Source organism: Micromonospora sp. CNB394, from assembly GCF_000374985.1.
Classification (GTDB): Bacteria; Actinomycetota; Actinomycetes; order Mycobacteriales; family Micromonosporaceae; genus Micromonospora; species Micromonospora marina.
The window spans coordinates 1-114,510 of the sequence record NZ_KB895835.1 but is presented as its reverse complement, the minus strand read 5'-3'; the positions used below and the strand labels follow the sequence as shown (position 1 = coordinate 114,510).

The window sequence follows — 114,510 nt, the reverse complement described above, 5'->3', positions numbered from 1 at the left end:
CCGGCCCGCGCCGGCCGACCATCACCGGCAGTACGAGCTGGCCGAGCGCCTGCGGACGGCAGCCGACGTGGCGGCGCCGGGTTGGGCCGGCGGGTCGCTGGAGTCGCTGACCGCGACGACGCCGCCCGGTGACGGCCTGCCGCCGCTGGTCCGGGTGGGCACCGCCGCGCCGCTCGACGACGCCCGCTTCCCCGCGCTGGTGCCGCTGCTCGGCAACGGCCATGTGAGTCTCGATGCGGACGCCTCCGACGCCCGGGTGGCCGGGCTGCTCCGCGCGCTGCTGCTGCGCGTCTTCGCCGCCACGCCGGCGGGCGCGTTGCTGGCGCGTGCGGTCGACGGCGGTTCCGGTGAGACCTTCGCCGGGTACGCGCCGCTCGCCGACGCCGGCCTGCTGCCGCCGCCCGCCACCGATCTCACCGGGATGCGTGCGGTGCTGGCCGAGGCGGAGCAGTGGGTGGCTGCCGGGACGGCCCGGCAGCGCGGGCACGACCGGACTCTGCTGCTCGTGGTCGCCGCGCTGCCGGACGGTACGACCACCGCGGACCTGGACCGGCTCGCCGGGCTGGCCGAGGGCGGGCCACGTGCCGGGCTGCATCTGGTGCTCGCCGGCTGGCCGGACGGCAGTCCTCTGCCACGCGCCACGGCGGTCACGGTCCGCACCGCGTACGCGCTGGTCGCTGACCCGCCCGGCGTGGGCTTCGGCAGTCCCGGCGCCGAACCGCCGGGCGGGTTGAACTCGCCCGTGTTCCTCGACGAGGATCCGCCCGCCGACCTGGTCGCGGAGGTGTGCGCGCGGCTGGTCCGGCAGATCGAGGACGGCTCCCGCCTGTCCCTGGGCGATCTGCTGCCGGCCGACGGTTTCTGGGCGGCCGGCTCGGCGGACGGGCTGAGCACCACTGTTGGTGACGCCGCGGGGCGCCCGGTCAGCCTGGGCTTCACCGAGCTGACCCCGCACTGGCTGGTCAGCGGCCGGGGCCAGGCGGGCCGGTCGGCGTTCCTGACCGCCGCGCTGTTCGGCCTCGCCGCCCGGTACGGCCCGGACGAACTGGTGCTCTACCTGGCCGACCTGGCCGACGGCGAGTCCTTCGTGGAGTTCCTGCAGACCGAGCGGGACCGCTCCTGGGTGCCGCAGGTGCGCGCCGCCGGGATGGCGGCCGACCGCGAGTACGTGGCCGACCTGTTCGGCGAGCTGGAGGCGGAGCTGCGCCGCCGCGAGGAGGCGTCCCGGCGGGCGGGTGGGCAGCGCTACGCCGAGCTGCGGCAGCACCAGCCGCTGCCCCGGATCGTCTGCGTGGTCGACAACTTCCCGCTGGCGCTGCGCGAGCGGGACCGGCTCGCCGCCGACCTGCTGGCCCGGTTGGACGCGGTGGCCCGCGCCGGCCGGTCGTACGGGATCCACCTGGTGCTGGCGGGCGAGGGTGACCTGGGCATCGGCGGGCCGCGTGATCCGCTGCTCGGCCGGTTCCCGGTGCGGGTCGCGCTGCCCGGCGGTTCGGCGGTGCTGGAGCCGGCGAACGACTCGGCGGCCGGGCTGCCGGTGGGCAGCGCGGTGGTGAACACGGCGGGTGGTCTGGGCGGTCCGCGCGGCGCGACCCGGGGACACGAACGGATGATCCGTTTCCCTGATCCGTACGAGGATCCCGACTTCCTGGCCGGCCTGCGGCGACGGCTCTGGGAGGCGCGGGGCGAGTCGGCACCGCCGGTGGTCTTCGCCGGGTTCGCACGCCCGCTGCTGGCGAACGATCCGCGGCACCGGGCGGCGCTCGCGGGGCGGGCCCACGCGCCCGCCGTGTTGCTGGGCCGGGCGGTGGACGTGCGGCGGTCCACTGTGACGGTGCCGCTGGGGCCGGGCGCGGGGCGGAACCTGGCCGTCCTGGGTCGGGATGAGGAGGCCGAGCGGCTGCTGGTCACGGCGGTTCGCAGCGCGGCGGCGGCGCATCCGGCCGCGGCCCGGTTCGTGCTGGCACCGCTGGCGAACGGGTCGGCCGAGCCGGCCGGGGTGCTCGCCGCCGAGCTGGCGGGACGTCACCGGGTGGAGACCGTCGACGTGGCCGGGCTGCGGACCGCAATGGAGTCGGACGAGCCGGGCTACCTCGTGGTCTTCGGGCTGGACGTGCCGGACGCCACCGAGCTGCCGCCGGACCTGCTGCGGACGCTGCTGCTGGAGGGTCCGCCCACCGGCCGGCACCTGCTCGGCTGGTGGCGTACACCGGCTCCGCTGGCCGGGCTGCTCGGCCCGGAGGGCGAGGTGGACAAGCTCACCGCCGTGGCGGTCACCGACGTACCGGGTGGTCGGCTGGAGCAGCTCTTCGACCGCCCGGTCTGGTGGCGGCCCCAGCCGGGACGCGCGGTGCTCTGGGACGGCCCGGACGAGCAGGGCACCGTCTTCGTGCCGTTCGGCGCGGCCGAGACGGCGACCGCGCGGATCGAGCCGGATCCACGGGCGACCGACCGCGCCGGGGAGGGGGCGGCATGAGCGAGACCGGCACGGCCGTACCAGGGCCCCGCTCGGGTGGGACGACCACTGTGGCGGACCCCGCCGAGTCGGCCTGGGCGGAGTACGTCGCGTCCGCACGGGCGCTCGACGGGGTACGCCGGGCTGCGGCCACCGCCGCCGGGGAGCAGGCGCGGTCGGTGGCCGCGGCCCGCGAGGAGCTGACCGCGGTACGCGAACGGCTGGCGCCACAGCAGTCCCGGCTGCGTGATCTGGGCGTACCGGCGATGTCGCTGGTCCCGACGCCGCCGGAGGTGACCGAGGCGGCCCGGACGATGACAGGTGGGCCGTCGGCGGTGCTGACGGCGCTGCGCGCGGCCGGGGACTGGGCGGACGCGGCGGACGACACGATGAGCGCGCGTGGCCTGCCGCGGCTGGCCCGGTGGCCGGCCCGGCCCCGCAACCTGCTGGTGTACGGACCGCTGGCGCTCGTGGTGCCGCTGCTGCAGCTGGTGCTGTACGCGGTCGCCGGTCCGGGACCGGTGACGGTGCTGGCGCTGCTGGTGGGGTTGCCGCTGCCGGCTGTGGCGTTCATGCTGGGCTGGCTCGCGGTGGGGCGGGTCTTCCGCCCGCGGCCCACCGACCGGGTGGACCGGACGCCCCGCTTCGGTGCGCTGGTCTGCCTGGTCCCGGCGGTGCTCACCGCCGCCGGTCTGCTGCTGGCCATGCTGCCCGTCTGACGACGGCCGCGCCTCCCGGGGAGTACGCGGCCGCCGGTGCCGGTGGGGTCAGCGGGCCATGATCAGCGTCATCGCCTCGGCCCGCGACTTCGCGTCGTTCTGGAGGCCGCCGCGCACTGCGGAGGTGATGGTCTTCGCGCCCGACTTCTGGATGCCGCGCATCGCCATGCACATGTGCTCGCACTCCAGCACCACGATCACGCCGCGCGGGGCGAGGCTGGACATCAGGAGGTCGGCGATCTGCGAGGTGAGCCGTTCCTGCACCTGCGGCCGGCGGGCGAACACCTCGACCAGCCGGGCCAGCTTGGACAGGCCGGTGATCCGGCCGTCCGGGCCCGGGATATAGCCGATGTGCGCGCTGCCCCGGAACGGCAGCAGGTGGTGCTCGCAGAGGCTCATCACGTCGATGTCCCGAACGAGCACCAGCTCCTCGTGGTTGGCCTCGAACGTGGTGCGGAGCACCTGCGCCGGGTCGACCCGCAGGCCGGCGAAGAGTTCGGCGTACGCGCGGGCGACCCGGGCCGGCGTCTGCTGGAGGCCGTCGCGGTCCGGATCCTCGCCGACCGCGATGAGGATCTCGCGGACCGCCTTCTCGATCCGGGCGAGGTCGACGCTGTCCTCCACCGGGCCACCGGTGAGTTTGCCGCTGATCAGGCGCGCGGCCACGTAGTCGAGCGCGTCGTCGCCGTCCGGCTCGGTCGCGGAGACGGCCGACTCCCTGTGGTGGGAGCCGGCCGTCGTCGGATCGCTGTTCAGTGCGTACCGTCCGAGTTGTTGCTGGAACCACCGATCGATGCGGCGGCGTCGGCGCGGGCCTGCGTGGCCAGCGCCTCCTTCTCGGCCGGGGTGAGCACCGGCGGCTCGGTGGAGGGCTGACGCTTGCCGAAGCCGTGGTACGGCGCCATCGGCGGGCGCTTGACCACGCGCGCGCAGATCCGGGCCATGTCGGCGGTGGAGAGCGTCTCCTTCTCCATCAGCTCCAGAACCATGTTGTCCAGGACGTCCCGGTATTCCACCAGGATCTCCCAGGCCTCGTCGTGGGCCAGCTCGATCAGCGCGCGCATCTCACCGTCGATCTCGGCGGCCACCGCGTCGGAGTAGTCCCGCTCGTGGCCCATGTTGCGGCCGAGGAACGGCTCGTCGCCGCTGGTGCCGTACTTGATCGCACCGAGCTTGGAGCTCATGCCGTACTGCGTGATCATCGCGCGGGCCAGCTGCGTGGCCTTCTCGATGTCGTTGCCGGCGCCGGTGGTGGGCTCGTGGAAGACCAGCTCCTCGGCCGCCCGACCACCCAGCGCGTACGCCAGGGTGTCGATCATCTCGGCCCGGGTCTGGGTGTACTTGTCCTCGGTCGGGAGGACGAGCGTGTGACCCAGCGAGCGACCCCGGGACAGGATGGTCACCTTGTGCACCGGGGCGGCGTGCGGCAGCGCCCAGGCGACCAGCGCGTGCCCACCCTCGTGGTACGCGGTGATCTTCTTCTCCTGGTCGCTCATCACACGGGTCCGGCGCTGCGGGCCGGCGATCACCCGGTCGATCGACTCCTCCAGGGAGTCGTTTGTGATCGCCCGCTGCTCCTTACGAGCGGTGAGCAGCGCGGCCTCGTTGATCACGTTGGCCAGGTCGGCACCGCTGAAGCCCGGGGTACGCCGGGCGACCGCGTCGAGGTCGACGTCGGGCGTGAACGGCTTGCCCTTGGCGTGCACCCGCAGGATGGCCTTGCGGCCCTCCATGTCGGGGGCGTCGACCGGGATCTGCCGGTCGAACCGGCCCGGGCGCAGCAGCGCCGGGTCGAGGATGTCCGGCCGGTTGGTGGCGGCGATCAGGATGACGCCGCCCTTGGTGTCGAAGCCGTCCATCTCGACCAGGAGCTGGTTGAGCGTCTGCTCCCGCTCGTCGTGGCCGCCGCCCATGCCGGCGCCGCGGTGGCGGCCGACCGCGTCGATCTCGTCGACGAAGACGATCGCCGGGGCGTTCGACTTGGCCTGCTCGAACAGGTCGCGGACACGGCTGGCGCCGACACCGACGAACATCTCGACGAAGTCGGAACCGGAGATGGAGTAGAAGGGCACGCCGGCCTCGCCGGCGACCGCGCGGGCCAGCAGCGTCTTACCGGTACCGGGCGGGCCGAACAGCAGCACGCCCTTCGGGATCTTGGCGCCCAGGGCCTGGTATTTCGCCGGGTTCTGCAGGAAGTCCTTGATCTCGTGCAGTTCCTCGACGGCCTCCTCCGCCCCCGCGACGTCCGCGAAGGTGGTCTTCGGCGTGTCCTTGGTGATCATCTTCGCCTTGGACTTGCCGAAGTTGAGCACCCGGGAGCCGCCGCCCTGCATCTGCGACATGAAGAACAGCAGCAGGAGCACGAGCAGCGCGATGGGAAGCAGGTTGACCAGCAGGCTGACCCAGATGCTGTCCGACGACACCTTGGTGTCGACCGGGCCGGTGATGCGGTCCGCCGCCTCGGCCTCGCGTACCTGGTTCCAGACCTGGCCGCCGACCTCGTACGGGAACTGCGCCTCGATCTTGTCAGTGGTGGTGTCGCCGTCGAACTTGGCCTTGTCCTTCAGGTCGAGCTGGAGCGTCTGCTCCTTGTCCTGGAAGACGACCTTCTCGATGCCGCCCTTGTTGAGCTGGTCGAGCGCGACGGACGTGTCCACCCGGTGGTAGCTGGGACCAGCGGTGAACAGTTGACTGAGCACAACGGCGCCGAGGATGACCAGGATGATCCAGACCACCGGTCGGCGGAAGAAACGCGTACGTTCCATGCTGTAGTCGGGCGCCGAGGCGCCCGCATCCTCCTGATCGACGTCCTGACCGTCTGAATGGTGTCGCCGCCTTGAGCGGCGGCCGGGGCCGCCGTGCGGGCCGGCCCGACCCCCGGGGCACGCAAACTGCCGCACCACGGTCATTCGACGGTACACCGTTCGGGCGACCCGTGAGCTTGCGAGCCCGGCACTTACGCGTAGGGCGAACCCGGGTTTGGAGCCGGCGTGGCGGGGAGCTCCCACCCGGCCCGCCCACACCGCACGGTCACGCGGTTCGAGGGGCCGGGCGTGGAGGGTGCCTCCACGTCACCGGTCCTACCGTAGACCGGAAGACTGAGAGCCCGCTGAATGTCAGCTGACGACGGGCTCGGCAGACCTCTCAGGCCCGCGCGTACACCTCGGGCTTGAGCACCCCGACGTAGGGCACCTCGCGGTAACGCTCGCCGAAGTCGAGCCCGTAGCCCACGACGAACTCGGTGGGGATGTCGAACCCGACGTACTTGACCGGGACCTGCACCTTGACCGCGTCCGGCTTGCGGAACAGCGCGACCACCTCGACGCTCGCCGCGGAGCGCGACTCCAGGTAGCGCAGCAGCCAGGACAGCGTCAGGCCGGAGTCGACGATGTCCTCGACGACCACCACGTGGCGGCCCGCGATGTCCCGGTCCAGGTCCTTGAGGATGCGGACCACGCCGGACGACGTGGTGCCCTGGCCGTAGGACGAGACGGCCATGAACTCCAGCTCGGCGGGCGGGCCCTGGCGGCCCAGCGCACGGGCGAAGTCGGCCATGAACATGACCGCTCCCTTGAGTACACACACGAGCAGCAGGCCGTCCTCGACGTGGGCGTAGTCCGCCGAGACCTGCTTGGCCAGTTCCGCGGTCTTGTCGCGGATCTGCGCCTCCGAGATGATCACGTGGTCGATGTCGGCGTCGTACCAGGAGCCGTCAGCCATGCTCCTAGCCTGCCGTACGCCCCGGTGCCGCCGTCGGCGGGGCCGCCCCTTTTGGCGCGGTCCCGCCGGGGATTTTCAGCGCGAACCGAATAAATCCCCTCAGCAGGTACGGGAGCGCCAGCGCTGCCCGTCGTCGCTCGGCTTCCAGTCGGCCGAGTCGCGGGTGTCGGCGGTGAACCCGAAGGCGCTGGCGCCCACGAGCAGAAGCAGGAAGAGCAGGAGCAGCAGAACGGTCATGGCGGCGCTCGCTTTCGCATGGTGGGGACTGTTTCCGCCGCCGGTGCGCACCGGACACAAATGATTCTGCGGGCCACCCGCCCACCCGAACAGTGGCAGGAATGTCATTGAACATCGATTTCCTGCCACCTGCCGGGTTACCCTCGTCACATGCTCCGCTCGGTCGCCGTCATCGCCATGGACCAGGTCGCCGCGTTCGAACTCGGCGTGCTCGCCGAGGTCTTCGGCACCGACCGCACCGCCGACGGCTTCCCCGGATACCGGTTCGACGTCTGCACCGCCGACGGCAGCGCGGTCCGCAGCCGCTCCGGCTTCCTGCTCACCCCCACCGCCGACCTCGGCCCGGTCGAGGACGCCGACCTGGTGGCGGTGCCCGCGCACGCCGACGGCAGCCCGATCCCCGAGCCGGTGCTCGCCGCCCTGCGCCGCGCCGCCGACCGGGGTGCCTGGCTGCTGAGCGTCTGCGCCGGCGCGTTCGTCCTCGGCGAGGCGGGCGTGCTCGACGGGCGCGACTGCACCACCCACTGGCGGTACACCGACGAACTCCAGCAGCGCTTCCCGGCCGCCCGGGTTCAGTGCGACTCGCTCTACGTGCAGGACGACCGGCTGCTCACCAGCGCCGGCACCGCCGCCGGCATCGACGCCTGCCTGCATCTGGTGCGCCAGGAGCACGGCTCGGCGGTGGCGACCCGGCTGGCCCGCCGGATGGTCGTGCCGCCGCACCGCGACGGCGGCCAGTCGCAGTACGTCGAGGCACCGATCCCGAAGGCGCCGGAGGCACCCACACTGGAACCCGTGCTGGAGTGGCTGATGGGGCACCTGCGCCGGCAGGTGACAGTGGACGAGCTGGCGGCCCGGGCCGGGATGGCCCCGCGTACGTTCGCCCGCCGGTTCCGCGCCGAGACCGGCACCACCCCGCACGACTGGTTGACCAACCAGCGGGTGCTGCTGGCCCGGCACCTGCTGGAGGACACCTCACTGAGCGTGGAGGGCGTCGCCGAGCAGGCCGGTTTCGGCGACGCGGCGGCCCTGCGGCACCACTTCACCCGCCGGGTCGGCACCACCCCGCTGGCCTACCGCACGACCTTCCGGGACCGCCAACCCACCTGACACCCCCACCCCTGCGGCGGTGATCAAGGAGTGTGCGGGCTGGGCAGAGCCGGAGCGTGACCAATAGTCCTTGATCAACCGGTGCGGGCGGGGTCGGCCCGTGAAGCGCTAGGGCAGGAGGTGGCCTGCGTGGCGGCGTACCCGGTGGTTGCCGGGTAGGTGCACCGGGCCCTGTCCGTGCCACGCCGTGACCAGGGCGTCCAGCGCGGCAACGTGACTGTGGGACAGCGCGGCCGGCGTCGCGCCCAGCTCGCGGGCCCAGGCGTGCAGCACCCGGGTACGGACGGCGGCCGGCAACCCGGCGAGCCCGGCGACGGACAGCCCGCCCGCCTCGGTCCGGACGTCGGCGAGCGCGGTGTCGGCGAGCGCGTCGAGCGCGGCGTTGTCGGCCGCGAGCAACCCGGCGGTACGGGCGAGGTTCGCCACCACTGCCGGCCCCAGCGCCTCGACGAGCGCCGGCAACGCGCCGGTACGGACCCGCGCCCGGGCGTACGCGGGATCGGCGTTGTGCGGATCCGCCCACGGGTCGAGTCCGAGCGCTTCGCAGGCGGCCCGGGTGTCGGCGCGCGGGACGTCGAGCAGCGGGCGCAGCAGGGGTACCCCGGTGACGTCGCGCCGCTGCGGCATCCCGGACAGTCCGCGCGGTCCGGCGCCCCGGGCCAGCGCCAGCAGGACGGTCTCGGCCTGGTCGTCGCGGGTGTGCCCGAGCAGCACCCCGGCGGCGTCGTACCGGCGGGCGACGGCGATCAGCGCCTCGTACCGGGCCTCCCGGGCGGACGCCTCCGGGCCGCCGGGCCGGCCGTCCACGCGTACCGGAAGCACCTCGACCGGGTCGAGCCCTTCGGCGCGGGCCCAGCCGGCGACCGCCTCGGCCCGTTCCGCGGACCCGGCTTGCAGGCCGTGGTCGACGGTCACCAGGCCCGCCGGCCGCCCGAGCCGGGGGGCCACGAACGCGGTGGCGGCGGCGAGCGCGAGCGAGTCGGCCCCGCCGGAGCAGGCCACCAGCACCGGGCCGGTGCCCGGCAGGCCGGTCAGCACCCGGCGGAGGGCGAGCCGCACCGCGGCGACGGCGGGAGCGGGCGACGGAGAGCGGCGCGATCGCGTGCCGGAACCAGCCCGGCCAGCGGAACCAGCCGGACCGGGCGGATCAGCCGACGGACGGGGTGGCACCGGCCGGCCCGTGTACGCGGGACACCCAGGCGTCCGGGTCACCCAGCTCGTCCAGGCGGGGCAGCGTCAGCGGGGACGAGAAGATCTTGTTGAAGCCCGTCATCCCCACCCGGTCGACCACGCCGTGCACGAACTTGCGGCCCTCGGCGTACTGGCGCATCTTGACCTCGATGCCGAGCAGCCGCCGGATCGCCTTCTCCAGCGGGTTGCCGGACTCGCGGCGCCGGTTGAACGCCGCCCGGATCGACTCGACGCTCGGGATGACCTGCGGACCCACGCCGTCCATCACGAACTCGGCGTGCCCCTCCAGCAGCGTCATCAGCGCGGTCAGCCGGTCCAGCACGGCGCGCTGGGCCGGGGTCTGCACGATGTCCAGCACGCTGGCCCGGCTCTCCGGATCCTTTACCGCGTCGGAGAGCGTCGCCACGCCGCGGCGGAGCCGTTCCAGCAGGTGCTCGCCGCCCTGGGAGGCGTCCACGAACGCCTGCACCTCGCCGAGGAAGTACGCGCGCATCCACGGCACGGCGGTGAACTGCGTGCGGTGGGTGACCTCGTGCAGGCACACCCAGAGCCGGAAGTCGCGCGAGTCGGCACCGAGCTTCCGTTCGACCTCCAGGATGTTCGGCGCCACCAGCAGCAGTTGGCCGGGGTCGCCGGCGAACACCTCGTACTGGCCGAGCACGCGGCCGGAGAGGTACGCCAGCACGGTGCCGGCCTGCACACCTGTCACCCGGGAGCCGATCGCCTCGGTGAGCGGGCCCGGCCGCTTGTCGCCGGAGAGGCGCTCGACCAGCGGGGACACCACCTCACGCAGCCCGGCGATGTTGGCCGCCGCCCAGTCACGGCGGTCGACCACACGGACCGGCGGGTGGGCGACCTGCGCGCGCAGGCCGGTGTAGTCGGCGACGTGACCGGCCGCCTCGTCGGTCAGCCGGCGCAGGTCGCCGACCACGTCGGTGGCCTCGGCGTACGACACCCGGGGGCCCGACTTGCTCAGCGCCCCCGCGGTAGCGGCGGCCAGATCCCAGTCCACGAACTGCGCCATGAACCCACCGTACCCGCGCCGGAACACCCCCACCCGGGCTCGCGCGGGCCGATCGACGCCCGTCGGTCAGCGGCAGCCGCACCCGGCCAGCGCGGAGCTGATCCGGTCCAGGGCCGCCCGGGTCTCGTCCAGTGAGCCCTGCGTCCGGTCGGTGAGCACGGCGAACGTGAGCAGCCGGCCGTCGGCTGTGGTCACCGTGCCGGCGATCGCGTTGACGCCGCTGAGCGTGCCGGTCTTGGCGCGGACGACGCCCGCTCCGGCGCGGGTCGCCGCCGCCCGGTAGCGCTCGTCGAGCGTGCCGGACCAGCCGCCGACCGGCAGGCCGCCGAAGATCGCGGCCAGCTCGGGGTGGCTGCCGTTGCCGGCGAGCGTGATCAGGTCGGTGAGCAGCGACGGGCTGATCCGGTTGGTGCGGGACAGCCCGCTGCCGTCGGCCAGGCTGATCTCGCCCGCGGGCAGGCCCAGCTCGCCCAGCACCTGGTCGGTGGCCGCCGCGCCGCCGGCGAACGAGCCGGGCTTGCCCTTGGCGAGCGCCACCTGGCGGGCCATCGCCTCGGCGATCACGTTGTCGCTGTCGCTGATCATGATGTCGACCAGCCGGATCATCGGCAGGGACTCGACCTTCCCCAGCTCGGCACCGGGGGCCGTACCGGTGGCGCCGGTCGCGGCCGGCGCGGTGCCCCGGGCCACCTGGGCGGCGCCGCCGCTCAGCCCGAGCAGCTTGGCGAACTGCCGGCCGGCGGTCAGGTCGGGCTGCGGCACCCGCTCGGCGGCGTGGTTGGTCTGCTCGGCGGTGCGCCGCGCCTGGACCGGGTCCTTCCGGGCGCCGTCGGTCATCAACGCGGTGATCGCCGCGCCGAATCCGCCGGTGGGGATGTCGGCGTCCCAGCCGGGCTCGAAGACCGGACCGCTGAACAGCGACGAGTCGACTATCACCTTGGTCGGGGCGGTGCCGCCGAGCGCGTCGCGCACCTGGGCGGCGAGGTCGTCGAGCCGGGCCGCGCCCGGGTAGAAGCCGTTCTTGTCCACGGCGAGCGTGGGGTCACCGCCGCCGACCAGGACCACCTCGCCCGGGTTGGCCCCGGCCACCGCCCGGGTCGGGATCCGGTGGGCCGTGCCGCGGGCCGCGAGCACCGCCACGCCGGTCGCCAGTTTGGTCACCGAGGCGGGCACGGTGGCCGTGTCCTGACCGCTGCCGTAGAGCGCCTGGCCGGTGCTCACGTCGGCCACCGACACGTGCACCCGGTCGCCGAGCGCGGCGGCGCGGACCAGCGGGTCCAGGGCGGCGCGGATGCCGGCCCCGGTGGGCAGCGGGGCGTTGCCGTCCGGCCCGGCCAGCACGGCCTGCGGGGAGGGCTCGGGCGAGGTGGCGGCCGCCGGACCCGTGCTGTCGTCGTCGCCCAGCCACCCGGCGACCGGGCCGGGACGCAACACCGCGAGCCCGGCCACCGCCACGGCCAGCACGAGCACGCAGGCGAGCGCCGCGACGAGCCGCCGGCCGCGTCGCGGCCGGCCCGGGGGCGGCCCGGAGGGTACGGGCGGCGCGGCGCCGACCGGCGGGACCGGCGGGCTGACCGGGATCGGTGCCGGCGCGCCCGGCCAGTTCAGCGGCACCGTCGGGTCGTGCGGCGGCCCGACGCGGGCCGAGCCGCTCGCCGGGTCGGAGCCGTGGTGCGCCGGGCCGACGCGGGCGGACCCGGCGGGCGGAGAGGGACGATGAGGCACGTTCGCCCCGGGGACGGACACCCGCCCGGTGGCACCGCCGGAACCGGAGCCGGCGGACCCGCGCCCGTCAACCCTCTCGGGGCGGTAGTGTGAATCTTCCCTCCCCACGGCCCCCTCCTCCCCGTTCGAAATCGCCTTGGGCGACACTACTTCGGTCCGAACACTATGCGGCGGCCGGAGCCGACGGGGGGCGTTCACCCCGCGCCGGCGGTGAGCCGCTGGTTTCCGTTAGCCAGCGTGGGCAGACGAGGGAGCGTGGAAGATGGATTTCGACGTCACGGTTGAGATCCCCAAGGGTCACCGCAACAAGTACGAGGTGGACCACGCGACCGGCCGCATCCGGCTGGACCGCACCCTCTTCACCTCCACCCAGTACCCGGCCGACTACGGGTTCATCGAGGGCACCCTGGGCGAGGACGGCGACCCGCTGGACGCGCTGGTGCTGGTGCCGGAGCCGACGTTCCCGGGCTGCCTGATCCGCTGCCGCACGATCGGCATGTTCCGGATGACCGACGAGAAGGGCGGCGACGACAAGGTCCTCTGCGTGCCCTACGAGGACCCGCGTCAGGAGCACCTGCGCGACATCCACCACCTGGGCGAGTTCGACCGGCTGGAGATCCAGCACTTCTTCGAGGTCTACAAGGACCTGGAGCCGGGCAAGTCGGTCGAGGGCGCGACCTGGGTGGGCCGGGTCGAGGCCGAGGCGGAGATCGCCGCGTCGTACCGGCGTGCCAAGGAGGCCGAGGAGCGCGGCGAGACGCTGCACTGACGCGCACACCTGTCGCAGGCCCGGGTCGCGTCCGGCGACCCGGGCCTCGCGCGTGTTCAGGCGAGCAGGTCGCGGGCCCGGTCGTAGAGGCCGAGCACCGCGCAGGCCACCGGCACGACCGCGACCACGAGCGCGGTGTCGGTCAGGTCGGCCAGCCGGCCGAGGTACGGGGAGACCGGACGACGGGCGTACGTGGCCCCGGCGGTGACCGCCGTCAGGGCCAGGGCCAGCCCGCCCACCGTCAGCGCGAGACGGCCACCCGGACCGGCACGGTCGGCCAGCACCACGCCGAGCAGGGCGAACCCGGTCAGCCCGGCGACGATCGCGGGCACCCGGTGCCGTACCGCCACGAACAGGCGCGAACGCAGCAGCAGGACCCCACCGGTGACGGCGGCGAGCAGCAGCCCGGCGGTCCGGCCGACGGAGACGAGCACCGCGACCGCGCCGACGGCCAGCACCGCGTGGCCGAGCAGCATCCCGGTGAGCACCTCCTCGGCGCGCGCCACCGCCGCGTGCACCCGCCCCCGGTCCGGCAGGTCCCGGGTGCCGGGCGGGCTGGGCAGGGTGAGCGGCGGCAGCGGCAGCTTGCCGACCCGGATGGCCAGCAGCGGCAGCCCGCCGAGCGCGAACACCAGCACGGCGAGCAGGACGGCGGCGGTGCCGTCCGGGTCGAGCAGCATCCCGCCGAACGCGGCCGCCACGCCCGTCGATCCGACCGTCACCCCGGCCACCGAGACGCGGGACCGGCTGGCCACGCCGAGCAGGCCGAGCACCGCCGCGAGCAGCAGCGCCACCGAGCCGACGAGCAGTTCGGGGGCACCCACCCAGCGCAGGCCGGGGATCGGGCCGACCGGATCGCCGGAGGTGACGGCCAGCGCTCCGGCCACCGCGGCCCACGGCAGGGCGTACCCGCCGAGCGTGGCGCCGACCGGGCCGTCCCCGTACGCCCGGGACGCGGCGACGGCGGTGAGCACCAGGATCAGGGCGACCGCCGCGGCGACCGGCCAGCCACGCGCGCCCGGCCCGCCCGCGACGACGGCGACCAGCCCGACCGCCAGGGGTACGGCGGCACCTGCGAGCGCGGCGGCCCGGGTGGCGTGGCCCGACCAGGCGGCGCCCCGGCGCCGGGCGCCGTCCACGATCGCCTCGACCACGTCGTCGTACTCCAGTTCGGGCCACTGGGCGCGAGCCGGCACCAGATGCAGCACCTCGCCGTCGCGAACGCCCTGCGGCAGCAGCGCCTGGGCGGTGGCGAGCACGGCGCCGTCGGTCCGGCGCAGCACCCACCCGCCGTGCCGCTCCCCGTCGTCGGCCAGTCCCTCGCCCGCGTGCCGGAGCACCTCGGGCAGCAACTCGGCCAGGGGGACCTGCTCCGGTAGGGCCACGTCGACCCGCCGCCTGGGCGCGCTGATCGTGACCCGGGCGAGCCCGCTTGTCATCGAGGCATCTCCATATCGGCGGAGGGAGTGGGCTGACGAACGAGAGGACTTTACCTACCATGAGCCAGGCTCGGGTTACCCAGAGCCACTTCCGGGGAGGGTGAGTGTCCACTGTCGTCATCAAGCGGCCACCACGCCGCCCGGCGCCGGAGATCCCGGTCGGTGAGCTGCCCGTCGAGGCGCCGCCGGAGATCCCCGCCGCCGCCGGTGGGCGCTGGCAGCAGGCGCTGATGGTGCTGCCGATGCTCGGCGGGACGGTGGCCATGGCGATGATGTTCGGTCGCGGTGGCGGTGCCTACTCGTACGTGGTCGGCGGCATGTTCGGCCTCTCCTCGCTGGCGATGCTGGTGACCACCTGGGGCAGCGCCGGGCCGAAGAAGTCCGAGCTGATGGCCGCCCGCCGGGAGTACCTGCGCCACCTGGCCACGCTCCGCCGCCGGGTGCGGGAGACCGCCGGCGCCCAGCGGGCCGGGCTGTCCTACCGTCATCCCGAGCCGGGGCGGCTCTGGTCGACAGTCGACAGTCACCGGGTCTGGGAACGGCGGCCGGGCGACCCGGACTTCGCCGTGGTCCGGGTCGGTGTGGGCCCGCAGACGCTGGCCACCCCTTTGGTCCCGCCGGTCACCCGTCCGCTGGAGGAGCTGGAACCCATGACGGCCGGGGCGCTGCGGCGCTTCCTGGACGCGTACTCGGTGGTGCCGGATCTGCCGGTGGCGCTGTCGCTGCGCAGTTTCGCCCGGGTCTTCGTGCGCGGACCGGCCGGCCCGGTACGCGGGGGCGGATCGCCCGCCGCGCAGGCGCTGGCCCGGGCGGTGCTCACCCAGCTCGCCGTCTTCCACGCGCCGGACGAGCTGCTGATCGCGGTCTGCGCCGGGCCGGAACGCCGGACCGCCTGGGAGTGGGTGAAGTGGCTGCCGCACGCCCACCATCCGGTGCGTACCGACGCGCTGGGCCCGGTGCGGCTGGTCACCAGCTCCGCCGCCGACCTGGAACGGCTGCTCGACGACGTGCTCGGCGCCCGGTCCCGGTTCAGCCCGCACGGCACCGCTACCGACGGCCCGCACGTCGTGGTGGTGCTCGACGGCGGCGACCTGACCGGCGCGACCGACCTGGCCGGTGACGGCGGCATCGACGCGGTCACCGTGCTCGACCTGGACACCCCGCCGCCCCGGCTGCTCGACCGGTACGCGCTCCTGCTCGACCTGGTCGACGGCCGGCTGCACTCGCACTCCGCCGAGGGTCACGCCGAGGTGGGCGCCGCCGACGCGCTGGCGCCCGCCGACGCCGAGGCGGTGGCCCGGCGGCTCGCGCCGCTGCGGCTCGCCGGCACGGTACGCGGGCCCGACGCGCCACCCGGCGCCGAGCTGGGCCTGCCCGAGCTGCTGGGGCTCGGCGACCCGGAGAGCTTCACCGCCGAGCAGGGCTGGGCGCCCCGGGCCGCGCGGGACCGGCTGCGGGTGCCGATCGGGGTGGGCGCCGACGGCGGGGCGATCGACCTCGACCTGAAGGAGTCGGCGCAGGACGGCATGGGTCCGCACGGCCTGCTGATCGGCGCGACCGGCTCGGGCAAGTCGGAGCTGCTGCGCACGCTCGTGCTCGGCCTGGCCGCCACGCACAGTTCGGAGCAGCTCAACTTCGTGCTCGTCGACTTCAAGGGCGGCGCCACGTTCGCGCCGTTCGAGCGGCTGCCGCACACCGCCGCCGTGATCACCAACCTGGCCGACGCGCTGCCGCTCGTGGACCGGATGGTGGACGCGATCAACGGCGAGCTGATGCGCCGGCAGGAGCTGCTGCGCCGGGCCGGCAACTTCGCCGGCGTGCGCGACTACGAGCGGGCCCGGGCGGCCGGTTCGCCGCTGGCCCCGCTGCCGTCGCTGCTGCTGATCTGCGACGAGTTCTCCGAGCTGCTGTCCGCCAAGCCGGACTTCATCGACTTGTTCGTGCAGATCGGCCGGCTGGGCCGGTCACTGGGTGTGCACCTGCTGCTGGCGAGCCAGCGGCTGGAGGAGGGGCGGCTGCGCGGACTGGACACGCACCTGTCGTACCGGATCGGGTTGCGGACGTTCTCGGCGCTGGAGTCCCGGACGGTGCTGGGTGTGCCGGACGCGCACGAGCTGCCGCGCAGCCCCGGGCACGGATACCTGCGCGCCGGCACCGATCCGCTGGTCCGGTTCAAGGCCGCGTACGTCTCCGGCGCGGTCCGCCGCCGCGGCGGCGCGGCGGGCGCGTCCGGTGCCGGTGAGGCACGCGTGCTCGCGTTCTCCACCCACCTGGTCCCGGTGCCGGAGCCGCCCGCGCCGGTCGCGCCACCCGCCGAGGACGACGGCGGCGAGACGCTGCTGGACCTACTCGTGGACCGGCTGGCCGGGCAGGGCCCGCCCGCGCACCAGGTGTGGCTGCCGCCGCTGGACGCCTCGCCCACCCTGGACGAGCTGCTCGGCCCGGTCGGCGCCGACCCGGTACGCGGGCTCACGGTGGCGAATCCGGAGCTGCACGGGGCGCTGCAGGTGCCGGTGGCGGTGGTGGACAAGCCGTTCGAGCAGCGGCGTGACCTGCTCTGGCTGGCGCTGGACGGCGCGGCCGGGCACGTCGCGGTGGTCGGCACCACCCGGAGCGGCCGGTCCAGCCTGCTGCGCACCCTGGTCTGCGCGCTCGCGCTCACCCACACCCCGGCCGAGGTGCAAATCTACTGCCTCGACTTCGGCAGCGGGACGCTCGGCACGCTGCGCGACCTGCCGCACGTGGGCGGCGTCAGCGGGCGGACCGACGGCACCGCCGTGCGGCGTACCGTCGGCGAGGTCGCCGGCCTGCTGGCGGAGCGGGAGCGGCGTTTCGCCGAGGCCGGCGTGGAGTCGATGGCCGCGTGGCGACGGCGGCGGGCGACGGGCGCGCCGGACCCGTTCGGGGACGTGTTCCTGGTGGTGGACGGCTGGAACACGCTACGCGGCGAGTTCGAGGACCTGGAACCGCTGGTCACCGAGCTCGCCACCCGGGGCCTGGCGTACGGCGTGCACGTGGTGGCGAGCGCGCTGCGCTGGTCGGACTTCCGCCCGGCGATCCGCGACCTGTTCGGCTCCCGGCTGGAGTTGCGCCTCGGCGACCCGGCGGACTCGGTGGTGGTCAAGCGGGCGCTGGCGGCCACTGTGCCGGACGAGTGTCCGGGCCGTGGCATCACCGCGGGCGGACTGCACTTCCTCACCGCCGAACCCCGCGTCGACACGCTCGGTGCGGAGACCGCCGACCTGGTCAAGGTGGTCGCCGGCGCGTGGACCGGTCCGCCGGCGCCCCGGGTGCGCCTGCTCCCGCCGGTGCTGCCGTACGCCGAGCTGGACCAGAGCGCGACGAGCGGGCTGGCGTTCCCGATCGGCGTGGCCGAGGCGGACCTGTCCCAGGTGGTGCTGGACTTCGCCACCGAGCCGAACTTCCTGGTCTTCGGCGACGCCGAGTGCGGCAAGTCGTCGTTCCTGCGGGCGCTCGCCACCTCGATCGTCAACCGGTTCACCCCGGAGCAGGCCCGGGTGATGCTCGTGGACTACCGGCGCAGCCTGATGGGCGTGATCGAGACGCCGCACCTGATCGGGTACGGCACCGCGGCGCCGCACACCGCCGAGCTGATCGAGTCGGCCGCCGGCTACCTGCAGGGGAGGCAGCCGGGCCCGGAGGTGACCCCGGCGCAGCTGCGCAGCCGGTCGTGGTGGACGGGGCCGGAGCTGTTCGTGCTGGTGGACGACTACGACCTGGTGGCGGGCGGGCCGACGAATCCGTTGCGGGCGCTTGAGGAACACCTGCCGCACGCGCGGGACGTCGGGCTGCATCTGGTGCTGGCGCGGCGTACCGGCGGCGCCGGGCGGACCGCGTACGAGCCGATCGTGCAGCGGCTGCGCGAGCTGTCCACGGCCGGGCTGGTGATGTCGGGCGGCCCGGAGGAGGGCGCGCTCGTCGGTCAGGTGAAGGCCGGGCCGCTGCCCCCGGGGCGGGCGCGGCTGGTCACGCGCCGGGAGGGGGTGCGCCTGGTGCAGTTGGCGCATCTCCCGCCCGGGTGATCCGCCTCGCGGAGTTGCCCCGTGACGGTCGGGACAACCGGTAATCTCCGTGCAGCATGTGTCTGACGCGACCGAACGGCTGGGGAATGTGACAGGGGATCGGCAGGGACCGCCCGGTGGGCCGCCCCGGCGTCGCGCCGGACGCGCGCTGCTCGCCGCCGTGTCGGCCATGGCCGCCGTCGCCGGTCCGCTGGCGCCGCCGGCCCATGCCGCGCCCGCCGCCCCGGCCACAGTGGCGCGCCCCTGGCTGGCCCCCGACGGCCTGCCGCGCACCGGTCAGGTACGCGACGAGCAGTGGCAACTGGAGCAGTTGCGGGCGAAGACCGCGTGGCGCACCTCGACCGGGCGCGGCGTGGTGGTCGCGGTGATCGACTCCGGTGTCGACGGCACCCACCCCGACCTGGCCGGCCAGGTGCTGCCCGGCCTGGATCTGGTGACGCCGGACGGCTCGGACGACCCGGACCCGGTGGGGCACGGCACCACTGTGGCCGGGCTGATCGCGGGGCGGGCCGACGACGACCGGGGCGTGGTGGGACTCGCACCGAACGCCAAGATCCTTCCGGTGCGGGTCCTCGACGCCGAGAACCGCTACGACGACGCGCTGATCATCGCGAAGGCGGTGCGCTGGGCGGTCGACAACGGCGCCCGCGTGGTCAACCTGTCGCTCGGCGGCAGCAGCGACAACCCGGCCCTGGCCGCGGCGCTCGACTACGCGTTCGCCCGGGACGTGGTGGTGGTCGCCTGCACCGGCAACCTGGCCACCTCGACGACCACCGAGGTCTGGTACCCGGCCCGCGAGCCGGGCGTGCTGGCGGTCGCCGGGCTGGAGCGGACGAGCGAGAATCTCTGGTCCGGCTCGATCACGGGGCACGAGACAGTGCTCAGCGCTCCGGCCACCGGCCTCTACGGCGCCCGCCCGCACGGCTACTGGCGGGTGCAGGGGACGAGCTTCGCCGCGCCGCTCGTCGCCGCGACGGCCGCCCTGGTCCGCGCGCGTTATCCGAAGATGCCGGCCGGCGACGTGGTCAACCGGCTGATCACCACCGCCCGGGACCTCGGGCCGACCGGCCGGGACGACCGGTTCGGCTACGGCCTGGTCGACCCGGTGGCCGCGCTCACCGGCGACGTGCCGGCGGTGGGCCACAACCCGCTCGACGACAACGCCTCTCCCGGCGTGGTGGGGTTCGGCCCGGCGCCCGGAGACGGGCGGGACACCCGGGCCGCCGCGGCGGGCCGGGGCGGTGACCCGGTCGGGCGTACCTCGGACGGCTGGACCGCCCGGCCGGCCGGGCAGGCGGACGCCTCCGCCCCGGAGCGGCTCTGGACCGGCCTGGCCCTGTTCGTCGCGCTCGTCACCGGCACCGCGTTGATGGTTCGCCGGTTCCGGCAGACCCGCCGCTGAACCGGCCTGATCCTGCCCTTCGGTGGGTAGGGGAAGCCCCATGGACACCAGCACCGGCGCGACCGTCGCGCACCGGTCGTGGCGGAGCCGCCGCCTCGACCCGGAGCGCTCGCTGGGCCTGCGGCTCACCCTGGCCGTCGTCGCGGCGTTCCTGGTGCTGGTGCCGTTCACCCTGCTCGCGCTGCTGGTGCTCGGCGCCTGGCCGCCCCTGCTGCGGCTGGACGCCTCGATCGCGGGCTCGTTCCACGGGTACGCGCGGGGCCACCCCGCCTGGGTCGGCCTGATGACGGTCTGGACGCACGTGTTCGGGCCCGGCCCGCTGCGGGTGGCAGCGGTCGTGGTGGTGGTCTGGCTGGTCCGGCGCGGGGCGCCCCGGCTCGCGGTCTGGGTGGTGGTGACAATGGTCGCCGGTGGTCTGCTCGGCGCGCTGCTCAAGCTGCTCGTCGGCCGGGACCGGCCGGACCTGCTCGACCCGGTCGCCCGGGCCGCCGGCTACTCCTTCCCGTCCGGTCACGCGCTCAACGCCACGCTGGCGGCGGGTGTGCTGCTGCTGGTGTTCCTGCCGTTCGTGCGGTACAGCGGCCGGGCCCGGGTCGCGCTGTGGACCGCAGCCCTGCTGGTCACAGTGGTGACCGGGCTCAGCCGGATCGCGCTGGGTGTGCACTGGACCAGCGACGTGGTGGGCGGCTGGGTGCTCGGGGTGGCGGTGGTGGCCTCGACCTCGGCCGCCTTCACCACCTGGCGCAGCGGATCCGGGCGGCCGTCCGCCCACCCGCTCCGCGAGGGGGTCGAGCCGGAGCTGGCCGACCAGCGGCCGGAGGGCGGCCGGGCGTAGCCGGACCCGCGCCGGGGTACAGGCGAGCCCATGTCCGATATCGTGATCCGAGTCACCCGGCGCGTCCTGCTGCCGCTGGCCCTGCTCTTCGCGCTGATGGTCGGCCTGGGCCTGCTGGTGACCCGGGTGCTGTCCCGCACCTGGCCGTTCACCGTGGAGGACACGGTCAACCGTGAGCTGGCCGGCGACCGGACGCCGGGGTGGAACGACGTCTCGCTGGTCTTCAGCACGCTCGCCAGCACCCAGATGATCGTCGTGGTGACGGTGCTGGCGGCGCTGGTGCTGCGGCTGGTGCTGCACCGCTGGCGGGAACCGCTGTTCCTGTGCGCGGCGGTGACCGCGCAGGCGCTGATCTTCCTGTTCACCACGATGGCCGTCGACCGGACCCGCCCGGCCGTCGCGCACATGGACGCCTCCCCGCCCACGTCCAGCTTCCCGTCCGGGCACACCTCGGCGGCCACCGCGCTCTACGTCGGCCTCGCGGTGCTGCTGGCGCTGCGGGCGCGCAGCACACCGGCCAAGGTCGGCTGGTGGGCCCTGCTGGTGCTGGTGCCGGTCGGCGTGGCGCTCACCCGGATGTACCGGGGCATGCACCACCCCAGCGACGTGGTCGCCTCGTTCCTCAACGGCGGAACCTGCGTGGCGATCATGGCGCGGGCGGTACTCGACCGCACGCTGAGCTGGGGCCGCGCCCGGCTGCCGCTGTCCCGCTCCGACGACGAGGCGACGCCGGCGGGAGCACCGGCGGGTGGTTGAGCACCGCCGGCCGGCTCAGGTGCAGTCGCCGGTGGCCACTCCCCGGGTACGCTCCGCGCCCGCCAGCGCCACCGGTCGCGCCTCGGCGGCGGTCACCGCGAAACCGGTGTTCGGGTCGTCGGCCGCCGCCGCGAAGATCACGCCGAGCACCAGGCCGTTCGAGGAGACCAGCGGGCCGCCGGAGTTGCCGCTGCGCACCAGCGCCCGGATCGTGTAGATCTCCCGGTTGACGTCACCGGCCGAGTAGATGTCCGGGCCGGTGATCCGGTCGACGTCCCGGATCCGGGCCGGGCGGGCGTCGTACGGGCCGTCGAGCGGGAAACCGAGCACGATCGCGTCGGCACCGGTGGCGGCCGGTCCGGCGGCGAAGCGCAGCGACGGTCCGGGCAGCCCGGGTACGTGGAGCACCGCCAGATCGCGGTCCGGGTCGTAGACGACGACCTCGCCGTCGTACCGCTCCCCGCGCAGTTCCACAGCCACCGAGCGGGTGCCGGCCACCACGTGCGCGTTGGTCATCACCCGGTCGTCGGCGTACACGAAGCCGGAGCCCTCGATGCGGCGCGAGCAGCTCGGCGCGGAGCCCAGCACCTTCACCACCGACCGGCTGCTGTTCTGCACCACCTGGGAGTTGGCAAGCGCCGGGTCGGGCGGCGCGACCTGCCGGGCCCGGGTCGGCGCGAGGTCGCCGAACACATCCGGGAAGCCGTTGGTGTCGACCGTGTCGCGCAGCGCGGTGGACAGGTCCTGCGCCTTGTCCGGCAGCACCTGGTCGACGACGGTGAGCAGCGCGCTGTTGCGGACGGAGGAGGCCAGCCACGGCACCGAGGAGGAGCCGAGCGGCACTGCCACCAGCCACGCCACGAGCATGACCGCGACGACCGAGATGAACGCGCCACCGACGTCGTCGATCTTGCGACCGGCCGGTCCGGTGATCGCGGCCCGCAGGTTCGAGCCGAGCCACCCGGCGAGTGCCTGCCCCAGCACCGCGAGCCCGAAGATCGCCACCAGCGAGATCAGTACGCGTGTGCCGCTCGTGGCGAACTGCTGCGCGATCAGCGGCCCGACCTGGAGGCCGAGCAGGGCGCCCAGGAAGAAGCCGGAGAACGACAGGGCCCCGATGACGAAGCCCTGACGGTATCCGCTGATCGCGAACACGAGCATGAGCAGAAGGAGGACGAGATCCACGGCGGACACGCCCCAAGGGTACGGGCACCGGGCCCGCGGTCGGCTCAGCGCTCGCGGAACGTGACCCGGGGATGCGTGCGGGTGATCACCGCACCGGGCTCTCGTCGGCCGGTTCGGTGCCCGCCGACGGAGCGGGCGTGGCGCCGACCGGAGGCAGGTCCACCACGCGCGAGTGCGGCCAGGGCCGGGACCAGCCGCCCATCTCCAGCACCCGGTCGATCACGCCTGCGGTGAAGCCCCAGACGAGCATCCCGCGCACCGAGAAGGCCGGGCCGATCCAGCCGCTCGGGTGGCGTACCCGCATGCGGTTGTCCGGGTCGACCAGCTCGGTGACCGGCAGCCGGGCCACGTGCGCGACCTCGGCCGGCTCGCGCGGGTGCACCGGGTGCGGGTCGTGCCACCAGGCGAGCACCGGGGTGACCACGAAGTCGCTGACCGGGATCCAGAGCCGGGGCAGCTCGGCCAGCACCGTGACGCTGCCCGGGTCGAGGCCGACCTCCTCGTTCGCCTCGCGCAGCGCGGTGGCACGGACGTCGGCGTCCTCCGGGTCGGCCGCGCCACCCGGGAAGGCCGGCTGCCCGGCGTGGTTGCGCAGCGTCGCGGCGCGCTGGAGGACGAGCACGTCCGGCCCGGCGCCGGGCTCCTCGCCCAGCAGCACCAGAACGGCGCTCTCCCGGCCGCCGCTGGCCGGCGTGACGATGCGGGTGAAGTCCTCCGCCCGCGCGGTGCCGAGCCGGCCCAGCAGCGGGTCGAACCACAGCGGCGGCCGTCGGGTCATACCCGCACCCCGAGGTGGCGTTCGACCAGCGCGGCAAGGCGGGCGTCGTCGAGCGCGCCGGTCGCGTCGGTGTGCCGGATCCGGCCGTCGGCGTCGACCAGCACGGTGAGCGGGAACGCGTTGCGTTCGAGCGCGCGCTGGAACGCGTCGCCCTGGTCGAGCAGCATCGGGAAGTCGACGCCGAAGTCCTCGCCGATGGACTGCGCGCCGCCGCGGCTGTCCCGGCTGTTCACGCCGATCACCTGGAACCGGCCGTCGGCGCGGTCGCTGAGCCGCTGGAACGCGGGCAGCTCCTTGCGGCACGGCGGGCACCAGGACGCCCACACGTTGATCACCGCCGGGCCCTTGACGTCGCGCAGGTTCACCGGCGTACCGCCGGTGAAGCAGTTGAGCGTCAGGTCGGGGAGCTGCTCCCCGGCCTTCCCTGCAAGCGTCGGGGACACGGCCTTTCCGGGGGACGTCGGGGACGCGGCGGCGGGCGCGACGGTCAGCGGGGTGCAGTCGGCGAACGGCGAGGGGCGCTCGGCCCGGGTCGCGGGCGCGGGACGCCCCGGCTCCTCGGCCGTGGCGGTGCAGCCCGCCGCCGCCAGCAGCAGCGGGACGAGAAGGTACGCGAGCCGGCGCATCACGGCACGTCCGCCGCGGCCGCCTGCTGCGGCACCAGGTCGGGGTCGAGGCCCACGGCGACCGCCAGGTCACGGGCCCGGGGGCCCTTGAGCAGCCTGGCCGCGGCGGCCGGCTCGGTCGGCCCGGTGCCGTACGCGGGGCACAGCTTCGCCAGCGTGCACGCGCCGCAGGCGGGCTTGCGGGCGTGGCAGACCCGGCGGCCGTGGAAGATGACCCGGTGCGACAACATCGTCCAGTCGCGCTTCGGGTAGAGCGCGCCGATCGCGTGCTCGATCTTCACCGGGTCGGTCTCGGTGGTGAGCTGCCACCGGTGCACCAGCCGCTGGAAGTGGGTGTCGACGGTGATGCCGGGGACGCCGAAGGCGTTGCCGAGGATGACGTTCGCGGTCTTGCGGCCGATCCCCGGCAGGGTCACCAGGTCGTCGAGCCGGCCGGGCACCTCGCCGTCGTACCGCTCGCAGAGCGCCCGCCCGAGGTTGATCAGGGAGCTGGTCTTGTTGCGGTAGAACCCGGTGGGCCGGATCAGCTCCTCCAGCTCGACGCGGTCCGCCGCGGCGTAGTCGGCAGCGGTGCGGTAGCGGGCGAACAGCTTCGGCGTGACCTCGTTGACCTTCTTGTCGGTGCACTGGGCGGACAGGATCGTCGCCACCGCGAGCTCCAGCGCACTGGAGTGGTCGAGTTCACAGTGCGCGTCGGGGTGCGTCTCGGTCAGCACGCGGCCGATGCGCCGGGCGCGGCGCGTACGGCCGAGGTCGGTCTCGGGGGAGCGCGTGGTCACGTCGGCCAGCCTACGTCGCGGGGCCGACGCTCCGGCGGCTCGGCGCGGTCGGGGCGCGCTCAGCCACCCGCCGGTGCGGTGATCCTGCCGGTCCCGTCGAGCTTCGCGCCGGTGTCCGGGAAGTCGGACCGGTTCAGGTCGCGGACCAGTCCGAGGCCGCGGTTCTGCCGGTCCACCGACGGCCGGCCCACGCCGTTCATCACGGTGGAGGTGAACGTGCCGCCGACGAATGTCCCGTCCGCGGTGAGCGACACCTTGAGCACGCCGCCCCAGCCGAGCCGGCCCGAGCTGTTCAGCGACTTCCCGCCGCCGGCGAAGTTGCCCAGGCTGTACGCGATCAGCCGCCCCTTGTAGAACTCCATCCCGCGCAGCACGTGCGGACCGTGCCCGATCACCAGGTCGGCGCCGGCGTCGATGACGGTGCGGGAGAAGCGGATCGGGTCACCGCGGTTCTCGCCGAAGAACATCTCGGTGCCCGGCTTCACCCGGGTCTTGTCCGACCCCTCGGCGCCCATGTGCACCTGCACCACCACGATCTGGGCCGACTCCTTGGCCATCTCGATCACCTGCTTGGCGGCGTTCAGGTCGACCAGGCTGTTGGACCACGGGTACGACGAGAAGCCCACCACGGCGACCTTGATGCCCTTGACGTCCACCACGGTGATCTCGCCCGGTGCACCGGTGTGCTTGAGCCCGTGCGCCTCCAGCGCCGACTGGGTGTTCTCGTAGCCCTGGCGGCCGTAGTCGTAGCCGTGGTTGTTGGCCTGGTTGAGCAGCTGGAATCCGGCCGAGCGCAGGTGCGCGGCGTAGCCGGGCGGCGCGCGGAACTGGTAGCAGTTCTTCGGCTCCGGGCCGCACTTGCCGGCTCCGGTGTCGTCGGTGAGCGGCTCCTCCAGGTTGCCCATGACCAGGTCGCCCTTGAGCGCCGACTTCACGTCGTCGAAGAAGCCCTTGCCGCCGTTGGCTGGCAGCCGGTTCGGCGCGTTACCCATGATCACGTCGCCGGTCGCGGCGAGCGAGATCGACGGTTCCTTCGACGCGTCCGGCGCCGCCGGCTGGTCACCCGTCTCGGGCCCGGCCGAGCCGGTCGATCCGCCGCCCTGTCCCGCCTGCCATCTGGGGTCGCCGCCGGAGCCGCCGGTGTCCCCGCCGCAACCGGCGACGAACAGGACGGCGACGAGTGCGGCGAACGCGGCCAGGCGCCGGCCGAGCACCGCGCGAGGCGGGCCGGGAGCGGCGGCGGGCGGTCCGGCGACGGCGGCGCGGAGGGTACGGGGCACAGAACGGGCGGGAGCGTACATCGTCGGCGACGCTACCGTCCCCGGAACGCCGCGACGAGGGCCGATCGGTCGGAAAACCCGGCGCGCCGGGTATGCCGGGCGCACGTCAGCCCGCCCGCCGGTCGGACCAGGGCACGACGGTCCCGGCACCGCCGGAACGGACGGCGGCGTGCACGGCCCGGGCCAGCGGTGCACCCCAGGCCGACCGGGGACCGCCGTACGGCGCCGGATCGCCGTCGGCCGGGCAGAGCACCGTCACCGCGTCGGTGGGGGTGCCGGTGGCCGGCAGTCCGAGTTCCCAGATCGCCTGCGCCTTCGCCTCGGTGGCGGTGGCCACGGCATTTACCAGGGCGGCGTCACCGAGCCGCACCGGCACGTACGCGACGATGTTGACGGTGCCGACGCGCTGCGCGGGCCGGGCCGGCTCGGGCACGGCGGCGGCCCACACCGGCGTGCCCAGACCGACGGTCGCCCAGACCCGGACGCCGCCGTCGGTGCGGCGGACCACCTCGCTCACGTCCACGCCGGTCAGCAGTCCGACCCCGGGGCCGTCCAGGTCGAGGCCGTGCGCCAGCTCGGCCAGGTGCGCGGCGGGGTCGTTCCGGTCGTACGACATGGGGACCGTCGCGTTGAGCACCCAACGGCGGACGCCGATCCCCCCGCCCAGCGGCGCGGAGCCGACCGCCAGCAGCGGCGCGTCGGCCCGCCAGGCCAGCAGCGGGATGTTCCACCCGGATTCGGACCGGCTGGTCAGGAACGGCTCGCACAGCACGCCGGTCACCCTACGATCACAGGTGGGAACGGGTGGCGCCGGCCCGGGCCGGAGGCGGGATCTTAGCTGCTCTCCAGGTCGGGCAGGTTACGCCCAACGATCAAGATTCCAGGGGTGCACCTCTGATTACTGCTCATGTGCGCCTAGACTGGCGGCGCGCGAGGGATCAGCGGACGGCGGACCCGGCCGACGGACGGCACGCGCAGGCGGAGGTGCGCGATGGACGAGGTACTGGCCCGCAGCGGGATCTTCCAGGGTGTCGACCCGGAGGCTGCCGAGGCGCTCGCCAAGGAGATGGAGACGATCGAGGTCCGCAAGGGCGAGATCGTGTTCAACGAGGGCGAGCCCGGCGACAGTCTCTACATCCTCCTGTCCGGCAAGATCAAGGTGGGTCGCCGCGCGGCGGACGGCCGGCAGAACCTGATCGCCGTGATGGGCCCGTCGGACATGGTCGGTGAGCTGTCGCTGTTCGACCCCGGCCCGCGTACCGCGACGGCCACGGCGGTCACCGACACCCGCCTGGTCCGGCTGCGCAAGCAGGCGCTGCGGCCGTGGCTGAACAACCGGCCCGAGATCGCCGAGCAGCTGCTGCGGGTGCTCGCCCGCCGGCTGCGCCGGACCAACGACTCGCTCGCCGACCTGATCTTCACGGACGTGCCGGGCCGGGTCGCCAAGAACCTGCTCCAGATGGCCGGCCGGTTCGGCACCCGCGACGGTGGCGTACTGCGCGTGACGCACGACCTCACCCAGGAGGAGATCGCGCAGCTCGTCGGCGCCTCCCGGGAGACCGTCAACAAGGCACTGGCCGACTTCGCCTCGCGCGGCTGGCTGCGGTTGGACGGCAAGAGCATTATCATCCTCGACCCGGAGCGCCTGGCCCGCCGCGCGCGGGTCTGACTTCCCGCACCGGCTTCCCGGCCCGGCCCGCCGCCGCGCGGAACCGGGCCGATGCCGTCTTCGGCGCAGACTGGTGCCGCCTCGTGCGCGGGCCAGGCCGGTGCCGCCCTTCTTACGCAGGGCCGGTGCCGCCTCTCGTGCGCGGGCCAGGCCGGTGCCGCCCTTCTTGCGCAGGACCGGTGCCGCCTCTCGTGCGCGGGCCGGGTAGGTGCCGCCTCCGAGCAACCTGGCTCTGCCCGCCGCAGAATCGCCTTGTCCGCCCGGGCCGGTGTCACCAGGCTGGGACGATGCCTGATCGCGTCGCCGTCCTCTCCGACATCCACGGTGTGCTGCCCGCGCTGGAAGCAGTCCTGGCCGAGCCGGACGTGGCAGCCGCCGACCTGATCGTCCTCACCGGTGACCTGGCGGCCGGCCCGCAGCCGGTCGAGGTGCTGGACCGGCTGGCCGCGCTCGGTGACCGGGCCTGCTGGGTCGGCGGGAACGCCGACCGGGAGCTGGTGCAGGCAAGGGCCGGCGAGCCGTCGGCGATCGAGGTCTCCAACTGGGCCGCCGGGCAGCTCCGCGACGACCAGGTGGCCCGGTTGGCGGCGCTGCCGCCGTCCGTCACGCTGCCGGTCACCGGCCTCGGCGACGTGTTGTTCTGCCACGCGACTCCACGCGACGACGAGGAGGTCGTGCTCGTCGACTCGCGGCTGGACCGCTGGGCCGAGGTCTTCGCCGGCCTGCCGGCCGAGGTCGGCACCGTGGTCTGCGGGCACACGCACATGCCGTTCACCCGGCTGGTCGACCGTCGACTTGTGGTGAACCCGGGCAGCGTCGGCATGCCCTACGGGGGCACCGGCGCCTGGTGGGCGCTGCTCGGGCCGGGCGTCCAGTTGCGCCGGACCCGCTTCGACGTGGACGCCGCCTGCGCCCGGGTCGCCGCCGGGTCCGCATTCCCGGACGCGGCGGCCTGGGCCGATGAGTACGTCCGCTCCCGCCACTCCGACGCCGACGCCCTCACGGTCTTCGGTCCGCGCGACGGCCGCTGAAGCGTTAACAAGGGGCCCTTCCTCTACCGGAGGCGTTAAGAAGGGGCCCCTCCTTAAGAAAAAGTCAGGCTTGACTGTTTGTTTTGGGCGGGGCACGCTGTCTGCGTGTCGACCCGGGTTCCGCAGCAGGAGCGCAGCCGTGCCACCCAGGCCCGGCTGCTGGAGGCGACTGTCGAGTGCCTGGTCGAGCACGGCTGGTCCGGCACCACGACGACCGTGGTGGCGGCCCGCGCCGGCGTCTCCCGGGGCGCCCAGCTGCACCACTACCCCACCAAGGCCGCGCTGGTGACAGCCGCCGTCACGCACCTGACCGAACGCCGGGCGGCCGAGCTGCGCGCCGAGGCGGCGGCCCTGCCGTCCGGCCCGCAGCGGCTCGACGGGGTGGTCGACCTGCTCGCCACCTCCTTCACCGGCCCGCTGTTCGTGGCCGCGCTGGAGCTGTGGGTGGCCGCCCGCACCGACGCCGAGCTGCGCGCCGCGCTGGTGCCGCTGGAGGCGCGGATCGGCCGCGAGATGCACCGGCTCACCGTGGAGCTGCTCGGCGTGGACGAGCGCAAGCCGGGCGTACGCGAGTCGGTGCAGGCCACCCTCGACCTGCTCCGCGGTCTCGGCGTGGCCAACCTGCTCAGCGACGACTCGCCCCGTCGCGCCGCCCTGCTGCACACCTGGAAACGCCAGCTCGCCGCGCTGCTCACCCCCGAGAGCGAGCGGCACTGATCCCTGACGCCCCACCCCCGCCCGGAGGCACAATGGTCGACCTGACAGCCCTGCTCGCGGACCTGGCCGCCGAGTCCGAACAGCTCGACGCGCTCGTCGCGGACCTGCCGCCGGAGGGATGGGAGCGGCCGACACCGGCCCCGGGCTGGACCGTCGCGCACCAGGTCGCGCACCTGGCCTGGACCGACCACGTCGCCTACCTGGCGGCCACCGACGAGTCGGCGTTCTTCGCCTCGGTCACGGCCGCGCCGGACCCGTCGCGCCTGGTCGAGGACGGCGCCGAGTCCTTCCTCGCGCCCCCGCCCGCGCTGCTGGCCCGCTGGCGTTCCGGCCGGTCGGCGCTCGCCGGGGCGCTCACCGCCGTCCCGACCGGGCAGAAGATCCCCTGGTACGGCACCAGCATGTCGCCCACCTCGATGGTGACGGCCCGGCTGATGGAGACGTGGGCGCACGGCGAGGACGTGGCCGACGCGCTGGGCGTCAGCCGTACCCCGACCGCGCGGCTGCGGCACATAGCGCACCTCGGCTTCCGTACCCTCGGGCACGGCTTCTCGGCCCACGGCCGCGACGTGCCCACGGCGCCGGTGCGGGTCGAGCTGGCCGCGCCCGCGGGCGGCGAGGTGTGGGAGTTCGGGCCGGTCGACGCGGCCGACCGGGTGACCGGTCCGGCGCTCGACTTCTGCCTGCTCGTCACGCAGCGCCGGCACCGCGCGGACCTGGCCCTGACCGCCGCCGGGCCGGTGGCCGACGAGTGGCTGGACGTGGCTCAGGCGTTCGCCGGCCCGCCCGGCGGCAAGCGCGGGCCGGCGAACGGAGTTCCCTCATGAGCGTGCTGCGGATCGGGAACGCGTCGGGCTTCTACGGCGACCGCTTCACCGCCTGGCGGGAGATGCTCGACGGCGGCGAGTTGGACGTGCTGACCGGTGACTACCTGGCCGAGCTGACCATGCTCATCCTCGGCCGGGACCGGATGCGCGACCCGTCACTCGGTTACGCCAAGACGTTCCTGCGCCAGATGGAGGGCGTGCTCGGCACCGCAGGGGAGCGCGGCGTCAGGCTGGTCACCAACGCGGGTGGCCTGAACCCGGCGGGGCTGGCCGACGCGATCCGGTCGCTCGCCGACCGGCTCGGCCTCCAGGTCCGGGTCGGGTACGTCGAGGGCGACGCGATCCAACGCCCGGACGCGCTGACCGCGAACGCCTACCTGGGCGCGTTCGGGATCGCGGCCTGCCTGGACGCGGGCGCGGACGTGGTGGTCACCGGGCGGGTAACCGACGCCTCGCTGGCGGTCGGCCCGGCGATCGCCCGCTTCGGGTGGACCCGCGACGACCTCGACGCGCTGGCCGGCGCGACGGTGGCCGGTCACCTGATCGAGTGCGGCGCGCAGGTCACCGGTGGCAACTTCAGCTTCTTCACCGAGTTGCCGGACGGCGGGCACCGGCCCGGCTTCCCGATCGCCGAACTGCGCGCGGACGGCTCCTCGGTGCTTACCAAGCACCCCGGCACGGGCGGCGCGGTGACAGTCGAGACGGTCACCGCCCAACTGCTGTACGAGGTGGGCGGGCCGGACTATCTCGGGCCGGACGTGGTGACCCGGCTGGACACGGTACGGCTGGAGCAGGAGGGCCCGGACCGGGTACGCGTCTCCGGGGTGCGCGGCACGCCACCGCCGGACACGCTCAAGGTGGGTGTCAACAACCTGGGCGGCTTCCGCAACTCGATGACGTTCGTGCTGTGCGGGCTGGACATCCCGGCCAAGGCGGCACTGGTCCGCAGCCAGATCGAAGAGGCGGTCGGCACGGAGGGGCTGGAGTTCACGCTGGCCCGCACCGACCACCCGGACACCGGCGACACCGAGGCGGCGAGCGCGTTGCTGCACGTACACCTGCGCGACGGCGACAAGTCGCGGGCCGGGCGGGCGTTCTCGGCGGCGGCGGTGGAACTGGCGCTGGCCTCCTACCCGGGCTGCACGCTGACCACGCTGCCCGGTGACGCGACGCCGTACGGGGTGTTCACCGCCGACACGATCGCGCAGGACGTTGTCGAGCACGTCGCGGTGCTGCCCTCCGGCGAGCGGGTGCCGATCTCGCCGCCGACGGTGACCAGCGGTTTGCAGGGGGCCCCTATACAACACGAGGCGTTAACAAGGGGCCCTTCCTTGCACGGAAGCCGGCGCGGGGCGCTCGGTGAGCTGGTCGGGGCACGGTCGGGCGACAAGGGCGGCGACGCCAACCTGGGCGTCTGGGCCCGTACCGACGCGATCTGGCCCTGGCTGCGCGACTGGCTCACCGTGGAGCGGCTGGCGGAGCTGCTGCCGGAGACCGCGGCGCTGACCGTCGAGCGGTACGAGCTGCCGAACCTGCGCGCCGTCAACTTCGTGGTCCGGGGACTCCTCGGGCAGGGTGTGGCCGCCTCCACCCGCTTCGACCCCCAGGCCAAGGCGCTCGGCGAGCTGCTGCGCTCGCGGGTGGTCGACCTTCCGGCGGAGGTTCCGCAATGACCATCGTGGACACACCGGAACGCCGGCAACTGCGCGAGCTGACCCGCTCGTTCGTGAGCCGTGAGGTGCTGCCGCACCTGGCCGACTGGGAGCGGGCGGGCGAGGTGCCCCGGTCGCTGCACGAGACCGCCGCGAAGATCGGCCTGCTCGGCATCGGCTTCCCGGAGTCGGTCGGCGGCAGCGGCGGCGACCTGCTCGACTCGATCGTGGTCACCGAGGAGATCATCCGCTCGGGCGGGTCGTCCGGGCTGGTCGCCGCGCTGTTCACACACGGGATCGCGCTGCCGCACATGGTGGAGACCCAGGACGAGGGGCTGATCGACAGGTACGTCCGGCCCGCGCTCGCCGGGACGATGATCGGTGCGCTGGCGATCACCGAGCCGGACGGCGGCTCGGACGTGGCGGGCATCCGCACCTGCGCGGTACGCGACGGCGATTACTACGTCGTCAACGGGTCCAAGACGTACATCACCAGCGGGGCCCGCGCCGACTTCGTCACCACTGCTGTCTGCACCGACTTCCCCGGATCGGGCTCGGTCAGCCTGCTGGTCGTCGACAAGGGCTCGCCCGGGTTCACGGTGGGGCGGCGGCTGGAGAAGCTGGGCTGGCACTGCTCGGACACGGCCGAACTGTCCTTCGTCGACGTCCGGGTGCCGGTGAGTAACCGGGTCGGCCCGGAGGACACCGGCTTCCTCGCCATCATGCAGCAGTTCGCCAACGAGCGGCTGTCGCTCGCCACGCAGGCGTACGCGACCGCGCAGCGCTGCGTGGACCTGGCCGTGCGGTGGTGCCGGGACCGCTCCACGTTCGGCCGCCCGCTCGCCGGGCGCCAGGTCGTCCGGCACCGGCTGGCCGAGATGCACAGCCGCACCGACGCGGCGCGGGCGTACGTGCACGACGTCGCCGAGCGGGTGGCCGCCGGGCAGCCGGTGGTGACCGAGGTGGCCATGGCGAAGAACGTCGCGGTGGCCACCTGCGACTGGGTGGTCGACGCGGCGCTGCAACTGCACGGCGGCTTCGGCTACATGCGCGACGCCGAGGTGGAGCGGCACTACCGGGACTCCCGTCTGCTCGGCATCGGCGGCGGCACCACCGAGATCATGAACGAGATCATCGCGAAGGGCATGGGCCTGTGAGCACGACTGTCCTGCAGAGCACCGTCGACCCGTCCGCGCCCGCCTTCACCGCCAACCGGGAGGCACTGCTGGAGCGCCTCGCCGAACTGGAGGCGGCGCTCGACCAGGCCCGGGGCGGTGGCGGCGAGAAGTACGTGACCCGGCACCACGGTCGCGGCAAGCTGCTCCCCCGCGAACGGATCGAACTGCTGCTCGATCCGGACAGCCCGTTCCTGGAGCTGTCGTCGGTGGCCGCGTACGGCACGGACTTCCCGGTCGGCGCCAGCACCGTGACCGGCATCGGTGTGGTCGAGGGCGTCGAGTGCCTGATCGTGGCGAACGACCCGACGGTACGCGGCGGCGCGATCAACCCGTGGTCGCTGGCGAAGACCCGGCGGGCGGGTGAGATCGCGGCGGCCAACCGGCTGCCGTTGGTGAACCTGGTCGAGTCGGCCGGCGCGGACCTGCCCACCCAGGCGGAGATCTTCATTCCCGGCGGCCGGGTGTTCCGTGACCTGACCCGGCTCTCCGCGCAGGGGATCCCGACCGTGAGCGTGGTCTTCGGCAACGCCACGGCCGGTGGCGCGTACGTGCCGGGCATGTCGGACTTCACCATCATGATCCGCGACCGCTCGCAGGTCTACCTGGCCGGGCCGCCGCTGGTGAAGATGGCCACCGGTGAGGTCACCGACGACGAGTCGCTCGGCGGCGCGGCGATGCACGCCACCACGTCCGGCCTGGCCGACTTCCTCGCCTCCGACGAGCGCGACGGGATCCGGCTGGCCCGGCAGTGCGTACGCCGGCTCAACTGGCGCAAGTACGGCCCGCCGCCCCGCAACCCGCACCCGCTGCCACCCCGGTACGACCCGGAGGAGCTGCTCGGCATCGCCAGCGCCGACCTGAAGGTGCCGTTCGACCCGCGCGAGGTGCTGGCCCGGGTGCTCGACGACAGCGCGTTCGACGAGTTCAAGCCCGGCTACGGCACCGCGCTGGTCACCGGCTGGGGTGAGCTGCACGGCTACCCGGTCGGCGTGCTGGCGAACGCCCGGGGCGTGCTGTTCAGCCAGGAGGCACAGAAGGCGACCCAATTCATCCAGCTCGCCAACGCGGCGGACACACCGCTGGTCTTCCTGCAGAACACCACCGGCTACATGGTCGGCACCGAGTACGAGCAGCGCGGCATCATCAAGCACGGCGCCCTGATGATCAACGCGGTGTCGAACTCGAAGGTGCCGCACCTGACCGTCAACCTGGGTGCCTCCTACGGCGCCGGCAACTACGGCATGTGCGGCCGGGCGTACGAGCCGCGGTTCCTGTTCACCTGGCCGAACGCGAAGTCGGCGGTGATGGGCCCGGCGCAGCTCGCCGGCGTGCTGTCCATCGTGGCCCGGCAGGCGGCCGCCGCCCGGGGACGCGAGTACGACGAGGACACCGACGCCGCCATGCGGATGATGGTCGAGCAGCAGATCGAGTCGCAGTCCGGGGCGCTGTTCCTGTCCGGGCGGCTCTACGACGACGGGGTGATCGACCCCCGGGACACCCGTACCGTCCTCGGGCTGTGCTTGTCGGCGATCCACAACGGACCGGTGAAGGGCGCCGATGGTTTCGGCGTCTTCCGGATGTAGGGGGGTCTGCTCAAATGATCACGAAGCTTCTCGTTGCGAACCGGGGGGAGATCGCCCGCCGGGTCTTCGCCACCTGCCGCGCCCTCGGCGTGGGCACCGTCGCCGTGCACTCCGACGCGGACGCCGGCGCGCCCTTCGTGGCCGACGCCGACCAGGCCGTACGGCTGCCGGGGAACACACCGGCCGAGACGTACCTGCGCATCGACGCCGTCCTGGACGCGGCCCGGCGCTCCGGCGCGGACGCGGTCCACCCCGGCTACGGGTTCCTGGCCGAGAACGCCGAGTTCGCCGCGGCGGTGACCGACGCGGGCCTGACCTGGGTGGGTCCGTCGGCGAAGGCCATCGCCGCGATGGGCGACAAGATGGCCGCCAAGGCGCTGCTCGCCGACGCGGGCGTGCCGATGCTGCCCACGTGGACCGACCCGGCCGAGGTCACCGCGTTCCCGGTGCTGGTCAAGGCATCGGCGGGCGGCGGTGGCCGGGGCATGCGGATCGTCCGGGACGCCGCCGGGCTGGCCGAGGCCGTCGCGGGTGCGCGCCGCGAGGCGGCGGCGGCGTTCGGCGACGGCACGGTCTTCATCGAGCGGTACGTGGAACGCGGCCGCCACGTCGAGGTGCAGATCTTCGGTGACACCCACGGCGCCGTCGTCGCCCTCGGGGTACGCGACTGCTCGATCCAGCGCCGCCACCAGAAGATCGTCGAGGAGGCGCCCGGTGTGCTGCCCGACGACGTGCGCGAGGCGCTGCACGAGGCGGCGGTGGCGGCCGGGCGGGCTGTCGACTACGTCGGCGCGGGAACCGTGGAGTTCCTGCTCGCGCCGGACGGGCAGGTGCACTTCCTGGAGATGAACACCCGCCTCCAGGTGGAGCACCCGGTCACCGAGCTGACCACCGGGCTGGACCTGGTCCGGCTGCAACTGCTCGTGGCCGAGGGCGAGCCGCTGCCGGTCACCACCACGCCGCCCGCCGACGGCCACGCCATCGAGGTACGGCTGTGCGCCGAGGACCCGGCCCAGGGTTTCCGTCCGGCCACCGGCACGTTGCACCGGTTCGCGATCCCGGGGGTGGCCGCCGAGTTCGGCCCGGCCCGTGGGCTGCGCCTGGACTCCGGTGTGGTGGACGGCTCGTCGGTGAGCGTGCACTACGACTCGATGCTGGCGAAGCTCGTCGCCTGGGCGCCCACCCGCACCGAGGCGGCCCGCGCCCTGGCCGGTGCGCTCGCCCGCGCCGAACTGCACGGCGTGGCCACCAACCGGGACCTGCTGGTCCGGGTGCTGCGCAGCGCGGAGTTCGCCGCCGTGGACGTGGACACCGGTTTCCTGGACCGGCACCCGGAGGTGTTCGAGCCGCTGCTGCCGGCGGATCAGCTTCCGGTGACGGCACTGGCGGCGGCGCTGTCCGGGGCCGCCGCGCGCCGGGCCGCCGCCCCGGTGCTGGCGGGGTTGCCGTCGGGCTGGCGCAACGTGCCGTCCTTCCCGCAGGTCACCCGCTTCACCGGTCCGGGTGACGAGGAGATCGAGATCCACTACCGCCTAGACCGCACCGGCGGCCTCGCCGAGTGGGGAAGGAAGGGCCCCCTCTTAACGGATTCGGTAGAGGAAGGGCCCCCTGTTAACACCGACCTGCCGGTGGTCGAGCTGGTGACGGCCACCCCGGACCGCGTGGTGCTCGACGTGGACGGGGTGCGGCGGGCTTTCCGCGTACACCGGGTGGGGTCGTCTGTCTTCGTGGACGGCCCGGACGGGGCGGCGAGCCTCACCGAGCTGCCCCGCCTGCCCCTGCCCACCGCGGAGCTGGCAGCCGGGTCGCTGCTCGCGCCGCTGCCCGGCGCGGTGACCCGGGTGCACGTCGAGGTCGGTCAGCGGGTCGCCGCCGGTGACCTGCTGCTGACGCTGGAAGCGATGAAGCTCGAACATCCGGTGCTCGCCCCCGCCGACGGCGTGGTGACGGAGCTGCCGGTGCCGGCCGGCGGCCAGGTCGAGACGGGTGCCGTACTTGCCGTGGTGGACCCCGAGGAGGACGCGCAGTGAACTTCGACCTGACCCCCGAACAGGACCAGCTCCGCGACGCCGTACGGGCGTTGGGCCGCAAGTACGGCCACTCCTACTTCGTCGAGAAGGCCAGGTCCGGCGGGCACACCGACGAGCTGTGGCACGAGGCCGGCCGGCTGGGCTACCTGGGCGTGAACATCCCCACCGAGTACGGCGGCGGGGGCGGCGGCATCACCGAGCTGGCGCTGGTGTGCGAGGAACTGGCCGCGGCGGGCTGCCCGCTGCTGCTCCTGGTGGTCTCCCCCGCCATCGCCGCCACCGTGATCAACAAGCACGGCACGGAGGAGCAGCGCAAGAAGCACCTCCCCGGTCTCGCCGACGGCTCCCAGAAGATCGTCTTCGCGATCACCGAGCCGGACGCGGGCTCGAACTTCCACCGCCTCGCCACCGTGGCCCGCCGCGACGGCGACGACTGGCTGCTCAGCGGGCGGAAGATCTACATCTCCGGCGTGGACGAGGCCGGGCACGTGCTCGTGGTGGCACGTGTCGGCGTCGAAGACGGCAGTGCCGACTCAGGGGACGCGTCTCCGCAGAAGCTGAGGCCGGCGCTGTTCATCGTGCCGACCGACGCGCCGGGCCTGGAGAAGTCCAAGCTGGACATGGAGATCCTGTCGCCGGAGAACCAGTTCCTGCTCTTCCTGGACGACGTCCGGCTCCCCGCCGACGCGCTCGTCGGGGAGTCGCTCGACGCCGGGCTGCCCGCCCTGTTCGCCGGGCTCAACCCGGAGCGCATCACTGTGGCCGCGATGGGCGCCGGCACCGGCCGGTACGCGATCGAGAGGGCCAGCGACTACACGTCCACCCGCAAGGTGTGGGGCGGGCGTTCGATCGGCTCGCACCAGGGCGTCTCGCACCCGCTGGCGCACGCGGCAGTGCAGGTCGAGCTGGCCCGCTTGATGATCCACAAGGCGGCCACGCTCTACGACGCGGGCCGCGACCTGGAAGCCGGCATCTCCGGCAACATGGCCAAGTACGCGGCGGGCGAGGCCGCCGCGCTCGCCGTCGACACCGCCGTCCAGGTGCTCGGCGGGGCGGGCATGACCACCGAGTACGGCGTGGCGACGTTGCTCGGCGCGGTACGTGCGGGCCGGATCGCCCCGGTCAGCCGCGAGATGATCCTCAACTTCGTCGCCCAGCACGTACTCGGCCAGGACAAGTCCTACTGATCGGGGTGGGCCCCCGGGTACGGCGGGTGCCCGATCACCCGCCGTACCCCGGGGGTCCGTCAGCGGACGGTCAGCGTGCCGACCGCCGGACGCGGCGGCGCCACCGGCGGCAGCCGCTTCGGCTCGCCCCGGCTCGGCTCGCCCGCCCGGGCCAGCTCGCTCTTCGACGCGTCCGCCCGGCCGGCCGTCGCGTCCTCCCGGAACGGCTGCGCGTCACCGACGCAGACGGCGGCCAGGGATCGGAATGAACGGGGCATGCGGCTGCCTTCCGTCGGGAAACGGTGCCGTCGAGGAGACCTCGGCCCCGCCACTTCGTCGCTACGTGCGACTCCGAAGCGGAGCGTCGCTGACGGGAAGCCGTCTCATCCCGCCGGTTGACAGGTGGACGCGCTGGGCCATGCTTGTCGGGTGAGATCGTTCCCGAAGCCCGATGCGCGGGCGAAGGCCGTCGTCGCGTCCCTGGCGACGGTGGCGGCGGTGGTGACCCTCGCCGTGTGGCGTCCGCCCGGCATCCTGTCGGTCGTGCTGGCCCTGGTCTGCGTCCTGCTCGCCATGATCACAGGAGTGACGGTCACCGCGGCCCGCCAGCCCGGCGGCACCGGCGGGTCCACCCCGCAGACCGAGAGCTGGCCGGCCCCCCACCAGGGGTACGGCGTGGACGCCGACACGCTGGAGGCGATCGATCCGCGCGCGGTGCGGAACCTGCGCACCCCGGCGGGCCAGCCGATCGACGCGGACACGCTGGAGACGCTGGACCCGCGGGTCGTCCGCGGCATGCGGGCGACGACAGCGGTGGACGCCGACACGCTGGAGACGCTCGACCCGCGGTCGGTGCGGCAGGGACGGACCGTGAACGGGCTCAGCGACCGGTGAGCGTGGGGCCGGCGAGCGCGTTCACGCCCCGGCCCGCCAGGCAACGGTAGGTGCGATCGGCCTCGGCCTCCGGCGGCAGCACCTCCAGGTTCCACCCGCTCGCCGACCTGCCACCGCTGATCAGCCGGAACGTGTCGGCGTTGCACACCCGCCGCACGGCCGGGTCGGCCGCCACCGTCTCGTGCCGGGCCGCGGCGAGACCGGCCGGCAGGTCACCGGCGGCGTAGGTCTCCCAGGTGTGCTGGCCGTCGCACGGCACCCGGCTCGCCTCGGCCCGGTCGCGGCGCAGGCGTACCGGGCCGAAGCACTCCAGCTCCGTCGCGCAGCGCGCACCGGTGGGCAGCCGCACGTCGGCGGACGCGCAGCCGGGCACCGGCGCCGCCCCGGCCACGCCGCTGGGCGCCGGCGTCGGCGCGACGGGCGGCGTGTGCCCGGCGGCCACCCAGCCACCCCCGGCCGAGGCGGCGAGCGCCAGCACCCCGGCGCCGCCGAGGAACCAGCGCCTGGGCCAGCGCCGGGCGCGCGAGGCCGCCGTCGGGTGGTCGTCGTCGGCCGGCGGTCGCGGATTCGGCCCGCCGGTGTGGTGGGACCGGTCGCCGGTGGTGTCGTACCGGCCGCCGGTCGCCGGGGCGCCGTCCAGCGGCAGCGCGGCGAGCAGGGTACGCAACTCGACCGCGGAGGGCCGGGCACCCGGGTCGTTCGACATGCCCAACCGGAGTACGTCGATCAACTCGCCGGGCACGCCGGGCAGGCCCGGGATCGGCTGCTGGAACATCTCCAGCACGGTGACCAGGCTCGGGTTGCGTTCCGAGTGCCAGCGCGGCGGACGGCCGTACATGACCGCGTAGAGCGTGGCGCACAGCGAGTAGACGTCGACGGCGGGTGTGGGCGGGCTGTGGTTGAACGTCTCCGGGGGCGCGTACGCCGGGGTGAGCGCCTCCAGCATCACCGAGGAGTCACGGAACTCGGCGAGCACCGCCAGACCGAAGTCGGCCAGGACCGCCGGGTTGAACTCGGAGTGCAGGATGTTCGCCGGCTTGACGTCGCGGTGCAGGACGCCCGCCGCGTGCGAGTGGGCCAGCGCGTCGGCGATCTTCACGCCGAGGTCGCGGGTCTCCGCCGGGCCCAACGGGGAGGTGCGCATCCGTTCGGCGTACGAGCCGTCGCACAGCTCCATGATGAGGTAGGGATGCTGGTCGACGGTGACCCCGACGTCGAACAGGTCCACCACGTGCGGGTGCGACGACATCCGCCCGGCGGCACGGGCCTCGCGCAGGAAGCGCGCCTGGTCGCGTTCGCTGTCCAGCGTGCGGTTCTCGATCTTGACCGCGACCTCGCGCCCCACCGAGATCTGGGTGGCCCGGTAGATGGTGGCGTACCCGCCCCGGGCGAACACCTCGAGATCGGTCAGACCGGGCACGATGGGCAGCCGCAGGGCGCCGGGCGGGGTCTCGGTCACGACTCGAAAATACCCAACGATCCGGACCCGTCAGCGCGCCGCGTCGGTGGCCGGCACCGGCCCCGGGACGGAGTCGTCGGGGGCGGCACCCGCCCGGCGGGCGTCCCACCACAGGCCGACCGCCGTCGCGACGGCACCCAGCCCCTCCCACGCGGCCACGGCGAAGAACCGGTCCGGGGCGACGTCGGAGAGCACCGCGATGGTGAACACGGTGAAGGTGACCAGGCGGAACCAGACCGTGAACCGGTAGAACGGCCGCCACTCCGTAGCGACGGCGAGCAGGTAGTAGACCCCCATGTTGAACGAGGCCATCGAGGACGCGGTGAGGAACGTGCCGGTGTAGTCGCCCGGAGCACGCTCGGCCGGCACCTCGAAGCCGAGCAGGCGGAGCTGCGCCTCCGGCCAGATCAGACCGAGCGCGCCGAGCAGCAGCGCGAGAAGCCCGAAGACCGCGATCGTCCAGCCGGCGCCCGAGCGCGGCAGCCTCATCGTCCCTCCCCAGCGTGGTCTGCCGGTGACGCACCCGCGCACCGGAAGGCGACGGCCGATCCACGACTGTCGCCGCCCCACGCTAACCGGCTCCACCGACGAACACATCCCCGGAACCGTCAGAACAAGAGCGGTCAGCCGCCGGAGAGGCGGACCCGCAACGCGTCCGCGACGACCCGCTCACTGCGCTGCTCGGTGGCGTACGCGAGGCGTACCGCCTCCTCCGCGTTCGTCAGTGCCTCGACCCGGCTACCGCAGGCGTCCAGCGCCTCGGCCAGCACCAGCAGCGCCACCACCTGGCTGCGTACGTCCTCGGCCGGGGCGGTGACCGACCGCCGCGCCCAGTCGAGCGCCTGCTCGCGCTGGCCGTGGGCGAGCAGGGCGGCGGCGTACCGGGCCATCGTCTGCCGCCGGGAGAACAGCAGCGAGGGCGCGTTCGCCGCGCCGGTGGCGACCGGGGCGAGCAGCCCCACAGCGGTACCCGGGTCGCCCGCCGCGAGCCGGGCCATGGCGAGCAGAACCCGCGGCGCGACCTGGGCCGGTGCCTGCGGGTTGTGCGGCTCCACCCGGCTCAGCACCGACCGCGCCTCCTGCTCGGCGGTCTCGTGGTCGCCCATGTCCAGCGCCACGAAACCACGCAGCGTGCCGGCCATGCCGGTGAGCAGCGGGTGGGTGCTCCGGTCGGCGTATTCGAGCGCCTCGGTGAACAGGTCGGCCGCGTGTTCCGGCTCGCCCAGCCCCCGCGCCACCACCCCGCGCACCACAAGCGCGAAGCCCTGCCCCCAGTCGTCGCCCACCTCGGCGAAGTCCCGGTACGCGCGCCGCGCGGCCCGGTCCGCCTCGGCCAGATCGCCCAGCTCGGCGGTCGCGTACGCCTCGACCGCGCGCAGCGTCCCCACCGCCCACGCCTCGCCGACCCGCTCCCCGAACGGCAGGAACACCCGCGCCAACCGGCACGCCTCCCGCAGCCGGCCGGCGAGCAGCCGGGCGAACGCGGTGGTGCCGCGCAGCCAGGCCCGCCCGTACGGGTCCTTCAGCTCGGCGAAGAGCCGGGCGGCCCGGCCGAGCACCGCGTCGGTGCCCGCGAAGTCGCCCCGGGTGGTGGTCACCCAGGCCAGGTTCTGCAACGACCAGGCCTGCCCCCGGGGATCCCGCGCGGCGAGACTGACCTGGTACGACGCGGCCAGCCGGCTGCTCGCCTGCCCGAGCCGGCCGGCGATGAAGTCGGCCATACCGAGCCGCCGCATCGCCGAGGCCCGCAGTGTCGGCAGGTCGGCCTCGGTGGCCACCTGCAACGCCTCCTGCCAGTTGCACTCGGCCCGCTCGGCGTCGCCGAGTGTCTGCTGGGCCTGCCCGGCGAGCAGCAGCGCGGCGGTCCGGGTGGCCGGGTCGCCGGTGTTCGCGGCGATCTTCTCGGCGAACGCCAGCGCGTCGGCCGGGCGGCCGATCTGGAGCAGGGCCCGGGCGTGCACCACCCGGTCGGCCGGCGGCACCCCGTCGCGGGCCAGCTCGGCCGCGCGTTCGGCGTACTCGACCGCCAGCGCCGGCTCCCCCGACCGCAGCGACCGGCGGGCGGCCCGGCCCAGCGCGGCCACGCCCAGCGGGGTGACCGCCCGGGCCGGCGCGTCCGGGCGCAGCTTGACCGCGTCGGCGAGCGCCGTGGCCCGCTCCACGTGCTCGGCGACGAAGTCGTCGCGGGCGGCCTCGGTGAACGCGCCCCCCGGCGCGACACCGGCCTCGTCGACGCTCTCCGGTGCGGCCCAGCGGGCCAGCGCCGCGTGCCGCTCCGCCAGCTCGGCCTTGCTCACCCCGGCGTACGCGGCCTCCCGCATCAGCGGGGTGGCGAAGGCGAACCCGCCGCGGGTGCGGTGCAGCATGCGCCGTTGCAGCAGCTCCTCCACGGCCCGGTCCAGCTCGACGGCGGCCACCGCGGCGGGCCGCCCGTCCCGTCCGACCCGCTGCTCCCGCAACGCCTCCAGCGCGCCCGCCGGCACCGTGTCGCCCACCACGGCGGCATCGCGCAGCGCCGATCGGGCGTCCGGTGGCAGCGCGTCGATACGCGCCGCGAGCACCGCGGCCAGGTCCCGGGAGAGCAGCCGGCTGCCGAGCGAGCCCGGGGCGAGTCGCCAGCCGACGTCAGCGCCCCGGCCCGGTCCGGCGGTGAGCGCCCCCCGCTCCATCAGCAGCGTGACCAGCTCGGCCAGGTAGAACGGGTTGCCCTGCGCGGTGGCGAGCAGCCGGTCCGCGTCGGTCTGGGGCATGCGGCCACCGGACAGGTAGCTGGTGAGCAGCCGGGACGCGTCCGCGCCGCGCAGCGGCGGCAGCGCGTGCACCTCGGCGTCCGCGACGCGGGTCAGCGCGCCCGCGGTCCGGACCAGCTCGGGGCGGCCGAGCAGCAGCACCAGCACCGGCCCGCTGAGCCGGTTGAGGGTCAGCGCCAGCGCCTTGAGCGTCTCGGCGGTGGCGTCGTGCAGGTCGTCCACCACGATCACCAGCGGCGCCTCACCGGCGAGCGCGCTGAGCAGGTCCGCCACCGCCGTGGGCACCGCTTCGTCGTCCGGCGGGGGTCCGGCCGCGTTCCACTCGCCGTTCTCCGCGGCGGGCGGGAGTTCGGCGTACCCGAGCAGGGCCAGGAGCTGGTCCACGGTGATCGCCGGCGGGTCGCCGGGGAGCCGGGCCAGGCGCTGGCCGAGGCGGCGCAGCCGCTCCTCGACGGCCGGCCGGGTGACGGCGGTGGCCGCGTCGCCGGGCAGGCCGACGGCGGCCCGGACCAGATCGGCCAGCGGGGCCAGCCGGCGGCGCTCGCCGAACGCCTCGCAGCGCACCGAGAGCACCCGGGCGCCGGTGTGCGCCGCGTACCGTCCGGCGCCGACGTCGTAGCCGGCGGCGAGGCGTTCCACCTCGGCCGCGAACCGGGACTTGCCGATCCCCGCCTCGGCGGTCATCAGCAGCACCCGGGGCTCGCCCCGGTCGATCACCTCGGCGAGCCGGCCGGCGACCCGGCCGATCTCGGTCTCCCGGCCCACGAACGGCGCCTCGTCGCCGAGGCCGGACCGGGTGCCGGGGGCGTCGAGCAGGCCCAGCAGCTCGTACGCCTCGACCGGTTCCCGCTTGCCCTTGAGCCGGAGCGGGCGCAGCGCCCGCCAGGAGGCGACGTGCCGGGTGGCGGCGGAGGTGCGTGCCCCGGCGTAGACCGCGCCGACCGCGGCGGCGTCGGCCAGCCGGGCGGCGGTGTTCACCGTGTCGCCGATGACCGTGTACTCGATCGCCGCCTGGATGCCGGCGATCACGTCCCCGGTGTTGAGGCCGACGCGCAGGCCGAGCGGCGCGCCGCCGCCGCGCTCGTCGTCGAGCACCCGCCGCACCGCGCGCTGCATGGACAGCGCCGCGCGGACCGCCCGCTCGGCGTCGTCCTCGTGCGCGACCGGGGCGCCGAAGACCGCCATGATCCCGTCGCCGGTGAGCTTGTCGACGTGCCCGCCGAACGTCTTGACCGCGCCCGCGAGGGCGGCCAGCACCCGGTCGGTGACCGCCCCGACCCGTTCCGGGTCCAGGTCCTCCGACCAGGAGGTGAAGTCGGACAGGTCGCCGAAGAGCACGGTCACCACGCGGCGCTCGGCGGCGGGCAGCGTGGCGGCAGCCGGCAGCGCCGCCCCGCAGTTGTGGCAGAACCGCGCCCCGGGCACGGCGACGGTCCCGCACACCGGGCAGGTCACGGCTGCTCCACTCCGAGGTGTTCGAGCTGGGCCCGGACCGACCACTCGGCGGCCCACCACAGCGACCTGTCGACGTCGGCGTAGACCACGGCGACCACCTCGGCCGCGGTGGTGGCGCCCGCGGCGACGGCGGCGCGCACCTGGTCCAGCCGGGCCCGCCGGTGGGTCAGGTAGAAGTCGGCCGCCACACCGCAGTCGGCGAGCGCCGGGCCGTGGCCCGGCAGCGCCGGGATCCCCCGGTACGTGGAGAGCAGCTCCAGGCTCGACAGGTAGTCGCCGAGGTGCCCGTCCGGGTGGGCGACCACTGTGGTGCCACGGCCGAGGATGGTGTCGCCGGTCAGCACCACGCGCTCGCCGGCGTGCTCGGCCAGAAAGCAGACCGAGTCGGCGGTGTGCCCGGGGGTGGGCAGCAGCCGGATCTCCAGGCCGAACCCGCCGAAGTCCTCACCCGGCTCGGTCAGCGGTTCACCACCGATGGTGTGCGCCGGGTCGGCGGCGAGCACGTGCACGCCGCCGAGCAGCTCGCTGAGCCGGGGCGCGCCCTCGGTGTGGTCGGCGTGCCCGTGCGTGATCAGCACGTATCCGACGGGCCCCTGTGCCGCGATCGCGGCCAGGTGTCCCTCGTCGGCGGGGCCCGGGTCGACCACCACGGCGGGGGCGTCCGGCCCGGCCCGCAGCACCCAGGTGTTCGTCCCGTCGAGCGTCATCGGCCCCGGGTTCGGCGCACGCAGCAACGTCACCCATGCCGGCAGCTCCTCCGCGAGCGCCCCCGCCGCACCGGCCATCCGCCCACCCATGGCTGCGATCGTACGACTCCGCCCGCCACTCCCCGCGATCTTGCAGTTCCGGCCCGAGCTTTGTCCCCGTCTGGGGCTTCTGCCCGGGCGGGAACCGCAAGATCGCGGGTTGGGGTCATGCGACCTCGACGATGACCTCTACCTCTACCGGGGCGTCGAGGGGGAGTTCGGCCACGCCAACGGCGCTGCGGGCGTGGCGGCCGGCCTCGCCGAACACGGTGCCGAACAGGTCGGAGGCGCCGTTGATCACGCCGGGCTGGCCGGTGAAGCCGGATGCGCTGGCCACGAAGCCGGTCAGCTTCACGACCTTGACCACGTTCTCCAGCCCGACCAGCGCGTCGATCGCGGCGAGCGCGTTGAGCGCGCACCGCTGCGCCAGGTCCTTCGCCTGCTCGGCCGAGACGCCGTTGCCGACCTTCCCGGTGGCGAGGAGCCTGCCCTCGGCCATCGGCAGCTGGCCGGACACGTAGACGTGCTGCCCCGACTGGACGGCCGGCACGTAGCTGGCCACCGGCGGCACCACCTCGGGCAGTTCGAGGCCGAGTTCGGCGAGCTTCGCGTGGGGTCCGTTGCTCATGGAGGTCAGCCCTTCGGACGCTTCAGGTACGCGACGAGCTGCTCCGGGTTCGGGCCGGGGACCACGGAGACCAGTTCCCAGCCGTCCTCGCCCCAGTTGTCGAGGATCTGCTTGGTCGCGTGGACCAGCAGCGGCACCGTGGCGTATTCCCACTTCTGCATCGGAGGAGGGCTCCCTTGCCTGACTTGGACTTCGGTCAGGCACAGCCTACGGTCCGCCGCCGTCACCAGGACGCGGGACGCGGCTCCGGCGGGTTCGGCGGCTCGCCGCACGGGCCCTCGTGCTCGAAGCGCTGCGGGCACCGGCTGCGGTCGGGCAGCAGCAGGTCGCAGAAGACCCGGTGCCTGTTGTTCTGGTCGTCCGCGGTGGAGACGGTGGTCTCGCCCGCGTCCAGCTCCACCAGGAAGCCCAGCGAGGTGGCCACGGTGCCGGCGAGCGCGGTGGCCGCCGCCAGGTCGGGCACCCGGACCTGGAGGTGGATGACGTACGCGGGCTCGTCCTCGTCCCGCCCCGCCCCGCCGGAGCGGGGGAGCGTCCGGACCGCCTCGGCCGCCGGGCCGTAGGACCGCTCGTTCAACGACGCGCCCGGACCCTCGGCCTCGCCCGGCCGTCCGGCCCGGTCACCGGGGAACTGGGCTCGGGGACTGTTATCCGCGTCGCGCATCCGTCGCCTCCGGGCGTCGTACCTGTTCACCAACACCGCCATCCGCCTCGGAGCCGTCCGGCGGCCCGGCTCTCCGCATCGGGGAAGAACGTAGATCCTGGGACAAGTCCCGGCAACGGGACGCGCACACCTCGTCACGTCCAGTCACATTTGCGACACAAGGCTGGTCGGGAACACGGTGGCCGTCTCCGTCCGGCGGGGCGCCTACGCGGGGCTGGCAACCGTCCCGCCGACCGATACCCTTCCGGACTGGACGCGCGCAGACGCGCGCCCGCACACCTCGACCCGTGCCCGTCGCCTGGGGCGGCGCCGGGAGCCGCAACCCGGGGGAGACAGATGACCCAACCGCCCGCCGGTGGCGACACCGGCACGCCCGGCGACCCGAATCCGCTACCGCCGCCCACCGGCGGCGCGCCGCCGGGATCCGCACCCGCCGCCGGCCCGCCGCCGGCGTACCCGTCCGAACCCCAGCCGCGCAGACGACCGGCGGTGCTGATCGTCTCGCTGGTGCTGGCCGTCGCCGTCCTGCTCTGCGGCGGCGGGGGCACCGCCGCGTTCCTCGCACTGCGCGACAGCGAGGACGGCCAGGGCGCGAACGAGCCGCAGGTCGCGGTGGACGGCTTCCTCAAGGCCGTCTACCAGGAACGCGACGCCGAGAAGGCGGCCGCGTTCGTCTGCTCCGCGGCCCGCGACGACGAGAAGATCGCCACCAAGGTCGCCGAGGTGCAGAAGTACGTCGGGCAGTACCAGAACCCCCGGTTCCGCTGGCCCACCCCGACCGTCGACAACCAGACCGGGGACCGGGCCACCGTCTCCGCCCGGGTGACCATGACCACCGCCGACGAGAAGGTCGCCGAGCAGGCGCTGCGCTTCACGGTGGTGCGGAAGACGGGTTGGTGGGTCTGCGAGGTCGGCTGATCCCACCGGCCGGACAGAGCTGATCCCACCGGCCGGACAGGGCTGGTCCCAACGGCTGGTTAGGCTCGACGGGTGGCAGCGAGTGAGCAGCCGGCCGAGTCCGCCGGCAGATGGCCGGCCCGCCTGCACGTGGTGACCGGCAAGGGCGGCACGGGAAAGACGAGCGTGGCCGCCGCGCTGGCCCTCGGCCTGGCCGCCGGGGGCCGGCGCACCCTGCTGGTCGAGGTGGAGGGTCGGCAGGGCATCGCCCAGCTCTTCGGCACCGACCCGTTCCCGTACGAGGAACGGCACCTCGCCGACGCGCCCGGCGGCGGTGAGGTGCGGGCGCTGGCGGTCGACGCCGAGGAGGCGCTCCTCGAATACCTGGACATGTTCTACAAGCTCGGCGCCGCCGGCCGGGCGCTGCGCAAGCTCGGCGCGATCGACTTCGCCACCACGATCGCGCCGGGCCTGCGCGACGTGCTGCTCACCGGCAAGGTCAAGGAGGCGACCACCCGGACCAGCGGGTCGCGCCGGGCGTACGACGCGGTGGTGCTGGACGCGCCGCCGACCGGGCGGATCGGCCGCTTCCTCAATGTGACGGCGGAGACCGCCCGGCTGGCGAAGGTCGGCCCGATCAAGACCCAGAGCGAGGGTGTCTCCGCGCTGCTCCGGTCGCCGATGACCGCCGTGCACGTGGTCACGCTGCTGGAGGAGATGCCGGTCCAGGAGACGCTCGACGCGGTCGCGGAGCTGACCCAGCTCGGTTTCCCGGTCGGCCGGGTGATCGTCAACGGCGTCCGCCCGCCGGTGCCGGCCGGGCGGGCGGTGACCGCGGCCGAGCTGAAGCGCGGGCTGGCCGCCGCCGGCCTGCCGGCCGACGGCCCGACCGTGGCCGGGCTCGTCGAGGAGGCGCGTGACCAGCAGGTACGCCGTGAACTGGAGGACTCCCTCCGGGCTGACCTGGTGGATCTCGGACTGCCCCTGGTCGAGCTGCCCCTGCTGCCCGAGGGGGTCGACCGGGCCGGGCTGGAGACGCTCGCGCAGACCCTCGTCCGGGCGGATTGACTCACACCTGAGGCCGGCACGGAGCAGAGTGCCCCTCGGGCCCGATACGCTCGATTGGTGCCTTCCGAAGACGCGGCGCCTCCGCTTGACGTCGACCAGATCCTCGCCGACGACGGCGTACGGATCGTGGTCTGCTGCGGGGCGGGCGGTGTGGGCAAGACGACCACGGCGGCGGCGCTGGCGTTGCGGGCGGCCGAGCGGCACGGCCGGCGGACGGTGGTGCTCACCATCGACCCGGCCCGCCGGTTGGCCCAGTCGCTCGGCCTGACCGAGCTGGACAACACGCCCCGGCAGGTAAAGGGCATCGACGTCGAGGCCAGCGGTGGCGAACTGCACGCCATGATGCTCGACATGAAGCGCACGTTCGACGACGTGGTGCTCCAGCACACCGAACCGGCGAAGGCGGCGGAGATCTTCGCCAACCCCTTCTACCAGGCCATGAGTTCCACCTTCGCCGGCACGCAGGAGTACATGGCGATGGAGAAGCTGGGCCAGTTGCACGCCCGGGGCGAGTGGGACCTGATCGTGGTGGACACGCCGCCGTCCCGCTCCGCGCTCGACTTCCTGGATGCGCCGGCCCGGCTGTCCCGGTTCCTCGACGGCCGGATGCTGCGGCTGCTGCTGGCTCCGGCGCGCAGCGGCGGGCGGAGCATGTTCAGCCTGGTCACAGCGAGCTTCGGAATGTTCTCCAAGGTGGTGCAGAAGGTGATCGGCGCCCAGCTGCTCACCGACCTGTCCGGCTTCGTGGCCGCCCTCGACTCGATGTTCGGCGGGTTCCGGCAGCGCGCCGAGCAGACGTACCGGATCCTCCAGGCCCGGGAGACGGCGTTCCTGCTGGTCGCGGCGCCGGAGCCGGACGCGGTCCGGGAGGCCGCCTACTTCGCCGGCCGCCTGCGCTCCGAGCGGATGCCGCTGGCCGGGCTGGTGCTCAACCGGGTGCACCGTCCGGCGGCGGACCTCTCCGCCGCGGAGAGCCTGGCCGCCGCGGAGCGGCTGTCCGGCGTCGGCGGGCACGAGAACACCGTCGAGGTGTTGCGCGCGCACGCCGCGCTGGCCCAGCAGGCGGTACGCGAGGAGCAGGTGGCGGCCCGGTTCACCGAGGCGTTCCCGGCGGTGCCGGCGGTGTCGGTGACGGCGCAGCCCGCCGACGTGCACGACGTCGACGGGCTGCGGACGATCGGCGAGGCGATCAGCCGGCGCTGACCGGTCCGGTCAGGTGGCCGTGGTGACCAGGATCTTGTCCTTGCCGGCCTTCTCCTTGGCGTTCTTCTTCATGGCCGCCTCGAACATCTTGCGCCAGCTGGCGACCTGCGGGTGACGGCGCAGCAACGCCCGGCGCTCGCGCTCGGTCATGCCACCCCACACACCGAACTCGATCCGGTTGTCAAGCGCGTCGGCGAGGCATTCGTACCGAACTGGGCAGCTCCGGCAGATCCTCTTCGCCACGTTCTGTTCGGCGCCCTGTACGAACAACGCGTCCGGGTCTCCGTTCTGACACGCCGCCAGTGACGGCCAGTCAGTGATCATGCCCATCTGTACACGTCCCCCCTTGCAGTACCTACCGACTTCGCGCGCGCAGCTCTCGTACTTCCCCCGGTCGTTCGCGCCGGCCTCCCCAGGGCGGCACAAACGACTCATGGCTGCGGTCGCCGCCACCATCATGCTGTGTAGTCGCCCGATTACGCAACGTTGTCGGCGAAATCCATCATTCCGGACACTCCCGGCTTCCCGGGCTTTCGCCCCGCGACTACCCCGCCCGACTACGTGAAAACGCTGCGCCACTCCCGGAGTTCGGCGAGACTTCCGCCGGATCCACGCAACCTCGGACCAGGGCTCGTGCGTTTAGCACAACGAGGCCGGCGCGTGCAGGAAATGGGGAAAGTTCCCCGCGCGCCCACCGATTCCTGCTCGCGTACCCTGTCGAGGTGACCTGGATGCGGAAACGTGACCACAACGTGCTGACCAACGCCGCGTCGCTGCTGATCTGCGGCCTCCTGGCCGGGGTGGTGGTCGCCGCGGCGGCCTTCCCTGTGGCGGCGATGTCCGGACTCGCAGCCAAGGCCGGGGCGGAGACGTTCGAGGCGCTGCCCAAGGAGCTGACAGTCGCCCGGGCACCCCAGATCACCAAGCTGCTCGCGGCCGACGGCAAGACGGTGCTGGCCACGATGTACGACGAGAACCGCAAGGACGTCCAGCTCAAGGACATCTCGCCGTACATGCAGAAGGCCATCATCGCGGCCGAGGACCACGACTTCTACAAGCACAACGGCGTGGACATCAACGGTGTGGCGCGGGCCTTCGTCAACAACCAGGCCGCCGGCGCCTCCCGGCAGGGCGCGTCGACGCTCACCATGCAGTACGTCCGCCTGGCCATCTCCTACTCGGCCACGCACCCGGCCGACGTCGTCGCCGCGACCGAGGACACCAGCGGCCGCAAGCTGCGCGAGATGAGCCTGGCGCTCCAGGTCGACAAGGAACTCTCCAAGGACGAGATCCTCCGGCGTTACCTGAACATCGCCGCGTTCGGCAACAGCGCGTACGGCATCTGGGCGGCCAGCCAGGTCTACTTCAACAAGCCGCCGAGCAAGCTCGACATCCAGGAGTCGGCGATGCTCGCCGGCATGGTGAAGGCCCCCACCGCGTTCGATCCCACCACCAAGGCGGGTTACCCGGAGGCGGTCGGCCGGCGCGACTACGTCATCGACAACATGGTGCAGATCGGCGCGATCACCCAGCAGGAGGCGGACGCCGCCAAGAAGATCAAGCTCCAGGTCAAGGGCAAGCGCACCCCGAACGGCTGCACCCAGACCACCACCCGCTCCTGGGGCTTCTTCTGCGACTACCTCTACCGCTGGTGGCTCCAGCAGGAGACGTTCGGCGCCACCTCGTACGACCGTGAGCGGCGGCTCAAGAGCGGCGGCTACACCATCGTGTCCACCCTGGACGTCCAGGCCCAGAAGGGCGCCGACAAGGCCGTCCGCAACAAGCTGGGCGAGAGCAGCAAGGCGGCCCGGATGGTGGCCGCCGTCGAGCCGGGCACCGGCCGGGTCCGCGCCGTGGCGGTGAACCGGAACTTCAAGCTCGACGACCCGGCCGACCCGCAGAACAAGATCTCCAGCGACCCGAAGAAGGCCAAGAAGAAGATCCGGGGCAACTACCCCAACACGGTCAACCCGCTGGTCACCGGTGGCCCCGGCATCGCCGGTTACCAGGCCGGCTCGACCTTCAAGATCTTCACGCTGGTGGCCGCGCTGGAGAAGGGCTACCCGCTCAGCTACAACATCAACGCGCCCCAGCAGTTCAAGTCGGACTACCCGGTCGAGTTCAACTCGCCGGCCGCCTGCAAGGGCACCAGCAAGTACTGCCCGACCAACGCCAACCCGGCGATGGCCGGCCCGCACACCATGTGGAGCGGCTTCGGCTTCTCGGTCAACACGTTCTTCATCGACCTGCAGCAGCGGGTCGGCGCGGAGAACGTGGTGAAGGCCGCACAGAAGCTCGGTATCACGTTCCGCTCGTCGAGCGACGCGCAGCTCGCCGCCAACCCGCACCAGTGGGGCGCGTTCAGCCTCGGCGTCTCCCAGACCACCCCGCTGGAGCTGGCGAACGCGTACGCCACGCTCGCCGCCGACGGCACGTACTGCGAGCCGATCCCGGTGCAGGAGATCCGCGGCCCGGACGGCGAGAAGCTGGACGTCGCCAACCCCCGCTGCGAGCAGCGGGTCAGCACCGAGGTGGCCCGCGCCGCCGTGGACGCCGCGCGCTGCCCGGTCGGTGACCGCTCCTCCACCACGAAGTGCGGTACCGCCACCGCCGGCAACGTCCGCAACATCGTCGACGCGCCGGTGGCCGGCAAGTCCGGCACCACCGACTCGGAGAAGACCTCCTCCCTGGTCGCGATGACCAAGCAGTACGCGGTGGCCGGCATCATGGCCGACCCGGACTGGCCGCAGACCAACCAGAAGATGGGCCACGACACACCCACCGGCATCAACCCGGCGGTCTACCAGACGCTGCGCGACGCCATGAAGGGCAAGGAGCGGAAGAACTTCACCCCGCCCAGCGGCAAGATCGTCCTTGGTGACCAGCGCTCGATCCCGGGCGTGAAGTGCGAGTCCGTCGAGACCGCGAAGTCCCGGCTGAAGGGTGCCGGCTTCGAGCCGGTGGTCTCCAGCAACAAGGTGCCGTCGGAGTGCCCGGCCGGCACCGCCGCCGGCACCAGCCCCGACGGGCGCACCATCAAGGGCGGCGTGGTGATGATCGAGGTCAGCTCCGGTAAGGGCACCCCGGAGCAGGACGACACCGCGACACCGGACCGGCCGGGCGGCCCGGGTAACGGCCGACCAGGACGACCGGGCAACTGATCCAGTACGACGACGGCCACCTCCCGCGCGGGAGGTGGCCGTCGTCGTTTCCGCGCTACTTCGGCGCCGGATCAGAGGCCGAGCTGGCGGCGTACCTCGGCGGCGACCCGGCCACCCTCGGCCCGACCGGCCACCGCGCCCTGGGCCGCCTTCATGGCCGGGCCCATCTGCGCCTTGCCGGTGAAGCCACCCGCGGCGAGCGCCCCCGAGACCAGCTCGGCGAGTTCGTCGTCGGAGAGCTGCCTGGGCAGGTAACGCTCCAGCACCTCGCCCTCGGCGGTCTCCTTGCCGGCCTGCTCGGCGCGCCCCGCGTCGGCGAACGCCACCGCCGCCTCGCGGCGCTTCTTCGCCTCCTTGGTCAGCACGGCGAGCACCTCGTCGTCGCTGAGCTCGCGCTTTTCCCGGCCGGCGACCTCGGCGTTGCCCACGGCGGCCAGGGCCATCCGCAGTGTGGAGGTGGTCAGCTCGTCGCGCGCCTTGAGAGCGGCGCGCATGTCGGCGGTGAGACGGTCCTTCAGCGTGCTCATGGACGGTGAAACTACCCTGAACGCCATGCGAAAGCGCACACTATTCCGGCTCGCGGCGGGAACCGTCGCCGTCGGCGCGGCCACCCTGGCGTACGCGTCGCTCGTCGAGCGCAACATGTTCACCCTGCGCCGGTACGACGTGCCGGTGCTCCCGACCGACGCCGAACCGCTGCGGGTGCTGCACCTCTCCGACCTGCACATGATGCCCGACCAGCGACGCAAGCAGGACTGGGTGGCGTCGCTGGTCGCGCTCGACCCCGACCTGGTCGTGGTCACCGGCGACAACATGGCGCACCCGGAGTCGGTGCCGGGCGTGCTGCGCGCCCTGCAACCGCTGCTCGACCTGCCCGGGGCGTTCGTCTTCGGCTCCAACGACTACACCGGCCCGGTCATCAAGAACCCCTTCACCTACTTCCTGCCCGACCGGGAGTACACCGAGGGCGTGCCGCTGCCGTACGAGGAGCTGCGCGACATCTTCACCGGCGCCGGCTGGGCCGACCTGAACAACGCGCGCACCACGCTCAAGGCCGGCGGACGGGAGATCGAGCTGGCCGGCGTGGACGACCCGCACATCGAACGGGACGACTACGACGCCGTGGCCGGCCCGGTCAGTGGCGACGCGGCGCTGTCGATCGCGGTGTCCCACTCCCCCGAGCCCGTGGTGCTGGACCGGATGGCCGCCGACGGCTTCGGCCTGCTGCTCGCCGGGCACACCCACGGCGGCCAGGTGTGCGTGCCCGGGTACGGCGCGCTGGTGACCAACTGCGGGCTGCCCCGCTCGATGGCGCGCGGGCTGCACCGCTGGCCCGGCTCGGACTCCTGGCTGCACGTCTCTGCCGGCCTCGGCACCCACCCCACCGCCCCGATCCGCTTCGCCTGCCCTCCAGAGGCCAGCATCCTCACCCTGATCCCCCGCTGACCGCTCGCTCGGCTTGCCCGGCCGGCAGATCTTGGTACGCGCCCGCCCCTCCCGGGGCTGATCCGCACCAAGATCTGCCGGGTGGGCGGGGCGGGGGGTACCGAGTTTGACCGTGCGGGAGGGTGGGCTACTATTTGTCGGCACGCCTCGGGGTGTGGCGCAGCTTGGTAGCGCGCTTCGTTCGGGACGAAGAGGTCGTCGGTTCGAATCCGGCCACCCCGACCAGAGGCAAGAGGGCACATCCGGTCACCGGATGTGCCCTCTTGGTGTTTCGATGCGCCCCGGTATCGACGCGGACGCGCCCGGCGGACCCACGCTCCAAGTGACCGATCCGTACGGCAACGTGTTGCGCTTCGCGCAGCCGACAGGCCCGGAGCAGCCAGGTGACAAGGCGGGTGGCGACGTGTAGCGACGGAATTGGCAGGGCGATCACTGTCGCAGTAGGATCCCGGGATGCCGCGGCCGGTGGTCTTCGACCTCTTCCACACCTTGGTCCACGGCGCCGACGACGAGCGGGACCGCGTGGTCGGCGAGATGGCGCTCGTCGTCGGCGTGGATCCGGCGTCGCTCGTCTCCGCGTACCACGCGACCTGGCGGGACCGCCTCGTCCGGTGGGACGTGGAGGAGACAGTGCGGATCCTCGCCGGACGCCTCGGCGGCTCGCCGACCGACGAGCAGGTTGCGCGGGCCGCCGCGCACCGACGCGCCCTCGCCCGCCGGGTGCTGGGCCGTGTCTCGCCCGCCACCCTGGACGTCCTCGACGCGCTGCGCGGGTGCGGGCACCGGCTGGCCCTGATCAGCAACGCCACGTCCGAGACGGCCGAGGCCTGGGCGGACGGCCCGCTCGCGCGGCGTTTCGACGTCGCGGTCTTCTCCTGCGAGGTCGGGCTGGCCAAGCCGGACCCGGCGATCTACCGCGCCGCCGCGCGGCGGCTGGGTGTCGCGCCGGCCGACTGCGTGTACGTGGGCGACGGCGCGGACGGCGAACTGGCCGGCGCGGCGGCGGTCGGCATGACGGTGCTCCGGACCACCGAACACCAGGACACCGATGCCGGCTGGGCCGGACCCGTGATCGCGAACCTGCGTGACCTGCCCGCCCGCCTGGAGGAACCGGTCCCGATTCCCAGCTCGACCGAATAGACGGATGCACCCCGGCACGCGCGGTTGACAGTGTCTCCTGGCAGAGTATGCGCATGTCGCCGATGATCCGATCCCGCCTGACCGATTGGACCACCGTCGCGCCCCTGGTCGCCGTGCTCGTGCTCGTGATGACCTGGGGACGGGAGTTGCCCGGCCCACTCATCTTCGTGGTGGCGGCCCTGCTCGCGGCGGCTGTGCTCGCCGCGGTGCACCACGCCGAGGTGGTCGCGCACAGGGTCGGCGAGCCGTACGGGTCACTCGTGCTGGCGGTGGCGGTCACCGTAATCGAAGTCGGTCTGATCGTCACGCTGATGATCAGCGGCGGCGACAAGACGCAGGCGCTGGCGCGGGACACCGTCTTCGCCGCCGTCATGATCACCTGCAACGGCATCCTCGGTTTGTCGCTGCTGCTCGGCGCGCTGCGGCGGCAGGTCGCGGTGTTCAATCCGGAGGGCACCGGCGGCGCGCTCGCCACCGTGGCCACGCTCGCCACGCTCAGTCTGGTGGTGCCGACGTTCACCACGAGCCGGCCGGGGCCGGAGTTCTCCCCGGCGCAGCTCGCCTTCGCGGCGGTCGCCTCGCTGGCGCTCTACCTGCTGTTCGTCATGGTGCAGACCGGCCGGCACCGCGACTACTTCCTCCCGGTCACCCAGGAGGGCAGCATCCTCGCCGAGGACAAGGACGGTGACGGGCACGCCGAGCCGCCGTCCACGCGTACCGCACTGGCCAGCCTGGCCCTACTGGTGGTGGCGCTGGTCGCGGTGGTCGGCGACGCGAAGACGATCTCCCCAGCGATCGAGAGCGCGGTCAGCGCGGCGAACCTGCCGCAGGCGTTCGTCGGTGTGGTCATCGCGCTGCTGGTGCTGCTGCCGGAGACGCTCGCCGCCGCCCGCGCCGCGCGGCGGGACCGGGTGCAGATCAGCCTCAATCTCGCGCTCGGCTCGGCCATGGCCAGCATCGGCCTGACCATCCCGGCCATCGCGATCGCCTCGATCTGGCTGGACGGGCCGCTGATGCTGGGCCTGGGTGGCACCCAGATGACGCTGCTGGCGCTGACCGCTGTGGCGGCGGTGCTCACCGTGGTGCCGGGGCGGGCGACAGTGCTCCAGGGCGGGGTGCACCTGGTGCTGCTCGCCGCGTTCGTCTTCCTGGCCGCCAGCCCGTGAGCCGCTGCGCCGGCAGAGACCGTCAGTCGTGCGTCTCCGTACGCGCCACCTCGGCGAACGCGGCGGTCAGGTACTCGGCGAACGGGCGACCGGTGACCGCCAGCAGATCGGCCACCAGCAGCGGCGCGTGCCGTGCGATCGCCGCCGGGCCGGGCGGGTTCTCGTCGTCGCCCGGGTCGTAGACGCCGAGCGCGCCGGCCAGCAGCACCAGCAGCACGTGCGGGTCGACGTCGGGCCACCACGGCGCCGCCGACCGGACACACTGTTCCAGCACCTGCCGTACGTCGTCGCCGTCCAGCCCGTCCGGATGCCCCTCCTCGATCAGCAGCCGGACCACGCCGCCGAGCACCAGCCCGGCCCGGTCGGCGGCGGCCAGCCGCTCGACGGCCGGTGCGTACGCCTCGGCGTCGTGGGCCTGCGCGGCGTTCACCGCGTCGGTGGCCGTCTCGGCGATCTCGCGGGCCGGTGCGGGCAGGTGCCGCCAGGTCGTCGTCACCGGGTCAGCATGGCAGAGCACGTGTGATCGCTCACCTTCCGGCCCGGCACCGCGTGTGTAAGGAGTAAACGGGTCGCGAGAGTCGTACCCCCCGAACAGAATCCCTGCCATGCTGCGCCGCGCCCTGCCCGCCCGTCCCGAAGCCCGCCGGATCCTGCTCGGCACGCTGTTCTCCGCGGTCGGGCGCGGCCTCACCCTGCCGTTCCTGTTCATCTATCTCACCGACGTACGCGGTCTGACCGATACCCGGGCCGGGCTGGTGATCGGCTGGTTCGGCGCGGTCACACTCGCTCTCTCGCCGCTGGCCGGCACGTTCATCGACCGGTTCGGCGCGCGCCGCGTGGTGCTGCCCTGCCTGGTGATCGAGGCGATCGGTACCGGCTCGCTGGCGCTGGTCGACTCGACCGCGTCGGCGTTCGGCGTGATGACGCTCGTCGCCGTGGGCAGCTCGGCGATCTGGGCCGGGCAGAACACGATCCTCGCCTCGCTGACCGGCGAAGGCGAGCGGCAGCGTGTCTTCGGGCTCAACTTCGCGCTGCTCAACCTCGGTATCGGCATGGGCGGCCTGATCTCCGGCGCGGTTGTCGACGTGGCCCGTCCGATCACCTTCGAGGTGATCTACCTGCTGGACGCGGTGAGCTACCTGACGCCCGCGCTGATCCTGCTCACGCTGCCGCACGTCGGACGCCGCCCGGCCGTGGCCGCGGGCACGAAGGCTGACGACCGGAGGACCGGCGGCTATCTCACGGTGCTGCGGGACCGGCCGTTCCGCCGCCTGGTCGTCTTCGGCCTGGTGCTCACCACCTGCGGGTACGCGCAGATCGAGGTGGGCTTCGCGGCGTACTCGGTCCGGGTGGTCGAGGTGACCCCACGGGTGGTGGCGTGGGCGCTGGCGGCGAACACCGTGATGATCGTGCTCTCCCAGCTGCTGGTGATCCGGCGACTGGAGGGGCGCAGCCGTACCCGTGCACTCGCCACAGTCGGCGCGGTCTTCGCCGGCGCGTGGCTGGTGCTCGGTGCGGCCGGCGTGGTGGGTAGCGCCAACGCGGTGCTCGCGGCGCTCGGCGTGGTGGCCTGCTCGGCCATCTTCGGGTTCGGCGAGACGATGCTGTCGCCGGTCATGCCCGCGATCACCAACGCGCTCGCCACCGACGAGCTGCGCGGCCGGTACAACGCGATGAGCTCGATGATCTTCGGGATCAGCGGGGTGGTCGGCCCGGTCACCGCCGGTCCGCTGATCGCCGCGGCGAACGGCCGCGTGTGGGTGGCAGTCGTGGTGGGCGGCTGCCTGGCCGCCTCGGTGCTCGCGCTGTCGCTACGCCCGCTGCTCACCGCCGCGCAGGACGGTCGTCTGACGGCCACCGAGGCGCCGGAGCCGGCGCGGGCCTGACACGCCGACGGGCCCCGGAGCGTCGCTCCGGGGCCCGTCGGCGGCGCGGTCGGCCGTCAGCCGGCGGCGACCTCGGTGGTGGTGCGGATCCGGTCCAGCGCCGGCGGGGAGACCGGCGACTTCTCGGTCAGGTACGCGGTGAAGGCGTCCAGGTCGATCTGGCCGGTAACCGCGTTGGTGCCGCCGGTCAGGACGCTGAAGCCGTCGCCGCCGCCGGCGAGGAAGTTGTTGACGGTGACCCGGTAGGTGGCGGTGTCCGTCACCGGGGTGCCGTTGATGGTGAGGCTGCCCCGGACGACGCGGGTGCCGGCGCACGGCGTGCCGGCCGGCGCGGTGGTGCCGTCGACGCCCACGACGTAGTTGACGGTCGAGGACGCGTAGAGCACGCGCGCCACTGTGAACTGCTGCTCCAGCATGCAGTAGAGCTGCGCACCGGTCAGGTCGAGCGTCACCAGGTTGTTGGCGAACGGCTGCACGGTGAACGCCTCGGCGTAGGTGACCGGGCCGCCGTCGAGGTCGGCGCGGACGCCACCGGGGTTCATGAACGCGGCGACCGCGTTCTGCTCGGTGTCGGTGGCGGCGAGCTGCGCGTCGGCGATCAGGTTGCCCAGCGGCGACTCACCGGTCTGGTAAGTCGGGTTGCCGTTGGCGTCGACCCCGGTCTGGTACAGGTTCTCCTGGGTCTTGGTGATCGCGGTGGTGGTCTCCCCGACCACCCGGTCGGCCACCGGGCCGAGCGCGGTCTTGTACCGGTTGATCAGCTCGGTCGAGGCCGGGTCCTTCTCGACGTCCCGGGTGACCACCACGTTGTTCGCGGACGCGGTGACCACGTCGCGGGTACGCGGGTCGATCTTCAGGTCGATCTGGGTGACCAGGCGGCCGAACGAGCTGGCGCTGGTGACCAGCTTGTTGTTGATGTTGCAGTTGTACGCGGCGTGGGTGTGCCCGCTGACGATCACGTCGATGGCCGGGTCCATCCGGTTGGCGATGTCGACGATCGGGCCGCTGAACCCGGTGCAGTCGTTGATGCCGCCGCCGTTCTGCACACCGCCCTCGTGCAGCAGCACGACGATGCTCTTGACCCCGAGCAGGCGCAGGATCCTGGCGTACTTGTTGGCGGTGTCGGCCTCGTCGGTGAACCGCAGGCCGGCGACGCCCTCCTGGCTGACGATGTTCGGGGTGCCCTCCAGGGTCATCCCGATGAAGCCGATCGGCACGCCCTGGACGATCTTGATGCCGAACGGCTGCATCAGCGGCAGGCCGGTGGAGGTCTTGAACGCGTTCGCCGAGAGGTAGCGGAACTTCGCCCCCTCGAACGGCGTGCCGTCGGCGCAGCCGTCCACCGGGTGGCAGCCGCCGCGCTGCATGCGCAGCAACTCGGCCGCGCCCTCGTCGAACTCGTGGTTGCCGACGCTCGCGAACTCCAGGCCGACGAGGTTCATCTCCTCGATGGTGGGCTCGTCGTGGAACGCGGCGGAGAGCAGCGGCGAGGCGCCGATCAGGTCACCCGCGGCGACCGTGACAGTGCCCTTGCCCTGCTGCTTGGCGGCGGCGCGCATCGACTTCAGGTGGCTGGCCAGGTATTCCGCGCCACCGGCCGGCTGACCCTCGATGGTGCCGCTGGAGCCGGTGGGCGGCTCCAGGTTGCCGTGGAAGTCGTTGATCGCGAGCAACTGGACGTCGACCGGCTTCGGGCGGGCCTCGGCCTGGTCGGGGGTGACGGCGACCGCAGTGAAGGCGGTCGCGGCGAGTGCGGCCAGGCCGACGGCGGCCCGGCGTCGCATCCCGGTGACGGACATGGAACTCCTCGTGAGATGCCGGTAGGTGGCGTCCGGGCGATGGTTCGCCCGGCGACCCTGATCCGTGCCGTGACAGGTGTCGATCGCGGAGTGCGGTACCCGGGGGAACGCCGCCCTCGCCGGGGTAGCTTCTCATCCACCGGCCGCCCGGTCGAACGGGCCGGCATCAGGAAGCGTCGCTGTCTCGGGCGGCCCGCACCGGTCTGCCGGACGAGTCGGACATGACGGTCAGATGAAATTCCGCGCGGCGCACGCTGTCGGTGCCCGCCACCGTCGAAGGCGCCGGCTCCCAGGGACAGGGAGCCGGCACCGACGCTCATGTCACGCGGAATTCCTTGCGCTGGCAACCGTCCTTGCCGGAATCACCTCCTGCCGGACACCCATCGCGGACCGAACGGTCGTTCATGTCCGACGGCCCGGCATATCGAGCAAACTGTCCGAACTCGACTGACGCCCCGGAGGGCCGGTCGGAGATCCGCTGTGGGCGGTGCCGACGAGCCCGCGCAACGCCGGACGCGTCCACCGCCCGGCGACACCCGGCCGGCCCGCCAGGTAGCCGACCGTCCGCGCGGCGTCCCAGCCGTGCGCCTCGCGCAGCCCGCGCGCCAGCATCCCGAGGTAGACCGGGGCGGGCCGGGTCCACCGCACCTCCACCGCCCGGTGCGGCGCGGTGAACGTGAGCATCGGCAGACCCTCGTGGACGCCGACGCGCAACAGCGTCTCGTAGCGACCCGGCCCGAGCGTCGCCCGTCCGGTCTCGACCGCGGCGAGGATCCCGGCCAGGTCGGCGCCGGGTGGCCGGTACATCTCCTGCGCGGCGATGTCGGCGAACTGCTCGACCGTCACCAGGTAGCCGCGCGCCGCCGCCCGGCCGGGCAGCAGCGGGTCGTAGAACGCCATGCCGCCGGTCCAGGCCCGCGACTCCCCGGCGAAGTAGACGCCGCCGGGGATCAGCAGCGGAAGCGTCCGGCGCGGTGGCCGGCGGTCCCGGCACCCGGGGTACGTGCGCAGCCCGCCCGGTGGGCACCCGCCCCGCAGATACCAGTCGAGCCGCGCGGCGTGCAGATTCGAGCCGTACGCGACGTACCAGAGCATCGGCGGCTCAGAACCAGCAGGTGCGCCCGGCGGCGTGGCTGACCTGGACGGTGTGCGTCACACAGCCACCGTCGGCGATGCGGTGCAGCAGGAAGGCGGTCGGCTCGGCGACGAACCCCGGCTCCTCCTCGCCGGTCATGGTCAGGCTCACCTGGATCCAGGTGCTCGGTGCGGTGGTCAGCACCGTACCGGCGAACGCGCTCGTCACCTGGCGGTGCAGGTGCCCCGCGGCGACGCGTACGACATGGGGGTGACGGCCGACCACGGCGGCGAGCGCCTCGGCGTCGGCCAGGCCCATCGCGTCCATGCCCGGCACGCCCACCGCAACCGGCGGATGGTGCAGGCACACGACGGCGGGCGCGTCGGTACGCCCGGCGAGCACCCCGTCGAGCCAGGCGAGTTGCTCGTCGCCGAGGCGTCCGCCGGGACTGCCCGGGGTGAGCGAGTCGAGCACCACGAGCGTCGCGTCCGGCAGATCGACGTGGTAGTGCGCCGAGAAACCGCCGGCCAGGTAGGGCGTGCCGCCGAACGTGTCGAGCAGCGACTCACGGTCGTCGTGGTTGCCGGTCACCAGGTGCACCGGCAGCGGGAACGCGCCGACGATCTCGCGCAGGGCGAGGTATTCGTCGGGCCGGCCGTTGGCGGTGAGGTCGCCGGTGATCACCACACAGTCGGGCCGGGGACGCAGCGCGAGCACCGTGCCGAGCGCCCGGTGCAATCCGGACGCCGGGTCGGCCGCGAGCGGGCCGGTGGTCACGTGCGGGTCGCTGAGCTGGGCGATGAGCATCGGCCGCCTCCTCGGGTGCCCGGGCCCTCACGCTATCGCCGCGCGGCCTCCCCGCGCAGGCCCGATCTCGCCCACAGGCGCCGTCCACAGCCTGTGGATAGCACATGTGTACGAAGGTCGGCGGCGGTTGCGCTGAGTACGCTTGATCGCGACCCCACCCCCTCCGAGCAGGAACGACGTGGATCACGAGCGAGTCCTCCGCGACGTCACGGTGCGCCTCCCCACGGCGTCGACCGTTCCGGAGGCGTGCCAGTGGACCGTCGCCGCGCTCGCCCGGCACACACCGGCGACCGCCACCGTCCTGCTCCGCGTCCACGACCGTCTGCGCTGCGTCGCCGCCACCGGCGCCTGGCAGGTGTTCTCCCACGTACCGGCCACCGCCGACGGCACCCCGCCGGGCCGCCACCGGGCCGAACCCTCGGTGGTCCGTCGGGTCTACGCCTCCGGCGTCACCGCCGCCGTGCCCGACGTCAGCGCCGACCCCGACTACCTCCCGGTCCGTCCGGACGTCACCGCCGAACTCTGTGTGCCGGTACGCGACCCGCACGGCCGTCCGATCGGGGTGCTCGACCTCCAGTGGAGCGAGCCGGTCGTGCTCGCGGCGTGGCGGGAGACCGCCGAACTGGTGGCCGACCGCCTCGGCGGGCGGATCGCCGCGCTCGGCGGGCCGCCGGCCGAGAGCCGCAGCGAGAAGCTGCTCCGGCACGCCGCCGCGTTCACCGCCGCGCCGACCGACTGGGACCTGATGACCGCCGCGCTCGCCGCGGCCCGGGACGTGTCGGCGCTCTCCGCCGCCGTGCTGGTGCTCACCGGCCGGCAGGGCCCCCGCCTCGGCGCACCCACCGGCACCCCGGGCGAGCTGGAGGCGCGGATCCGGGCCGAGCTGGCCGAGGCCGGACCGGCCGCGCTCGACCGCATGATCGACCGGGCCCACCGGTACGGCTCGGCGTACACGCTGGGTGAGGCGGGCCACCCGCCCACCGAGGAGTACCTGCCGCTGACCCGGGCCGGCGCGCGCACGCTCGTGGCGGTGCCGGTCGGCACGCCGGTCTCCGGCGGCGTGCTGCTCGTCGCCGACGAGCAACGTCTGCGCCCCGACCCGACCACCGTCAACCTGATCGAGCTGCTCGCCGGGCAGGCGTGGACCTGCCTGGACCGGCTGCGTACGCTCGCCCGGCTGCGCGAGCAGGCCAGCTCGGACCCGCTCACCGGGCTGCGGCACACCGGCTCGTTCGGGAAGCGGATCGCCACCGCCACGCCGGGGCGTACCGCGCTGCTGGCGATCGACGTGGACGGGTTCAAGGACGTCAACGACACGTACGGCCACCAGGCCGGTGACCGGCTGCTGGTGGGGCTGGCCCGGGCGCTGGAGGGCGCGTTGCGCCAGGGCGACGAGCTGTACCGGACCGGCGGCGACGAGTTCGTGGCGGTGATCGAGGTGAGCCGCCCCGAGGAGGCGGTCCGCATCGCCGAACGGCTCACCGAGGCGGCCCGCCGCACCGGCCGGACGATCAGCGTCGGCGTCGCCCTGCCCAGACCCGGCGAGTCCCTCGAACGCACCCTGCACCGAGCCGACCAGGCCCTGTACGCCGTGAAGCGCCACGGCCGGGACGGCGTCCACCTCTCCGCCGCCTGAATCGACCGACTCTGGGCGGGGGTTACGGGCGGGTGAGTTCCTTGGCCAGGAGTTCGGCTATCTGGGCCGTGTTGAGGGCGGCGCCCTTGCGGAGGTTGTCGCCCGTCACGAAGAGGTCCAGCGCCCGGGGGTCGTCCACCGCGCGACGGATCCGGCCCACCCAGGAGGGATCGGTGCCGACCGCGTCGATCGGCATCGGGAACTCCCCGGCCGCCGGGTCGTCGACCAGGATCACACCCGGCGCGTTGCGCAGCACCTCGCGGGCGCCCTCGGCGTCCACCTCGGTGGCGAAGACCGCGTGCACGGCGACCGAGTGACCGGTCACCACCGGCACCCGTACGCAGGTGGCGGACACCTTGAGGTCGGGCAGCCCGAGGATCTTGCGCGACTCGTTGCGCAGCTTCATCTCCTCGGAGGACCAGCCGCCGTCGGCGAGCGAGCCCGCCCACGGTACGACGTTGAGCGCCAGCGGCGCCGGGAACGGACCCAGCTCGTCGCCGACGGCCTGCCGTACGTCACCGGCGCGGGACCCGAGCACCCGATCGCCCGCGATCTTGCCGAGCTGGAGGTGCAGCGCGTCCACGCCGGCCCGCCCCGCACCGGAGACCGCCTGGTACGACGCGAGCACCAGCTCACGCAGGCCGTACTCGCGGTGCAGCGGCGCGACCGCGACGATCATCGCCAGCGTGGTGCAGTTGGCGTTGGCGATGATGCCCTTGGGCCGGTTGCGTACCTGCTCGGGGTTGATCTCGGGAACCACGAGCGGCACGTCGCGGTCCATCCGGAAGGCGCCGGAGTTGTCCACCACCACCGCGCCGCGCGCCGCCGCGACCGGGGCCCACCGGGCGGACACATCGTCCGGCACGTCGAACATCGCCACGTCGACGCCGTCGAGGGCGTCGGCGGTGAGCGCCTGGACGGTCAGCTCCTCGCCCCGGCACCGCAGGCGCCTGCCGGCCGACCGCTCGGAGGCGAGCAGCCGGATCTCACCCCACACGTTGCGCCGGGAGGAGAGGATCTGGCACATCACCGTACCGACGGCACCTGTCGCCCCGACCACGGCGAGGGTGGGCAGCGACGCCATGACGCGTTACCGCCCGGTGCCGGCGTAGACGACGGCTTCGGTGTCACCACCCAGCTCGAAGGCGTCGTGGATGGCGCGGACCGCCTTGTCGAGGTCGGTGTCGCGGCAGACCACGGAGACCCGGATCTCCGACGTGGAGATCATCTCGATGTTCACACCGGCCGCGCCGAGGGCGGCGAAGAAGCCGGCGGCGACGCCCGGGTGCGAGCGCATGCCCGCGCCGATCAGGGAGACCTTGCCGACGTGGTCGTCGTACAGCAGGCCCTTGAACTTGACCGACTCCTGGATCTTGCTGAGCGCGGTCATCGCGGTCGGGCCGTCGGCCTTGGGCAGCGTGAACGAGATGTCCGTGCGGCCGGTGCCCTCGGTGGACACGTTCTGCACGATCATGTCGATGTTGATCTCCGCGCCGGCCACGGTGTCGAAGATCGACGCGGCGGCGCCCGGCTCGTCGGGCACGCCGACGATCGTGATCTTCGCTTCGCTGCGGTCGTGGGCGACCCCGGTGATCAGTGCCTGTTCCACAGGAAGGTCCTCCATCGATCCGGTGACCATCGTGCCGGTGTTGGTCGAGTATGACGAACGGACGTGGATCGGCAACCCCGCGCGCCGCGCGTACTCGACGCTGCGCAGGTGCAGCACCTTCGCGCCGCAGGCGGCCAGCTCCAGCATCTCCTCGTAGGTGATCCGCCTGATGTGCCGGGCGTTCGGCACGATGCGCGGGTCGGCGGTGAAGATCCCGTCCACGTCGGTGTAGATCTCGCAGACGTCCGCCTGCAGCGCGGCGGCGAGCGCCACGGCCGTGGTGTCCGAGCCGCCCCGCCCCAGCGTGGTCACGTCCTTGGTGTCCTGCGAGACGCCCTGGAAGCCGGCCACGATGACCACCGCGCCCTCGTCCAGCGCGCCCTTGAGCCGCCCCGGGGTCACGTCGATGATCCGGGCCCGGCCGTGCACCGAGGTGGTGATCACGCCGGCCTGGGAACCGGTGAACGAGCGGGCCTCGTACCCCAGGTTGTGGATCGCCATGGCGAGCAGCGCCATGGAGATCCGCTCCCCGGCGGTGAGCAGCATGTCCAGCTCACGGCCCGGCGGCAGCGGGCTGACCTGGTTGGCCAGGTCGAGCAGCTCGTCGGTGGTGTCGCCCATGGCGGACACCACCACGACCACGTCGTCGCCGGCCTTGCGCGCGGCCACGATGCGCTCGGCCACCCGCTTGATCCGCTCGGCGTTGGCGACGGAGGACCCGCCGTACTTCTGCACCACGAGTGCCACGACGGTGCACTCCCTCCCAGCGACGACCCTGAGCGTGCCGACGCCGCCGGGTCTCTCGGTCCGGCGGCGCGTGTCAGACCGCCTCAGCCTATCGGGCGGGCCGCGAGGCCGGGTCGGGTGATCCCACCATCCGGCCCCGCCGTGGGGCGGCTCACCAGCCCGGGAGTACGCGACACGCCAAGCGGTACAGCCGTACGGTGGGCTGACCGGGACCACACCCACCACGCAGAATGAGCCGGTGCACGCTCATCGACGTGCGGCCCGCCTGACCGGCGTGCTCGCGCTCACCCTGCCGGTACTGCTGGCCGCCTGCGACGGCGGCTCTCCCGAGGCGGCGCCCACCGGCACCACCGACCCGGTCCCGGTGCAGGTCGACGCCGCCCGCGACGAACTGGCCGGGCTGGCCGCCGCGGCGCAGGACCGGCACCTCACCGCCACGTACGCGTTCACCCCCGCCGAGGGCGCGCCCCGGACGGTGTCGGTGACCAGCGCCAACGACGGCAGCTGGCGGGTCGACGTACCCGGCTGGGCGCACGCCGGCACGGTGGACGTCTCGCTCGCCGGCACCCCCGACGGGCTGTTCCAGTGCGCGCTGCCCTCGGCCGGCTGGACGCAGGCGGCGACGTGCGTCCGCCTCGGCGACGCCGACGACGCGGTGCCGCGCCGGCTGGACCCCCGGGTGCAGCATCCGTTCACCGACTGGCTGGAGGTGCTGACCGACCGGCGCGCGCCGCTCGCGGTCTCCCCCGCCGAGCCGCTACCCGGTGCCGACGGCCCCTGCTACACGGTCGACAGCACCTCGGCGTCGCTGAACGCGCCGCTGGACGTGGGCACCTACTGCTTCCGCCAGGACGGCACACCCGCGGCGGTACGGGCCGGATTCGGCACCCTCACGCTGACCGGCGAGCCCGGTGCCGCGCCGGGCACCGTCGAGCTGGCCGGAGCGGTGACCGACGGCGAGCCGGTCGGACGGGACGCCCCGGGAACGCCGTGACGCGGCCCGCTCAGCCGCCCCGCGCCGCGCGCAGCAACGCGGCGCCGACCTCGGTGTTGCGGTAGAGCACGTGCCGCCCGGACCGGGACCGGGTGACCAGACCGGCGGCGTGCAGCGCGGAGAGGTGCTGGGACACGGGCACTGCTCGACGCCGACGTCGCGTACCGTGCGGCCCGGCTCGGCTCACCGGTCATGGGGGCCAGAGAGAGCATCCGCACCGCCGTCCGCGACGTCGTACCACCAGCCGGGCCGAGCGGACGCCCCGGCTACCAGGCGTGGTGAAGTCCTCCGACTCGGTGACTCCGGTCCCATAGTCCGGACCAGCCTTCCCACGACACGTCCCACCACGTAGGGTGACCTTGTCATGTGGCGCGCGTACCTTCTCCTTGGCTGCCGCGACGAGGCCTGACCGGCCGGCACCTCGTCGCGGAGTCGCTACGCGCCGTCCAGCACATCCGATCTTCTTCTCGGCACCGCCGCGCACCGTCGCCCGGCAGCCCGCCGACACCTTTCCGATCTGCTGACGCCACATGTTCCAGGGAGCACTCCGAGATGGCTCAACCTGTCACCGCCACCGATCCGTTCGCCCGCCAGCGCCCCAGCCGGATGCCGGTCCACCGCTACGTCCCGTACGACAGGGAGTTCGGTGTCGACCTGCCGGACCGCTCCTGGCCGACCCGCCGCGTCGAGGCCGCGCCCCGCTGGTGCGCAGTCGACCTCCGCGACGGCAACCAGGCCCTGATCGACCCGATGTCGCCCGAGCGTAAGCGGCGGATGTTCCAGCTCCTGGTGCAGATGGGCTACAAGGAGATCGAGGTCGGCTTCCCGTCGGCGAGCCAGACCGACTACGACTTCGTCCGGCAGCTGATCGAGCAGGACCTGATTCCCGAGGACGTCACCATCCAGGTGCTGACCCAGTGCCGGGAGCACCTGATCGAGCGGACCTTCGAGTCGCTGCGCGGCGCCCACCGGGCCATCGTGCACTTCTACAACTCCACCTCGACGCTGCAGCGCCGGGTCGTCTTCGGCCTGGACCGCGACGGCATCACCGACATCGCCACGCAGGGCGCGCGGCTGTGCCAGAAGTACGCGGAGATCCACACCCCGGACACCGACATCCACTACGAGTACTCGCCGGAGTCGTACACGGGCACCGAGCTGGAGTACGCGCTGGAGGTCTGCTCGGCGGTGATCGACGTGATCGACCCGACGCCGGACCGGAAGCTGATCATCAACTTGCCGGCCACCGTCGAGATGGCGATGCCGAACGTCTACGCCGACTCGATCGAGTGGATGCACCGGCGTCTGCCCCGGCGGGACAGCCTGGTGCTGAGCCTGCACCCGCACAACGACCGGGGCACCGGCGTGGCCGCCGCCGAGCTGGGCCTGCTGGCCGGCGCCGACCGGATCGAGGGCTGCCTGTTCGGCAACGGCGAGCGCACCGGCAACGTCGACCTGGTGACGCTGGGCCTGAACATGTTCTCCCAGGGCATCGACCCGATGATCGACTTCTCCAACATCGACGAGATCAAGCGCGCCGTCGAGTACTGCAACCAACTGCCGGTGCACGAGCGCCACCCGTACGCGGGCGACCTGGTCTACACCGCATTCTCCGGCTCGCACCAGGACGCGATCAACAAGGGCTTCGCCGCGCTGAACGCCGACGCCACGGCGGCCGGGGTGCCGGTCGACGACTTCACCTGGGCGGTGCCCTACCTGCCGGTCGACCCGAAGGACCTGGGCCGCACCTACGAGGCGGTCATCCGGGTCAACTCGCAGTCCGGCAAGGGCGGCGTCGCGTACATCATGAAGACCGAGCACCAGCTCGACCTGCCGCGCCGCCTCCAGATCGAGTTCTCCGGCGTAGTGCAGCAGGTCACCGACCACGACGGCGGCGAGGTCGACCCGGCCACCATGTGGGAGATCTTCGCCCGCAACTACCTGGTCGACCACCAGGTCGACCCGGCCGTGAGGCTGGCCGGCTACACGATCGGCACCGTCGACGGCAAGGTCGAGATCGACGCCCGCGTCGGCTTCGGCGGCGAGACGCGCGCGCTCACCGCCGTCGGCAACGGCCCGATCGACGCGTACGTCAACGCGTTGCAGTCGCTGGGCGTGGCGGTACGGGTGCTCGACTACCACGAGCACGCGCTGTCCTCCGGCGGCGACGCACAGGCCGCCGCGTACGTGGAGTGCGAGGTGGACGGCCGCACGGTGTGGGGCGTCGGGGTGGACGCCAACATCGTCACCGCGTCGATCAAGGCGGTCACGAGCGCGGTGAACCGCACCCGCGCCTGAGGTGCAAGGAAGGGCCCCTTCTTAACGCGTCACGCATAGAAAGGGGCCCTTCTTAACATCCGCGCCCGAATGGTCCGAGTGTTAACAGGGGTCCCTTCCTCTACCGGAGGCGTTAAGAAGGGGCCCTTCCTTCCGTGCGGGGGCGGTGGATCAGCACGGCGGCGAGCACCGCCCCGGCCAGCAACAGACCGGCGCACCACGCCAGCGCCCCCCGGTACGCGTCGGCCAGCGCACCCTTCTGCTCGTACCCGGTGCCGGACAGCCCGACCAGCAGCGGCAGTGCGGCCACCGCGAGCAGGCCACCGGCCCGGGAGGCGGCGTTGTTGAAGCCGCTCGCCACCCCGGCGAACCGGTCCGAGACCGCGCCGAGCACCGACGTGGTCAGCGGCGCGACCACGAACGTGAGCCCGGCGCCGAACAACGCCACGCCCGGCAGCACGTCCACCCAGTACGACGCGCCCGGCCCGACTCGGCGCAGCAGCAGCAGACCCGCCGCGGCGATCACCGGGCCGACGGCGAGCAGCAGCCGGGGGCCGATGCGAACCGACAGCGCGCCCGCCCGCGGCGAGCCGAACAGCAGCAGCACCGTCATCGGCACGGTGGCCAGGCCGGTGAGCAGCGCCGACCAGCCGACCACGTTCTGCAGGTAGACGGCGAGGAAGAAGGTGAACCCGCCGAGCGCCGCGTACACCACCACCGTGAAGACGTTCAGCACGGAGAACAGCCGGCTGGAGAACAGCCCGGTGGGCAGCATCGCGGTGTCGCCGCGCCGCCGCTCGACGAGCACGAAGACCACCACGGCGACCACCCCGAGCACCGCCGCGACCAGCACCGCCGGGGAGGCGCCCTGCGCCGGGGCGTCGATCAGCGCGTACGTGACGCCGCCGAGCGCGAGCGCGCCGAGCAGCGCCCCGGCCACGTCGAACCGCCGGCCGCCCCCGGTACGCGAGACCTCCTCGTCCCGGCTCTCCGGCACCCAGCGCAGCGCGGCGAGTAAAACGCCGACGGCCAGCGGCAGGTTGACGAAGAAGATCCATCGCCAGGAGAGCGTGTCGATCAGCCAGCCGCCGAGCAGCGGACCGAGCGCCGTGGACACCCCGGACAGCCCGGACCAGGTGCCGATGGCCCGGCCCCTGTCGTCCGGGTGGAAGCTGGCCTGGAGCACTGACAGCGACCCGGGGGTGAGCAGCGCCCCGCCCGCGCCCTGGAGGAACCGGGCGGCGACGAGCCATCCGGTGTCCTGGGCCAGCCCGCAGAGCACCGACGCCACCGCGAACCAGATCACGCCGAGCAGGAAGACGCGCCGCCGGCCGAACCGGTCCCCGAGTGCGCCGCCGAGCAGCACGAACGCGGCGAGCATGAGCAGGTAGCCGTTGATGGTCCACTGCAGACCGGCGACTGTGGCGTCCAGTTCGGCGCCGAGGCGTGGCAGCGCGACGTTGACGACTGTGCTGTCCAGGAACACCATGCCCGAGGCGAGGATCGCGGCGAGCAGCGTGCCGCGTCCGGCGGCGGAGCCGGTACGCAGCGCGGAAGCGGGTGCTGTCACGTCTCACCACTCTGCCCGCCGCCCACCCTCGACGCCACGAATCACGTAAACCGCCGCCGGGTACTGTGCGGACTCGCCCGGAGCACGCAAGCTGGAGAGGTGTCGTCTGTGCGTACCAGATCAGGAGCCCGAGCCGGGCTGGCGGCCGCGCTGAGCGCGGTGCTCGCCCTCGGCGTGGCCGGCTGCGACGTGTCGGTCACCGAGCCGGAGGTGCCACCGAGTGCCACCGGCAACGTCAACAAGCAGCTCGGTGAGCTGACGGTGGCGACCGCCGGGTCGATGAAGGGCTACAGCCGCTCCCGTTTCCCGCACTGGCGGGACACCGGTAAGAACTGCGACGTACGCGACAGCGTGCTGCAACGCGACGGCGAGGGCATCAAGTTGTCCGGCTGCAACGTGGTGGGTGGCCGGTGGGAGAGCGTCTACGACGGGATGGTGCTGAACGATCCGTCGGACGTGGACATCGACCACACCGTGCCGTTGGCCGCGGCGTGGCGCTCGGGCGCGGCGGAGTGGGACGACTCGAAGCGCGGTGACTTCGCCAACGACCTGACCCGGCCGCAGCTCATCGCGGTTTCGGCGCGGTCCAACCGGGCAAAGGGTGACCAGGATCCGTCCCAGTGGAAGCCGTCGAACCGGTCGTCCTGGTGTCAGTACGCGGCCGACTGGGTGACGGTCAAGCACTACTGGCGGCTGGCTGTGACGAGTGCCGAGAAGGCCGCTCTCACCGACATGCTGGAGGGCTGCACATGGGCGAGCAAACCGTGACCGGGCCGGACGCGACACCGGCGCCGGAGGCAGGCGACGCACCGGAGTCCGCACCGGCCGGCCCGGCCTCGGCCGGGATGACTGCGGACGGCCGGCAGCCGGAGTCCGCGGACGTCGCCGGGGCGGGCATGACCGCCGACGCGGTGCCGGGCGCACCGGCCGGGGGCGCACCGGGCGGACCGGCGGACCGCACCTCGGACGTCACCGCGGGGCCGGGCGGGGTCATGACGGACGAGGTGGGCGTGGTGACCGGCGAGTTGACGCTGCGCACCGAGCACGCCGACGGCCGGGTGACGCTGCGGGTGCAGTACAAGGACGCCGACGAGTGGTACGCGGTCACCGGCGGTTCCGCGCCACTGGCCGACCCGGCCGCGCTGGACGCCGTGCACACCATCGCGGTGGGCCTGCTCGACCGCCCTGAGGGCTGACGGACGACGAGGCGCGTCCCCGCCCGGTCCGGGTGGGCACGCGCCTCGTCAGCGTCAGACGTACGATCCTGGTTCGCTGGGCGCGGACACCACGCCCGGCTCCTCGCCCTCGTCCTCCGGCCGGGTGACCTTCGCGGTCACCTCGTGCGGGCGCAGCTCACCGGCGGCGATCTGCTCGGCCCAGTGGCAGGCCACCCGGCTGGCGCCGATCTGGCGCAGTTCCGGCCGCTCGTCCGCGCAGCGGGTCGGCTGCGCCCACGGGCAGCGGGTGTGGAACCGGCAGCCCGACGGCGGGTTGGCGGGCGACGGCAGGTCACCGGCGAGCAGGATGCGCTCGCGCCGGTCCTCCACGTCCGGGTCCGGCACCGGCACCGCCGACATCAGCGCCCGGGTGTACGGGTGCAGCGGCTCGGTGTAGAGCCGGTCGCTCGGTGCCTCCTCCACCAGCGCGCCGAGGTACATCACGCCGACCACGTCGGAGATGTGCCGCACCACGGCCAGGTCGTGCGCGATGACCAGGTAGGTCAGGCCGAGGCTGTCCTGGAGTTCGTCGAGCAGGTTCACCACCTGCGCCTGGATCGAGACGTCCAGGGCGGAGACCGGCTCGTCGGCGACGATCAGCTCCGGGCCGAGGACCAGGGCGCGGGCGATGCCGATGCGCTGGCGCTGGCCGCCGGAGAACTCGTGCGGGTAGCGGGACAGCGCCCACTTCGGCAGGCCGACCGCGTCGAGCGTCTCACCGATGATCCGCCGCCGGTCGTCCCGGTTCGCGCCGATGCCGTGCGCCTGGAGGCCCTCGGTCAGGATCGACTCGACGTTCTGCCGGGGGTCCAGGCTGGACATCGGATCCTGGAAGATCATCTGCATCCGGCGGCGCGTCGCGCGCAGCTTGCCGGCGGACAGCGTGGTCAGCTCGACGCCGTCGAACTTCACCTCGCCGCTCGTCGGCGGGGTGAGCTGGAGCAGCGCCCGGCCGAGCGTGGACTTGCCGCAGCCCGATTCGCCGACCAGTCCGTACGTCTTGCCGCGCGGGATGCTCAGGTCGACCCCGTCGACCGCCTTGACGTGCCCGACGGTCCGGTCGAAGAGCACGCCCCGGCGGATCGGGAAGTGCACCTTCAGGTCGCGCACCTCGACGAGGATGTCGTTGTCGCTCATGGGGTCTCCTCCTCGCGCGGAGCCGGTCCGAAGCCGGGCACGGCGGGCGGGTCGGCCGGCTCGGCCTGGGCCGGCACCGCACCCGGTTCGGTGGTCGTCGGCGCGGTCGCGCGGGCGTCCGCCTCCGGGGTCAGGCCGGGAACCGGCACCGGGTTGACGCAGCGGTAGCTGCGCGCGTCGTGCGTGAGCACCAGTTCCGGCGGTTCGCCGACGCACGCGTCGACGCGGCGGGCGCAGCGCGGGGCGAACGCGCAGCCGTCCGGCCAGGGCAGCAGGTCACGTACCGAGCCGGGGATGGGGTTCAGCCGTTCGCCGCGGCCGGCGTCGAGGCGGGGCACCGAACCGAGCAACCCCTCGGTGTACGGGTGCCGGGGCTGGCGGAACAGCGGACGGCGGGTGGCGGTCTCCACCACCCGGCCGGCGTACAGCACGTTGATGGTGTCGCACATGCCGGCGACCACGCCGAGGTCGTGGGTGATCATGACCAGGGCGGTGCCGGAGTCCCGGACCAGGTCCTTGAGCAGTTCCAGGATCTGCGCCTGGATGGTGACGTCGAGCGCGGTGGTCGGCTCGTCGGCGATCAGCAGCCGGGGCTGGCAGGCGACCGCCATGGCGATCAACGCCCGCTGCCGCATGCCGCCGGAGAGCTGGTGCGGGTACTCCTTGAGGCGCCGGCGCGGGTCCGGGATGCCCACCCGGTCCAGCAGGTCGGCCGCCTCCTTGGCGGCCGCCTCGCCCTTCATGCCCCGGTGCCGGGCGAGCACCTCGGTCACCTGGAGCCCGATCGGGATGACCGGGTTCAACGAGGAGAGCGGATCCTGGAAGATCATCGCGACATCCCGGCCGCGGATGTCGCGACGGGACCGGTCGTCGAGCTGGAGCAGGTCGTTGCCGTCGAAGACGGCCTTGCCGCCGACCCGCAGGCCCGGCTGCTTCGGCAGCAGGCCCATGATCGCCAGCGACGTGACGCTCTTGCCACAGCCGGACTCGCCGACCAGGCCGACCACCTCGCCGGTGTCGACCGAGAAGGACACCCCGTCCACCGCGTGCACGGTGCGCTGCCCACGACGGGCGAACGTGACGGAGAGGTCGTCCACTTCGAGCAGTGCCATTACCGACCCTCCGTTCGCGACTGCGGGGCTCGCAAGCTCACTCCTCGCGACTCACACATGACTGACTGACCTACTTCCGCAGCTTCGGATCGAGGGCCTCGCGCATCGCCTCACCGAGCAGGGTGAACCCGAGCGCGGTGATGATGATGCCGAGCGCCGGATAGATCGCCAGGCCCGGCCGGATGCCCAGGTACGGCTGCGCGTCGGCGAGCATGACGCCCCATTCGGGAATGGCCGAGTCGGGGTTGCCGAGGCCGAGGAAGGACAGCGCGGCCGCCTCGATGATCGCTGTCGCCAGTGTCAGTGTGGCCTGCACGATGACCGGGGCGATCGAGTTCGGCACCACGTGGGTGAGGGCGATCTTGGACTTCTTCACGCCGAGCGACGTCGCGGCCAGCACGTAGTCACTGTTGGCCTGGGCGATCATCGAGCCGCGCAGCAGCCGGGCGAAGATCGGCACGGACACCACACCCACGGCGATCATCACGGTGGTGAGGCTCGCGCCGAGCAGCGCCGCGATGCTCACCGCGAGCAGCAGGCTCGGCATGGCCAGCAGCATGTCGATGAAGCGCATCAGGGTGGTGTCGATCCAGCGGCCCCAGCGCCCGCCGAGCCCCGCGGCGGCACCGGCGACGCCGCCGATCAGCGCGCCGACCGCGAGGCCGATCAGCGTGGAGACCACGCCGACCAGCAGCGTCTGCCGGGCCCCGACGACGAGCCGGCTGAACTCGTCGCGCCCCTGGTGGTCGAAGCCGAGCCAGTGGTCGGCGGAGGCGCCCGGGATGATGCCCTGGCCGGACTTCACCAGCCCTTCGCGGATGCCGATGGAGTCTGTCGGGCTGTACGGGACGAGGAACGGCCCGATGACCGCTACCAGGACGAAGATCGCCAGGATGACCACGCCGACGATGGCCGCCGGGTTGCGGCGGAGCCGGCGGAACGCCTCCTTCCAGAGGCTCACCCCCTGCTCGTCCTCGCGGGCGGACAGCTCGGCGAGCCGGTCGATCTTCTCGCGCTTCTTGCCACCGGTGATGGTCATCGCACCCTCACCCTCGGGTCGATCACGCTGTAGGAGAGGTCGACCAGGAGATTCACCAGCACGTACACCACCGCAATGATCATGATGAAGCCCATCAGCACCGGGTAGTCGCGCTGGCTGATCGACTCGGCGACGAACGCGCCGATGCCGCTGAACGCGAACACGGTCTCGGTGAGCACCGCACCGGAGAGCAGAAGACCGGCCTGGAGGCCGATCGAGGTGGCCACCGGCAGCATGGCGTTGCGCAGGACGTGCCGGCGGCGGACGGTCCGCTCGGTCAGGCCCTTGGCCTCGGCGGTGCGGACGAAGTCCTCGTTGAGCACCTCCAGCACGCTGGCCCGGGTGATCCGGACGATGATCGCGAGCGGGATGCTGGCGAGCGCGACACCCGGCAGCACGAGGTGCCAGAGCGCGTCGGCGGCGGCGTCCCACTCGCGGGTCATGATCCCGTCGAGGACGAAGAAGTTGGTGACCCGGGTCGCCCCGATTGTCGGGTCCTGCCGGCCGCTGGAGGGGAACCAGCCCAGGTTCTCCGCGAAGATCGCCTTGAGCACGTAGGCCAGGAAGAAGACCGGGATGCAGATGCCGATGAGCGATCCGCCGACCGAGGCGTGGTCGAGGAACCGGCCCCGGCGGCGGGCGGCCAGGTAGCCGAGCGGGATACCGATGCCGACCGCGAGGATCAGGGCCATGACGGTCAGCTCGACGGTGCCGGGGAACCGCTCCACGAACTCCGTGGTGACCGCCCGCTTCGTACCGGTCGAGGTGCCCAGGTCGAGCCGGATCATCCGTCGCAGGAAGCGGGCGTACTGGACCAGGATCGGCTCGTCGAGGCCGAGGTTACGCCGGATGGCGGCGCGCGTCTCAGGTGTGCCCCGTTCGCCGAGGATCGCGGTCTCGGGCCCGCCGGGTAGGCGGCGGAGCCAGATGAACAGCAGGACGGAGAGCCCGAACAACGTGGGTATCAGCTGTAGCAGGCGTCTGACGATGAACCGGAACACGGGCGCCTCGGAGGGGGTGCGGAGGGGTGCGGGCGGGCGCTGTGGTCACAGCGCCCGCCCGCGTACGGTGCCTTCAGATCACTTGAACTCTGCGGTCGCGTACCGCTCGTCGGTGAGCGGGCTCGCCTTGATCCCGGTCACGTCCTTGCCGAACACGATCGCCGGCGGGGAGTGCGAGATCGGCACACCCGGCAGGAAGTCCATGATCGTCTTGTTCAGTGCCTTGTACTTCTCCGTCCGGGCCGCCGCGTCGGCGGTGGTGTCGGCGTCCTTGAACTGCTCGAACAGCGGAGCGTTGTTGAAGCCCCACTCGTCCTTCGGGCGGTCGAAGAAGGTGCCGATGAAGTTGTACGCGTCGCCGTAGTCACCGGTCCAGCCGAGGAAGTGCAGGTCGTGCTTGTTGCCGGAGGTGGTGGCGTTGAGGTAGTCCGGGCTCCACTTCAGCGGGATGGCCTGGACGTTGATGCCGACCGCCTTGAGGTCCGCCGAGAGCAGCTCGAAGATGTCCTTCGGGTTCGGCATGTACGGCCGGGTGACCTCGGTCGGGTAGTGGAACTTCAGCGTCAGGTTCGACGCGCCGGCCTCGGCCAGCAGGGCCTTGGCCTTCTCCGGGTTGTAGTCGTACTTGGTGACGTCGCCGTTCCAGCCCTCGACGGTGTCCGGGAAGAAGTTCATCGCGACCTTGGCGCCCGGGGGCAGCTTCGAGTCGACCAGGGCCTGCCGGTTCAGCGCGTGCGCGATGGCCTGGCGGACCTTCAGGTCGGCCAGCTTCGGGTTCCCCTTCTGGTTGATCGCCAGGTAGAGGATGTTGAAGGCGGGCCGGGTGAGGACGTTGAAGCCCTCCTTCTTCAGCGGCTCGACGTCGGCCGGGCCGACCAGGTCGTAGCCCTGGATGTCACCCGAGCGGAGCGCCTGCTTGCGGGCGTTCTCGTCCGAGATCGTCTTGAAGATGATGGTCTTCAGCTTGGCCTTGTCGCCGTGGTAGTCGTCGTTGCGCTCGATGGTGAGCGTCTTGTTCGCGATGTCCCACGCCTTGAACTTGAACGGGCCGGTGCCCGTCGGGTGCTCCATCGCGTACGCCGGGTACTTGATGTCCTCGGCGGTGCCGGTCACGTTGCTGGCGTCGTACTGCTCCATCGCCTTCGGGCTCTGGATCGAGAACGACGGCAGCATGAGCGCGGCCGGGATCTTGCTGGAGACCCGCGTGAACGCGAGGTCCACAGTGGTGGCGTCCTTGGCGGTGCAGGACTTGAAGAGGCTCGGCGGCAGGTCCGGGTTCTCGTTCTTGGCGAACCCGCCCATGACGTCCTGCCAGTACGCGGTCACGTCCGGGCTCTGCATGAGGCCCTTGGCGTTGTACCAGCGGTCGAAGTTGGCGCAGACGGCCTCGGCGTTGAAGTCGGTGCCGTCGTGGAACTTGACGCCCGAGCGGAGCTTGAAGGTCCAGGTCGTGCCCGCCGCATCCGGCGTCCAGGACTCGGCGAGGCCCGGCGTCACCTTGGTGCCGCCCTCCTCCGGACGGACCAGGGTCTCGAAGACCTGGCGCGCCACGCGCAGCGACTCACCGTCGCTGGCGAAGCTGGGGTCGAGCACCTTCGGGTCTCCGGCGACGCCGAAGACGAGGGTGTCCTTCTTGCTATCTCCGGAGCCACTCTCACGGTCGCTCTCGGCGCAGCCTGCAACCGCGAGGGCCGCGACCGCGACGGCCGCGATTGCGACCTTCGGCCTGGATGCACGCATGGTGCTTCACCTCGTCCTTGGGGGTACGGACAACGTGGTGACAGGGTCACCGATGTGCGCAGACCTTAGCCCTCGGGTGGACGGCGCGGAAACGGGCGGGGGGCGGGTTGGTATCGAATCGTGTCTGTTCCGCAACGAGGCATACGAATCGAAGGAGAATCCCTTCCGCTGCCGATCTTTCGTCGGTTTGAAGGGCGAATTTATTACGTCGATCCGGTCCCGGACGCACGTTCCTGTCAGATCGACCGATGTCCCGGTCCGACCCGCAGACACGTCCGGCGGGCACCCCGAAGGGCACCCGCCGGAGACGGCACCACTGAATTCAGACGGCCCGCCGGCCCTCGAAGGCACGGCCCAGCGTGATCTCGTCGGCGTACTCCAGATCGCCGCCGACCGGCAGTCCACTCGCGAGCCGGGTCACCGCGATCCCCATCGGCTTGACCATCAGCGCCAGATAGGTGGCGGTGGCCTCGCCCTCGGTGTTCGGGTCGGTGGCGAGGATCAACTCGCGGACGTCGCCGCCGCCGAGGCGGGTCATCAGCTCACGGATCCGCAGGTTGTCCGGGCCGATGCCCTCCAACGGATTGATCGCACCGCCGAGCACGTGGTAGCGCCCGCGGAACTCGCCGGTCCGCTCGATCGCCACCACGTCCTTCGGCTCCTCGACCACACAGAGCACCTCGTCGGTACGCCGTGGGTCGCGGCAGATCCGGCACTGCTCCGACTCGGCCACGTTGTAGCAGGTCGTGCAGAACCGGACCAGGTCCTTGACCTTGCGCAACGCGCCGGCCAGCCGGTTCACGTCGGCCGGATCCGCCGACAGCACGTGGAACGCGATCCGCTGGGCGCTCTTCGGGCCCACGCCCGGCAACCGGCCCAGCTCGTCGATCAGATCCTGGATGGCACCCTCGTACATCTGCCGGCTCAGAACCCGGGCAGGCCGAGGCCGCCCATGCCGCCCGCGACCGGGCCCATCTTCTGCTCGGTCAGCTCGCGGGCCGCCTCGGCGGCGTTGTGCACGGCCGCGACCACCAGGTCCTCGAGCGTCTCCACGTCCTCCGGGTCGACCGCCTTCGGGTCGATCTTGATCGCCTTCAGCTCACCGGTACCGGCGACAGTAGCGGTGACCAGGCCGCCGCCGGCGGTGCCGGTCAGCTCCGCCTCGGCCAACTCGGCCTGGGCCTTGGCGATCTGCTGCTGCATCTTCTGCGCCTGCTTCAGCATCTGCTGCATGTTCGGCTGTCCACCTGGGCGCACGGACCGCTCCTTCTTCCACTCGTCTGCTCGGCCGCGCCCAGCCTAGTCGGGCCACGGCACCGCTGATCCGCGGCCGGCGCGCACTCAGCGCGCGTTCACCTCGTCGATCTTCTCCGCCCCGAACGTCTCGCGCAGCAGCTGCACCGCCTGCTCCTCGCTCGACTGCCGGGCCGTCCGCTCGTCGATCACGTCGTCCAGCGGCTCGTCGCCCGGATCGAACCCCTCGTAGGCGGGCGCCGCCGCCGGCGCGCCCCCGCCCCGTAACGGGCCGTCGAAGTCCGGGTCGTAGGGCGGCTCGCCCGCCCACTCGGCATCGGCCGTCTTCCGCGCCGGCTGCGCCGCGCGCGGCCCCTTGCCGGGACCACCGCCCGCAGCGGCCGCCGCAGCCGCGGCACGCGCCGCCGCGATCGCGCTGTTCTTCGCGCCCGCCGGCCTCGACCCACCGGCAGGCGCCGGCGCCGCCGCAGGTGCGGCAGGTTTGGGTACGACGACAGGCGCGGTGACGGTCGCCGTGCCCCCGCCCGGACGGGCCGCCGCCGGCCAGTCCTCCCCGTCGCCGGTGCTCGCGGCCGGGGCGGTGCCGGTCGCCGGTGCCGCGCCGGTCGCCGCGCCACCGGGCCGGGCCGGCTCCGGCCAGTCCTCCTCGCCGGCCTGCTCGACCGCCGGGGTCGCCGCCGGCCGGTGCGAGGCGTCCGGCGAACCCGCACCGGCCCGGCCCGCCGGTCCCCCGGCCTGGCTTCCCGCACCTCGGCCACCGGTGGCCGGGTCATCCCCGGCCCGGTTGCCCGTGGCGCTGCCCGAGCCGGTCGCCAACTGTCCCGGGGCGCCGCCGACTGCATCACGTCCGGCGGCGCCGGAGTCCGGACGGCCCGGCCCGGCGTGGACCGAACCCGGGCGGCCTGGTCCGGTGTCGGAGCCGGGACGGTTCGGTCCCGCATCGGCTGCGGCCGAGCGGGAGGCGCCCTCGTGGACGTGATCGGAGGGCGTTTGCACGGTGCCGGCCGCACCGGAGGCAGGCCGCCCGTACCCGGCGTCAGCCGCGCCCGCGTCCGGATGGACACGCCCAGCGTCGGCGACCGGACGGCCGTCAGCGGTGCCCGCCGTCCCGGTGTCCGGTCGACCGGGCGCGGTGTCGGCTGCCGGGCTGGCCGAAGCGCTGTCGGACGGGTTGCGGGCCGGTGCGGCGTCGGCCTGCGCGCGAGCCGCTCCGGACGGGCGGGACGGGCCACCGAGTGAGGAACCGCCGCGCTCGCCCGCCACCTCGCAGCGGATCTGCCAGCGACCGCCCAGCTCCTCGTAGAGCGCGTCGGTCAGCACTGCGGCGTGGTCGGCCATCATCTTCGCCAGCACCGTCGACTTCACGGTCAGCACGAGCGTGTCGCCGTCCAGGTCGCGTACCACCGCGTCCCGCATCAACGCGGCGATCCGCTTGTTGCTGCGGTTGACCTTGCCGACCACCTCGGGCCACACCCGGCGCACCGCTACCGCGTCGAGCGCGCCGGGGTTGCCGACGCCGGGGCGGGGCGGCTCGGGCGTGGCCGGGTCGGGCATCACCGCGGACTGCGGTACCGGGCGCCGGGCGGGACCGTCAGAGGCGACAGCCGCCGGGCCGGAAGCGCCCGGGTCGACGGTGGCCCGCTCGGGAGCGGCCGGGGCAACGGGACCGGCCTCCGGGCCGCCTGCCGGCTCCGTCACGGCGGGAGCCGGCCGGGAACCGGGTGCCGCGTTCCGGGTACCCGCCGCAGCGGCGGCAGCGGCACGAGCGGCAGCCGCGCCGGTCGGGGCACCGGCAGCCGCCGGCGTGCCGGCGGAATCCCTGTGGACCGCGGCGGCAGCCGCGCCCGGGGCGGGAGCCGCCGGGCGTACCGCATGGGTCTGGGTGGGGTGCGCGGAGTCGGCGGCGGCCGGCGGCAGGTCGGCGCCCCCGAGGGTCAGCCGCCGCTCCATCCGTTCCAGGCGCTGGAGCAGGGCGCCGGAGGAGTCGTCCGCGCCGGGCAGGAGCATACGCGCGCAGATCAGCTCCAGCAGCAGCCGGGGCGCGGTGGTGCCGCGCATCTCGACCAGGCCGTTGTGCACGATGTCGGCGCAGCGGGACAGCGTGGCCGGGCCGAGGCGCTGCGCCTGGGCGGCCATCCGCTCGATCTGGTCGGCCGGGCCGTCGATGAGGCCCCTGGCGGCGGCGTCGGGCACCTGCTGCAGGACGATCAGGTCGCGGAGGCGTTCCAGCAGGTCGGAGGCGAAGCGGCGCGAGTCGTGCCCGGCCTCGGCGACCCGGTCGACGGTGGCGTACGCGGCGGCGCCGTCACCGGCGGCGAGCGCGTCGCACATCTCGTCGATCAGCGCGGCGTCGGTGACACCGAGCAGCGCGGCGGCCCGGGCGTAGCCGACGCCCTCCGGGCCGGCGCCCGCGATGAGCTGGTCGAGCACGGAGAGACTGTCGCGCATGCTGCCCCCGCCGGCGCGCACCACGAGCGGGAAGACCGCCGGCTCGACCTTGACGCCCTCCGCCTCGCAGAGCTGCTCCAGATAGGGGCGGACCACCTTCGGCGGAAACAGCCGGAACGGGTAGTGGTGGGTCCGCGACTTGATCGTGCCGAGGACCTTCTCCGGTTCGGTGGTGGCGAAGATGAACTTGACGTACTCCGGCGGCTCCTCGACCAGCTTGAGCAGCGCGTTGAAGCCGGCCGACGAGACCATGTGCGCCTCGTCGATGATGTAGATCTTGAAGCGGCTGCGGGCCGGGGCGAAGAATGCCTTCTCGCGCAGCTCACGGGCGTCGTCGACACCACCGTGGCTGGCCGCGTCGATCTCGATGACGTCGATCGAGCCGCCGCCGTCGGGGGCCAGCCCGCGGCACGAGTCACACTGCCCGCACGGCTCGGGGGTGGGGCCCTGCTCGCAGTTGAGGGAGCGGGCCAGGATCCGGGCGCTGGAGGTCTTGCCGCAGCCACGCGGGCCGGAGAAGAGGTAGGCATGGTTGAGCCGCCCGCTGCGCAACGCCTGCGACAGCGGCTCGGTGACCTGCTCCTGGCCGATCATCTCGGCGAACGTCCGCGGCCGGTACTTGCGGTAAAGGGCCAGTGCCACCCGTCCCGCCTCCTCTCGAGGAGAGCCATTCTGCGCCGGTCGGCCCCGGGTGACCACCCACCACCCCGTGACCCGACCCGCAGCGACGTTACCCGGCCCGGGAGACAGAAAGGCCTCCCGTGCACCCGGCAGAGCTCGCTTATCCTTGCTGCCTTCCGGCCCTGGGGAGGTTCACGAGGTACCGCCGCACGGGAGGTGACGCCAAGCCTACCCGAAGCGTTGTGGATCTTCCGGGAGGGTGGGGTGGCCCGCCGCCGGGAGACCTGTATCCTGGCTCGCGGAGGATTCGCCTAGAGGCCTAGGGCGCACGCTTGGAAAGCGTGTTGGGTTTACACCCTCACGAGTTCGAATCTCGTATCCTCCGCTCGCAGACGTCAGGGTCGGCTCCCGCACGGGACCGGCCCTGAGTCGTTTCTCCGCGGCGCCCCTCACCGGCCGCCCAACTGGTCCCGCCGCCGCCTCAGGTACGCCGTCTCCGCACTGTTCCCCGCCAACTCGATCGCCCGGTCGTACGCCGCCCGCGCCTCCCCGCCTCGCCCCATCCGCCGCAGCAGCTCGGCACGCGTCGCGTGGTACGCGTGGTAACCGTCCAGCGGCAACACGTCCACCTCGGCGAGCGCGACCTGCGGCCCGTCCAGTTCGGCGACCGCCACCGCCCGGTTGAGCCGCACGATCGGCGACGGGTCGACGCGTACCAGATGGTCGTAGAGCGCGGCGATCTGCGCCCAGTCGGTGTCCCGCGTGTCGCGGGCGTCGGTGTGGACGGCGTTTATGGCGGCGAGGATCTGGTAGCGGCCCGGCGGCCGGCCGGCGGCGATGCACGCGCGGACCAGGGCGTGCCCCTCGGCGATGAGTTCGCGGTCCCAGGCGCTGCGGTCCTGCTCGGCGAGGACGACGAGTTCGCCCGTCGCGGAGACCCGGGCGGGCCGGCGGGCCTCGGTGAGCAGCATCAGCGCCAGGAGGCCGGCGGCTTCGTGGTCGTCGGGCATCAGCGTACGGACCAGGCGGGTCAGCCGGATCGCCTCGGCGGTCAGGTCGGCACGCACCGCATCCTTGCCCGGATCGGAGGCGAGGTAGCCCTCATTGAAGATCAGGTAGAGGACGGCGAGCACGCCGCCGACCCGGGCCGGCAGGTCCTCGCGCGACGGCACCCGGTACGGGATCCCGGCCGCCTTGATCTTCGACTTGGCCCGGGTGATCCGCCTGCTCATGGCGGCCTCCTGAACCAGAAACGCCCGGGCGATCTCCGGCACGGTGAGGCCGCCGACCAGGCGCAGCGTCAGCGCCACCCGCGCCTCCACGACCAGCGCCGGATGGCAGCAGGTGAAGATCAGGCGGAGCCGGTCGTCGTCGATGACTCCGAGCGGTTCCGGGGCGTCGGCCAGCATCAGCGCCTCCCGGTGCTTGTCCTCCCGCCGGCTCTCGCGCCGGATCCGGTCGACGGCCCGCCGGTACGCGGTGGTGGTGAGCCACGCGCCGGGGTTCGGCGGTACGCCGTCGGCCGACCACCGTTCGACGGCTGCGGCGAACGCCTCGGCTGTCATCTCCTCGGCGACGTCGAGATCGCCGATGCGCCGGGCGAGCGTGGCGACCACCCGGGCCCACTCCTCGCGGTGGACCCGGGTGAGCGCCTCGCCGACGTCTGTCACTCGCTCAGGAACGGCCGCAGCTCGACCCGCCTGTTGCACCGCTGCGACGCCAGCGCGGCGAGCGGCAGCGCCACGTCGAAGTCCGGCGCCTCGATGATCCAGAACCCGCCGACGTACTCCTTCGTCTCCACGTAGGGCCCGTCGGTGAGCAGCGGACTCCCGTCCCGCGCATCCACGACGGTGGCCGTCTCCGGTGCCGCGAGCCCACCGGCGAAGACCCAGTGGCCGTCGGCTCGCAGCCGCTCGTTGAACTCACCGATCGCGGCCATCTCGGCCTCGGTGGCCGAGCCGGTCGTGTCGTCGAGTACGGAGATCAGGTACTGCGCCATCGGTCCCCTCTTTCGCTCTGGTCGGCCGCCGGCCGGGCCGCCGTCACCCCGGCTACGAACGCCGCCACCCCAATCCGACAACTTCCGAGGAGGTCGATCACGCAATTCTCGTACGTGGCACGTCAGAGCTTCCGTCGTAGTCATGACCGGTTATGCGTTGCATGTATAACCGACAGTCACTGAGCGGGTTGAATGAGTGAGTGATCGCGGCATCGAGGCCAAGCAGGTGTGCGCGTTGCGGCGCCAACCTGGCTGCTGACAACGACTCGGGACGGTGCGCTCCCTGTCAGCGAGCGGAGCGGGACCGCATCGTTGCTGCTCCCGACGTTCCACCCAGCTTCTGGTCCCATGAACCGCTTCGCCATGCGCTTGCGGATCGGCACCTCGGTCGCGTTGTCCGCGCCTACCGTCACCATCCCTATCACGGGCGACAGCCGCTGCCCCAGGCCACGGTCGCCGGATGGTTCGGAATGACGCAGGCGCAACTGAGCCGCATCGAGAACGGACCGGCGGTGGTGCACCTCGACCGACTGGCGCACTGGGCCCGCGTGCTGCGGATACCCGCGCACACCTTGTGGTTCCGACTACCGGCCGTGCCAGGCGACACCCGGGCGCCAGCCGATGTCGTGGAGGTGGGTCCTCACCTGATCCGCGCACTCCGGTCCGCAGATCGCCAGGTCGGCGGCAAGAACCTCTACAGCACCGTGCTGGCGCACCTCGCCACCTTCTCCAGGCCGACAGGTCGTCCTCCTGCCATGTCCCCGCAGGTGCTCATGGCGACCGCTGCCCTGCACGAGATGGCCGGCTGGATGGCTCACGATTCCGGGGACAGCACGACGAGTAGGCGGCACTTCCTTGATGCCTTGGCGCTCGCCGTCGACAGCAGAGACGCGCTGCTGGTGGCGCAGGTGCACGGAAGCCTGAGCCACCTCGCCTGCCATGGTGGAAACGCGGAGGCCGCGATCTCACATGCCAGCGACGGGCTCGGGGCCGTCGCTCACGAGGACGCCGGTGCTCTGATACGCGCCCGTCTTCTCGCCTTGCAGGCGCGCGGCCTCGCCGCAGCGGGTCTTACCGCCGACTGCCACGCTTCCCTTCAGCGGGCTGAGTCTGCTTTCGCGGAGGCGGCACCTGCTCCCACCGAATGGCTGAGTCCGTTCGACCGCACCTCGTTCGATATCGAGTCCGCGCGTTGCCTGCTTCGCCTCGGTGACGTCACGGCCGCTCTTCGCATCCTCAACGGCAGCGTCGCCGAGCGGTCGGGCGGCCGGGTGCGGAGTCAGGCGCTCGCCCGGATGCTCCTGGCCACCGCGCTCGTCGGGCAGGCCCGGATCGAGGAGGCGTGCGACCTGACGCATCAGACCGTCGATCTCACCCATGGTCTGGGATCGGCCGTCGTCCTCGACCAGCTCAGACATCTCGCACTGCTGCTGCGGTCGCATGTCGTCCGATGCCCGGACGTGCCTCAGCTTCTGGACCGGCTTCGCGACACCATCCGGGAGCGGAGATGGGTGGCGCTGCCGCTGCCGACCGGCTGAGGGCAGCCGACAATCGTCGGTATGGCTGACGAGCGTCCCCTGTACGAGCGAGATCCGGCAGCCTGGCAGGCCCACCTCGCCGAGGGCAACGCGCGGCAGCCCCGGAAGCGGGTGGGAGCCGACGTACTGCTGCGCAACGGTGACGGCGAGATCCTGTTGGTGGATCCGCGCTACAAGCCGGACTGGGACCTGCCGGGCGGCATGGCGGAGGCGAACGAGCCGCCGCACCTGGCCGCCGAGCGGGAGGTACGTGAGGAGTTGGGTCTCGAACTGCGCGTCGGGCCGTTGCTGGTGGTGGACTGGGTGGCACCGCACGGCCCGTGGGACGACAGTCTGATGTTCATCTTCGACGGCGGCGCACTGCCTTCCGCCGAGCCGCTGAAACCGGCTGACGGCGAACTGGCCGACGCACGATTCGTTGCGCTCGATGATGCGCAGGCGCTGCTTCGCCCGTACGTTTGGCAGCGGCTGCGTCACGCGGTGGCCGCGCTGAGCGACGGACGCCCGAGGTACCTGACCAACGGAACCACCTGAGACCGTCGTACACATGTTCCATCCACAGCCTGTGGACGCCGAGAGGACCGGATGAGTTACCAGCTCAGCGCCGTGGTCGCCGACGTCGAGCTGCTTCGCGAGCAGACCGCCGACCTGGACCACGCGGTGCTCGCCGCGCTCCGCCAGGACTTCGCGCTGCTGCCGGTCACCCCGCAACTGGTGCAGGAACTGACCGGCGGCCTGCCGGACTACGCCGTCGACGAGCCGTACGCCGAGCGCCCGTTCCGGCTGGTGCTGTCGCCGCCGCTGGCCGAGGTACTGGCCCGCTGGTCGACCAGCGGCCCGGTGGCGTACCTGGAGGCGGAGTTCGCGGGCGGCCTGGGCCACCAGTCGGCGGTGGTCTGGCTGGGCGGCGAGGTGAGCTGGGGCCCACGGTACGACGCCGCGCTGGACCGGCCGCGGACCGAGTGGCCGATCAACACGGCGCTGGCCCGGCTGGGCGCGGAGCCGGGCGCATGGATCGACCCGTTCGCCGAACTGGGCCTGCACCTGGAACGCGACACGGACGGCTGGCTGGCGCACGGCCGGCGCGGACTGTCCGCCGACTACTGGGACGACCTGGCCGAGGAGTGGGAACTACGCCAATCCGACCAACAACAGCAACCTCATCGCCCCGGTCCCGTTGGTGACTGGGGGATTGCATGAAACTACGACAATTCGGCTTTATTGCCGCGATGCTTGCTGCCGCGTCCGCGGCCGGCAGTGGCGTTCATCCACAGTGGCCAGCCCGCCCGGTCGGCGCCGCTCAGGTGGTCAGCCTGGAGGGCCTGCGCAACGCGGAGTTCGGTGACACCGAGGCGGACCTGACGCGACGCGGCATGCTGCGCGCCGACGAGGAGGCATGCGGGCCCGCGCTCGTCGGGCACGGATCGGTCAGCCCGATCTTCGTCGACGACCGGCTCGTCCTGCTCTGGCTCGACGACCCGATGAGCACACCCGAGGGCATCAGCGCGGGCACGCCGGTGGGCGAGGTCCGCGCCGCGTACCCCGGCGCCGTTGACCTGCCGGCGCCGCCCGGCAGTCACCGCTTCGCCGGGCTGCTCGCCCGCGACGGCGACCGCGCGTACCTCTTCCTGCACGACGGGGTCACCGTCCGCGAGATCATCGCCGGGTACGCGGACTGGGCCCGCCGCCTCTTCGACGAGGGCTACGGCCCCTGCTGACCACACGCGTCACGGGTCAGCAGGGGCGAACAGCGCGCTCTGCTACCGGTGAGCACCCGCCACTACTGTGACAACCTTCGTCCGGCCCGAGCTACTGGCTACAAATCGGTCCGACGGCGAATAACCGACGAGGAAGTATCCGCTCTGGATAGGGACGACGTCTGCTGCAAACTGGCCCTTGGCATCGGTGTTCAGCGGGCCGTAGGTGGCGTGACACCCGTTGTCGTCGCACAGAGTCAGGTAGATGTCGTTGACCTGGTTGGCATGCGGGGCCCAGCCGGAGGCGGTGAGCCACGACAGCCGCCCGGAGAGCCGGACGCTCTGCCCCGCGGCCACCCGGGTGCGGTTCACCGTTGCTGTGACTCGGGTCTGCCGGGGGTCGATGGTGATCGGGAAGAACTGCTGGGGAATGTACTCGAAGTACGGCCGGTCCAGGGAGTAGGAGTAAGAGATCTCCACTTCCGGGCTGAGGGCGTAGATGGTGACCGTCTTGCTGAACGAGCCGTCGGACGCAGTGCTGGCCGGGGTCGGCTCGAAGCTGTTGTTGACCTCGACCGGGAAGTCGACGAGCGGCCGGACCTCGCCGGTGCCCGGCCAGCGGCCCTTGAGCACCCCCCGGACAGTGACCTGCCGGTTGTCGTAGTCGACGGTGCTGGGGTTGACCGTCACATCCTCCAGGAAGGTGACGACCCGGTAGAGGATCCACCCGGCCCGCTCCTGCCGTACGTGGTTGCCCGCAACGTCGGTCACCTCGACGTGCACGAGGTAGTCGCCGAGCGCGTCGAGAATCAGGGGCGCCGACGTGCGGAAGACGGTCTTCTCCGGAGTCTCCGAGTGGAGCACGAAGTCCGTGGAGCGCGCGACCAGTGCTCCGGTCTCCTCGTCGACGAGTTCCGCACGGATCTCGGCAACCGGCTGAGACGAGGTGACGGAGACGAACAATCTTCCGAGGTCGTCCGACGAGTCGTTGTAGGCAGAGTTGACCTGCAGGACATCGGCGGCCTGGGCGGAGGCCGGCGAGTTGAAGGCCAACAAGACAGCGGCGAGAACGCCGACAGCAAGGACCGATCTGATCTTCATTTGTCCCCCGTGCAGAGCCCGCCGACTGCCAGCGGGAGCCGACAACAGTTGTAGTGCATCGACCCTCGTCACGCAACCGGCTTGCCGAACGGGGCACAAGCGGAACGCCCGGTGCGATCCTCGCGGATCGACCGGGCGTTCTCGCTGTTCACGAGCGGTGGCGGCGGGATTTGAACCCGCGGAGGGCGTAAACCCTCACACGCTTTCGAGGCGTGCTCCTTAGGCCACTCGGACACGCCACCGCCGACGAGGGTACAGGACCGCCGGCTTGGACGCCGAACCGGTGTCCCTCGGCCCGGCCTGGCAGGATCTTTGCCATGAGTACGCACATCGGCGCTGAGCCGGGAGAGATCGCCGAGCGGGTCCTGATGCCGGGCGACCCGCTGCGGGCCAAATGGATCGCGGAGACCTACCTGGAGGGGGCCCGCTGCTACACGACGGTGCGCGGCATGCTGGGCTTCACCGGCCGGTGGAACGGTGTCGACGTGTCCGTCCAGGGCTCCGGCATGGGCATGCCGTCCGCCTCGATCTACGCCCACGAACTGGTGAACGAGTACGGCGTGAAGTCGCTGATCCGGGTCGGTTCCTGCGGGGCCCTGACCGAGGATCTGCAGCTGCGGGACGTGGTGGCGGCGATCGGCTCGTCCACCGACTCGAACATGAACCGGATGCGTTTCGACGGGCTGATCGACTACGCCCCGGTGGCCGACTTCGGGCTGCTGCGTACTTCGGTCGAGGTGGCCGAGCGGCGCGGCATCAGCATGCGGGTGGGGCCGATCCTGGCGGCGGACGCCTTCTACACGGACCGGCCGGACCTGTACGACACGCTCGCCGACTACGGCGTGCTGGCGGTGGAGATGGAGTCGGCGGCGCTGTACACGATCGCGGCGCGCTTCAAGGCCCGCGCGCTGACCGTCCTGACCGTCAGCGACCACATCAAGACCGGCGAGAAGACCACGTCGCAGGAGCGCGAGCAGACGTTCGGCCAGATGGTCGAGATCGCGCTGGACACCATCATCGCCTGACCGGATCGATCCTGGGCCGCCCCGTCGCCGCAAGGTGGCGGGGCGGTCCGCGTCACCCGGCACCCCACGCCCGCGAGCGCCTGAGCCGGGAACCCCTCAGCGGAAGAAGGCGCGCAGCAGCGCCGCGCTCTCGCGTTCCAGCACGCCGCCGTACACCTCGGGACGGTGCGTGACGCGGCGGTCGCGCAGCACGTCCCAGAGCGACCCGACCGCGCCGGTCTTCGGTTCCCAGGCGCCGAACACCACAGTCGAGACGCGGGCCAGCGCGATCGCCCCCGCGCACATGGTGCACGGTTCCAGCGTCACCACCAGCGTGCAGTCGTCCAGCCGCCACCGGCCCAGGCGCTGCGCGGCCCGGCGCAACGCCAGCACCTCGGCGTGCGCGGTCGGGTCACCGGTCAGCTCCCGCTCGTTGCGGCCGATCGCCAGTTCGGTGCCGTCGGGTCCGTAGAGCACCGCGCCGACCGGCACGTCACCGGCGTCGGAGGTCGAGGTCGCATCGTCCGGGCCGGTGACCGCGACCTCCAGGGCCCGGCGCATCCACAGCTCGTGCCGCTGCCGACGGCCCACCGCTCCCGGGTCGGCGAGCGCCTCGTCCGCGCCCGGCCCGACGCGCCCGGCCCGGCCGGGGGTGAGCTGCCCCGGGCGTACGGTCTCCAGCGCCGGATCGGTCGCGTCGGCCGGTTCGGCGGCGCCGGGCGTCAGGGACTCCCCCGGCTCAGACCTCACGCAGCTCCTCGACCTCGTCCCCGCAGCCGAGCACCTGGCAGATCTCGGCTGTCACGTCGGCCGGCATGGAGCCCTCGTGCGCGCACAGCGCGTGCAGCTTCTGCGCCGAGATGCCCAGGTCGGCGAGGAGGTCCGCGTCGCCGACCGGGTCGGCCTCCGGGTCCACCGCGGGCTGCTCGGTGTCGTCGTCGCCGGAGGCGCGCGGCTCGTCGACCTCCTCCAGCCCGGTCACCGAGGTCTTCAGGTCGCCGACGAGCAGCGCGCCCAGCCGGGACTCCTCCGCGTACGCCGAGTCCGAGCCGAAGACCCGCAGGTCCTCGCCCTCGTCCAGGCGCAGGACGACCAGGTACGTGTCGTCGGCCTCGACGAACAGCAGCGAGAGGTCGGCGTCCGGCTCGACGTCACGCAGCCGGTCGGCCACCTCTTCGATGTCGGTGACGCCCCGCAGGCTCACCTCACCGGCGGTCCAGCCGCCGTCGACGCGCGCCACGGCAGCAGCGAAGTACGACACGGTCCCCCCAAATCAGCCTCGGCAGCACGCCGACACGTCACGCGATGCACGTTAACCGGTCGGGTCGGCAGCCGAGCGGTCAACGCCCCGTACGGACCGGCCGATCCTTGAGAGAAAGCCGGTCAGCCGACGACGCGCCGACGGGTGGCGATGAGTTGGCGCAGCCGCTCGGTGCGGGCCCGCTGCGGCCGCTGGCGCTGCTGTACCGCACGGGCACCGGCCAACTCGGCGAGGAGTTGCAGGCGACGGCGGCTCCGATCGGGGTCGAGCCGCGGCGGTGTGGTCCAGGCCATACCGCGAGCGTGGACCGTCCCCAGGCGTACGTCAAGGTGGCCTTCGCTACGCAGCGAAACCGGCACCGAAGGTCACCAGAGCGGCCAGTCCCCGGTCTGCGCCCACCGGGTCGCGACGACGGCGGCGGCGATGCTCCAGCCACCCGCGGTGACGATCGCCACGCCCGTCGCCACCCCCCGGTCGCCGTGGCGGACCAGCACCGCGGCGGCCAGCCAGGCCAGACCGCCGGCCAGCAGCGTCCACCAGGCGTAACCGGCCACGCCGCCGCCGACCAGCCCGAACAGCAGCAACCAGGCGAACGCGACAAGCGCGCCGACCGCGACGCTCGCGCCGGTGATCGGGTACGGCTCGCGGTAGCTGGGCCGCGTCGACGTGCTCGACGGGAACAGCCCCGAGGGCGTACGCGGTGGCGGGAACGCCCCCGGACCGGTCCCCTCGGGTCCGCCGTGCCACCCGTGCGTCACCGCCGCCCCCTCTCCCGGACCGTCCGTTCCGCGTTCGGCATTCGTCCCTACGGTAGTGGTCTGTCAGGATGACCGGATGCGCTCGCCATCGATCGGACGCCGCACGCTGCCGGCGTACCCGGTCCTGCTGCTCGTCGCGGCGCTCGCCGCCGGGTGCGCCGCCCCCACCGGGCGCGCCGACAGGTGGCAGGAGCCGGGCCCGATCGCGACGGCGGCGCAGCCCGCCGACCCGGCGAGCCCGGCCCCGCCGACCGTTTCCCCGCTGTCACAGGCGCGCACCGACGTGAAGCGGGTCTTCCCGGTACGGGCCGGCGACGTCGCCTACCACCCCACGCACAGCGGCTACCCGGGCACCGACCTGTTCGCCGACTGCGGGGAACCGGTGGTGGCGGTCACCGACGGCGTGGTGCTCGAGGTGAGCCGCGTCGACCGGTTCGACAAGCGCGGACCGCTGGGCCCGGACAACGGCGGGCTCTCCGTCTCGCTGCTCGGCGAGGACGGGGTGCGCTACTACGGCTCGCACCTGAGCGCGATCACCGCCGGTGTCGACGCCGGGGTGCGGGTGCGCGCCGGGCAGCAGCTGGGCAAGCTGGGCCGTACCGGCAACGCCAACAACGTCTGCCACCTGCACTTCGGCCTCTCCCCGAAGTGCACCGGCGCCGACGACTGGTGGATCCGCCGGGGCGTGGTCTGGCCGGCGCCGTACCTGGACTCCTGGCGCAAGGGCGGCAACCGCTCGCCGGTCGCCGAGGTCACCGCCTGGCAGCGCAAGCACGGCTGCCCGGCCGCGCCCGGACGGTCCACCCACAGCGGCTGACCGACTCGCGGTCACGGGGCCACGCGGCGGACGGCGTAAGCGCGTAGGTTCGGAGGACATGAGTGCTCGGGATCCCCTCGCCGACCTGCGCCGGATCGCGTTCCTGCTGGAACGGGCGAACGAGGCCACGTACCGGGTCCGGGCGTTCCGGTCGGCGGCGAAGACGCTCGGCGCGCTGCCCGCGGCCGAAATCGCCGAGCGGGCCCGCACCGGCAAGCTGACCGAGTTGTCCGGTGTCGGTGACGTCACCGCCCGCTGCGTGGCCGAGTCGCTGGCCGGCGAGGAACCGGTCTACCTGCGCCGGCTGCTGGCCACCGAGGGCACCGACCTGGACGAGGCTGCGGCGAAGCTGCGGGACGCGCTGCGCGGCGACTGCCACACCCACTCGGACTGGTCCGACGGCGGCTCACCGATCGAGGAGATGGCGCTGGCGGCGGTCGAGCTGGGCCACGAGTACCTGGTGCTCACCGACCACTCGCCACGGCTGAAGGTCGCCCGGGGCCTGACCGCGGAGCGGCTGCGCAAGCAGCTCGACCACGTCGCAGCCGTCAACGAGGCGCTGCCGAAGGGCTTCCGCCTCCTCACCGGCATCGAGGTCGACATCCTCGCCGACGGCTCGCTCGACCAGGACGAGGACCTGCTGGCCCGCCTGGACGTGGTGGTCGGCTCGGTGCACAGCGGCCTGAACGACGACCGGGCGAGGATGACCCGCCGTATGCTGACCGCCATCGCGAACCCGCACCTGGACATCCTCGGGCACTGCACCGGGCGGATGGTCTCCTCCCGGCCCGCCGGGGTGACCGGGCCGGGTGACCGGGGGCAACGGGCGCGTACCCGCAAGGAGAGCGAGTTCGACGCGGACGCCGTCTTCGCGGCCTGCGCCGAGCACGACGTGGCCGTCGAGATCAACTCCCGGCCGGAGCGGCAGGACCCGCCGAAGCGGCTGATCCGCCTCGCGCTGGAGGCCGGGTGCCGGTTCGCGATCGACACCGACGCGCACGCGCCGGGACAGCTCGACTGGCAGCGTTTCGGCTGCGAGCGGGCGGCGCTGTGCGGCGTACCGGCGAAGCGGGTGGTGAACACCTGGACGGCCGACCGCCTGGTGAAGTGGACGGCCGGCCGTCGCTGACGGTCAGCCCCGGGTGGCCGGTGCGGCCGTGCGGACGCCGGGCGCGATCACCTCGGGGCGTGGGCGGCGCCGCCCGAACAGGCCCTGGGCGACCGCGACGCCGACGAGCACCACGAACGCGCCCACCGGCTGGTGCCAGTTCATCCGCTCGCCGAGCACCACCGCGCCGACGAGCACCGCGAACACCGGGATCAGGTACGTCACCGTGGAGGCCGTGCTCGCCCCGGCCAACCGGATGTTGCGCATGTTGATCACGAAGGCGAGCCCGGTGCCGAGCGCGCCGAGCGCCAGCACGCTCGCCGCCACGCGCGGGGAGAGGCCGGCCGGCGACGGCGGCGTGCCGACGAACGGCGCGACGATCGCGAGCTGCGCGGTCGCCACCAGCAGCTGGGCCGCCGACAGCGACAGACCGGAGTACGCGCTGCCCGCCACGAACTTCTTCTGGTACGGAATCGCCAGCCCGTAGCAGGCCGCCGCACCGAAGCACATGAGCTGGCCGACGAAGTGGGCGCCGCCCACGCCCTCCCAGACGCCGAGCACCACGAGCACGCCGACGAAGCCCAGCCCCAGCCCGACCGCGCGCCGGGCGGTCAGCCGCTCGGTGCGGAACACCAGCACCGCCAGGGGCAGCACGATCAGCGGCGTGGTGGCGTTCCAGATGCCGGCGAGCATCGACTCGACCCGCTGCTCGCCGTAGCCGAACAGCGTGAACGGCACCGCGACGCCGAACGCGGCCACCACGAACATGTGCGCCCACACCCGCGGGTCGCGGGGCAGCCGGTCGCGCAGCACCGCCAGCACCACGAGCAGCGTCAGCGCGCCGGTGGCCACCCGGTAGAGAGTGAGGTGCACCGGGTGCAGCTCGGCCACGCCGACCTTGATGAACAGGAAGCTGGAACCCCAGATGGCGGCGAGTGCGACGAACCCGGGCAGCCAACTGCGCACCGGGGCCCGGTCAGGAGTGATCTCGACGGTCACCCCTGACACTCTGCCCCAGGGGTACGACGAAGTCGCGCGGTATTCCGGATGCGGGGTCACGTAGGGTTCGCCTCGTGGGACGAATCGATGACCTCGCCAACCGGTACGTGGCCGAGTGGGCCCCGCTGAGCCCGACCGGCGCCACCTACGTCGGCATCGCCGGCTACGACGACCAGCTCGACGACCTGTCGCCCGAGGGTTACGCGGCCCGCGCCGAACTCGCCCGCCGCACGCTCGGCGAACTCGACGTGACCGAGCCGGAGACCGAGTCGGAGCGGACCGCCCAGGAGGCCATGCAGGAGCGCCTCGGCCTGGAGCTGGCCCGCTACGACGCGGGCGAGACCGGCAGCGAGGTCAACGTGATCTCCAGTGGGCTGCACGAGATCCGGATGGTCTTCGACCTCATGCCGACCGACAGCGAGGAAGCCCGGGCGAACGTGGCCGCCCGGCTCAACCGCTTCGCGTCCGCGCTGGACGGCTACAAGCGCACGCTGCGCGGGGCCGCCGCCGCCGGACGGGTCAGCTCGCGGGTGCAGCTCGTCGAGGTCGCCAAGCAGTGCGACGTGTGGGTCGACCCGGACGGCGACAACTTCTTCCACGGGCTGGTCGAGCGGATCGACGCCGACGGCGCGCTCGGCGCGGAGCTGCGCAAGGGCGCCGCCGCCGCGACCGCCGCCACCGCCGAGTTCGGGCAGTTCCTGCGCACCGAGCTGGCGCCGGCGGGCCGGGAGAAGCAGGCCGCCGGGCGGGAGCGCTACGAACTGGCCTCGCAGTACTTCCTCGGCGCGAAGGTCGATCTGGACGAGACGTACGCCTGGGGTTTCGCCGAGCTGGCCCGGCTGGAGGCCGAGATGCGGGCGGTGGCCGCGCGGATCGCCGGGCGCGGCGCCTCGATCGACGACGCGGTACGGGCCCTCGACGCCGACCCGGCGCGGACGGTACGCGGCAAGGAGGCGTTCCGGGACTGGATGCAGGCGCTCGCCGACAAGGCGGTCACCGAGCTGAACGGCACCCACTTCGACATCCCCGAGCAGGTACGCCGGATCGAGTGCTGCCTCGCGCCGACGAGCGACGGCGCGATCTACTACACCGGCCCGAGCGAGGACTTCTCCCGGCCGGGACGGATGTGGTGGGCGGTGCCGCAGGGCATCACCGACTTCTCCACCTGGCGCGAGGTGACCACCGTCTACCACGAGGGCGTGCCGGGTCACCACCTCCAGGTCGCCCAGACCGCCGTCCGGGCCGACCTGCTCAACCGCTGGCAGCGGCTGCTGTGCTGGGTCTCCGGGCACGGCGAGGGCTGGGCGCTCTACTCGGAGCGGCTGATGGACGAGCTGGGCTACCTCGACGACCCCGGTGACCGGCTCGGCATGCTCGACGGGCAGGCGCTGCGCGCGGCCCGGGTCGTCGTGGACATCGGCATGCACCTGGAGCTGGAGATCCCGAAGGACAACCCGTTCGGCTTCCACCCGGGTGAGCGGTGGACGCCGGAGCTGGGCTGGGAGTTCATGCGGGCGCACTGCCGGGTGCCGGACGAGAACCTGCGTTTCGAGCTGAACCGCTACCTGGGCTGGCCGGGGCAGGCGCCGTCGTACAAGGTGGGCGAGCGGATCTGGTTGCAGGCCCGGGAGGACGCGAAGGCCCGCAAGGGCGCCGACTTCGACCTCAAGGAGTTCCACCGCCAGGCGCTCGACCTGGGTTCGCTGGGGCTGGACCCGCTGCGCAGGGCGCTGGCCCGGCTCTGAGCCGGTGCCGGGTGCCGGCGGGGCGTCCCGCCACGAGGACGATGCCGAGCAGCAGGCCGGGGAAGAAGCCGCCGAGGTCGAGCCCGATCAGGGAGTAGACGGTGGTGATCGCCGCGACGATCGAGTAGCGCGACGGAAGCCATCGGACATCTCGCCGTTACAATCGAGTAACGGATGTAAAGTACGTTCGCCCGCATGGGAGATCTCCACGACGGAGGGGTGGACCGCAGCGCGATCCACCCCTCCGTCGTGCTTCCGGCGTACCGGTCAGCGGCGCTCCACCTCACCGGCACCCGAACGCTGGGCCGGCACGTCGTCCGACCGCCAGTTCGTCGACGCCGGCGGGATCTCGTCGTCGAGCGGGCCGCCCACGGGCTCCTGGTCGACGCGGGTGGGCGTCGGGTCGGAGCTCGGCGCGTCCGCCCGGTGCCGGGCGCTGCCGTCACCCTTGGGCCGGGTCACCAGCCACACGCCCGCGATCAGGGCGATCAGGCCGAGCACACCGGCGATGATCGGGCCCCAGACACTGATCAGGCCGATCTTGAAACGGTTGTCCTGCACCGTCTCGATGCTGCGGCTGATCGTGTCGTCGTTGTAGTTGAAGTCCGCGTCCAGCAGCACGGTGGGGGCGCCGGTGTCCGGGCGCAGCTCCTTGTACTGCTGCTCGCGAACCTTGATGTAGGCGCCGGTCACCGGGTCGACCCAGAGCGTACGGGTGTTGCTGTAGACGATCTGGCCGGTGGTCGCGCCGGGCGCGAACTTGCCCAGCAGCGTCTTGATGCTGTCCTCGGGCGTGTTCAGCGGCTCGTTCTCGATCCGCTGCTCGAAGCGGTACGTCTCGACGCCCTTGATCTTCTCGGTGCCGGTGAACCGCGCCGGGGCCGTCTTCTTCAGGTCGCGGTCGAACACCTGGTAGTCACGCTTGCCGGTGCCGAACGGGAACTTGTAGATCTGGCCGGAGTAACGCACGTTGCCGACCGGGGTCTGCTGCGCGCCGGACTCGTTGAGCCACTGCTCGTCCCACGGCGCCGCCGCGCCGGAGATCCGGTACAGCGCCAGCTCGGTGCTGTACTGGCTGATCACATCCTGGTTGTCGCTACGCTTGACCGTCTGGAAGACGTTCCAGATGACCCCGTCGCCCGTCAGCTCCTTGGGCAAGCGGTCCTTGGTGTCCTCCGGCTGCGGGATGACCTCGATGCTGGACACGAGATCGGCCTGCGGCACGTCGATGCTGACTCCGCCGGCTTCGGACTTGATCTGTAGGAACTTCGCGCCCTTCGCCTCGGCGACGGACGTCGTTGGTTCCAGGTCATAGGGCAGCTTGGTCACGGCGGGGGCCACGTAGAACGGCAGCCCGGCCGCGAAGACCAGCAACAAGACACCGAGCCCGAAGAGCGCGGCGCCCACGCGAAGCTTCACTCATCCTCCTGTAACCTGCCGCCCTACGGTCTGTCGTCCGGGGCACCCGATCCTTAGCATTGGCGGGAGGTTACTCCCCAGTCACCTGCAAAAGCGACCCCCTGGATGTCCAGATGTCCACAGCCACCACGCCAACAATCCCGGAGCCATCGGTAACGGGCCGTCTTCCCGCCCTCGACGCGCTGCGAGCGATCGGAGCGGTGGCGGTCGTCGGTCACCACGTCGGCTTCCAGACCGCCGTCACCATGAACACCACGTGGGGCGGCTGGCTGGCGCGCCTGGACGTGGGCGTCGCGATCTTCTTCGTGCTCTCCGGGTTCCTGCTGTTCCGGCCGTGGGCGCTCGCTGTCGCCACCGGGCGCCCGCGGCCCCGCACCGAGCGGTACTTCTGGCGCCGCGCGCTGCGGATCGTGCCCGCGTACTGGCTGGCGGTGGTGGTCTGCTTCGTCGTCCTGCCCGGCAACCACCCGGTGTCGGCCGGTGACTGGCTGCGCCACCTCACGTTCACCCAGATCTACGGACCGGGCCAGCTCCGCTACGGGCTCAGCCAGACCTGGAGCCTAGCCACCGAGGTGGTCTTCTACCTGCTCCTGCCGCTGCTCGCCGTGCTCGCCGTGGGCCGCACCTGGCGTCCCGTCCGCACCGTGCTGCTCGCCTCCTCCGGGGCGCTGCTGACCCTCGCATGGGTCGCCATGATGGGCGCGGGCTGGCTCGACAATGCGCTGCACACGATGTGGTTCCCCTCGTACGCCGCCTGGTTCGGTGCCGGCATGGCGCTGGCCGCGGCGCACGTGGCCCTGCGTACCGGCACCGCGCCGGCCGCCTTCCGTGTGCTCGACGACCTCGCCTCGGCGCCGCTCGCCTGCTGGGGTGCCGCGCTCGCGGTGATGGCGATCGCGACGACGCCGATCGCCGGCCCGCGCGACCTGACCGGCCCGACCGCTGTCGAGTTCGGCACCAAGCTGACGCTCTACCTCGTGATCGCCGCCCTGATCACGATCCCGGTGGCGTTCGGCGGCCGGACCCGGGCGAAGGAGGTCTTCAGCAGCGGTTCGGCGCGCTGGATGGGCCTGGTGTCGTACGGGCTGTTCCTGTGGCACCCGCTGGTCATCGAGCTGATCTACCTGCTCGACGACCGGCCGCTGTTCACCGGCGGGTTCCTCGACATCTTCGCCCTGACCATGGTCTTCGGCCTGGCGTACGCCGCGGTCAGCTACTACGGCGTCGAGCGCCCCCTCCAGACGCTCGGCACGCAGCGCCGACGCCGGCCGGCCGGACGCGGACCGGCGGCGGGGTCACCGGCGGCCCCGGCCACCGCGCCGGACGTCGCCGCGCCGGACGTCGCCGCGCCCGCCTGACAGTGACCGACTGAACACCGGGCGTCATCCGACGACGCCCGGTGGCTCGACGCCGCCGCTCGGGGCATTGCCGGGCGCGAGTCCCAGCCCTTAATGTGACGCGCACCGCTAAATTACTTGAGAGTAGGGTTCGCGTGGAGCGTCGCTTCGGCATACCCGGACACGTGCTGTTCCTCAACTGGCGAGACACTCGCAACCCCGAGGGCGGCGGTTCCGAGGTGTACGTGGAACGGATCGCCGGCGAGCTGGTTGCACGCGGATTCCGCGCCACCCTGTTCTGCGCCGCGCACCGCGATGCTCCCGCCGACGAGGTCGACGAGGCGGGCATCCGGTTCGTCCGGCGCGGCGGCCGGCACACCGTCTACCTCTGGGCGGCGCTCTGCTACCTGGCCGGCGCGTTCGGCCTCGGCCCGCTCGCCGCCCGCCGGGGCGGCCGGCCGGACATCCTCGTCGACGTCTGCAACGGCCTGCCGTTCCTCTCCCCGCTCTGGGCCCGGCGACCGGTGGTCAAGCTGATCCACCACGTGCACCGCGAGCAGTGGCCGGTGGTCCTGCCGCAGTGGGCCGCCCGGTTCGGCTGGTGGGTCGAGTCGTCACTGGCGGTACGCGTCTACCGGCGGTGCCGGTACGTCACCGTGTCCGAGGCGACCCGGCGCGAACTCGCCACCCTCGGCGTACCGCCGGAGCAGGTATCGGTGGTCTACAACGGCACGCCGGAGCTGCCCCGTACCGACGCCGGGCGCGCCCCGTTCCCGCTGCTCGTGACGCTGAACCGCCTGGTGCCGCACAAGCGGGTGGAGGTGGCGTTGCGCGCGGTGGCGGCGCTCGCCGACGAACTGCCCCAGCTCCGCCTGGTGGTCGCCGGGCAGGGCTGGTGGGAGTCGCACCTGCGCGAGGTCGCCGACGAGCTGGACATCACCGACCGGGTCGACTTCCGGGGCTTCGTGACGGAGGAGGAGAAGGCCGCGCTGCTCGCCTCGGCCTGGGTCGCCCTGACGCCGTCGCTCAAGGAGGGCTGGGGGCTGACCATCGTGGAGGCCGGCGCCGCCGGTACGCCCACAGTGGCGTTCCGGGAGGCGGGCGGCGTCGCGGAGGCGGTGGTCGACGGGCGTACCGGCCTGCTGGCCGACGACATCGACGACTACCTGGCGAAGGTGCGCACGCTGCTGCGCGACGACGCGATGCGTCAGGAGATGGGTGCTCAGGCCAGGCGGCACGCGGCGAACTTCACCTGGCCGGTGGCGGGGGAACGCTTCGCGACCCTGCTGGAGACCGCGGACTCGCCCCGCCCGGTACAGCGGCGGGGCGACCCGTCCTACCTGTTGCCGTAGACCTCAGGGGCGTACGGGTCCTGCTTCCCGGTCCGCTTGGCCGCCTCCGAGGCGCTACGAGCCTCGGTCGCGGCCTCCTCCGCCGTGGCGGTCGCGGCGGCCGAGAGCCCGCCGAGGGCAAGGACCCCCAGCAACGCCGCCACCAGGCCGGACACGACAAGGGTCAAAGCTCTACGCATGCCATTCCTCCGATGGTGAGACGTGCGAGCGGACGTTACCACGCAGTAGCTCGCCGGCGTAGGGTCGAAAAGGCGGCAGCGACGACCACCAGAACGGCAGTTCCGCACGCGAGCACCACCAGCCACCGGCCCGCTCCGGCCCGCTGCGGCGGGTCCGACGCGGCCGGGTTCCGGTAGAGGCTCAGCGACTCCCCCTCGTACCGCAGGTCGAGACCGGCCAGGACGGCCGGGTCGACTGTGCTCGGCGTACCGTGCTGCACCAGCACCCAGCCCACGCGGGTGGCCGAGACCGGCTGCCCGTCGGCCAGCACCCGGCGCACCTCACGCAGGCGCGGATTCTCCCCGGCCACCGCGACGTCGTCGACCACGAGCGTGTCGTCGGTCAGCACGGTCCCCGGCAGGTAGCGGGGGGCCGGGTCCAGCACCACCCGGCCCGGGTTCCACGGATAGGCCCGGTAGGTGGTCAGCGGCAGGGCGAGGACCTCACCCGGATCCTCGGGCAGGCGCTCGGCCACCGCCTGCCAGTCCGTCGGGTAGCGCACCGGGCTGATCCGGCCGGCCCCGCCGAACGCCAGGTCCGGCATCGCGGCCACCGGCAGGAGCAGCAGCCCGGCCAGCACGATCCCGCCGACCTCCCGGTCGATCCGGGCCACCAGCCGCTCGGCACCGAGCGCCGCGCACACCACCAGCACCAGGGCGTACGGCGCGAGGAACTTCTGCCCGTCGCGGAGCAGTCCCGCCCCCGGGACGTGCGCCACCGCCCAGCTCAGCGCCGCGTTCCCGCCGGGCAGCACGGCGAGGGCGGCCAGCAGGTACGCGCCGCCGGCCAGCACGCCCAGCCGTACCGCCGCGTCCGCCGCCAGCCGGCGCCGCAACAGCCCCGCGCCGGCCACGGCCAGGACCACGAGCACCACCGCCGCCAGCGGGGCCAGGGTGGCGGACCGGCTGGCCGGGGTGGCCTGCACGTTCCAGATGCCGCCGGTGCCCGCGAGCGCCACCAGCGGTCCGGCCCAGTTCTCGGCGCGCGCCGCGAACGCCGCCACACCGGCCGGATCGGACGTGCCACCCGCGCCGGTGACCAGGGCCGCCACGATCCACGGGGTGTTGAGCAGCGCGACCCCGCCCACCGCGACCACGGACAGCCGGAGCCGGGCCCGGTCCGCCGCCAGCGCGAGCACCGTCGCCAGCGCGATCACGCCGCCGGTCGGGGTGATCGCGGCGGGCGCGGCGAACAGCACCACCCGGGCGGGCGCGCCGTCGCGGCCCGCCCGCAGGTCCAGCGCCGCGGCCACCAGCCAGGGCAGCGCGGCGTACGCCAGCAGCAGCCCCCACTGCCCGATCAGCAGCCGCTCGGCCAGGTACGGCGTCCACGCGTACGCCACGGCGGCGACCAGTCGCACCGCACGCCGCCGCGTCGGCACCAGCCGTCCCGCGCCCACGGCGGCGAACAGGACCGCCCCGGCCAGCGCCACCCGCTGCACCACCCAGCCCGGCACGAGCTGGGTCACCAGCGACACCAGCGCGTCCATCGGGACCGCCCGGGGCAGGCTCTGCGCCGGGGCCACGAGATCCCAGCTCAGCGGCTGCCGGGGGACGAACACCATGTCGTACCGCAGCGCGTAGCCCGGCGCCGCCAGCGGAGCCAGGACCAGCGCGGTGACGACGACCGCCACGAGGTACAGCGGCAGCGTCTCCCGCCACCGCCGAACCGCGGAACCGCCGGCCTCGGCGGGACGCCCGCTCATTACGGCTTCGGCACCGCCCGGCCGATGGTGACCAGGTTGGTGCACAGCCGGACGTCCGGCGTGTCCATCGTCAGCTCGACCGCGGACCCGGCGCCCTCCAGCATGAAGAACAGGTCGTTGAGCCCTTCCTTGAGCGTGATCTCGCGGGTCGCCGCGCCGAGCTTGAACACCGCTGTCGAGTCACCGGAGCTGACGTAGCCGAAGTGCACCACGTACGGCCACTCGGTCAGGTAGCCGTCCATCGGGATGCGGGCGGTCCGGCCGCCCTCGGCCAGGTGCCCGCAGCCCTCCACGGTGCCGGGCGCGACCTTGCGACCCTCGACCACGACCGGACGGATCCGGCCGTTCTCGTCGAACGTCGACGGCTTCTCGCTCATCGTCACGAACGTCGGCCGGCGCTCGGCCGGACGGAAGAAGTGGGACTGGAGGTTGTCCGGCCAGAAGTACCCGGCGACGACCCGGTCCGGGACGACGGTGTCGAAGAAGACGGTGCCGGGCGGCGCGGCGGCCAGCTCGGCCTGCGTGGTGGCCAGGTAGTCCCGCCCGTACTTGGTGCTCCAGTTGTCGCCGAACCGCGCGGTGCTCCACAGCGTCCCCACCCCGATGGTGGCCAGCAGCACGATCATCGAGACCAGGCCGACGGCGAAGGCGCCCGGCTCCCGCAGGGCCGTCGGCAGCGGCCACGCGGAGACGTCGTCCTCGTCGTTGTCCTTCATCCCGAGCAGCGCCACCCCGACGCAGATCGCGGCCACCAGCACCACGTCCGCGACGTACCGGGGGACGACGCCGACAAGCGGCCCCAGCGGTCCGCCGAGCCTGGTCACCGCGAACAGCGCGGCGACCAGGCCGAGGTAGCAGGCGAGCAGCAGCCAGGCCCGCCCGGCGGACGGCCGCCGCCGCACGGTGACCACGATCAGCGCCGCGAGCACCGCCCAGGACAGCCACTTGGCGATGTCGTACGGGTCGGACAGCGGCGGCCCGTCACCGGCGTCCGTCCAGCGCCACGGCCCGCCGAGCAGGCCCGGCACCATCGTGTCGCCGACCAGGTCGCTCAGGAAGGAGAAGACCTGCCCGACCGAGGTGGGCTCGTCCAGCCCCCGGGCCGGACGGGTCAGGTAGTACGCCAGGTACGCCCCGGACAGCACGGTGAGCATCAGCCACGCCGGCCAGAACCGCACGACCGTGGTCACCAGGCTGCGCCACGCGCGGCCCTTGGTGAACAGGAACGCGGTCAGCAGGAACAGCAGCGGCACGATCAGCAGCGCCTTGGTGTCGAAGAGCAGACCGAACACGACCCAGAACGCGACCAGTGCGAGATGCCGCCTCCGGCCGGTACGCACGTACCGGACGTGGGCCGCCACCGCGAGGACCAGGGCGAGCTGCGGCGGCAGCACGAGCAACCCGACCAGCCACAGCGACGACACCTCGAGCGTCAGCGGGCTGAACAGGAACAGGCTCAGCGGGACCAACAGCCCCCAGCCGGGCCGCAGCAGGTCACGAAGCAGCCGGTAGAGGGCGATCCCCACCGCCGCCTGCCCGGCCGCCAGCAGCAGGATCCACGGCCAGCCGGTGAATCCGGCGAGCCGGACCATCACCCACGCGACCGCCAGCCCGGCCGGCATGAGGTGGTTGTTGAACGTGCCCAGCAGGTAGTCCGGGTCCAGCCGGGTGTCGAGCACCTGCGCGGCGATGACGAACTCGTCCTGCGAGAACCAGCCACGGGCGGCCAGCCCGGCGCGTGACGCGACGGACACGACGATGAGGGCGATCGCGACCGCGCGGACCCGGTCGGCGGCTATCCAACGACCGATCGGTCCGGGTCCGTCGTCCTCCGCGCCGACGGCTGCCGGATGCGTCTCGGCCGCTGCTTGTGGCATTGACATGGTCGGCAGCCTGCCACACGCTTACACGCCGTGGGGACGGCCGTTCTCCTGATGAAGCCCTGCAGCGCCCCAGGTCGCCGCTGCGCGTCCGGTCCGGATAACGTCGCGCGACACGCGTCATGCTGCAGGTGCGCGTACGGCCGGCGGAGACAGGAGCCGAAATGCGTGCGGACGGGACGACAACGTCGCCGACGGGGACGGACACCCCCGCCCGGGAGACCGGCCGTGCCCGGCAGACGGCGCGACGGTTCCGGCACCTGACGATCTGCCTCGCGCTCACCGCCCTCGCCTTCCAGCAGGCCCCCGGGCAGGTCGTCCCGGACACCAAGGTCGACCTCAACGTCAATCCGGCCGGGTGGCTGCTGCGTTCGCTGCACCTCTGGGATCCCACCGGCACGTTCGGCCAGCTCCAGAACCAGGCGTACGGATATCTCTGGCCGATGGGCCCGTTCTTCCTGCTCGGGACGGAACTGGGCATCGCGCCGTGGATCGTCCAGCGGTTGTGGTGGGCGCTGCTGTTCTGCGTCGCGTACCTCGGTGTGGTGCGGCTGGCGGGCCGGCTCGGCATCGGCAGTCCCGCCGGCCGGATGATCGCCGGTGTCGCGTTCGCACTGTCGCCGCGCATCCTGACCCAGCTCGGCTGGTCGTCGGTGGAGTCCTGGCCCAGCGCCGTCGCGCCGTGGGTGCTCATCCCGCTCGTCGGACTCGCCCGGGGCGCCCCGCTGCGCCGCGCGGTCGCCGGATCGGCGGTCGCCGTCGCCTGCGCGGGCGGCGTCAACGCCACCGCCGTCGCCGCCGTGGTGCCGCTCGCCCTGCTCTGGCTCGCCACGCTCCGGCCGCTGCGCCGCCGCGTCACCGCCCTCGCGGCCTGGTGCGGCGCGGTCGCCCTGGCCACCGCGTGGTGGCTGATCCCGCTGCTGGTCCTCGGGCGGTACAGCCCGCCCTTCCTGGACTACATCGAGACCGCCCGCAACACCACGAGCGTCACCGACGCGGTGACGACGCTGCGCGGTGCCTCCTACTGGGTCGCGTACCTGGCCTCCCCGTTCGGCGCGACCATCCCGGCCGGCGCGCGGCTGGCCAACGACACGCTGCTCGTCGTGGCCACCCTGGCGGTGGCCGCGCTCGGGGTGCTCGGCCTGTCCCGGCGCGGGATGCCGCACCGGCGGTTCCTCATCACCGGTCTGCTGCTCGGCGTCGCGCTCGTCGGGCTCGGGCACACCGGCGACCTGCCGAACATCCTCGCCGGGCCGCAGCAGCAGTTCCTCGACGGCATCGGCGCCCCGCTGCGCAACGTGCACAAGTTCGACGTGCTGCTCCGTCTGCCGCTGGCGCTCGGTCTGGCGCACCTGGTCAGCCTCGCCGTACGGGCCGCCCGGACCGCGCCCGAGCAGCGCCGCGGCCGCGCCACGGCCCGGGCCTGGCTGACCGCCGGCACGGCGATGGTCGCGGTCGCAGGCGTCGCCTCACCGGCGCTCGCCGGCGGCCTCGCCACCCCGGGCGCGGTGAAGGACGTGCCCGGTTACTGGCACGAGGCGACCGACTGGCTGGACACGAACACCGCACGCGGGCGTGTGCTCGTCGTCCCCGGCGCGCGCTTCCCCGTGTACGACTGGGGCGCCACCACCGACGAGATCGCCCAACCGCTGCTGAACAGCCGGTGGGCGGTCCGCAACGCCATCCCGTTCACCCCGCCCGCCACGATCCGGCTGCTGGACGCGATCGAGTCGACGCTCGCCACCGGCGCCGGCTCGGCCGGCCTGGCCGATCTGCTCGCCCGCTCCGGGATCAGCCACGTCCTGTTCCGCGCCGACCTCGACCACGGCCGCTCGGACACGGCCCGCCCGGCGGTCGTGCGGCAGGCGCTGGAACGCTCGCCCGGCCTGACCCGCGTCCTGTCGTTCGGCCCGGTACGCGGCGGCTCCGACGACCCGGAAGAGTTCCGCGACCAAGGTCTCGACGTGCCCGGACGGGCGCTTGAGGTGTACCGGGTGGACCGGGCCGTCCAGCCGGTGGTCGCCTACGACCGCGACGACGTGACCACCGTCGTCGGCGGTTCCGAGTCGCTGCTCGACCTGGCCGCCTCGGGCCAGCTCGGCGACGCGCCCACGGTCCTGGCCGGCGACGTGAAGGCAGGCGAGAGCACCGGGCGGGTGGTGCTGACCGACGGGATGCGCCGCCGGGCCGTCTCGTTCGGCCGTCTGCGCGACAACTCCTCCCAGACGCTCACCGCCGACGACACCTTCGCGGTGTCCGCGCCCGCGCACGACTACCTGCCCGACTGGGGGCCGGAGTGGTCGACGGTCGCCCGCTTCGAGGGCATCAGCGGGATCCGCGCCTCGACCGCCCGCTCGCAGATCGACGCGACCGGCGGGGCCCGGCCCGAACATCAGCCGTACGCCGCGATGGACGGGGACACCGCCACGTCCTGGCGGTCGGCGCCGCACTCGGACAGCGACAAGCAGTGGATCGAGGTGAACCTGGCGAACCCGACCCGGGTCGTCCGGGTCGAGGTGTGGTTCGACCTCAAAGCCGACGCCCTGCCCACCACCGTCACCGTGACCGCCGGCTACGAGAGCCGCACCGTCGAACAGTTCGGCGACCACATGGTCTTCGAACTGCAGGGCGTCCACGCCACCCGCAAGGTCGAGGTCTCCGTCGACGCCGCGTTCGACCTGCGCCCGTTCGGCGACAAGTCGGTGGGCATCGCCGAGATCAGGATTCCCGGCGTCGAGACCGGCCGGACCCTCCAACTGCCCGCCGCCCCCGCCACCGACCAGCCGGCCGGCGTTGTCGTGTCGGCGGCCCCGACCACGCCCGCCTGTTTCACAGTCGACGGCCGGCCGCGCTGCTCCACCGACGCGATCCGCGGCTCGGAGGACGCCTCCACCATCGACCGCACCTTCACGCTGCCGGTGGCCGGGACGTACGACGCGAAGCTGTGGGCGCGGCCGACCCCCGGCCCGGAGCTGAACGCCGCCCTGGACAAGCTGGTCGCCGAGGCCCAGCCGTTACGCCTCGCGCCGCAGGTCACCGCGTCCTCGACGGCAGTGCCAGACCCGGCCGGCCGGCCCGGCGCGGTCCTCGACGGCAACCCCGCCACGAGCTGGTCACCGGCGTTCGACGACGAGGCGCCGATCCTGCGCCTCACCTGGCTCGAACCGCAGGTCATCAGCCGGATCCGCTTCACCGTCGAGGAGGGGACCGCGGCCACCCGGCTCGGCAGCGTCCGGGTGGTCGGCAACGACGGGTTCCGCAGCAACCTGCTCACGAACGACGGCGTGTTCACGCTCGACCCGCCGATGCGGACCGCCTCGATCACCATCCAGTTCCTGGACAAGCCGTCCGCCACCAGCACCGACCCGTACGGCCTGCGGCTGCCCGAGCCGCTTCCCGTCGCGGTCGGCGAGGTGACTGTCCTGCCCCTCGGCACCACTGTCGCACCCCGCCCGGAGACGCCGCTGAAGCTGGCCTGCGGCTCCGGCCCGACGCTTCAGGTCGGCGCGTCCCGGATCACCACCACGCTCACCGGCACCGTGCGCGACCTGCTGGAGATGCGCGAGATGGCGGTCACCGCCTGCGGCCGGAACTCGCCTGAGCAGCTCGACCTGGGCAGCGGCGAGCACCGCGTCGTCACCACCGCGAGCACGCTCGCCACCGCCACCCGGGTCGCGCTGACGCCACGGACCGCGACGCCCGCCGCGGAGGCCACCGCCGGGGACATCGAGGTGGGCTCCTGGTCTGCCACCGAGCGGCGGGTACGGGTGTCCGGGCACCCCGTCGACCGGGTGCTCGCGGTCCGGGAGAACACAAACACCGGCTGGCAGGCGACCGTCGGCGGGAGGACGCTCACCCCGCTCGTGGTGGACGGCTGGCAGCAGGGCTGGATCCTTCCGGCAGGTGTCTCCGGGGACGTGGTGCTGCGCTTCACGCCGGACACCCCGTACCGGACGGGTCTGCTGCTCGGCGGTGTCCTACTGGCGGTGGTGGTCCTGCTCGCGGTGCTGCCCGAGCGCCGGCCCGCGGGGGATCGCACTGTCGCCGTCGCGCCGGCGGCCCGGCGACGGCTCGTCCGCTCGCTGCCGCTGCTCGCCGTCGGCGCCGCCGCGCTCGTGCTCCACAGCGGTCTGATCGGTGGCCTGCTGGTGGCGGCGGGCTTCATGCTCGCCGTACCCGGGCCGCGCCGCCTGCCCTGGACCGGCGACCCCCGGCGGATCGTCCGGGCCGCCGAGACGTGGCTTCCCGGCGCGCTCGTGGCGCTGGTCGGATGGGTCCACCTGAAGTCGGGTGACCGGCACACCGACGCGCTGCCGCAACTCCTGACGGTCGCCGCCCTGGGCGCGCTCTGGCTCCCCACGACCGCCCGTCGGCGGCCCGTACGCCGGATCAGACCGGCGGTCCCGGTCGTGCCGGGCCCGCGGGCGCCGGAGGCGGACGGGCAGCCGGCCCGCGTCCTCGCCCTCGCCGGGGCGGTCGCCGCTCCCGCCGCCCTCGCCCGTCCAGGCACGGGTCCAGGCACGGGTCCGGACCGAGAGCCGGAACGCGACGCCGAGACGGCCACGGACCGCGACGCGGACCGAGGGCCGGACGGCGAGGCCGAGCCGGATCCGGACCGGGACGCGGGCGTGGCGGGGCCGACCGAGCCGGGCTCGGCCGGGCGGCCGGGACCGGACGCCACGCCGGGCACCGGCGGCGCGCCGGTGTCCCGCGTCTCGGAGATCACGTGAGCGAGGGCCGGCCGGAGCCGGACCCGGCGGACGGCCGGAGGACCGGGCTGGGAGCGGCCGGTGTCGCCGTCACGCTCGCCGGTGTCCTGGTGAACGGCCTCGCCTACCTGGTGCCGGTGCTCGCCGCCCGGAAGCTCGACGCGGACGACCTCGGCGCGCTCGCGACCGCCCTCGGCCTGGTGGCCATCGTCGGGGTGCCGGGGCTCGGCCTGCAACTGGCGGTCGCCGTGCACCACGCCCGGCACGGCCCGTCCGACACCCGGCGGCTCACCGTGCTGACCGCCGCCCTGTGCGCCGGGGCGCTGCTGGCGGCGACGCCGGTGCTGGTCGCCGCGCTGGACCTACCGGCGGTGGTACCCGCGCTGCTGGCGGTCACCACGGCCTCGGTGGTGCTCTCCTCGCGTTCGCTAGGCGAGTTGCAGGGCGGTCAGCGCTTCCTGCGGCTCGCCGCCGCGATGGCACTGCTCGCCGCCGCCCGCTACGGCGGGGTGATCGTGGGGCTGCTGCTCGGCGCGGGCCTGACCGGCGCGCTCGGGCTCGGTGCGCTCACCGCCGCGCTGGCGCCCCCGGCGCTGGCCTGGCTCACTGGTACGCAACGGCGTCCGTCGGCCGCCCCGCGCCTGACCGTCGCCCAGGTGACCGCCGGGTGCGGGGCGACGCTGGCGATGCTCGTCGTCTCCTACGCCGACCTGCTGCTGGCCCGGCAGCTACTGCCGCCGTCGGGCTCCGGAGCGTACTCGGTGGGGACGGTCCTGACCAAGGGCGCGCTGTGGGCTCCGCAAGTCGCCGCCGTCCTCGCCCTGCCGCGCCTGGCCCGCGGGGACCGCCGCAGCCGCACCGTCGCGCTCGCGGTGACGGGCGCCTGCGGTCTGGTCCTGGTGGGCGCGTCGACGGTCGCCGGCGGGCTGGCCTTCCGGCTCGTCGGCGGACCCGACTACACCGCGCTCGGCCGCTACGCGCCACTGTTCGCCGCCGTCGGAGCGCTCTACGCGGTGACGTTCGTGCTGCTCAACGACCGTCTCGCCGGGGGCGTCAGGTGGGCGGCGGCACCGCTGTGGCTGGGCACCGGCGCGCTGGTCACGGCCGCCGCGACCGTGCGACCGCGTACCGTCGGCGGTCTGGTCGTCGCGGCCCTCGCGACGGCCACCGTCACGACACTGCTGATGGCCGTGCCGGGGCGTCGGCGCCCAGCCAGTCGCCCAGCAACAGGTGATCGATCGAGTCCACCCGGCCCAGCGGCCGACCGGACGCGATCCGCTCCCGCAGCTCCGACCGGGTGAACCAGCGCGCCTCCAGCAGCTCCACCCCGTCGACTCGGACCTGCTCCGAGGTGGCGACGGCCCGGAACCCCACCATCAGGCCCGCGGGGAACGGCCACGCCTGCGACCCCTGGTAGGTCACGTCGGTGACGGTCACCCCCGCCTCCTCCACCAGTTCCCGGCGGACCGCGTCCTCCAGGCTCTCCCCGACCTCGACGAAACCGGCGAGCGTCGAATAGGCCCCCTCGGCCGCGCCCGCGTGCCGGGCCAGCAGGCAGCGCCCTGGCGGGCCGGGCGCCTCGACGAGCACGATGACGGCCGGCTCGATCCGGGGGAACAGCAGCCGCCCGCACTCCGCGCCGGCGCAGGTCCGGACGTGTCCGCCACCGCCGGCCACCGCCGCCGCGCCGCACGCGCCGCAGTAACGCTGCTGCCGGTGCCACAGCAGCAACCCCCGGGCGTACGCCTGGACGGCCGCATTGGCCGGGTCGAGCCGGCCGGCCAGCGCCCGCAGGTCGACCGTCCGCGTCGCGGCGGCCGCCTCCACGGCGGCCCGCTCGTCCAGCGCGGAGAGGTCGACGGCGAAGACCGCGGCGTTCCGGTCGACCCCGAGGAAGACGGTCTCGCCCGCGGCGGCCCGGACAGCCGACGCCTGTTCCCCGGTGAGCCGGACCGGGCCGTCCCCGTCGGCCAGGCAGCGGTCGCGCCACAGCGGCAGCACGACGCTCTCCGGGTCGGTCAGCCGCTCGGCCAGCCAGTCCGCGTCGGCGCGCCGCGCCGCCGCCCGGTCCAGCCATCCGCCGCCGTACGCCGGCACCCGATCCTGTGTCCGCACCAGCTCACCGTGCCACGATCCCCGCCGCGGCACCGCCCCGGAACGGGTGATCGGTGCGACACCGGCGATCAACCGACAGGACCGCCGGACCGGACACTCCCGGCGGGCCCGAGCGTTGGCTACCGTAGGTGTCTCCCGCGGGGGAAGCGGTCCCCGCGTGTACTTCCGATCGAGGTTGCAGTGACGATGTACGGCGAGAAGATGCCGGCTGCCGACGACCGTCCCACCATCAAGGTGGCGGCGGTGAGCTGGCCCGGCGTCGAGATGGAGCCGGTCGCCACACCACCCGGAGGCGGCGCGGCCAAGCCCACACGCTCGCGACGGGCCCGGCTGCTGCTGGCCGGAGGGATCGTCGCGGCCGTGCTCGCCGGCGGTGTCGGCCTGGGCGCCTACGCGTACGCCGGTGACGTGCCCCGCGGCACCACGGTGCTCGGCGCCGAGCTGGGCGGGCGGAGTCGCGCAGAGGCGGCCCAGGCGCTCCGCGCCGAGCTGGAACGCCGGGCCGACACGTTGAACGCCCCGCTCGCGGTCACAGTCGGTGAGAACAAGGCCGAGCTGAAGCCGTCCGAGGTGGGGCTCGCCATCGACGTGGACGCGACGGTGGCGGCGGCCGCCGAGGCGGACGCGCACGCGGTGAGCCGGCTCGTCGGCTCCCGGACCGTCGAGCCGGTGGTCACGGTCGACCAGACCAGGCTGGGGGCGGCCCTGCGCAAGGTGATGGGCGAACAGGGGCGTGAGATGACCATGCCCGCGATCATCTGGACCGGGACCACACCGAAGCCGGTCTACCCGAAGCCGGCGCTGACGATCGACACCGATGGCGCCGCCGCCGTGGTGAAGACCGGCTGGCTGGCCGCCGAGCCGGTCACCGTGCCGCTCGTCGAGAAGTGGCCGGCCACCACCCGCGAGGAGGTCGACCGCCTCGTCGCCGAGCTGGCCCGGCCCGCGGTGGCCGCACCGGTCACGCTCACCACCGACGGCGGCTCGGTCGCCATCCCGCCCGCCGCCATCGCCCGGTCGCTGCGCTTCTCCGCCGACGACGCCGGCACGCTGACCCCGAAGGTCGACGTCAAGCGGCTGCGTACCGCGCTCGGCGACAAGCTGACGAAGCTCGAGGTCGAGCCGCGGGACGCCGGGCTGACCATCAGCGGCGGCAAGCCGAAGGTGCTGCCCAGCAAGGCCGGACGCCAGGTCGACGCCGCCGCGCTCGGCCCGGCGTTGCTCGCCGTGCTGCCGAAGACCGAGGGCCGTACGGTGACCGCCGAGCTGAAGCCGGCCGCCCCCGAGCTGACCGAGGCGGAACTGGCGAAGCTCGGCATCAAGGAGCGGGTGTCGACGTTCACCACCCGGTTCACCGGCGGTCTCTCGTCACCGCGCAGCCAGAACATCGTCCGGGCGGCGAAGGACGTGGACGGCGCTCTGGTGAAGCCGGGCGAGACGTTCTCGCTCAACGGACACACCGGCGAACGCGGCTACGACCAGGGATACAAGGACGCGCCGACGATCGTCGGCGGCAAGCTGGTGCCTGGTGTCGGCGGCGGGGTCTCCCAGTTCACCACCACGCTGTTCAACGCCTCGTACTACGCCGGGCTGGAAGACGTCGAGCACAAGCCGCACTCGTTCTACTTCAGCCGCTACCCGGCGGTGATCGAGTCGACCATCTACTGGCCGCACCTCGACTTCAAGTTCCGCAACAACACGCCGTACGGCGTCCTGATCGACACGTCGTACACGTCCAGCTCGATCACCGTCTCGATCTGGAGCACCAAGATCTACGACAGTGTGAAGACCGAGTACGGGCCGCGCCGCGACATCACCCAGCCGAAGACGGTCTACCTGACGCCGGGGCCGACCTGTATCGCCGCCGCCGGCGCTGTCGGGTTCGCCCAGGACGCGTACCGGGTTATCAAGAAGGACGGCAAGGTGTTCAAGCGGGAGAAGTTCAGCTGGCGCTACGACGCCGAGCCGCGCTTCATCTGCGCCCCGGAGCCGGGCGACGACTGATCCCCGAGACGTGAAAAGGCCCCGCCGGACACGTCCGGCGGGGCTCTTTCCATACTGCTCACGGGCGTGCCGCGGCCAGTCCTTCGCGTACGCCGTCGGCGTCCCGGTCGGTGCCGTAGACGGGCGTGTCCGGCTGCTGCCGCCAGCTCTCGTCCAGGGTGCCCGCGTCGACCGGGTCGAAGCCCAGTTCGTCCACCAGCCCCATCACGATCCGCTTGGCGTCCGCGTCGTCACCGGCCACCGGCAGGGCGATCCGGCCCGCCGTACCCGCCGGCTTACCCGCGTCCATCAGGTGCGCGGCCTGGATGTTGTTGAAGACCTTGACCACCCGCGCGCCCTTGAGGTGGTCAGCGGTCCACCGGCTGGAGCTGAGGCTGCGGTCCAGCAGCTCGGCGATGTCACCGTCGCGCTGGGGGTAGTAGTTGTTGGCGTCGACCACCAGCTTGCCGTCGAAGAGTGCTGCCGGGAGCTGCGGCACCGCCTTCAGCGGGATCGCGATGACCACCAACTCGGCGTCCCGCACGGCGTCCTCCACCGGCACCGCCCGGGCGCCGGTATCGGCGGCGAGGTCGGCGAGGCTCTGCGGCCCGCGGGAGTTGGCCACCGCGACGTCGTGACCGAGTGAACGCAGACGACGGGTGAGGGTGCCCCCGATGTGCCCCGACCCGATGATTCCGATCTCCATGCTCACTCCTGTACCCCGTGCGGTCGGACCCGATCACGATCCCGGCGTACGACACGTCACGTTCCCGCCACCGAGCCGGCGGGTGAGCGTGCGACGACGGTCCCGGCTCGACGGTACGAGACGGGAGCGGCCCGTTGTGGTGTTTTCCGGGGGTGAACGCAATTCAGGGCCACCCCGGAAGGGGTGACCCTGAATGGAAAGGTTGTCCGGCGGTGTCCTACTCTCCCACACCCTCCCGAGTGCAGTACCATCGGCGCTGGAGGGCTTAGCTTCCGGGTTCGGAATGTGACCGGGCGTTTCCCCTCCGCCATGACCGCCGTAACTCTATGAACATGTCAACCAACCCAACAACATGGGCGGCAGTTTGTTCAGAGTTGCACAGTGGACGCGTAGCAGCTTGGTAGTCAAGTCCTCGGCCTATTAGTACCGGTCAACTGAACCCGTTACCGGGCTTACATTTCCGGCCTATCAACCCAGTCGTCTAGC

At 73.0% G+C, this 114,510-nt stretch carries 98 protein-coding genes, 3 tRNA genes, 2 rRNA genes, 1 other RNA gene and 1 pseudogene (1 of these 105 only partly in view); 47 read left to right on the top strand and 58 right to left on the bottom strand.

Features of this window, described 5'->3' with window-relative positions:
- A protein-coding gene (locus C569_RS30335; RefSeq protein WP_018786606.1) for an FtsK/SpoIIIE domain-containing protein crosses the window boundary here: on the top strand, positions 1 to 2,476 show its 3' portion. It extends 104 nt beyond the left edge of the window; 2,476 of the gene's 2,580 nt are visible here — the last part of the coding sequence; its start codon lies off the left edge, out of view; its stop codon occupies positions 2,474 to 2,476.
- Positions 2,473 to 3,174 carry a hypothetical protein gene (locus C569_RS0115060; protein WP_036345918.1) on the top strand — a complete coding sequence of 234 codons (702 nt, stop codon included), beginning with the start codon at positions 2,473 to 2,475 and terminating at the stop codon, positions 3,172 to 3,174. The genes C569_RS30335 and C569_RS0115060 overlap by 4 nt, the downstream gene beginning before the upstream one ends.
- Before the next feature lie 48 nt (positions 3,175 to 3,222).
- Here C569_RS0115060 and folE read toward each other — a convergent pair whose 3' ends face one another.
- From folE to C569_RS33745, 4 genes are all read right to left on the bottom strand, one after another.
- On the bottom strand, positions 3,223 to 3,840 hold the full coding sequence (folE, locus tag C569_RS0115055) for a GTP cyclohydrolase I FolE (protein WP_018786604.1): 618 nt from the start codon (positions 3,838 to 3,840) through the stop codon (positions 3,223 to 3,225).
- 86 nt (positions 3,841 to 3,926) lie between these two features.
- Positions 3,927 to 5,939: an ATP-dependent zinc metalloprotease FtsH gene (gene ftsH, locus C569_RS0115050; protein ID WP_018786603.1), complete on the bottom strand. Its 2,013-nt coding sequence runs from the start codon at positions 5,937 to 5,939 to the stop codon at positions 3,927 to 3,929.
- A 379-nt stretch (positions 5,940 to 6,318) separates the two neighbouring features.
- Entirely contained in the window at positions 6,319 to 6,894 is a 576-nt protein-coding gene (gene hpt, locus C569_RS0115045) for a hypoxanthine phosphoribosyltransferase (RefSeq protein WP_013288988.1), read from the bottom strand.
- 99 nt (positions 6,895 to 6,993) lie between these two features.
- Positions 6,994 to 7,131 (bottom strand): hypothetical protein, encoded by a 138-nt coding sequence (locus tag C569_RS33745; RefSeq protein ID WP_018786602.1) that lies wholly within the window; start codon positions 7,129 to 7,131, stop codon positions 6,994 to 6,996.
- 150 nt (positions 7,132 to 7,281) lie between these two features.
- Between C569_RS33745 and C569_RS0115035 the strand changes: the two genes are divergently transcribed.
- A complete protein-coding gene (locus C569_RS0115035) occupies positions 7,282 to 8,241 on the top strand; it encodes a GlxA family transcriptional regulator (RefSeq protein ID WP_018786601.1) in 960 nt (319 codons plus the stop codon).
- A 108-nt stretch (positions 8,242 to 8,349) separates the two neighbouring features.
- Here C569_RS0115035 and tilS read toward each other — a convergent pair whose 3' ends face one another.
- The 3 genes from tilS to dacB form a co-directional block, all read right to left on the bottom strand.
- A complete protein-coding gene (tilS, locus tag C569_RS30330) occupies positions 8,350 to 9,300 on the bottom strand; it encodes a tRNA lysidine(34) synthetase TilS (RefSeq protein WP_018786600.1) in 951 nt (316 codons plus the stop codon).
- Positions 9,301 to 9,388: 88 nt separating this feature from the next.
- Positions 9,389 to 10,456, bottom strand: coding sequence for a zinc-dependent metalloprotease (locus C569_RS0115025; RefSeq protein ID WP_026268179.1), 1,068 nt, complete (start codon positions 10,454 to 10,456; stop codon positions 9,389 to 9,391).
- 66 nt (positions 10,457 to 10,522) lie between these two features.
- Entirely contained in the window at positions 10,523 to 11,926 is a 1,404-nt protein-coding gene (gene dacB, locus C569_RS0115020; protein ID WP_196806735.1) for a D-alanyl-D-alanine carboxypeptidase/D-alanyl-D-alanine-endopeptidase, read from the bottom strand.
- Positions 11,927 to 12,443: 517 nt separating this feature from the next.
- Here dacB and C569_RS0115015 point away from each other — a divergent pair.
- Positions 12,444 to 12,950, top strand: coding sequence for an inorganic diphosphatase (locus tag C569_RS0115015; RefSeq protein WP_013288994.1), 507 nt, complete (start codon positions 12,444 to 12,446; stop codon positions 12,948 to 12,950).
- Positions 12,951 to 13,006: 56 nt separating this feature from the next.
- On the opposite strand, the gene eccD is transcribed toward C569_RS0115015, so the two are convergent.
- On the bottom strand, positions 13,007 to 14,389 hold the full coding sequence (gene eccD, locus C569_RS0115010) for a type VII secretion integral membrane protein EccD (protein ID WP_018786597.1): 1,383 nt from the start codon (positions 14,387 to 14,389) through the stop codon (positions 13,007 to 13,009).
- A gap of 104 nt (positions 14,390 to 14,493) precedes the next feature.
- Between eccD and C569_RS0115005 the strand changes: the two genes are divergently transcribed.
- From C569_RS0115005 to C569_RS0114990, 4 genes are all read left to right on the top strand, one after another.
- Positions 14,494 to 18,432, top strand: coding sequence for a type VII secretion protein EccC (locus tag C569_RS0115005; protein ID WP_018786596.1), 3,939 nt, complete (start codon positions 14,494 to 14,496; stop codon positions 18,430 to 18,432).
- Positions 18,433 to 18,601: 169 nt separating this feature from the next.
- Positions 18,602 to 19,834 (top strand): type VII secretion-associated serine protease mycosin, encoded by a 1,233-nt coding sequence (mycP, locus tag C569_RS0115000; RefSeq protein ID WP_018786595.1) that lies wholly within the window; start codon positions 18,602 to 18,604, stop codon positions 19,832 to 19,834.
- 40 nt (positions 19,835 to 19,874) lie between these two features.
- Positions 19,875 to 20,669: a phosphatase PAP2 family protein gene (locus tag C569_RS0114995; RefSeq protein WP_018786594.1), complete on the top strand. Its 795-nt coding sequence runs from the start codon at positions 19,875 to 19,877 to the stop codon at positions 20,667 to 20,669.
- A 30-nt stretch (positions 20,670 to 20,699) separates the two neighbouring features.
- Positions 20,700 to 21,425 (top strand): phosphatase PAP2 family protein, encoded by a 726-nt coding sequence (locus tag C569_RS0114990; protein ID WP_026268176.1) that lies wholly within the window; start codon positions 20,700 to 20,702, stop codon positions 21,423 to 21,425.
- A 15-nt stretch (positions 21,426 to 21,440) separates the two neighbouring features.
- Here C569_RS0114990 and C569_RS0114985 read toward each other — a convergent pair whose 3' ends face one another.
- The 6 genes from C569_RS0114985 to C569_RS0114960 form a co-directional block, all read right to left on the bottom strand.
- The gene (locus C569_RS0114985; RefSeq protein WP_018786592.1) at positions 21,441 to 22,619 is read right to left on the bottom strand and encodes a MarP family serine protease; all 1,179 of its coding nucleotides are present in this window, start codon (positions 22,617 to 22,619) and stop codon (positions 21,441 to 21,443) included.
- A 76-nt stretch (positions 22,620 to 22,695) separates the two neighbouring features.
- Positions 22,696 to 23,388, bottom strand: coding sequence for a CoA pyrophosphatase (locus C569_RS0114980; protein WP_018786591.1), 693 nt, complete (start codon positions 23,386 to 23,388; stop codon positions 22,696 to 22,698).
- Positions 23,385 to 24,014 (bottom strand): TlpA disulfide reductase family protein, encoded by a 630-nt coding sequence (locus C569_RS0114975; RefSeq protein ID WP_018786590.1) that lies wholly within the window; start codon positions 24,012 to 24,014, stop codon positions 23,385 to 23,387. The genes C569_RS0114980 and C569_RS0114975 overlap by 4 nt, the downstream gene beginning before the upstream one ends.
- Complete coding sequence (gene nth, locus C569_RS0114970; RefSeq protein ID WP_026268174.1) at positions 24,014 to 24,856, bottom strand: endonuclease III; 843 nt, start codon at positions 24,854 to 24,856, stop codon at positions 24,014 to 24,016. Before nth ends, C569_RS0114975 begins: the two co-directional genes overlap by 1 nt.
- Positions 24,853 to 26,073 (bottom strand): CapA family protein, encoded by a 1,221-nt coding sequence (locus C569_RS0114965; protein WP_018786588.1) that lies wholly within the window; start codon positions 26,071 to 26,073, stop codon positions 24,853 to 24,855. Before C569_RS0114965 ends, nth begins: the two co-directional genes overlap by 4 nt.
- Positions 26,074 to 26,179: 106 nt before the next feature.
- Entirely contained in the window at positions 26,180 to 26,845 is a 666-nt protein-coding gene (locus C569_RS0114960) for an adenosylcobinamide amidohydrolase (RefSeq protein WP_026268172.1), read from the bottom strand.
- A 219-nt stretch (positions 26,846 to 27,064) separates the two neighbouring features.
- On the opposite strand from C569_RS0114960, the gene C569_RS0114955 reads away from it, so the two are divergent.
- From C569_RS0114955 to C569_RS0114915, 9 genes are all read left to right on the top strand, one after another.
- Positions 27,065 to 27,742: a Crp/Fnr family transcriptional regulator gene (locus C569_RS0114955; RefSeq protein ID WP_007466162.1), complete on the top strand. Its 678-nt coding sequence runs from the start codon at positions 27,065 to 27,067 to the stop codon at positions 27,740 to 27,742.
- Positions 27,743 to 28,029: 287 nt separating this feature from the next.
- The gene (locus C569_RS0114950) at positions 28,030 to 28,773 is read left to right on the top strand and encodes a metallophosphoesterase (protein ID WP_018786586.1); all 744 of its coding nucleotides are present in this window, start codon (positions 28,030 to 28,032) and stop codon (positions 28,771 to 28,773) included.
- 105 nt (positions 28,774 to 28,878) lie between these two features.
- Entirely contained in the window at positions 28,879 to 29,490 is a 612-nt protein-coding gene (locus tag C569_RS0114945; protein WP_018786585.1) for a TetR/AcrR family transcriptional regulator, read from the top strand.
- Positions 29,491 to 29,522: 32 nt separating this feature from the next.
- Entirely contained in the window at positions 29,523 to 30,317 is a 795-nt protein-coding gene (locus tag C569_RS0114940; RefSeq protein WP_018786584.1) for a TIGR03084 family metal-binding protein, read from the top strand.
- Positions 30,314 to 31,990: an acyclic terpene utilization AtuA family protein gene (locus C569_RS0114935; protein WP_018786583.1), complete on the top strand. Its 1,677-nt coding sequence runs from the start codon at positions 30,314 to 30,316 to the stop codon at positions 31,988 to 31,990. The genes C569_RS0114940 and C569_RS0114935 overlap by 4 nt, the downstream gene beginning before the upstream one ends.
- Complete coding sequence (locus tag C569_RS0114930) at positions 31,987 to 33,126, top strand: acyl-CoA dehydrogenase family protein (RefSeq protein ID WP_018786582.1); 1,140 nt, start codon at positions 31,987 to 31,989, stop codon at positions 33,124 to 33,126. The genes C569_RS0114935 and C569_RS0114930 overlap by 4 nt, the downstream gene beginning before the upstream one ends.
- Positions 33,123 to 34,730, top strand: coding sequence for an acyl-CoA carboxylase subunit beta (locus C569_RS0114925; protein WP_018786581.1), 1,608 nt, complete (start codon positions 33,123 to 33,125; stop codon positions 34,728 to 34,730). Before C569_RS0114930 ends, C569_RS0114925 begins: the two co-directional genes overlap by 4 nt.
- 14 nt (positions 34,731 to 34,744) lie before the next feature.
- Entirely contained in the window at positions 34,745 to 36,760 is a 2,016-nt protein-coding gene (locus tag C569_RS0114920) for a biotin carboxylase N-terminal domain-containing protein (protein ID WP_018786580.1), read from the top strand.
- Positions 36,757 to 37,947, top strand: a complete 1,191-nt coding sequence (locus C569_RS0114915; RefSeq protein WP_018786579.1) for an acyl-CoA dehydrogenase family protein — start codon at positions 36,757 to 36,759, stop codon at positions 37,945 to 37,947. Before C569_RS0114920 ends, C569_RS0114915 begins: the two co-directional genes overlap by 4 nt.
- A 59-nt stretch (positions 37,948 to 38,006) precedes the next feature.
- Here the strand turns inward: C569_RS0114915 and C569_RS0114910 are convergent, their stop codons facing one another.
- Positions 38,007 to 38,204, bottom strand: coding sequence for a hypothetical protein (locus C569_RS0114910; protein WP_018786578.1), 198 nt, complete (start codon positions 38,202 to 38,204; stop codon positions 38,007 to 38,009).
- Positions 38,205 to 38,355: 151 nt separating this feature from the next.
- Here C569_RS0114910 and C569_RS0114905 point away from each other — a divergent pair, with 151 nt between their 5' ends.
- A complete protein-coding gene (locus C569_RS0114905; protein WP_018786577.1) occupies positions 38,356 to 38,820 on the top strand; it encodes a hypothetical protein in 465 nt (154 codons plus the stop codon).
- On the opposite strand, the gene C569_RS0114900 is transcribed toward C569_RS0114905, so the two are convergent.
- The 7 genes from C569_RS0114900 to C569_RS0114870 all read right to left on the bottom strand — a co-directional run bounded on the left by C569_RS0114900 (position 38,807) and on the right by C569_RS0114870 (position 46,522).
- Positions 38,807 to 40,279: a serine/threonine-protein kinase gene (locus C569_RS0114900; RefSeq protein WP_018786576.1), complete on the bottom strand. Its 1,473-nt coding sequence runs from the start codon at positions 40,277 to 40,279 to the stop codon at positions 38,807 to 38,809. The genes C569_RS0114905 and C569_RS0114900 overlap by 14 nt on opposite strands.
- 30 nt (positions 40,280 to 40,309) lie before the next feature.
- Positions 40,310 to 40,768, bottom strand: a complete 459-nt coding sequence (locus tag C569_RS0114895; protein ID WP_018786575.1) for a hypothetical protein — start codon at positions 40,766 to 40,768, stop codon at positions 40,310 to 40,312.
- A gap of 134 nt (positions 40,769 to 40,902) precedes the next feature.
- The gene (locus C569_RS0114890; RefSeq protein WP_018786574.1) at positions 40,903 to 44,484 is read right to left on the bottom strand and encodes an adenylate/guanylate cyclase domain-containing protein; all 3,582 of its coding nucleotides are present in this window, start codon (positions 44,482 to 44,484) and stop codon (positions 40,903 to 40,905) included.
- Entirely contained in the window at positions 44,481 to 45,281 is an 801-nt protein-coding gene (locus C569_RS0114885) for an MBL fold metallo-hydrolase (protein WP_026268171.1), read from the bottom strand. Before C569_RS0114885 ends, C569_RS0114890 begins: the two co-directional genes overlap by 4 nt.
- Before the next feature lie 115 nt (positions 45,282 to 45,396).
- Positions 45,397 to 45,858, bottom strand: coding sequence for a RidA family protein (locus tag C569_RS0114880; RefSeq protein ID WP_018786572.1), 462 nt, complete (start codon positions 45,856 to 45,858; stop codon positions 45,397 to 45,399).
- A gap of 5 nt (positions 45,859 to 45,863) precedes the next feature.
- The gene (locus C569_RS33195; RefSeq protein ID WP_013289021.1) at positions 45,864 to 46,019 is read right to left on the bottom strand and encodes a DUF4177 domain-containing protein; all 156 of its coding nucleotides are present in this window, start codon (positions 46,017 to 46,019) and stop codon (positions 45,864 to 45,866) included.
- Positions 46,020 to 46,081: 62 nt separating this feature from the next.
- Complete coding sequence (locus C569_RS0114870; protein WP_018786571.1) at positions 46,082 to 46,522, bottom strand: hypothetical protein; 441 nt, start codon at positions 46,520 to 46,522, stop codon at positions 46,082 to 46,084.
- A gap of 336 nt (positions 46,523 to 46,858) precedes the next feature.
- On the opposite strand from C569_RS0114870, the gene C569_RS0114865 reads away from it, so the two are divergent.
- The 3 genes from C569_RS0114865 (at position 46,859) to C569_RS0114855 (ending at position 49,690) form a co-directional block, all read left to right on the top strand.
- Complete coding sequence (locus tag C569_RS0114865; RefSeq protein ID WP_018786570.1) at positions 46,859 to 47,440, top strand: hypothetical protein; 582 nt, start codon at positions 46,859 to 46,861, stop codon at positions 47,438 to 47,440.
- A 72-nt stretch (positions 47,441 to 47,512) separates the two neighbouring features.
- Positions 47,513 to 48,487, top strand: coding sequence for an ArsA-related P-loop ATPase (locus C569_RS0114860; protein WP_018786569.1), 975 nt, complete (start codon positions 47,513 to 47,515; stop codon positions 48,485 to 48,487).
- 54 nt (positions 48,488 to 48,541) lie between these two features.
- Positions 48,542 to 49,690 (top strand): ArsA-related P-loop ATPase, encoded by a 1,149-nt coding sequence (locus C569_RS0114855; protein WP_026268170.1) that lies wholly within the window; start codon positions 48,542 to 48,544, stop codon positions 49,688 to 49,690.
- Between the two features lie 9 nt (positions 49,691 to 49,699).
- Here the strand turns inward: C569_RS0114855 and C569_RS0114850 are convergent, their stop codons facing one another.
- Positions 49,700 to 50,020 (bottom strand): WhiB family transcriptional regulator, encoded by a 321-nt coding sequence (locus C569_RS0114850; RefSeq protein WP_018786567.1) that lies wholly within the window; start codon positions 50,018 to 50,020, stop codon positions 49,700 to 49,702.
- 401 nt (positions 50,021 to 50,421) lie between these two features.
- On the opposite strand from C569_RS0114850, the gene C569_RS0114845 reads away from it, so the two are divergent.
- Positions 50,422 to 52,851 (top strand): transglycosylase domain-containing protein, encoded by a 2,430-nt coding sequence (locus tag C569_RS0114845; protein WP_036345908.1) that lies wholly within the window; start codon positions 50,422 to 50,424, stop codon positions 52,849 to 52,851.
- A 71-nt stretch (positions 52,852 to 52,922) separates the two neighbouring features.
- Here C569_RS0114845 and C569_RS0114840 read toward each other — a convergent pair whose 3' ends face one another.
- The gene (locus C569_RS0114840; protein WP_018786565.1) at positions 52,923 to 53,378 is read right to left on the bottom strand and encodes a GatB/YqeY domain-containing protein; all 456 of its coding nucleotides are present in this window, start codon (positions 53,376 to 53,378) and stop codon (positions 52,923 to 52,925) included.
- A 25-nt stretch (positions 53,379 to 53,403) separates the two neighbouring features.
- On the opposite strand from C569_RS0114840, the gene C569_RS0114835 reads away from it, so the two are divergent.
- The 5 genes from C569_RS0114835 to C569_RS0114820 all read left to right on the top strand — a co-directional run bounded on the left by C569_RS0114835 (position 53,404) and on the right by C569_RS0114820 (position 56,603).
- Positions 53,404 to 54,297, top strand: coding sequence for a metallophosphoesterase (locus tag C569_RS0114835; RefSeq protein WP_018786564.1), 894 nt, complete (start codon positions 53,404 to 53,406; stop codon positions 54,295 to 54,297).
- Between the two features lie 148 nt (positions 54,298 to 54,445).
- Positions 54,446 to 54,522, top strand: a tRNA-Pro gene (locus tag C569_RS0114830).
- 49 nt (positions 54,523 to 54,571) lie between these two features.
- Entirely contained in the window at positions 54,572 to 54,706 is a 135-nt protein-coding gene (locus tag C569_RS34750; RefSeq protein WP_255327272.1) for a hypothetical protein, read from the top strand.
- A 44-nt stretch (positions 54,707 to 54,750) separates the two neighbouring features.
- Complete coding sequence (locus tag C569_RS0114825; RefSeq protein WP_018786563.1) at positions 54,751 to 55,437, top strand: HAD family hydrolase; 687 nt, start codon at positions 54,751 to 54,753, stop codon at positions 55,435 to 55,437.
- A gap of 62 nt (positions 55,438 to 55,499) precedes the next feature.
- Complete coding sequence (locus C569_RS0114820; protein WP_036345927.1) at positions 55,500 to 56,603, top strand: calcium:proton antiporter; 1,104 nt, start codon at positions 55,500 to 55,502, stop codon at positions 56,601 to 56,603.
- A 22-nt stretch (positions 56,604 to 56,625) separates the two neighbouring features.
- Here C569_RS0114820 and C569_RS0114815 read toward each other — a convergent pair whose 3' ends face one another.
- Entirely contained in the window at positions 56,626 to 57,099 is a 474-nt protein-coding gene (locus C569_RS0114815; protein WP_018786561.1) for a hypothetical protein, read from the bottom strand.
- Positions 57,100 to 57,208: 109 nt separating this feature from the next.
- Here C569_RS0114815 and C569_RS0114810 point away from each other — a divergent pair, with 109 nt between their 5' ends.
- Positions 57,209 to 58,489 carry an MFS transporter gene (locus C569_RS0114810; protein WP_018786560.1) on the top strand — a complete coding sequence of 427 codons (1,281 nt, stop codon included), beginning with the start codon at positions 57,209 to 57,211 and terminating at the stop codon, positions 58,487 to 58,489.
- 56 nt (positions 58,490 to 58,545) lie between these two features.
- Here the strand turns inward: C569_RS0114810 and C569_RS0114805 are convergent, their stop codons facing one another.
- From C569_RS0114805 to C569_RS0114795, 3 genes are all read right to left on the bottom strand, one after another.
- On the bottom strand, positions 58,546 to 60,288 hold the full coding sequence (locus C569_RS0114805; protein WP_018786559.1) for a bifunctional UDP-sugar hydrolase/5'-nucleotidase: 1,743 nt from the start codon (positions 60,286 to 60,288) through the stop codon (positions 58,546 to 58,548).
- 402 nt (positions 60,289 to 60,690) lie between these two features.
- Positions 60,691 to 61,383, bottom strand: a complete 693-nt coding sequence (locus C569_RS0114800) for a hypothetical protein (protein WP_018786558.1) — start codon at positions 61,381 to 61,383, stop codon at positions 60,691 to 60,693.
- A 7-nt stretch (positions 61,384 to 61,390) separates the two neighbouring features.
- Positions 61,391 to 62,170: a phosphodiesterase gene (locus tag C569_RS0114795; RefSeq protein ID WP_018786557.1), complete on the bottom strand. Its 780-nt coding sequence runs from the start codon at positions 62,168 to 62,170 to the stop codon at positions 61,391 to 61,393.
- Between the two features lie 178 nt (positions 62,171 to 62,348).
- Here C569_RS0114795 and C569_RS0114790 point away from each other — a divergent pair, with 178 nt between their 5' ends.
- A complete protein-coding gene (locus C569_RS0114790; protein WP_018786556.1) occupies positions 62,349 to 63,806 on the top strand; it encodes a diguanylate cyclase in 1,458 nt (485 codons plus the stop codon).
- A gap of 22 nt (positions 63,807 to 63,828) precedes the next feature.
- Here the strand turns inward: C569_RS0114790 and C569_RS0114785 are convergent, their stop codons facing one another.
- Positions 63,829 to 64,890 carry an aspartate-semialdehyde dehydrogenase gene (locus C569_RS0114785; RefSeq protein ID WP_018786555.1) on the bottom strand — a complete coding sequence of 354 codons (1,062 nt, stop codon included), beginning with the start codon at positions 64,888 to 64,890 and terminating at the stop codon, positions 63,829 to 63,831.
- A gap of 6 nt (positions 64,891 to 64,896) precedes the next feature.
- On the bottom strand, positions 64,897 to 66,162 hold the full coding sequence (locus C569_RS0114780) for an aspartate kinase (protein WP_018786554.1): 1,266 nt from the start codon (positions 66,160 to 66,162) through the stop codon (positions 64,897 to 64,899).
- Between the two features lie 238 nt (positions 66,163 to 66,400).
- Between C569_RS0114780 and C569_RS0114775 the strand changes: the two genes are divergently transcribed.
- Positions 66,401 to 67,156 carry a hypothetical protein gene (locus tag C569_RS0114775; RefSeq protein WP_231394797.1) on the top strand — a complete coding sequence of 252 codons (756 nt, stop codon included), beginning with the start codon at positions 66,401 to 66,403 and terminating at the stop codon, positions 67,154 to 67,156.
- 10 nt (positions 67,157 to 67,166) lie between these two features.
- Here the strand turns inward: C569_RS0114775 and C569_RS34745 are convergent, their stop codons facing one another.
- Positions 67,167 to 67,292 (bottom strand): hypothetical protein, encoded by a 126-nt coding sequence (locus C569_RS34745; RefSeq protein ID WP_018786552.1) that lies wholly within the window; start codon positions 67,290 to 67,292, stop codon positions 67,167 to 67,169.
- A gap of 416 nt (positions 67,293 to 67,708) precedes the next feature.
- On the opposite strand from C569_RS34745, the gene leuA reads away from it, so the two are divergent.
- Positions 67,709 to 69,454, top strand: a complete 1,746-nt coding sequence (gene leuA, locus C569_RS0114765; protein ID WP_018786551.1) for a 2-isopropylmalate synthase — start codon at positions 67,709 to 67,711, stop codon at positions 69,452 to 69,454.
- Positions 69,455 to 69,566: 112 nt separating this feature from the next.
- Here the strand turns inward: leuA and C569_RS0114760 are convergent, their stop codons facing one another.
- Complete coding sequence (locus C569_RS0114760) at positions 69,567 to 71,003, bottom strand: MFS transporter (RefSeq protein WP_018786550.1); 1,437 nt, start codon at positions 71,001 to 71,003, stop codon at positions 69,567 to 69,569.
- A gap of 108 nt (positions 71,004 to 71,111) precedes the next feature.
- Between C569_RS0114760 and C569_RS0114755 the strand changes: the two genes are divergently transcribed.
- Both C569_RS0114755 and C569_RS0114750 read left to right on the top strand, forming a co-directional pair.
- Positions 71,112 to 71,771, top strand: coding sequence for an HNH endonuclease family protein (locus C569_RS0114755; protein ID WP_026268168.1), 660 nt, complete (start codon positions 71,112 to 71,114; stop codon positions 71,769 to 71,771).
- Positions 71,753 to 72,199, top strand: a complete 447-nt coding sequence (locus C569_RS0114750; protein ID WP_026268167.1) for a hypothetical protein — start codon at positions 71,753 to 71,755, stop codon at positions 72,197 to 72,199. Before C569_RS0114755 ends, C569_RS0114750 begins: the two co-directional genes overlap by 19 nt.
- 54 nt (positions 72,200 to 72,253) lie before the next feature.
- Here C569_RS0114750 and C569_RS0114745 read toward each other — a convergent pair whose 3' ends face one another.
- The 9 genes from C569_RS0114745 to ffs form a co-directional block, all read right to left on the bottom strand.
- Positions 72,254 to 73,357 carry an ABC transporter ATP-binding protein gene (locus C569_RS0114745; protein WP_018786547.1) on the bottom strand — a complete coding sequence of 368 codons (1,104 nt, stop codon included), beginning with the start codon at positions 73,355 to 73,357 and terminating at the stop codon, positions 72,254 to 72,256.
- The gene (locus C569_RS0114740) at positions 73,354 to 74,469 is read right to left on the bottom strand and encodes an ABC transporter ATP-binding protein (RefSeq protein WP_018786546.1); all 1,116 of its coding nucleotides are present in this window, start codon (positions 74,467 to 74,469) and stop codon (positions 73,354 to 73,356) included. Before C569_RS0114740 ends, C569_RS0114745 begins: the two co-directional genes overlap by 4 nt.
- 70 nt (positions 74,470 to 74,539) lie before the next feature.
- Positions 74,540 to 75,508: an ABC transporter permease gene (locus C569_RS0114735; protein WP_018786545.1), complete on the bottom strand. Its 969-nt coding sequence runs from the start codon at positions 75,506 to 75,508 to the stop codon at positions 74,540 to 74,542.
- Positions 75,505 to 76,509, bottom strand: coding sequence for an ABC transporter permease (locus C569_RS0114730; RefSeq protein WP_018786544.1), 1,005 nt, complete (start codon positions 76,507 to 76,509; stop codon positions 75,505 to 75,507). The genes C569_RS0114735 and C569_RS0114730 overlap by 4 nt, the downstream gene beginning before the upstream one ends.
- A gap of 78 nt (positions 76,510 to 76,587) precedes the next feature.
- Positions 76,588 to 78,249 (bottom strand): ABC transporter substrate-binding protein, encoded by a 1,662-nt coding sequence (locus C569_RS0114725; RefSeq protein WP_018786543.1) that lies wholly within the window; start codon positions 78,247 to 78,249, stop codon positions 76,588 to 76,590.
- A gap of 322 nt (positions 78,250 to 78,571) precedes the next feature.
- Positions 78,572 to 79,165: a recombination mediator RecR gene (gene recR / locus C569_RS0114720; RefSeq protein ID WP_018786542.1), complete on the bottom strand. Its 594-nt coding sequence runs from the start codon at positions 79,163 to 79,165 to the stop codon at positions 78,572 to 78,574.
- Between the two features lie 8 nt (positions 79,166 to 79,173).
- Positions 79,174 to 79,482, bottom strand: coding sequence for a YbaB/EbfC family nucleoid-associated protein (locus C569_RS0114715; RefSeq protein ID WP_018786541.1), 309 nt, complete (start codon positions 79,480 to 79,482; stop codon positions 79,174 to 79,176).
- Between the two features lie 108 nt (positions 79,483 to 79,590).
- Positions 79,591 to 82,593: a DNA polymerase III subunit gamma and tau gene (locus C569_RS30325; protein ID WP_018786540.1), complete on the bottom strand. Its 3,003-nt coding sequence runs from the start codon at positions 82,591 to 82,593 to the stop codon at positions 79,591 to 79,593.
- 108 nt (positions 82,594 to 82,701) lie between these two features.
- Positions 82,702 to 82,791, bottom strand: an RNA gene (ffs, locus tag C569_RS32370) — signal recognition particle sRNA small type.
- Between the two features lie 81 nt (positions 82,792 to 82,872).
- Between ffs and C569_RS0114700 the strand changes: the two genes are divergently transcribed.
- Positions 82,873 to 82,957, top strand: a tRNA-Ser gene (locus tag C569_RS0114700).
- A 64-nt stretch (positions 82,958 to 83,021) separates the two neighbouring features.
- On the opposite strand, the gene C569_RS0114695 is transcribed toward C569_RS0114700, so the two are convergent.
- Together C569_RS0114695 and C569_RS0114690 are read right to left on the bottom strand one after the other, a co-directional pair.
- Positions 83,022 to 84,242: an RNA polymerase sigma factor gene (locus C569_RS0114695; RefSeq protein ID WP_018786539.1), complete on the bottom strand. Its 1,221-nt coding sequence runs from the start codon at positions 84,240 to 84,242 to the stop codon at positions 83,022 to 83,024.
- Positions 84,239 to 84,571 carry a YciI family protein gene (locus tag C569_RS0114690; RefSeq protein WP_018786538.1) on the bottom strand — a complete coding sequence of 111 codons (333 nt, stop codon included), beginning with the start codon at positions 84,569 to 84,571 and terminating at the stop codon, positions 84,239 to 84,241. The genes C569_RS0114695 and C569_RS0114690 overlap by 4 nt, the downstream gene beginning before the upstream one ends.
- A gap of 470 nt (positions 84,572 to 85,041) precedes the next feature.
- On the opposite strand from C569_RS0114690, the gene C569_RS0114685 reads away from it, so the two are divergent.
- Genes C569_RS0114685 through C569_RS0114670 form a run of 4 tightly spaced genes read left to right on the top strand, consistent with a single transcriptional unit; the run spans position 85,042 to position 87,827 of the window.
- A complete protein-coding gene (locus tag C569_RS0114685) occupies positions 85,042 to 86,109 on the top strand; it encodes a hypothetical protein (RefSeq protein WP_018786537.1) in 1,068 nt (355 codons plus the stop codon).
- Positions 86,110 to 86,130: 21 nt separating this feature from the next.
- Complete coding sequence (locus C569_RS0114680) at positions 86,131 to 86,643, top strand: NUDIX hydrolase (protein ID WP_018786536.1); 513 nt, start codon at positions 86,131 to 86,133, stop codon at positions 86,641 to 86,643.
- 51 nt (positions 86,644 to 86,694) lie between these two features.
- Positions 86,695 to 87,309, top strand: a complete 615-nt coding sequence (locus C569_RS0114675; RefSeq protein ID WP_018786535.1) for a hypothetical protein — start codon at positions 86,695 to 86,697, stop codon at positions 87,307 to 87,309.
- The gene (locus tag C569_RS0114670; protein ID WP_036345899.1) at positions 87,306 to 87,827 is read left to right on the top strand and encodes a hypothetical protein; all 522 of its coding nucleotides are present in this window, start codon (positions 87,306 to 87,308) and stop codon (positions 87,825 to 87,827) included. Before C569_RS0114675 ends, C569_RS0114670 begins: the two co-directional genes overlap by 4 nt.
- Before the next feature lie 42 nt (positions 87,828 to 87,869).
- Here the strand turns inward: C569_RS0114670 and C569_RS0114665 are convergent, their stop codons facing one another.
- Together C569_RS0114665 and C569_RS0114660 are read right to left on the bottom strand one after the other, a co-directional pair.
- A complete protein-coding gene (locus C569_RS0114665; RefSeq protein ID WP_141708214.1) occupies positions 87,870 to 88,979 on the bottom strand; it encodes a hypothetical protein in 1,110 nt (369 codons plus the stop codon).
- Positions 88,980 to 89,062: 83 nt separating this feature from the next.
- A tRNA-Ser gene (locus tag C569_RS0114660) sits at positions 89,063 to 89,149 on the bottom strand.
- Between the two features lie 75 nt (positions 89,150 to 89,224).
- Between C569_RS0114660 and deoD the strand changes: the two genes are divergently transcribed.
- The gene (gene deoD / locus C569_RS0114655) at positions 89,225 to 89,932 is read left to right on the top strand and encodes a purine-nucleoside phosphorylase (RefSeq protein WP_018786532.1); all 708 of its coding nucleotides are present in this window, start codon (positions 89,225 to 89,227) and stop codon (positions 89,930 to 89,932) included.
- A 96-nt stretch (positions 89,933 to 90,028) separates the two neighbouring features.
- On the opposite strand, the gene C569_RS30320 is transcribed toward deoD, so the two are convergent.
- The 4 genes from C569_RS30320 to C569_RS0114635 form a co-directional block, all read right to left on the bottom strand.
- Positions 90,029 to 90,472, bottom strand: coding sequence for a nucleoside deaminase (locus tag C569_RS30320; protein WP_196806734.1), 444 nt, complete (start codon positions 90,470 to 90,472; stop codon positions 90,029 to 90,031).
- A gap of 178 nt (positions 90,473 to 90,650) precedes the next feature.
- Entirely contained in the window at positions 90,651 to 91,172 is a 522-nt protein-coding gene (locus C569_RS0114645; RefSeq protein ID WP_026268163.1) for a tRNA adenosine deaminase-associated protein, read from the bottom strand.
- 122 nt (positions 91,173 to 91,294) lie between these two features.
- The gene (locus tag C569_RS33740; RefSeq protein WP_018786529.1) at positions 91,295 to 91,465 is read right to left on the bottom strand and encodes a hypothetical protein; all 171 of its coding nucleotides are present in this window, start codon (positions 91,463 to 91,465) and stop codon (positions 91,295 to 91,297) included.
- A gap of 72 nt (positions 91,466 to 91,537) precedes the next feature.
- A complete protein-coding gene (locus C569_RS0114635; RefSeq protein ID WP_018786528.1) occupies positions 91,538 to 91,930 on the bottom strand; it encodes a hypothetical protein in 393 nt (130 codons plus the stop codon).
- A gap of 76 nt (positions 91,931 to 92,006) precedes the next feature.
- Between C569_RS0114635 and C569_RS0114630 the strand changes: the two genes are divergently transcribed.
- On the top strand, positions 92,007 to 92,747 hold the full coding sequence (locus tag C569_RS0114630; RefSeq protein WP_018786527.1) for a M23 family metallopeptidase: 741 nt from the start codon (positions 92,007 to 92,009) through the stop codon (positions 92,745 to 92,747).
- A gap of 58 nt (positions 92,748 to 92,805) precedes the next feature.
- Positions 92,806 to 93,876 carry a PHP domain-containing protein gene (locus tag C569_RS0114625; RefSeq protein ID WP_018786526.1) on the top strand — a complete coding sequence of 357 codons (1,071 nt, stop codon included), beginning with the start codon at positions 92,806 to 92,808 and terminating at the stop codon, positions 93,874 to 93,876.
- 3 nt (positions 93,877 to 93,879) lie between these two features.
- Here the strand turns inward: C569_RS0114625 and C569_RS0114620 are convergent, their stop codons facing one another.
- Positions 93,880 to 94,854: an EamA family transporter gene (locus C569_RS0114620; protein ID WP_018786525.1), complete on the bottom strand. Its 975-nt coding sequence runs from the start codon at positions 94,852 to 94,854 to the stop codon at positions 93,880 to 93,882.
- A gap of 74 nt (positions 94,855 to 94,928) precedes the next feature.
- Here C569_RS0114620 and C569_RS0114615 point away from each other — a divergent pair, with 74 nt between their 5' ends.
- Positions 94,929 to 96,599, top strand: coding sequence for a DUF885 domain-containing protein (locus C569_RS0114615; RefSeq protein ID WP_018786524.1), 1,671 nt, complete (start codon positions 94,929 to 94,931; stop codon positions 96,597 to 96,599).
- A gap of 267 nt (positions 96,600 to 96,866) precedes the next feature.
- Here the strand turns inward: C569_RS0114615 and C569_RS0114610 are convergent, their stop codons facing one another.
- Entirely contained in the window at positions 96,867 to 98,018 is a 1,152-nt protein-coding gene (locus tag C569_RS0114610) for a DUF3068 domain-containing protein (protein ID WP_026268160.1), read from the bottom strand.
- 113 nt (positions 98,019 to 98,131) lie between these two features.
- Here C569_RS0114610 and C569_RS0114605 point away from each other — a divergent pair, with 113 nt between their 5' ends.
- Together C569_RS0114605 and C569_RS0114600 are read left to right on the top strand one after the other, a co-directional pair.
- Positions 98,132 to 99,376 carry an acyltransferase gene (locus C569_RS0114605; RefSeq protein WP_026268159.1) on the top strand — a complete coding sequence of 415 codons (1,245 nt, stop codon included), beginning with the start codon at positions 98,132 to 98,134 and terminating at the stop codon, positions 99,374 to 99,376.
- A gap of 134 nt (positions 99,377 to 99,510) precedes the next feature.
- Complete coding sequence (locus tag C569_RS0114600) at positions 99,511 to 100,707, top strand: glycosyltransferase family 4 protein (RefSeq protein ID WP_026268158.1); 1,197 nt, start codon at positions 99,511 to 99,513, stop codon at positions 100,705 to 100,707.
- Here C569_RS0114600 and C569_RS0114595 read toward each other — a convergent pair.
- The 3 genes from C569_RS0114595 to C569_RS0114585 are packed head-to-tail and all read right to left on the bottom strand — an operon-like array spanning position 100,692 to position 104,514.
- Complete coding sequence (locus C569_RS0114595) at positions 100,692 to 100,886, bottom strand: hypothetical protein (protein ID WP_026268157.1); 195 nt, start codon at positions 100,884 to 100,886, stop codon at positions 100,692 to 100,694. The genes C569_RS0114600 and C569_RS0114595 overlap by 16 nt on opposite strands.
- A 35-nt stretch (positions 100,887 to 100,921) precedes the next feature.
- Positions 100,922 to 102,631, bottom strand: a complete 1,710-nt coding sequence (locus C569_RS0114590; RefSeq protein WP_018786519.1) for a hypothetical protein — start codon at positions 102,629 to 102,631, stop codon at positions 100,922 to 100,924.
- On the bottom strand, positions 102,631 to 104,514 hold the full coding sequence (locus C569_RS0114585) for a hypothetical protein (RefSeq protein ID WP_036345895.1): 1,884 nt from the start codon (positions 104,512 to 104,514) through the stop codon (positions 102,631 to 102,633). Before C569_RS0114585 ends, C569_RS0114590 begins: the two co-directional genes overlap by 1 nt.
- 161 nt (positions 104,515 to 104,675) lie before the next feature.
- Here C569_RS0114585 and C569_RS0114580 point away from each other — a divergent pair, with 161 nt between their 5' ends.
- Positions 104,676 to 109,241, top strand: coding sequence for an alpha-(1->3)-arabinofuranosyltransferase (locus C569_RS0114580; RefSeq protein WP_026268155.1), 4,566 nt, complete (start codon positions 104,676 to 104,678; stop codon positions 109,239 to 109,241).
- Positions 109,238 to 110,488 (top strand): annotated as a pseudogene (locus C569_RS34290) (polysaccharide biosynthesis protein); the annotation flags it as partial. The gene C569_RS0114580 and the pseudogene C569_RS34290, both read left to right, overlap by 4 nt.
- Here C569_RS34290 and nudC read toward each other — a convergent pair.
- Positions 110,391 to 111,335, bottom strand: coding sequence for an NAD(+) diphosphatase (gene nudC / locus C569_RS32365; RefSeq protein ID WP_081635956.1), 945 nt, complete (start codon positions 111,333 to 111,335; stop codon positions 110,391 to 110,393). The pseudogene C569_RS34290 and the gene nudC sit on opposite strands and share 98 nt — an antisense overlap.
- A gap of 186 nt (positions 111,336 to 111,521) precedes the next feature.
- On the opposite strand from nudC, the gene C569_RS0114565 reads away from it, so the two are divergent.
- Complete coding sequence (locus C569_RS0114565; RefSeq protein WP_018786514.1) at positions 111,522 to 113,339, top strand: VanW family protein; 1,818 nt, start codon at positions 111,522 to 111,524, stop codon at positions 113,337 to 113,339.
- Between the two features lie 58 nt (positions 113,340 to 113,397).
- Here the strand turns inward: C569_RS0114565 and C569_RS0114560 are convergent, their stop codons facing one another.
- The 3 genes from C569_RS0114560 to C569_RS0114550 all read right to left on the bottom strand — a co-directional run.
- The gene (locus tag C569_RS0114560; RefSeq protein ID WP_018786513.1) at positions 113,398 to 114,024 is read right to left on the bottom strand and encodes an NADPH-dependent F420 reductase; all 627 of its coding nucleotides are present in this window, start codon (positions 114,022 to 114,024) and stop codon (positions 113,398 to 113,400) included.
- Between the two features lie 204 nt (positions 114,025 to 114,228).
- Positions 114,229 to 114,345 (bottom strand): 5S ribosomal RNA (gene rrf / locus C569_RS0114555).
- 79 nt (positions 114,346 to 114,424) lie between these two features.
- Positions 114,425 to 114,510, bottom strand: a 23S ribosomal RNA gene (locus tag C569_RS0114550); the annotation flags it as partial.

Coding starts and splice junctions, on each gene's coding strand:
- C569_RS0115060 (WP_036345918.1), top strand. CDS start 2,473: ATGAGCGAGACCGGCACGGCCGTACCAGGGCCCCGCTCGGGTGGGACG.
- ftsH (WP_018786603.1), bottom strand. CDS start 5,939: ATGGAACGTACGCGTTTCTTCCGCCGACCGGTGGTCTGGATCATCCTG.
- hpt (WP_013288988.1), bottom strand. CDS start 6,894: ATGGCTGACGGCTCCTGGTACGACGCCGACATCGACCACGTGATCATC.
- C569_RS33745 (WP_018786602.1), bottom strand. CDS start 7,131: ATGACCGTTCTGCTGCTCCTGCTCTTCCTGCTTCTGCTCGTGGGCGCC.
- C569_RS0115035 (WP_018786601.1), top strand. CDS start 7,282: ATGCTCCGCTCGGTCGCCGTCATCGCCATGGACCAGGTCGCCGCGTTC.
- C569_RS0115025 (WP_026268179.1), bottom strand. CDS start 10,456: ATGGCGCAGTTCGTGGACTGGGATCTGGCCGCCGCTACCGCGGGGGCG.
- C569_RS0115015 (WP_013288994.1), top strand. CDS start 12,444: ATGGATTTCGACGTCACGGTTGAGATCCCCAAGGGTCACCGCAACAAG.
- eccD (WP_018786597.1), bottom strand. CDS start 14,389: ATGACAAGCGGGCTCGCCCGGGTCACGATCAGCGCGCCCAGGCGGCGG.
- mycP (WP_018786595.1), top strand. CDS start 18,602: ATGGCCGCCGTCGCCGGTCCGCTGGCGCCGCCGGCCCATGCCGCGCCC.
- C569_RS0114995 (WP_018786594.1), top strand. CDS start 19,875: ATGGACACCAGCACCGGCGCGACCGTCGCGCACCGGTCGTGGCGGAGC.
- C569_RS0114990 (WP_026268176.1), top strand. CDS start 20,700: ATGTCCGATATCGTGATCCGAGTCACCCGGCGCGTCCTGCTGCCGCTG.
- C569_RS0114980 (WP_018786591.1), bottom strand. CDS start 23,388: ATGACCCGACGGCCGCCGCTGTGGTTCGACCCGCTGCTGGGCCGGCTC.
- C569_RS0114975 (WP_018786590.1), bottom strand. CDS start 24,014: ATGCGCCGGCTCGCGTACCTTCTCGTCCCGCTGCTGCTGGCGGCGGCG.
- C569_RS0114955 (WP_007466162.1), top strand. CDS start 27,065: ATGGACGAGGTACTGGCCCGCAGCGGGATCTTCCAGGGTGTCGACCCG.
- C569_RS0114950 (WP_018786586.1), top strand. CDS start 28,030: ATGCCTGATCGCGTCGCCGTCCTCTCCGACATCCACGGTGTGCTGCCC.
- C569_RS0114940 (WP_018786584.1), top strand. CDS start 29,523: ATGGTCGACCTGACAGCCCTGCTCGCGGACCTGGCCGCCGAGTCCGAA.
- C569_RS0114935 (WP_018786583.1), top strand. CDS start 30,314: ATGAGCGTGCTGCGGATCGGGAACGCGTCGGGCTTCTACGGCGACCGC.
- C569_RS0114930 (WP_018786582.1), top strand. CDS start 31,987: ATGACCATCGTGGACACACCGGAACGCCGGCAACTGCGCGAGCTGACC.
- C569_RS0114920 (WP_018786580.1), top strand. CDS start 34,745: ATGATCACGAAGCTTCTCGTTGCGAACCGGGGGGAGATCGCCCGCCGG.
- C569_RS0114910 (WP_018786578.1), bottom strand. CDS start 38,204: ATGCCCCGTTCATTCCGATCCCTGGCCGCCGTCTGCGTCGGTGACGCG.
- C569_RS0114895 (WP_018786575.1), bottom strand. CDS start 40,768: ATGAGGCTGCCGCGCTCGGGCGCCGGCTGGACGATCGCGGTCTTCGGG.
- C569_RS0114885 (WP_026268171.1), bottom strand. CDS start 45,281: ATGGGTGGGCGGATGGCCGGTGCGGCGGGGGCGCTCGCGGAGGAGCTG.
- C569_RS0114880 (WP_018786572.1), bottom strand. CDS start 45,858: ATGAGCAACGGACCCCACGCGAAGCTCGCCGAACTCGGCCTCGAACTG.
- C569_RS33195 (WP_013289021.1), bottom strand. CDS start 46,019: ATGCAGAAGTGGGAATACGCCACGGTGCCGCTGCTGGTCCACGCGACC.
- C569_RS0114870 (WP_018786571.1), bottom strand. CDS start 46,522: ATGCGCGACGCGGATAACAGTCCCCGAGCCCAGTTCCCCGGTGACCGG.
- C569_RS0114865 (WP_018786570.1), top strand. CDS start 46,859: ATGACCCAACCGCCCGCCGGTGGCGACACCGGCACGCCCGGCGACCCG.
- C569_RS0114850 (WP_018786567.1), bottom strand. CDS start 50,020: ATGGGCATGATCACTGACTGGCCGTCACTGGCGGCGTGTCAGAACGGA.
- C569_RS0114845 (WP_036345908.1), top strand. CDS start 50,422: ATGCGGAAACGTGACCACAACGTGCTGACCAACGCCGCGTCGCTGCTG.
- C569_RS0114840 (WP_018786565.1), bottom strand. CDS start 53,378: ATGAGCACGCTGAAGGACCGTCTCACCGCCGACATGCGCGCCGCTCTC.
- C569_RS0114835 (WP_018786564.1), top strand. CDS start 53,404: ATGCGAAAGCGCACACTATTCCGGCTCGCGGCGGGAACCGTCGCCGTC.
- C569_RS34750 (WP_255327272.1), top strand. CDS start 54,572: ATGCGCCCCGGTATCGACGCGGACGCGCCCGGCGGACCCACGCTCCAA.
- C569_RS0114825 (WP_018786563.1), top strand. CDS start 54,751: ATGCCGCGGCCGGTGGTCTTCGACCTCTTCCACACCTTGGTCCACGGC.
- C569_RS0114820 (WP_036345927.1), top strand. CDS start 55,500: ATGATCCGATCCCGCCTGACCGATTGGACCACCGTCGCGCCCCTGGTC.
- C569_RS0114810 (WP_018786560.1), top strand. CDS start 57,209: ATGCTGCGCCGCGCCCTGCCCGCCCGTCCCGAAGCCCGCCGGATCCTG.
- C569_RS0114805 (WP_018786559.1), bottom strand. CDS start 60,288: ATGTCCGTCACCGGGATGCGACGCCGGGCCGCCGTCGGCCTGGCCGCA.
- C569_RS0114800 (WP_018786558.1), bottom strand. CDS start 61,383: ATGCTCTGGTACGTCGCGTACGGCTCGAATCTGCACGCCGCGCGGCTC.
- C569_RS0114795 (WP_018786557.1), bottom strand. CDS start 62,170: ATGCTCATCGCCCAGCTCAGCGACCCGCACGTGACCACCGGCCCGCTC.
- C569_RS0114785 (WP_018786555.1), bottom strand. CDS start 64,890: ATGGCGTCGCTGCCCACCCTCGCCGTGGTCGGGGCGACAGGTGCCGTC.
- leuA (WP_018786551.1), top strand. CDS start 67,709: ATGGCTCAACCTGTCACCGCCACCGATCCGTTCGCCCGCCAGCGCCCC.
- C569_RS0114750 (WP_026268167.1), top strand. CDS start 71,753: ATGGGCGAGCAAACCGTGACCGGGCCGGACGCGACACCGGCGCCGGAG.
- C569_RS0114745 (WP_018786547.1), bottom strand. CDS start 73,357: ATGAGCGACAACGACATCCTCGTCGAGGTGCGCGACCTGAAGGTGCAC.
- C569_RS0114740 (WP_018786546.1), bottom strand. CDS start 74,469: ATGGCACTGCTCGAAGTGGACGACCTCTCCGTCACGTTCGCCCGTCGT.
- C569_RS0114735 (WP_018786545.1), bottom strand. CDS start 75,508: ATGACCATCACCGGTGGCAAGAAGCGCGAGAAGATCGACCGGCTCGCC.
- C569_RS0114725 (WP_018786543.1), bottom strand. CDS start 78,249: ATGCGTGCATCCAGGCCGAAGGTCGCAATCGCGGCCGTCGCGGTCGCG.
- recR (WP_018786542.1), bottom strand. CDS start 79,165: ATGTACGAGGGTGCCATCCAGGATCTGATCGACGAGCTGGGCCGGTTG.
- C569_RS0114715 (WP_018786541.1), bottom strand. CDS start 79,482: ATGCAGCAGATGCTGAAGCAGGCGCAGAAGATGCAGCAGCAGATCGCC.
- C569_RS0114690 (WP_018786538.1), bottom strand. CDS start 84,571: ATGGCGCAGTACCTGATCTCCGTACTCGACGACACGACCGGCTCGGCC.
- C569_RS0114685 (WP_018786537.1), top strand. CDS start 85,042: ATGACGCAGGCGCAACTGAGCCGCATCGAGAACGGACCGGCGGTGGTG.
- C569_RS0114680 (WP_018786536.1), top strand. CDS start 86,131: ATGGCTGACGAGCGTCCCCTGTACGAGCGAGATCCGGCAGCCTGGCAG.
- C569_RS0114675 (WP_018786535.1), top strand. CDS start 86,695: ATGAGTTACCAGCTCAGCGCCGTGGTCGCCGACGTCGAGCTGCTTCGC.
- C569_RS0114670 (WP_036345899.1), top strand. CDS start 87,306: ATGAAACTACGACAATTCGGCTTTATTGCCGCGATGCTTGCTGCCGCG.
- deoD (WP_018786532.1), top strand. CDS start 89,225: ATGAGTACGCACATCGGCGCTGAGCCGGGAGAGATCGCCGAGCGGGTC.
- C569_RS30320 (WP_196806734.1), bottom strand. CDS start 90,472: ATGCGCCGGGCCCTGGAGGTCGCGGTCACCGGCCCGGACGATGCGACC.
- C569_RS33740 (WP_018786529.1), bottom strand. CDS start 91,465: ATGGCCTGGACCACACCGCCGCGGCTCGACCCCGATCGGAGCCGCCGT.
- C569_RS0114630 (WP_018786527.1), top strand. CDS start 92,007: ATGCGCTCGCCATCGATCGGACGCCGCACGCTGCCGGCGTACCCGGTC.
- C569_RS0114625 (WP_018786526.1), top strand. CDS start 92,806: ATGAGTGCTCGGGATCCCCTCGCCGACCTGCGCCGGATCGCGTTCCTG.
- C569_RS0114605 (WP_026268159.1), top strand. CDS start 98,132: ATGTCCACAGCCACCACGCCAACAATCCCGGAGCCATCGGTAACGGGC.
- C569_RS0114595 (WP_026268157.1), bottom strand. CDS start 100,886: ATGCGTAGAGCTTTGACCCTTGTCGTGTCCGGCCTGGTGGCGGCGTTG.
- C569_RS0114590 (WP_018786519.1), bottom strand. CDS start 102,631: ATGAGCGGGCGTCCCGCCGAGGCCGGCGGTTCCGCGGTTCGGCGGTGG.
- C569_RS0114585 (WP_036345895.1), bottom strand. CDS start 104,514: ATGTCAATGCCACAAGCAGCGGCCGAGACGCATCCGGCAGCCGTCGGC.
- C569_RS0114580 (WP_026268155.1), top strand. CDS start 104,676: ATGCGTGCGGACGGGACGACAACGTCGCCGACGGGGACGGACACCCCC.
- C569_RS0114565 (WP_018786514.1), top strand. CDS start 111,522: ATGTACGGCGAGAAGATGCCGGCTGCCGACGACCGTCCCACCATCAAG.
- C569_RS0114560 (WP_018786513.1), bottom strand. CDS start 114,024: ATGGAGATCGGAATCATCGGGTCGGGGCACATCGGGGGCACCCTCACC.